Below are 115,343 nucleotides of genomic sequence, written 5' to 3'. Positions count from 1 at the left end.
TTCGGGCTCGACGCCGACCTGATCATGCACTACAACTACGGGCCCGAGAACCTCTGGATGCAGTACACACGATGGGCCGGCGACCCGGTCGCCAAGCGGCTCTTCAAGGACATGGACCGGGCGACCCGGGAGCCGGATCCCGCGAAGAAGAAGACGATGGTCCAGGACTACGTCGATGTCGTCGCCGAGCAGGCCGTGCTCTACCCGGTCGTCCACAACGAGCTGATGACCGCCTGGGACGCGCGCGAGCTCAGCGGGATAAGGGCGCAGCCGTACCCGGGCGTCAACCTCCTCCAGGCCCAGTGGATCTGACGGAATGACGACCGTCGTACGGATCCTGCTCCGCCGGGCCGCCCTGCTCGTGCCGCTGCTCCTCGGCATCGTGCTGTTCGTGTTCCTGGTGATGCGGTTCTCGGACGTCGACCCGGCGTCCGCGTTCTTCCAGGGCGCCAATCCGACCCCTCGGCAGCTGCACGACTTCCGGGAGCGCAACGGGCTGCTGGACCCGCTGCCGGTGCGGTACGTCCACTTCGTCGGCGATCTGCTCCACGGCGACCTCGGCACCAGCGCCCTCACCCGTGCCCCGGTGGTCGACCAGGTCACCACCGCCCTGCCGCTCACCCTCCAGCTGACCTTCCTCGGCCTCGCCGTCGCGGTCGTGCTGGCGCTGGCCGGCGGAGTGACGGCGGCGGTGTACCGGGACCGGCTGCCGGACCAGTTCATCCGGGTCGTCTCGCTGGTCGGGGTCGCCGCGCCGGGGTTCTGGCTGGCGCTGCTGATGATCCAGTACCTGGCCGTGGACCGGGGCTGGTTCCCGACCGGCGGCTACATCAACCCCGCCGACTCCGTCGCCGGCTGGCTGAAGACGATGGCCCTGCCCGCGCTCGCCCTGTCCCTGCCGGTCGCCGCCCAGCTGACCCGGATCGTCAGGACGTCCGTGGTGGAGGAGCTGGACAAGGACTACGTCCGTACGGCCATCGGGAGCGGGCTGCCGCCCCGGGTCGTCGTCGGCCGGAACGTGCTGCGGAACGCCCTGGTCAATCCGCTGACCGTGCTCGGTCTGCGGGTCGGCTACCTGCTCGGCGGCGCTGTCGTGATCGAGACGATCTTCTCGCTGCCCGGCATGGGCAAGCTGATGATCGACGCAGTGAAGAACGGCGACCCGGCCGTCGTCCAAGGGGTCGTCCTGACCACGGCCACCGGGTTCGTCGTCGTCAACCTCGTCATCGACATTCTGTATCTGCTGGTCAACCCACGACTGAGGGCGGGCTGATGGTCACGCGCGCGAGCCTGACGAAGCGGCTGTCCCGGCCCGGCGTCCGGCTGCGCGGCCCGCGCCGGCTGCCGCTGTCGTCGACGGTGGCCGTCTGCTTCCTGGCCCTGGTCGTCCTGGCCGCCGTCCTCGCGCCGGTGCTGGCGCCGGACGACCCGCTCGACCAGCAGGACCCGGTCGGCGGGACCGGGTCGCCGTCCGCCGCGCACTGGATGGGGCAGGACAGCCTGGGCCGGGACATCCTGAGCCGGCTGATGTACGGCGCCCGGTGGTCGCTGGCCATCGGGCTGGGCGCGACCACGCTCGCGCTCGTGGTCGGTGCCGTCATCGGGGCGCTCGCCGCCACCTCCCGCAAGGCGGTCGACGAGACGGTGATGCGCTGCCTGGACGTCGTCATGGCGTTCCCGGGGATCGCGCTGGCGGCCGTGCTGGTCGCCGTGTTCGGCGGCGGGATCGGCGTGCTGATCTGCGCGATCGCCTTTCTGTTCACGCCGCCGGTGGCGCGGGTGGTGCGGGCCAACGTGCTGGATCAGTACGGCGAGGACTACGTCACGGCGGAACGGGTGATCGGGGCCCGTACCCCGCACATCGTGCTGCGGCACGTGGCCGTCAACTGCGCCGCCCCGGTGCTGGTGTTCTGCACGGTCCAGGTCGCCGAGGCCATCGTCTTCGAGGCGTCGCTGTCCTTCATCGGCGCGGGCGTACGGCCCCCGGACCCCTCCTGGGGCAGTGTCATCGCCGACGGCAAGAACATGGTGCTGACGGGCGGCTGGTGGGCGACCGTCTTCCCCGGACTGCTGATCCTGCTCACCGTGCTGTCGCTGAACGTCCTCTCCGAGGGCGTGTCGGACGCGTGGGCCGCGCCGGCTCCGAGGGAGGTGCGGGCGCCGGAGGACCGGCTTCAGACGCCCGAGCCCGGTACCGGCGAGGTGCTCCCGCTCCCCGGGCTGACCGAGGCCGCCCGGCGGCTGCGCTCCCGGGCCCGGCCACTGCCCGGCCGGAGCGGGCAGCCGGTGCTCGCCGTGGAGAACCTCGCCATCGGCTTCCCGGGCCGGCACCGGGGCGTCGACATCGTGGCCGGGGTCAGCTTCGAGGTGTACCCCGGGGAGGTGCTCGGCCTGGTGGGCGAGTCGGGGTGCGGGAAGTCACTGACCGCGCTCACGGTCATGGGGCTCCAGCCGAAGGGCGCCCGGGTGAGCGGCCAGGTGCGGTTCCGGCAGCGGGATCTGCTCGCCGAGCCGATGCGGGTGCGGCGGCGGCTGCTCGGCCACGAGATGGCCATGGTGTACCAGGACGCCCTGTCCTCGCTGAACCCGGCCATGACCATCCGCGCCCAGCTGAGACAGCTCGTCCGGCGCGGTGGCCGCCGCAGCCCGCGGGAACTGCTGTCGCTGGTCGGCCTGGACCCGGAGCGCACCCTGCGCAGCTATCCGCACGAGCTGTCCGGCGGGCAGCGCCAGCGCGTGCTCATCGCCATGGCCCTCTCCCGCGAGCCGAAGCTGATCGTCGCCGACGAGCCGACCACCGCCCTGGACGTCACCGTGCAGGCGCAGGTCATGGAGTTGCTGCTCAGGCTGCGTAAGGAGCTGGGCTTCGCACTGATCCTGGTCTCCCACGACCTGGCGCTGGTCGCCGACATCACCGACCGGGTGGTGGTGATGTACGGCGGGCAGATCGTGGAGACCGGGGTGACCGCGGACCTGGTGGCGGCGCCGGCCCACCACTACACGCGCGGGCTGCTCGGCAGCGTGCTCTCGCTGGAGTCGGCCGAGGAGCGGATGACGCAGATCAAGGGGGTCGTACCGGCGCCCGCCGACTTCCCGGCGGGATGCCGGTTCGCCGACCGCTGCCCGCTCGCCACCGAGGTGTGCCACCGGGCCGCCCCGGTTCTCACGGGCACCCCGGCCCACACGGCCGCCTGCCACCATCCGGCGGTGGAGCTGACGTCCGCGGAGAGCGAGGAGGCCCTGCAGTGACCGCTGTCGTGGAGGTGCGGGACGCGCACGTCGTGCACAAGGCGCGCAGCGGCGGTCTGTTGCGGCGGGACCGGGTGTACGCCCTGACCGGCGCCGATCTCTGCGTCGCGGCCGGTGAGACGGTCGGTGTGGTCGGCGAGTCGGGGTGCGGGAAGTCGACGCTGGCGAAGGTGCTGGTGGGCATCGAGCGGCCGGTCTCCGGGACGGTGTCGTTCGGGGGCCGGGACCTGTGGGCGATGTCGTCCGCGGAGCGCCGGGCCACGGTCGGCGCGGGTACCGGCATGATCTTCCAGGACCCGTCGACCGCCCTGAACCGCCGGCTGACGGTCCGCCGTGTCCTGCGGGACCCGCTGGACGTCCACCAGCGCGGCACCCGGGCGGAACGGGAGGACCGGGTCCGGGAGTTGATGACCCTGGTGGGCCTGCCTCCGGCGCTGGCCGACGCCCTGCCCGGGCAGCTGTCCGGCGGGCAGCGGCAGCGCGTCGCCATCGCCCGCGCGCTCGCCCTGGACCCGGCGCTGGTCGTCGCCGACGAGCCGACCAGCGCCCTGGACGTCTCGGTGCGGGCGCAGATCCTCAACCTGCTGCTCGACCTGAAGGACCGTCTCGGCCTCGCCCTGGTGTTCGTCTCGCACGACATCCAGACGGTACGGCGGATGAGCGACCGGGTGATCACCATGTACCTCGGCCGGATCGTGGAGGAGACCCCGGCCGACCGGGTCACCGACGCCGCCCGGCACCCGTACACCCGTGCCCTGTTCTCGGCGACGCCCGGTCTGCTGGACCCGATCGAACCGATTCCGCTGAGCGGGCCGGTGCCCTCGGCGACCCGGCCGCCGAGCGGCTGCCCGTTCCGCACCCGCTGCTGGAAGGCCGCCGAGGTGTGCGCCCGGGTGATGCCGGACTTCTCGGCCGCGTCGCAGCCAGGACACCGCTACCGTTGTCACCATCCTGTGGAGGAGGACACGTCGACCCGAGACCTAGCTCGCCAGGAGCCCTGAATGACCTTCCCCGCATCCGGTGAGCCGGAGAGGCGCGCCGATGTCGTGAGCGCGAGCGCGCGGAGGCCCGAAGGGCCGAGCACGGTCGCGGTCTCGACATCGGCTCACAGCGCCACGGAGGCGAACAGATCAATGCAGCTCACCGGTGTCGTCCCGCCCGTCTGCACCCCTCTCACGCCGGAGCGCGAGGTGGATGTGCCCTCGCTGTTGCGCCTGGTGGACTTTCTGGTGGAGGCGGGGGTGCACGGGCTGTTCCTGCTCGGCTCGACCTCGGAGGCGGCCTTCCTGACGGACGGGCAGCGCAGGCGGGTGGTGGAGGCCGTCACCGCGCACGTGGGCGGTCAGCTGCCCGTCCTCGCGGGTGCGATCGACATGACCACCCCGCGGGTCCTGGAGCACGTCTCGGCGGTCACCGCGGCCGGCGCGCAGGCCGTCGTCGTCACCGCTCCGTTCTACGCCCGCACCCATCCTTCGGAGATCGTCCACCACTACCGCCGGATCGCCGCCGCCAGCCCGGTCCCGGTGATCGCCTACGACATCCCCGTCGCCGTGCACACCAAGCTCCCCGCCGATCTGGTGCTGGGCCTGGCCGGGGACGGCGTACTGGCCGGGATCAAGGACTCCAGCGGGGACCTGGCGGCCTTCCGGGACATCGTCACGGGTGCCCGTACCCACCCCGGGTTCAGCGTGCTGACCGGCTCCGAGCTGGTGGCCGACTCCGCCCTGGCGCTGGGTGCCGACGGGGCCGTGCCGGGTCTGGCCAACGTCGACCCGCACGGTTACGTGCGCCTCTACCGCCAGTGCCGGGCGGACGACTGGGAGGGCGCGCGGGCCGAACAGGAGCGGCTGTGCGCCCTGTTCGGGATCGTCGGTGCCGGCGCCCCGGCGCGGATGGGCGGCAGCTCGGCGGCGCTGGGCGCGTTCAAGGCGGCCCTGCATCTGCGGGGTGTCATCGACTGCCCGGTGACCGCCGAGCCGCAGGTGCCGCTGTCCGGCGAGGAGGTCGAGCGGGTCGGCAAGTTCCTGGCCGCGGCCGGGCTGCTCGGTTCGGGTGCCCGCCGGCGCTGAAGCGGCGCAGGGCGCTCATCGCGGGCTCCGGTGGGTCCGGCGCAGTTCGTGGTGGACCGCCCAGGCGTCCGCGACCGGGCCCATGTGCCCGAGCTTGTCGGGGTTGATCACCAGACGGATCGCCTGGATCCGTCCGTCGAGCACGTCGAGGGTCATGGTGTGCAGCACCTTGCCCTCCCGGTCGCGGAAGATCGCGCCCGGCTGGCCGTTGACCTGGTGCGGCTCGAACGTCACGTCGAGCAGGGCCAGCCGGGGGAAGACGGTGCCGAGCACCCGGGACACGTGCTCGGCGCCCATGACCGCCCGGGCCAGCTGCGGTGCCTTGCCGCCGCCGTCGCCGGCCATCGACACATCGGCGGAGAGCAGTTCCCGCAGCCCGGTGACGTCGCCCTCGCGGAGGGCGTCGAAGAACCGGGACGCCAGTTCCTCCCGCTCGGTGCGGTCCGCCTCGAAGCGGGGCCGGTTCTCGCTCATGTGGCGCCGCGCCCGTACCACCAGCTGGCGGCAGGCCGCCTCCGAACGCCCCACCGCCGAGGCGATCTCGGGAAAACCGAAGTCGAACACCTCCCGCAGCACGAAGACGGCCCGCTCCAGCGGGCTGAGGCGTTCGAGCAGCAGCAGGGCCGCCATCGACACGGAGTCGGCCAGCTCCGCCGACCGCGCCGGGTCCTCGTAGGGGTCGGCGAGCAGCGGCTCGGGGAACCACGGCCCGACGTACGCCTCCCGCCGGACCCGGGCGGAGCGCAGCACGTCGATGGAGAGCCGGGTCACCGTGGCCGACAGGAACGCCTTGACCGACCTGGGCCGGGTCGGGGAGGCCGAGAAGCGCAGCCAGGTCTCCTGGACGGCGTCCTCGGCCTCGCTCACGCTGCCCAGGACCCGGTAGGCGATGGAGAACAGCAGGGGCCGCAGCTCCTCGAACTCCTCGGCTCTGCTCATACGAGACGCCCCCACGCGATGAAGCCCGCGATGGCCAGGTAGACCAGGTTCAGCAGCACGAACGCGAACTCGCCGCGCCGGCCGTGGGTGATCATCGCACCGGCCATCAGCAACGTCCAGCAGACGGCGGTCACCGGCACCAGTACCGGTGCGACGCCGAGCGTGGAGGGCAGGACCAGGCCGGCCGCGGCCAGGATTTCCAGAACCCCGAGGGTCTTCACGAAGCCGGTGCCGGCCTGCCCGGTCCATCCCCCGCCGTGCACGGCGGCCAGTGTCTCCTTGGGCACGAACGTCTTGGTGACACCGCCGAGCAGGGCCACGGCGGCCAGCAGTCCGGCGGCGGTCCACAGGGCCAGGTTCATCATCCGCTCCTCGGTCAGGGAAGGTTCGCACCTCCTTGGACGAGACAGCGATCCCGCCCGTGACATGCCGCCGGTGGCCGCTGGGGAAGGCGGAGTCTGCGGAACTCCAGGGACTCGTACGGGCTTTTGGCGCCGGTCTCGTAGAGGACGCCGATCGTGCCGGGGGCGAGCTGGACGAGGTCGGAGTAGGCGGCCGGGCGGGCCGTGAGGGTGCCGAGCCCGGTGAAGGTGTGGCCGGCGTCCGCGCTGGACCAGAGGGCCAGGGCGCGGCGGGCGGTCGGCACGGAGGGCGCCGAGAAGACCAGGGGCGCGCTCCAGCCCCGGGACTGCAGGACGCTGCCGTGGACCACGGGAACGGCGTTCAGGGCCGGCTGGACGGCGTAGGGGCGGTCCAGGGTGCGGCCGCCGTCGCTGGAGTAGGTGTCGAGCCGGTTGCCGGGTGCGGTGCCGTTCTGGTCCCGGGAGCTGAAGTAGACGCGGCCGTCCGGGAGCTGGGCGGCGCTGGTCTCGTTGGCGTTGGTCACGCCGTCGTATCCGTCGTCCACGAAACCGAGGTGCCAGTCGCGACCGCCGTCGTCGCTGTAGAGGGCGTGGCCGCCGTAGTACCTGGCCTCCTGTCCGGTGTCGCGGGAGCCGGCGGGCGGGGCCGCGGAGTGGTTGGCCGGGATCAGCAGCCGGCCGGAGTGCGGGCCCCGGGTGAGCGCGACCGCGTGGCCGGGGCCGGTGGCGTACCAGCGCCAGCCAGGTCGCGTCACCTCGGCCGTGATGTCCCGGGGGGCCGTGAAGCGCCGGCCGTCGTCCCAGCTGCGCTGTACGAACACCCGGCGGCCCTGCCCCGGTGCCACCTCGCCGCGCATGATCTGTGCCTCCGTCACGGCTCCGTCGTTGGCACAGGTCACCAGGACGACGGCGCCGGTGCGCGGGTCGACGACGGGCGCCGGGTTGCCCCGGGTGTGGCCGTGCCCGGCGGTCACCACGGTCAGCGGGCCCCAGGTGCAGCCGTCGTCGGCGGAGCGGCGCAGGACGACGTCGATGTCACCGGTGTCCCCGGCGCCGCCGCGCCGGCCCTCGGCGAAGGCCAGGACGGTGCCGTGCAGGGTCTTCACCACGGCCGGGATGCGGTAGACGGCGTAGCCGCCCTGCCCGGAGACGTACGGCTCGGAGGCATCGCAGCCGCCGGGCGCGGCGTGCGCGGGTGTCCGGACGGTGAGCGAGGTGAGGAGCACCAGGCTGGTGAGGAGGGAGCGGCTGCGCGGGTTCACGCCCTGATGCTGCCCGCGATGACGGTGCCGGTCTTACTCCGTAAGGGTGGTCAGGACGGTGTCCGGGCCGCCGCCAGCAGACGGGTCACGTCGTCGGCGCAGATCGTGAGGGCCGCGCCGACGGTGGCGAGGGCGTCGCGTTCGGCTGGGGTGTAGGGGCCGTCGGCGAGGGCGATGCGGGCGGCCTGGAGGAGCAGGGACTCGCGGCCGGACGGGGCCAGGTGGGGGGCGAGCGGGTCCAGGGCCTCGTGCAGCTCTATGGTCAGCCCGGCGCCGCAGGGCTGCCCGAAGAACCGGCCGGTGTCGGCGGCGAGGGCCTCGACCAGGGCGGCCAGCTGGTCCTCCGTGCAGTCGGCGAAGCCGGCTGCGCGGACCGCCGCGGCGGCCGTCTCCAGGGCCGGACGGGAACTGGTGCCGCCCGCCGCGAGCACCGCGAGGGCGACGGTGTGCACGGCGTCGCGGAGCATCGCGGAGAAGCGGCGGGTGGTGGGGTGGTCCAGGACCTCGGTGCCGAAGTGGTGCCGGCAGGCCGCGCACTCGACGACCGGTCCGGTGGCGCCGCGCGGCAGGACGGGCACCCCGAGGAGGGTGAGCCTGCGGCGGCCGGTGAGCCGCTGGTAGTTGCGGTCGCCGCCGCAGCCGGGGCAGAAGAACTCGCCGTCCCCGACGGGCGTCCACGCGGTGCGGGTGCCCAGGATGCGCACAACCCTGGTGGCACGGCCGTCTCGTCCCCGTACTGGCAGCACGTCGCACCTCCGTAACCGCGCGGCCACATCGCCGTGCTGGCGTGATGTTAGCCACATCACCGAGGTGTAGTCAGTACCCCGTAAGAGACCTTTCCGTGACCTGAGGGGCACGATGGCTGACAATCGACGACGCCCCGGCCGCCGGATGTGGCGGTCGGGGCGTCGAAAGACCCGGTCGGACGGGGTCAGCGGGTCGCGCGGTTCACCGCGGAGACGACCGCCTTCAGCGACGCACGCGTCGTGTTCGCATCGATGCCGATACCCCACAGAACCTTGTCGCCGATCGCGCATTCGATGTAGGAGGCGGCCTGTGCGGAGGCGCCCTCGCTCATCGTGTGCTCCTGGTAGTCCAGCAGGCGTACGTCGATGCCGAGGGACTGCAGGGCGTCGAAGAAGGCCGAGATCGGACCGTTGCCGGAGCCGGTCAGGACGGTGTCCTCGCCGTCGACGGTGGCCTCGACGGTCAGGGTGTCGACGCCGTCGGTGTCCGTCGTGGACTGGCCGGTTTTGACCTGGATGCGACCCCACGGGTTCTCGGGGTTCGGCAGGTACTCGTCCTGGAAGGCCGCCCAGATCTCCTTCGGCGTGATCTCGCCGCCCTCGGCGTCGGTCTTCACCTGGATGAGCTTGGAGAACTCGATCTGCATGCGGCGCGGCAGGTCCAGCTTGTGGTCGTTCTTCAGGACGTAAGCGACCCCGCCCTTGCCGGACTGCGAGTTGACGCGGATGACGGCCTCGTAGGAACGGCCGACGTCCTTGGGGTCGATCGGCAGGTACGGCACCGCCCACTCGATGTCGTCGACGGTGACGCCCCTGGCCTCGGCGTCGGCCTCCATGGCGTCGAAGCCCTTTTTGATGGCGTCCTGGTGGGAGCCGGAGAAGGACGTGTAGACCAGGTCGCCCACGTACGGGTGGCGCGGGTGGACCTCCATCTGGTTGCAGTACTCCCACGTACGACGGATCTCGTCGATGTCGGAGAAGTCGATCTGCGGGTCGACGCCCTGGGAGAACAGGTTCATGCCCAGGGTGACCAGGTCGACGTTGCCGGTGCGCTCGCCCTGCCCGAACAGGCAGCCCTCGACGCGGTCGGCGCCGGCCATCACGGCCAGCTCTGCGGCGGCCACGGCCGTACCGCGGTCGTTGTGCGGGTGGACGGACAGGCAGACGTACTCGCGGCGGGAGAGGTTGCGGTGCATCCACTCGAAGCGGTCCGCGTGCGTGGAGGGCGTCGAACGCTCCACGGTGGCGGGCAGGTTGAGGATGATCTCGCGGCCCGGGCCGGGCTGGTAGACGTCCATGACCGCCTCGCAGACCTCCAGCGCGAAGTCCAGCTCGGTGTCGGTGAAGATCTCCGGCGAGTACTGGTAGCCGAACTCGGTCTCCGGGCCCAGCAGTTTCTCGGCGTACTCCATCACCAGGCGGGTGCCGTCGACGGCGATCTGCTTGATGTCGTCCTTGGAGCCGCGGAACACCACCCGGCGGAACACGGGGGCCGTGGCGTTGTACAGGTGGACGGTGGCCCGCTTGGCGCCCTTCAGGGACTCCACCGTCCGCTCGATCAGGTCCTCGCGGGCCTGGGTCAGCACGGAGATGGTGACGTCGTCCGGGATCGCGCCCTCTTCCTCGATGATCGAGCGCACGAAGTCGAAGTCGGTCTGGCCGGAGGCGGGGAAGCCGACCTCGATCTCCTTGTAGCCCATCTTGACCAGCTGGTCGAACATCCGGCGCTTGCGCTCGGGCGACATGGGGTCGATCAGGGACTGGTTGCCGTCGCGCAGGTCGGTGGAGAGCCAGCGGGGAGCGGCGGTGATCCGCTTGCCGGGCCAGGTGCGGTCCGGGATGTCGACCTGCTCATAGCGGCCGTACTTGTGGATCGGCATGGGGCTGGGCTGCTGGCGGTTCGCCATGATGCGTAGGGCTCCTCAGGGTGTCCGGTAAGGACGGCCGACGACGCAACGCCAAGCTCCGCGGGGAGGGAGTCGGCCTCGACTACAGGCCCTCGCCGCGGCAGCTAAGAAGAAGCAGCCAGAAACGCATGATGCTCCGCAGCCTAGCCGAGCCGCTCCGGGGTGCGTGGGCCTGTCCCAGTATGCGGGACCGCACGGCAAAGCAGGACAAAAAGTGCGCCGCACCACATCGCTCTACCACATCGTCACGGAGCGTCGCGTTCCCTGTCCGGGTATTTCACCAATCATGGTGGCAGGTAGTGACACCTGCGTCACACAGTGCGATGGTGCCGAACATGACGACCAACGGGGGCTTCGAGCCCGTCTTCTGCACGATCGTGCCGCCGCACGTCCTCGACCAGCTCGCCCGCCACGAGGACCCCGCGCTCTCCGGCCCGGCCCGCCGCTCCCTGGAGCACGACGCCTACCAGCGCACCAAGCGCCGCCTGACCACGGTGATCGGTGCGCCCTCCGCAGCCCCGCCCGCGGGCGCCACCGCCGACCGGCCGCACCGCACGATCTACGACGCCGGGCACACCCAGGACCTGCCCGGCACCACGGTCCGCGAGGAGGGCTCCGAGCCCGGCTCCGACGCCACCGTCAACCGGGCCTACGCGGGCCTCGGCGCCACCTTCGAGCTCTACCTGAAGGCGTACGGCCGGCACTCCATCGACGACAACGGGCTGCCGCTCGACGCCACCGTGCACTTCGGCGAGAACTACGACAACGCCTTCTGGAACGGCGAGCAGATGGTGTTCGGCGACGGGGACAACGAGATCTTCCTCGACTTCACCATCCCGGTCGACGTCATCGGCCACGAGCTGACCCACGGCGTCACCCAGCACACGGCCAACCTCGCCTACTTCGGCCAGTCCGGCGCGCTCAACGAGTCGCTCTCCGATGTCTTCGGCTCGCTCATCAAGCAGTACACGCTGGGCCAGACCGCCACCGAGGCCGACTGGCTGATCGGCGCCGGACTGCTCGCCCCGCGCGTCACCGGCACCGCCCTGCGCTCGATGAAGGCCCCGGGCACGGCGTACGACGACGACGCCCTCGGCAAGGACCCGCAGCCGGCGACGATGGAGGGCTACGTCCGCACCGGCCGCGACAACGGCGGTGTGCACATCAACTCCGGCATCCCGAACCACGCCTTCTACCTGGCGGCCACGGCCCTCGGCGGCTACGCCTGGGAGAAGGCCGGGCAGATCTGGTACGACGTGCTGACCGGCGGCGAACTGAAGGAAGACGCCGGCTTCGCCGACTTCGCCACGCTGGCGGTGAAGGCCACGCGGGAGCGGTACGGCGCCGGGGACGAACTCCGGGCCGTGCAGAAGGCGTGGGAGCAGGTGGGGGTGCGGACCCTGTAGTTCTGTACTACACATCGGTTCCATGCGAATTCGAGTGCGGCGCACGGGCGGTTTCGCGGGCATCGAGCGCCGGGCCGAGGTGGACACCTCGGGCCGGCCCGACGCCCGCGAATGGCGGACCCTGGCCGAACGTGTCCTCGCGTCCGGCCATGGCACACCTCCGGCGGGGGTCCCGGACGGCTTCGGCTACGAGATCACGGTGGACGACCGCACGGTGTACACGGCGGACCCCCGACTGACCGAGGACGAGCGGGAGTTGGTCTCACGGGTACTGAAGGAGGGGGCGTGACGGCCGTGCGGGAGAGGGCGTGACGGCCGTGCGGGGAAGGGTGTGACGGCCGTTTCGCGTCCGGGCGTTGACTTCTGTTACCGGGGGTACGGATGATCCGGTCATGGCGACTGACGCAGGCACCGAGATCCCCCGGTTCCCGGCCGGCTTCCTGTGGGGCGTGTCGACCTCGGCCCATCAGATCGAGGGGGCGGCGAAGGAGCGGGAGCCGTCCGTCTGGGACGCGTTCACGGCCGAGCCCGGACGGGTGAAGGACGGCTCGACGGCGGCGGTGGCCTGCGACCACTACCACCGCTACCCCGAGGACGTGGCCCTCCTCGCCGGTCTCGGCGTGGACGCGTACCGCTTCTCGGTCTCCTGGCCGAGGGTGCGCGCCAAGGGCGGACTCGACTTCTACGACCGCCTGGTGGACGAGCTGTGCGCGGCGGGCGTACGCCCCGTCCCCACCCTCTTCCACTGGGACCTACCGGCCTCGCTGGACTGGCTGGAGCGGGACACGGCGGCCAGGTTCGCCGACCACGTGGGCGTGGTGGCCGAGCGCCTCGGCGACCGGGTGACGAAGTGGATCACACTCAACGAGCCCGCCGAGCACACCCTCCTCGGCCACGCGATCGGCGCCCATGCCCCTGGCCGACGGCTGCTCTTCGACGCCCTCCCGGTCGCCCACCACCAGCTCCTCGCCCACGGCCTCGCGGTACGGGCGCTGCGCGCGGCCGGCGCCACGGACATCGGCATCGCCAACTCCCACGGCCCGGTCTGGCCCGCCTCGGCGGAACAGGCCGATGTGGAGGCGGCGGCCTTCTACGACACCCTCCTCAACCGGCTGTTCGCCGAGCCGGTCATCCTCGGCGCCTACCCGGGCGGCATGGGCGAGCTGATGCCGGGCGACGTGGAGGCGGACCTGAAGGTGATCGCCGAGCCGGTCGACTGGTACGGCATCAACTACTACGCCCCGTCCCGGGTCGGTGCCCCGGGGAGCGGCGACGCCGAGTACGGCGGCCTCACGCTCCCGGACGAACTCCCCTTCTCGCTACGGGAGATCAAGGGCCGCCCGGTCACGGACTTCGGCTGGCCGGTGGTCCCGGAGGGCCTCACCGAACTGCTCACCGGCTTCCGCGACCGCTACGGCGACCGGCTCCCGCCCGTGATCATCACCGAGAACGGCTGCTCCTACGAGGGCGTCGACGACCAGGACCGCATCGCCTACCTGGACGCCCACATCCGGGCGCTGCACGCGGCACTGGAAGCCGGGGTGGACGTACGCGGTTACTTCGTGTGGTCCCTGATGGACAACTTCGAGTGGGCGGAGGGCTATGCCCGCCGTTTCGGCCTGGTGCACGTGGACTACGACTCCCTGGAGCGCACCCCGAAAGCCTCCTACCACTGGTTCCGGGAGGTACTGCGGGCACAGAGGTGAGGGCGGCACGAGTCAGGGGCTGTCAGGGCAGTCAGGGCCATACGAACTCGCACCACACGAGCTCTGCCGCAGGCAGCTCACGACCGGCACGAGCACCCCGAAACGAGGCCACGCCACCGCGCTGACCCACTTCAAGATGGCGGAGCTTCTCTGAAATGACCGTAGGGCCGCTCCTTGGCGCCTCCGTCGGCAGCCACACCCCCAAGGGCCCCCGACGACCACACCCCCAAGGGGTCCGGGGCAAAGCCCCGTGGCGGCCACCTTCCAGTTGGCCGAGTCGGGCGGGCGGGTGGGCGAAGACGGCCAGCGGCCCAACGCTCACTGCACAACACCCCCGACGACCACACCCCCAAGGGGTCCGGGGCAAAGCCCCGTGGCGGTCGCCTTCCAGTTGGCCGAGTCGGGCGGGCGGGTGGGAAAGGTCGGTCAGAAGCCCAGCTTGCGCAGCTGCTTAGGGTCGCGCTGCCAGTCCTTGGCCACCTTCACGTGCAGGTCCAGGAAGACCGGCGTCCCCAGCAGCGCCTCGATCTGCTTGCGGGACTTGATGCCGACCTCCTTCAGCCGCTTGCCCTTGGGGCCGATGATGATGCCCTTCTGGCTGGGCCGCTCGATGTAGACGTTGGCGTGGATGTCCAGCAGCGGCTTGTCCGCCGGCCGGTCCTCGCGCGGGAGCATCTCCTCCACGACCACCGCGATGGAGTGCGGCAGCTCGTCCCGGACGCCTTCCAGCGCGGCCTCACGGATGAGCTCCGCGATCATGACCTGCTCGGGCTCGTCCGTGAGGTCGCCCTCGGGGTAGAGGGCCGGGCCCTCGGGCAGCAGCGGGATCAGCAGGTCGGCCAGCAGATCCACCTGCTTGGACCCCACCGCCGACACCGGCACGATCTCCGCCCACTCGATGCCCAGCTCCTTGCCCAGCTGGTCGATGGCGATCAGCTGCTCGGCCAGGGTCTTGGAGTCCACGAGGTCGGTCTTGGTGACGATGGCGACCTTCGGCGTCTTCCTGATCCCGGCCAGCTCCTTGGCGATGAAGCGGTCACCGGGACCGACCTTCTCGTTCGCCGGGAGGCAGAAGCCGATCACGTCGACCTCGGCCCACGTGGTCCGTACGACGTCGTTGAGCCGCTCGCCGAGCAGCGTGCGCGGTTTGTGCAGCCCGGGGGTGTCGACCAGGATCAGCTGGGCGTCGGGCCGGTGAACGATCCCCCGCACCGTGTGCCGCGTGGTCTGCGGCTGGTTCGCGGTGATCGCCACCTTCTGCCCGACCAGAGCGTTCGTGAGGGTGGACTTGCCCGCGTTGGGGCGGCCCACGAAGCAGGCGAAGCCGGCGCGGTGGACGGTCTCGGATGACGGGGTGCGAACGCTCATGGCGTTCATTGTCCCTGATCCACGGAGCTCCGCCGTACCGTGAGGTTCCGGTGACCCTGAGGCAATGAAACGTCACGGAAACACACCTGTACGCGGCCGGAAACGCGCACCGGTGACCCTCTGACGCAGCCCCCACAGCGTTGGAGACCCCCGTGACCCTCGCCGCAGCCCATGTCGACACCGGTGACACCGCCTGGCTGCTCGCCGCGACCGCCCTCGTCCTGCTGATGACACCGGGCCTGGCCCTGTTCTACGGCGGCATGGTCCGCACGAAGAGCGTCCTCAACATGCTGATGATGAGCTTCGTGTCGATCGCCCTGGTCACGGTGGTGTGGCTGGCGGCCGGGTACTCCCTCGCCTTCGGGGACGATGTCGGCGGCGGCCTGATCGGCGGGCTGGAGCACGCCGGTATGCGCGGCCTCGGCCCGGACAGCGTCCACGGCTCGGTCCCCACCCTTCTCTTCGCCACCTTCCAGCTGACCTTCGCGGTCATCACCGCCGCGCTGATCAGCGGCGCGGTCGCCGACCGGACGAAATTCTCGGCCTGGCTGGTCTTCGTCCCCCTCTGGGCGCTCCTCGTATACGTTCCGGTGACGCACTGGGTGTGGGGTCCGGGCGGCTGGATCCTGGAAGATCTCGGTGCGCTGGACTTCGCCGGCGGTCTGCCGGTCGAGATCACCTCCGGCGCCTCCGGCCTCGCCCTCTGCCTGGTCCTCGGCCCCCGCCTGGGCTTCAGGAAGGACGCCATGCGTCCGCACAACCTGCCGATGGTGATCCTCGGCGCCGGTCTGCTGTGGTTCGGCTGGTTCGGCTTCAACGCGGGTTCCGCGCTCGGTGCGAACGGCCTGGCCGCCGCCGCCTTCCTCAACACCCTCGCCGCCGGCTGCACGGGACTGCTCGGCTGGCTCTTCGTCGAGCAGCGGCGCGACGGCCACCCGACCACCCTGGGCGCCGCCTCCGGCGCGGTGGCCGGCCTGGTCGCGATCACCCCGTCCTGCGGCACGGTCTCCCTGCTCGGCGCCCTCGTCGTGGGCCTCGCCGCCGGTGTCGTCTGCTCGTACGCCGTCGGCTGGAAGTTCAAGCTGAACTACGACGACTCCCTGGACGTCGTCGGCGTCCACCTGGTCGGCGGGATCATCGGCACCGTGCTGATCGGCCTGTTCGCCGAGAAGGCGATGACCGGCGGCACGGAGGGCCTCTTCTACGGCGGTGGACTCGCCCCGCTCGGCAAGCAGCTGCTCGCCGTGCTGGTCGTGGCCGGGTACGCCTTCACGGTGACGTACGGCCTCGGCAAGCTGCTCGACCGGGCGCTGGGCTTCCGGGCGAGCGAGGAGCAGGAGTACACCGGTCTGGACCTTACGGTGCATGCCGAGACGGCATACGATCACGGCGTCCTGGGCCATGGCGCCCCGGTCGGTTCGTCCGTCCTCTCCCCCGCCCAGAAGGTCAAGAGCCAGGCATGAAGCTCATCACCGCCATCGTCAAGCCCTACCGTCTGGACGAGGTCAAGACCGCCCTGCAAGAGCTGGGGGTGCACGGACTGACCGTGACCGAGGCGAGCGGCTACGGCCGGCAGCGCGGCCACACGGAGGTCTACCGGGGGGCCGAGTACCGGGTCGATCTGGTGCCGAAGGTGCGTATCGAGGTCGTGGTGGAGGACGCCGTGGCGGACGACGTGATCGACGCGATCGTCAGGGCCGCACAGACGGGGAAGATCGGGGACGGGAAGGTGTGGTCCGTCCCGGTGGAGACGGTCGTGCGGGTGCGGACCGGCGAGCGCGGACCCGACGCGCTCTGACCAGCAGCGCCCCGGTCAGCGCACCGGCGGCGAACACCAGCGCGACGAGCAGCCGGGGCAGTGCGAGGAAGGATGCGCCGGCCGACTGGCGGGTGCCCGGCGCGCTCGCGGTGAGCGTCACGTCAGCCCGGTCGAACTGGGGTGCCCCGCGCCAGGTCTCGGTGAGCCGCACGCGCTGCCCCGGCAGCAGCTCGGCGGGCACCCGGGTCAGGTCCCGGTGGAGCAGCGTACGGCCGAACAGTCCGCGCGCCTTCAGTTCCACTTCGGGGCCGAGGGTGACGTTCCCGGTGTTGCGCAGGGTGTAGGAGACGGTCGCCGTGCTGTCGCCGAGGCCGGGGATCAGCGGCTGGTGGTGGCTGATGCGTACGTGCTCGACGGAGAGCGCGGGCAGCGTGGGCCCGCCGACGCGGAGGTAGACGCGGGCGCCGACCGCCCGCTGCACCCCGAGGGCGAGCCGGCCGCTGCCGGGGTCGATCCGCTCGTCGAGGGCGACGATGGCTCCCGGGTGGTCGCCGGGCTCGGCCCCGTCGGGGACGTGCAGGGTGAAGGGCACGGTCACGGTCCTGTGTCCCGGCACGGTGATCCGGGGCTTGGCGGGCTTCGCCCAGGCGCCGACCCCGCGCATGCGTTCCCGGACGGTCCGCACGGCGAAACCGCCGTCCCGGGCGGTGTTGTAGGCGTCGGCCGCGTACAGCCGGAAGGTGAGCGGCCGGCCGGTCCTGTTCTGGACGGCGACCTGGTCGGTGAGGGTCTGGCCTGGCTCGGCGGAGAGGGCGAAGTAGGGCCGCGCGGCGATCTTCGAGGCGACCGGGTAGACGGACCAGCTGCCGTTGTCGGCGGCGTGGGCGGTGCCGGCCGGCAGGCCGAGGAGGCAGAGCAGGCTCAGGAGGAGGACATACGGCTTGCGCATGGGTGCGTGACTCCCCGTGGGCTCGGGCGGCGGTGGCGGTCGGGCGGATGCGGCCCCGGTCCTACGGCGGGGCGCCCGGCCACCGGTGCCGGTGTGCGGTCGGTCAGGTGAGGGTGAGGGTCAGGACGCCGGAGTACGAGCCGGGGGGCGTGAACGCCGGCACGTCCAGGGAGAGTCCGGCGTCGACGGTGAACTGGCCGCCGGTGAGCGTGCCGTTCGGGGTCGAGGCGAGGGTCGCTCCCGAGGTGCCCACGGTGCCCGCCGAACCGGCCTTGCAGGTGCTGGGGCTGCCCGCCTTGGTCGCGCAGGCGGGCGTCCAGCTCAGCCGGCCCGCGTCGATCTTGGCGCCGGGGCCGGTGAAGTCGGTGACCTTGCCGGTCAGGGACCAGCCCGCGGGCCCGCCGCGGAAGTCCTTGACGGTCACCGTGTTCAGGCTGCCGGTGGAGGCTCCGCCCTGGCCGAAGTCGACCGCCGACAGGGCGACGGAGTCCCCGGCCTGGGACATGGACAGGGTGCCCGCCTTGACGGTGGTCGTCAGCTTCTGGCTGCCGTCCGGGACGGGTGTGTTGTCGTTGACGACGTAGGCGGCGGGTCCGGCGCCCTTGTCCGCGTTCCAGGAGCCGCCCTCGTAGGCCACGATCCCGGTCGTCGTCGTGTCGTTGACGACGAGGGTGCCGCTGAAGGAGCCCTGGGCGTTCGCGGTCACGGTCGCGGTGTCCGCGGTCTGCGTGGCGCCGGACCGTCCGGCCAGGGTGACGGTCGCGCCCGGGGTGAAGTTCGACCCGCTGACGGTGACACCGGCGCCGGGGTCACCGGAGGCGGAGCCGAGCGAGATGGCCCGGGTGTTGGCCGGGGTGCCGTCGGTCGCGGTGATGGTCTGCGAGGCCGGGGCGGGCGGGGTGATGACCGTGCACGGGGTGTCCAGCTCCAGGATGTAGCTGGTGTGGATGTTGTAGTCGCCGGGCGAGAGGGTGATCTGCCCGGCCTTGGTGACGGTGAACGTGCCGGTCATGGAGAAGGACGGGAAGGCGGCCCTTCCCGGCACCGGCGGGTTCTTCTTCGGTCCGGCGACGGTGACGCCCCCGGTCTGGGCGCCGCCGAGGGTGACCTTGCCGGTCGGGGTCATGATGTCGGCCGGCAGCGCCAGGTCGGTGGGGTTGCTGGCGGCGGCCGTGACCACGGTGTAGGTCACGGTGACCGTGTCGCCGACCTTGGGACTGACGTTGTCCACCGACACGTTAGCGGTGGTGGTGCCGTCGATCGGCGGGATGCCGGCGACGGCCGGCGGAATGCAGTGCGTGGCGAAGTCCACGTTCGTGCCGGCGGCGCCGGCCGGACAGGCCAGCGCGCCGCCCGCGGTGACCGCGAGGGCGGTCGCCCCGAGCAGTGACGCCCAGCGCCACCGTCGGGCTCTTCGGGGTGTCGAACCCATGGGCCCCCTCCTGAGGGTGGTTGGCGCAGCGGCTCGTCTGCGCCGACAGGGGGCATTGATGTGGAGCGGGGGTGAGAAGTCAATGGAGATGCCGCAGAAATCTGACGGATCATCAGTTTCTGCGGCATCCGGAACAGATCGCTCAGTTCAGTCAGCCGAAGACGAACGGGCCGGGTGCCTGCTTGGCCGGCGCCGTACAGGTCACGGTGATCCCGAAGATCACCATCTTCAGCGAACCGCCGTAGGCGTCCAGGCTGTCACCGGAGGCGACGGTACCGGGGAGCGGTCCGACGCTGACCGGGGAGCCGGCGCTCATGGCCGGGTTCTTCGTGCCGCTGAACACGACGGTGCCGCCCCCCGCCTTGGCCATGGTGAGCGTGGAGGAGATCGAGTCCGCAGCCACCGCGACCGGCGGGCTGATCGCGGAGGAGGTGAGGGTGATGGTGGCCGAGGTGCCGCTCTGGGTGGCGGTGAGCGTGGCCGCGCCACCGCCGAAGATGCCGCAGCTCGCGGTGATGGTCGCCGTCTGGGGAGTGACGGCGGCCGCGGTGGGCGCGAAGGCGAGTCCGGTGACCGCGAGGGCCCCGGCGGCCAGAGCCGCACCTGTTGCCGTGTGCTTGCCTCTCATGGGGATCCGCTTCCCTTTCCGTGTGGGGGGAGTGCCCGGTGGGGACGCCGACGGACGGGGAGCCTGAGCAGGCGGGTGCGGGCGCGCTGCGCGGCGGTGCGGATCTGACGGCCCGTCGGACGGTACGAGGTCCATTGACGCGGACCGGCAGGACCCCAACAAGGTGGAATTCCAGCCGACCTGCTGTTCGGTCGCCTCTCGGCCGACGGGACGGGGTCAGCCGGCGGAGACGGTGACCCGCACACTCCCGTCGGGCCCGGCGAGCAGCACCGGCGTCCGGGCACCACCCAGGTCGGCGACAGCGGCCCGGTCCTCGTCCGGCACCGACTCCGCCTCGCTCACCACCGCCGCCGCCTCCAGGGACGTGGCTCCGGAAGCCACGGCCATGGCAACGGCCGTGCGCAACGCGCTGAGCTTCAGCGAGGCGAGCTCCACCGACCCGGCGACGTACGTACGTCCGGTGTCGTCCCGTACGGCCGCGCCCTCGGGCACACCGTTGCGGGCCCGCGCGGAGCGGGCCAGGGTCACGATCTTGCGGTCCTCTGGGTCAAGCGCGTTGCTCTCGGTCATGCCCAGAGCATACGAAGCCACGGCAGGCTCACCCCGCCACGGGGTGCATGGCGCCCCGCCGTCCCTCGGGAGTCGCCAGCCACTCCAGCTTCGCCGCGGTGTTCGCCTCGTCCAGCGGAGTGTGCAGCACGATCATCAGATCGGGCCGGGCCGGCACCTTCATCACGGTCGACTCCACGACCAGCAGCCCGGCCACCGGATGGTCCAGCTCCTTGCGGACCTGCCCCTGGTCCTCGATGTCCCGCTCGGCCCACAGCGCCAGGAACTCGGGACTGCGGGCGGAGACCTCGGCGAGCACCGACTGGAAGCCCTCGTCGTCCGGCCGCGCCGCGCAGGCGGCCCGGAACTGTGCCACCACCGTGCGCGCGTTCCGCTCCCAGCTGTTGCTGCGCGACCGGTACAGCGGATCGACGAAGAAGTCGATCAGGCAGTTCTGGGTGATGTCCGGCCGCATCCCGAGCACGATCGCCGCGGCGTCGTTGTACATCACGCAGTTGTAGTACAGGTCCATGATGTGCGCCGGGTACGGCATCCAGGTGTCGATCAGCCGCCGCAGCCCGTCGCACATGTCCCGCCGGTCGGCGACGACTTCGGGCGCGGGCGGGTTCAGCCCGGCCAGCAGGTACAGGTGGCGGCGTTCGGCGTCGCTGAGCCTGAGCACCCGGGCGACGGCGTCGAGGACCTGGGCGGAGACGGAGATGTCCCGCCCCTGCTCCAGCCACTGGTACCAGGAGGCACCCACGCCGGCGAGCACCGCGACCTCCTCCCGGCGCAGTCCGGGCGTACGGCGCCGGCCGCCACCGCCCGGCAGGCCGGCCTCCTGCGGGCTGACCCGGGCCCGCCGGCTCATCAGGAACTCCCGCAGCTCGTTCCGCCGTTCACTCCTCGTCGCCTCCGCAGCAGGCACGTACCGCTCCTCCCCCGTCGTGTCTGGTGGTGCCACCACCACCATAAGTTCCGACTCCCCAGGATTGTTCCGGCCGGCCCAAGCTCGTGCCATGGCGATCGACACCACCACCCAACCCACCGCCCCCGCGGGCGCATCGCTCGGCACCCCCCGGTTGTCGACGCGCGACAAGCTCGTCCTGTTCGTCCTGTGCGCGGCCCAGTTCATGGTCGCGCTGGACTTCTCCGTCCTCAACGTGGCCCTGCCCGACCTCGGCGGCGACCTCGGCATGAGCCAGTCCGCCCTCCAGTGGGCGATCACCGCGTTCGCGCTGCCCTCCGGCGGTTTCCTGCTCCTCTTCGGCCGCATGGGCGACCTCTACGGCCGGCGCAGACTGTTCCTGGCCGGTCTGGCCCTGTTCGGCGCGGCCTCGCTGCTGGCGACGCTCGCCTGGGACCCGGCGTCCTTCCTCGCCGGGCGCGCGCTGCAGGGCCTCGGCGCGGCGGCGATCGTGCCGACCGGCATGTCCCTGCTGACCACGACCTTCCCGGAGGGCCCGGCCCGGGACCGCGCCCTCGGCATCTCCGGAACGCTGCTGTCACTGGGCTTCACCGTGGGCATGGTCGCGGGCGGGGTGCTGACGGACACGCTCGGCTGGCGCTCCACCATGGCCCTGCTCACCGTGTTCGCGCTGATCGTCCTGCCGCTCGCGCCCGGCCTGCTGCCGGAGTCCCGGACCCCGCAGCGCCCGCGCCTGGACGTGCCCGGAGCGGTCACCGTCACCACCGGTCTGCTGTCGCTGATCTACGCCCTGTCCACGGCCGCCGACCACGGCTTCGGCCGCGCGGACGTCATCACGGCGCTGATCGCCGGGCTCCTGCTGCTGACCGCGTTCACGGTGATCGAGTCCCGCTCTGCGGCCCCCCTCGTCTCGCTCCCGATGCTGCGCCGCCGCTCGGTGGCGTGGGGCAACGTGGGCGGGCTGGTCACCTTCTCGATGATGTCGACGGTGGTCTTCGTGCTGACCCTGTACCTCCAGGAGGTCCTGCACCTGTCGGCGTTCGAGACGGGGCTGGTCTTCGGTGTCCAGGGCATCCTGTCGGCCGTCGCCGGCACCCGCGCCGCCAGGGTCATCGGCCGCTTCGGCGCCCGCCGCACCCTGGTCGGCTCGCTGGCCGGTCAGGGCACGCTGGTGGCGACCCTGCTCCTGCTGAACGCCCACACCTGGTCGGTGTGGCTGGCCACGGCCGCGGTGTCCCTGGCGAGCATGTGCCACCTGGGCGCGATCATCTCGTACGGCGTCACCGTCACCTCGGGCGTCCCGGACGAGGAGCAGGGCCTGGCCACCGGTCTGGTGACCTCCACCCAGCAGGTCGGCATCACGGTCGGTATCCCGCTGCTGGGCGTGCTGGCCACCACCTCGGGCGACCTGCTGAGCGGGGCGCACACGGTCCTCGCCCTGGACGCGGCGGTGGTCCTCACCGCCGCCGTCCTGGTCGGCCTGGGCCTGAGGTCACGGACGGTCGAGCCGCAGCCGCTCGGCGCGCGGTAGACCGGCGACCACCAGGTCGTACGAGTCCTCGACCAGCTCCCGGACCAGCCGGTCCGGGAGCTCGGCGTCGGCCGTGACGGTGTTCCAGTGCCGTTTGTTCATGTGCCAGCCGGGGACGATCAGTCCCTCGTGCTCGCCGCGCAGCCGGATCGCGTCCTCCGGGTCGCACTTGAGGTTGACCGTCAGGGGCCGCGCGTCCAGGTTCGTCAGGGCGAACATCTTGCCCAGCACCTTGAAGACCGAGGTCTCCGGGTTGAACGGGAAGTCCTCCACGACGGCGTTGAAGGACAGGCAGAGGGCACGCAGCTCCTGGGGGGTCACTCCGGTTCGTCCTCCTGGGCGACGGGCACCGGCACGGGCTCCACCAGGACCGTGACGATCTTGTTCCGGCGGCCGGCGGCGGCCTCCGCCGTCAGCTTCAGCCTGCGTTCGTCGGGCAGTTCGACCTCGGCGGAGGCACCGGCGATGGGCACCCGGCCGAGCGCCTTGGCGAGCAGCCCGCCGACGGTCTCCACGTCCTCGTCGTCGTACTCCTCCAGGCCGTACAGCTCGCCCAGGTCGGTGATGTCCAGGCGGGCCGTGACCCGGAAGCGGTCGTCGCCGAGGTCCTCCACGGGCGGGAGTTCCCGGTCGTACTCGTCGGTGATCTCGCCGACGATCTCCTCCAGGATGTCCTCGATCGTGACGATCCCGGCGGTGCCGCCGTACTCGTCGATGACGACGGCGACGTGGTTGCGTTCCTTCTGCATCTCGCGCAGCAGGTCACCGGCGTTCTTGGTGTCGGGCACGAACACGGCCGGGCGCATGGCCGTGGACACCAGGTCGCCCTCCGCCTCCCGGCTGATGTGCGTCTTGCGGACCAGGTCCTTCAGATACACGATCCCGACGATGTCGTCCTCGCTCTCGCCGGTGACCGGGATCCGGGAGAAACCGGAGCGCAGGGCGAGAGTGAGGGCCTGGCGGATGGTCTTGTAGCGCTCGATGACGACCAGGTCGGTACGCGGCACCATGACCTCGCGCACCAGGGTGTCGCCCAGCTCGAAGACCGAGTGCACCATGCGGCGCTCCTCGTCCTCGATCAGCGACTCCTTCTCGGCGAGGTCGACCAGCGCGCGCAGCTCCGCCTCGGAGGCGAAGGGGCCGCGCCGGAAGCCCTTGCCGGGGGTGAGCGCGTTGCCGATGAGGATCAGCAGGGACGGGATGGGCCCCATGACCCGGGCCAGCGGCAGCAGCACGTACGCCGCCGCCGTCGCCGTGTTGAGGGGGTGCTGGCGGCCGATGGTGCGCGGCGAGACGCCGACGGCGACGTACGACACGAGCACCATCACGCCGATGGCGACCAGCAGCGCCTGCCAGGTGGCGGCGAACTCCTGCAGACAGGCGTACGTCACCAGTGCCGCCGCGGCCATCTCGCAGGCGACACGGACCAGCAGGGCCAGATTGAGATAACGGGTGGGGTCGGCGGCGATCTGGGCGAGCTTGGCGCCGCCGCGCCGGCCCGACTTCACGGCCTCCTCGGCGCGGAAGCTGGAGACACGCGCGAGGCCCGCCTCCGCGCAGGCGGCGAGCCAGGCGACGACGACCAGCGCGATCGCGCCGAACACGATCTGCAAAGACATGGGCCGTTTACGAGACGGTCGGCGCCGGGGACGGCCCGGTCAGGCCGCGCTCGGCCCGCCAACCGTCCACGATGGCGGCCTGGAGCCCGAACATCTCGGCCTTCTCGTCGGGCTCCTCGTGGTCGTATCCGAGCAGGTGCAGCACGCCGTGGACGGTGAGCAGCTGGAGCTCCTCGTCCATGGAGTGCTGCGTGGGCGCCTCGGTCCCCTGCTTGGCGGCGACCTCCGGGCAGAGCACGATGTCACCGAGCAGCCCCTGCGGCGGCTCCTCGTCGTCCTTGGACGGCGGCCGGAGCTCGTCCATCGGGAACGACATGACATCGGTCGGGCCCGGCAGGTCCATCCACTGGATGTGCAACTGCTCCATGGCCTCGGCGTCCACGACGATCACCGAGAGCTCGGAGAGCGGGTGGATGCGCATCCGCGCGAGCGCGTAGCGGGCGATGTCGAGGATCGCCTGCTCGTCTACCTCGGTGCCGGACTCGTTGTTGACGTCGATCGACATGGTCGTGCTGGTCTACTTCCCCTTGGTGCCCTTGGCGCCCGTCCTGCCACGGCCGCCCTTGGCGGCGCCGTTCTCGGTGCCATGGTCGCTGTCGTACTTCTCGTACGCGTCGACGATACGGCCCACCAGCTTGTGCCGTACGACATCCTGGGACGACAGCCGGGAGAAGTGGACGTCCTCCACGCCTTCCAGGATCTCCTGCACCTGCCGCAGGCCGCTCTTGGTCCCGTTCGGCAGGTCGACCTGGGTGACGTCACCCGTGATCACGATCTTCGAGTCGAAGCCGAGGCGGGTGAGGAACATCTTCATCTGCTCGGGGCTCGTGTTCTGGGCCTCGTCCAGGATGATGAAGGCGTCGTTGAGCGTACGGCCGCGCATGTAGGCGAGCGGCGCGACCTCGATCGTGCCCGCGGCCATCAGCCTCGGGATCGAGTCGGGGTCGAGCATGTCGTGCAGCGCGTCGTACAGCGGGCGCAGGTAGGGGTCGATCTTCTCGTAGAGCGTGCCGGGCAGGAAGCCGAGCCGCTCGCCGGCCTCGACCGCCGGACGGGTCAGGATGATCCGGTTGACCTGCTTGGACTGGAGGGCCTGCACGGCCTTGGCCATGGCCAGGTAGGTCTTGCCGGTACCGGCGGGGCCGATGCCGAAGACGATCGTGTGCTTGTCGATCGCGTCGACGTACCGCTTCTGGTTGAGGGTCTTGGGGCGGATCGTGCGGCCACGCGAGGACAGGATGTTCTGCGTCAGTACCTGCGCCGGGGTCTCGGGCCCGTCGCTCGTCCCGTTCTCACTCGCCTTGAGCATGGCGATCGAGCGTTCCACTGCGTCCTCCGTCATCGGTTGCCCGGTGCGGAGCACCAGCATCATCTCGTCGAACACGCGCGAGATCAGGGCGACGTCGGCCGGGTCGCCGACCGCGCTGATCTCGTTGCCCCGGACATGGATGTCGGCCGCCGGGAAGGCCCTCTCTATCACGCGCAAGAGGGAGTCGCCGGAACCCAGCACGGTCACCATGGGGTGCTGGGCGGGGACGGTGAGCTGCGCTCTCGCCTGCTCCTGCGCGGATGTGTGAGCTGTGGGTGTCTGTGTCATGGGCCGGCGCTTAAGGCCTGCGCTTCCTCCTCGTCACGGCCGCGTAGCTGAGGGCGGCCTCGCGCTATCCAGGGTACGACGGGGGGCTGACAACACCGTAGGGCTTTTAGCGGGGCCGCCGGCCGGCAGGTCAGCCGGCCCGGCCGAACCCGATGGTCGGCACCGCCCGCCGCAGCGGCCAGGGCCGGTCCAGCCGCTCCGGCACCAGTCCCTCCAGGAACGCGTACCGCTCCAACGCCTTCGGCTCCTGTCCGGGCAGGGACTGCACCCGCCGCCACCACGCCCCGATCTCCGACCATCCCGGGGCCGACAGCGACCCCCCGAACTCCTGCACCGACAGCGCGGCCGTCAGCCCCGCGAAGGCCAGCCGGTCCGCCAGCGGCCACCCCGCGAGGGAACCCGTCACGAATCCGGCGACGAACACGTCTCCCGCCCCGGTCGGGTCCAGGGCCTCCACGGCGATGGCGGGCACCTCGGCCGCCTCCCCCGTGCGCCGGTCCACCGCGTAGGCGCCCTCCTCCCCGAGGGTCACCACGGCCACCGGCACGTACTCGCTCAGGGCGTGCGCGGCGACGCGCGGACAGTCGGCGCCGGTGTACCGCTTGGCCTCCTCCGCGTTCGGCAGGAACGCCTCGCAGTGCTCCAGGTCGGCGAGGCCGGACAGATCCCACGCGCCCGTCTCGTCCCAGCCGACGTCGGCGAAGATGCGGGTGCCGCCGCGGGCGGCCTCGGCGATCCACGGCGCGCTGCGGCCCGGGGTCAGGGAGGCGACGGCTGCCCGCGCGCGCGGCGGCCGGGCCGCGGCCCCGTCCGGGACGAACACGGTCCGGGGCGGCGGTTCGTGCCCGTGGGAGACCATGGTCCGCTCGCCCTCGTAGGCCATGGAGACGGTCACCGGGGAGTGCCAGCCGGGCACGGTCCGCGAGGCCGAGAGATCGATGCCCTCGCCCTGCTCCAACGCGTCCCAGCAGTACTCGCCGTAGTGGTCGTCGCCGAAGGCCGCGGCGAGGGCGGTCCGCAGGCCGAGCCGGGCCAGCGCGGCGGCCATGTTGGCGACCCCGCCGGGGCTGGAGCCCATGCCCCTGGCCCAGGACTCGGTGCCGCGAACCGGCGCCGAGTCCAGGCCGGTGAAGATGATGTCGAGGAAGACCGTGCCGGTCAGGTACACGTCCCAGGGTGGGTCGCCGGGGGCGCGCAAGCCGGCGAGCGGGTCGACCTGGGCCTTGCGGCGCCCTGTCTGGGTGAGGTGTTCCGGTTCCTCTCCGGTGAGGGTGTGCGACGGCGTCACGGTGCGCTCCCTGGCATGGTGCGGTTCTGGCCAGTCTGCACCAGGTCACGCACCGAAAGCCCGTGCGCGCGCTCACCAGCGGGGCATCGCCGGTGTCCGCCAGTCCGGTTCGGCCGTCCGCATCGCCGCCGCGTCGTCGCGGTCCCGCAGGGAGCCGTCGTCCTCGGTCCAGCGCCGGTGCAGCCGGGCCAGTTCGTCCCGGTCCAGTTCGACGCCGAGGCCGGGCGCGTCGGACACCGCGATCCGGCCGTCCACGAAGGCGATCCGCTCGGTGAGGACGTCCTCGGACTGCCAGGGGTAGTGCGAGTCGCAGGCGTGGTGGAGGCCGGGGACCGTGGCGGCCACCTGGGTCATCGCGGCGAGGCTGACGCCCAGGTGCGTGTTGGAGTGCATGGACACCCCGACGCCGAAGGCGGCGCAGATCGCGGCGAGTCGCTGGGTGTTGCGCAGCCCGCCCCAGTAGTGGTGGTCGCAGAGGACGACCTGGACGGCGTCGAGGGTGAACGCCTCCTTGATCTCCCCGAAGGTGGTCACGCACATGTTGGTGGCCAGGGGCACACCCGTCCGTCGCCCCGCACCGCCCGGTCCCGAGGCGCCGCGCGCCGCCCCTCTGGAGCCGGCGGCCACCTCGGCCATGGCGGCCGTGCCCAGCGTCGGGTCCTCCAGGTACTCCAGGACGTCTCCGAGTTCCTTCGCCACCCTCAGCGCGGTCGCGACCGACCAGGCGCCGTTGGGGTCGAGGCGCAGCGGGTGTCCGGGGAAGGCGTCGGCGAGGGCGCGGACCGCGGCGATCTCCTCGTCGGGCGGGAAGACCCCGCCCTTGAGCTTGAACGAGCCGAACCCGTGCCGCTCCTGGAGCCCGCGGGCCTGTTCCACCACCCCGGCCGGATCGAGCGCGGCGCCCCACTCGTCCTCCTCGGCGGGGACGCCCGCCGGGTGTCCGGCCCACCGGTAGAACAGGTAGGCGCTGTATTCGACCGCGTCCCGCACCTTGCCGCCGAGCAGCGCGTGCACGGGCAGGCCGAGCGCCTTGCCCTGGGCGTCGAGACAGGCGACCTCGAAGGCGGACAGCACGGACAGCCGCAGCTTGTCGGCGGTCTGCACCCCGCGCAGCCCGCCGGCGTCCGTCTGGCCCTCGACCCGGGAGGAGTCGACGGCGAGGTCGATCTCGAAGAGTCCGTTCACATCCATGACCGAACGGCCGGTGAGTCGTTCGGCCAGCGGCCGGGCCAGCTCCAGGTACTTGGTGTCGCCGTAGGTCTCGCCGAGCCCGGTGATCCCGTCGGCCGTGACGATCTCCACGATGAGCCGGGGGGTGTACGGCTGGTGCACGCCCTGGGTGTTGAGCAGCGGCGCGTCGGCGACCAGGATCGGGGTCAGCCGCACCTCGGCGATGGTCAGATCACGGGTCACAGAGAGGCTCCTACGAGGTCGAGTCCGGCGGTGAGGAGGGCCTTCAGGTCGGCGAGGTCGGCGGGCGAGGGGTCGGCGAGCGGGGCGCGCACGGGTCCGACGCCCTGCCCGCGCAGCCGGGCCGCCGCCTTCACCAGGGACACGGCGTATCCGGGCGCGCGGTCGCGGAGTTCGACGAACGGGACGTAGAAGGCGCGCAGCAGTTTGTCGACGGTGCCGTGGTCCTCGTCCCGCAGCGCGGCGAAGAAGGCGCCGGCGATCTCGGGCGCGAAGGCGTGGACGGCGGAGGAGTAGGCGGGGACACCGACGGTCGCGTAGGCGCGGGCCTGCATCTCGGCGGTGGCGGCGCCGTTGAAGAAGAGGAAGCCGTCGGGGGCGGCGAGGGTGAGGCGCTGGAGCCGGTCGAGGTCACTGTGGCCGTCCTTGAGCCCGATGACGTTCGGGATACGGGCGATGCGCCGCAACGAGTCCACGTCATAAGCGACTTGGCCGCGCTGGTAGGCGATCAGCGGCAGCCGGGTGCGGGCCGCGAGCTGCTCCAGCTGGGCGGCGAGGCCGTCCTGCGGGGCGTCGGTCAGATAGTGCGGCAGCACGAGCAGGGCGTCGGCGCCCGCCTCTTCCGCGATCCGCGCGAACCGGGCGGCCTGTGCCCAGCCGTATCCGGTGCCGGCCACCACGGGCACCCGTCCGGCCGCCTCCTCGACGGCGATGGTGACGACGGCGCGGTACTCCTCCTCGTCCAGCGAGAAGAACTCGCCGGTGCCACAGGCCGGGAAGAGGGCGCCGGGTCCGGCCGCCAGCCGGTCGGCCGCATGCGCGCGGAAGCCGTCGGGATCGAGCGTGCCGTCGTCATGGAAGGCGGTGAGCGGGAAGGACAGCACGCCGCGCGCCATCCCCTCCCGCAGTCGCCGCGCCACGTCCTGCGGAGCCGGGTCGCCGCCCACCGGACCATCTCCTCTTGTGAATAGCGTCTACATATGAGAACGAGGTTAGGCGCTCATACCCTCCACCACCACCCCCAAACGCAACCGTGGCGGGGATCACATCCCCCGGTCTTCTTCGCCGATCCACGTGCTTGATACAACTTGCTCGCGCGTTCCTGTCCGTCGACGGTCGGCGCCCAACCCCCCTTTTCCGAGCCGCTCTTCTCGCCTGCCCTGGGAACGCCCGTGTCCGCCCCCCGCACCCTGCCCTGGCCCCTCGTCGCCCTGTTCACGGCCGGGTATCTCGCCCCGTATCTGCTGCCGACCACCGTCGGCAGACTCGACAGCGGCCTGCCGCTCACCGCCACCCAGGCCGGTGCCATCGGCAGTGCCCTGCTGCTGAGTTCGGCGATCGCGGGCTTCCTGCTGGCCTCCCGCGTCGACCGGTCGGGCCCCCGTGCCCTCGCCCGCACCGGCCTCGCCCTCGCCGTCCTCGGCTACGGCGGCGCGGCCCTCACCGGCGCCGTCCCGGCCGTCGTCGCGGGCGCGGTCATCGGCGGCTTCGGGTCCGGTACCGTCACGGCGGTCGCCGCGAGCGGCATCGCCGCCATCGGGGCGGTGCCGTGCGCTCGAACGGAGTCGAGAGCCTGGGACCCGCACCGGGTCACCACCCTCGGTCTGCTCGGCGTCTCGGGCCTCGCGGGCGCCCTGTACCTGACGATCCCCCGCCTCGGCCCCGGCCACGGCCTGCCCCTGGCCGCCATCGCGTTGACCGCGCTCGCCGTCTGGCCGCTCACCGGCCGACTGCCCGGTCGCACGGCACCGGCCCGCACGACCGTCGCCTACGGCCGGCTCCCGCGCCTGCGGGCCGGACTGCTGCTGGCCGCCGCGATGCCGTTCTGGTCCCTGGCCCAGAACTCCCTCTGGGGTGTCAGCGGCCGGATCGGGCTCGATCAGGCCCGTCTCTCCGAGGTCACCGTCGGCGCGGTGTTCGCGGTCGCGCTCGGCGCCGGACTCGTCGGGGTGGTCGGCGCGGGCGCACTCGGGCAACGGCTGGGCCAGGCCATGCCCATCGGCGCCGGTACGGCACTGATCGCCGGCTGCATCGCGCTCAGCGCGTCGGCGCGGGACCTCCCGGCCTTCGCGGCGGGCGAGATCTCCTGGAACGTGCTGTACCCGGTCGTCCTGTCGTACGTCATCGGCCTCGCCGCCTCCCTCGACCCGCGCGGGCGCTGGGCGGTGCTGGTCGGCTCGGCGTCCGCGCTGGGGACGGCGGCGGGACCGCTGACGGGGAGTGTGCTGGCCGCGGGCGCGGGCTTCCCGGTGATGGGGTGGGTGCTCGGCGCCGGGCTGCTGCTGACCGCCGTACCGATGACGGCGGTGGCGCTGCGGGCCGGCAGGCGCCCCACGCACGTCGTGGAGATCCCGGTCGTGGAGATCCCCGTCGCGGAAACCGCCGTGCGGAACCCCGCCGCGCGGATCCCTGTCGTGGAAGTTCCGCTGGAGTCGCCCGCCCTACCCGCTCAGCGCGCCTACGACACCGCGTCGCCGAACACGTAGGCGTCGACCTCGGCGAGACAGCGGGCCCTGCGCTCCTCGTCGTCCTCCAGGAAGGAGGCGAGGAAGGAATTGCGGGCCAGCTCGCGCAGCCGGTCCTCGCCCAGGCCCAGCGTCTCGTGCACGGCGCGGAAGTTGTCCCCCGCGTACCCGCCGAAGTACGCCGGGTCGTCGGAGTTGACCGTGCACAGCAGGCCGGCGTCGAGCATGGCCGGCAGCGGGTGGTCGGCCAGGGTGTCCACGGCGCGCAGCCGGACGTTGGACAGCGGGCAGAGGGTGAGCGGGATCCGCTCCCGTACCAGCCGCTCGACCAGCACCGGATCCTCCAGGCAGCGCAGTCCGTGGTCGACGCGCTCCACACCGAGCAGGTCCAGCGCCTCGGTGATGTACTCCGGCGGCCCCTCCTCACCGGCGTGCGCGACCCGGCGCAGCCCGAGCGCCGCGGCGGCCTGGTACACCTCCCGGAACTTCGCCGGCGGATGCCCGACCTCGGCGGAGTCCAGGCCGATCCCGGTGATCCGGTCCAGGTACGGCGTCGCTGCCTGCAATGTCTCCAGCGCCGAGTCGGCGGACTCGTCGCGCAGGAAGCACATGATGAGCTTGGTGGAGACGCCGTGGTTCCGCTCGCTGCTGCCGAGCGCCCGCCACAGCCCCTCCACGACCGTGCCCAGGCTCAGGCCGCGCGCGATGTGGGCCTGCGGATCGAAGAAGATCTCCGCGTGCCGCACGCCCTGGGCGGCGGCCCGGGCGAGGTAGGCGTCGGCCAGGTCGGTGAAATCGCGCTCGGTGCGCAGGACGGTCATCAGCTCGTAGTACAGGTTCAGGAAGGACTGGAGGTCCTTGAACCGGTAGGCCGTACGGAGTTCCTCGGTGTCCGCGTACGGGAGGGTCACACCGTTGCGGGCGGCCAGCTCGAACGCCAGCTCCGGCTCCAGGGTGCCTTCGATATGGAGGTGCAGTTCTGCTTTCGGGAGGGGCATCAAAGCATCGTACGGGTGCTTTACCGCCGTTTCGGAACCGGCACCCGCAGCAGGTCGTACGCCACGGTCAGCTCCCCCTCGAACCCGGCCGCCCGCGCCTGCCGCTCGAACTCGCCGGGCTCAAAGTAGCGCTGGCTGAAGTGGGTGAGGACGAGGTGCCGTACGCCCGCGTCCCGGGCCACGGCGGCGGCCTGTCCTGCCGTCAGGTGGCCGTGGTCCTCGGCGAGTTCGATGTCCTCGTCGAGGAACGTGGACTCGATGACGAGCAGGTCGCAGCCCTCCGCGAGCGCGTGCACCCCGTCACAGAGCCGGGTGTCCATGACGAACGCGAACCGCTGCCCGCGCCGCACCTCGCTGACGTCCTCCAGCGTCACGTCCCCGAGCCGGCCCGCACGCTGGAGGCGGCCCACGTCCGGACCCTTGATGCCGTGCGCGGCGAGCCGGCCGGGCAGCATGCGGCGGCCGTCGGGTTCGATCAGGCGGTACCCGAAGGACTCGACCGGGTGGGAGAGCTTGCGGGCTTCCAGGGTGTACGACGGGGTCACCGCGAGGGGGCCGTCGGCGGCGACCGGGACCTCCGTGAGGCGGACCGTCTCCCGGTAGGCGGTCGCGTACCGCAGGCGGTCGAAGAAGCGCTGGCCGGAGCGCGGGTAGTGCGCGGTGACCTCGTGCGGCACCTGGTCCAGGTTGATCCGCTGGATGACTCCCGCGAGGCCGAGGGAGTGGTCACCATGGAAGTGCGTGACGCAGATCCGGTTCAGGTCGTGGGCGGCGACCCCGGCGCGCAGCATCTGCCGCTGTGTGCCCTCGCCGGGGTCGAACAGGATGCCCTCGCCGTCCCACCTCAGCAGATAGCCGTTGTGGTTGCGGTGCCGGGTCGGGACCTGGCTGGCGGTGCCGAGGACCACCAGTTCACGGACGGACATGGCGAGTTACCCGGGCGGCCACTGCAGGCCACGGCCGCCGAGGACGTGCGCGTGGGCGTGCCAGACGGTCTGGCCGGCGCCGCTGCCGGTGTTGAAGACGAGGCGGTAGCTGTCCAGCTTCTCGTCGTCGGCCACGGCCTTGGTCTCGGCGAGCACGTCGGCCGCGATCTGCGGGGCGCCCGCGGCGAGTTCGGCCGCGTTCTCGTAGTGGGCCTTGGGGATCACCAGGACGTGGGTGGGTGCCTGCGGGTTTATGTCCCGGAAAGCCACGGTCGTTTCGGTCTCGCGGACGATCGTCGCCGGGATGTCGCCCGCGACGATCTTGCAGAACAGGCAGTCGTTCTGCGGTTCGCCGGCCATGCGTGTGCCTCCTCACGCTGGTGATCAATTGAGGTGCATCGTAGTCGGTCGTCCGCGGGCCGGCGGGGGTTGATCGCGCCCACGCGGCGCGGCCGCCCGTGGACACGGCCCGCGCCCCTCAGGTGGGCATGCGCGGCGGTGTCTTCGCGGGGCTGTTCCCCAGTGCCTCCAGTGCGAGCGCGATCGCCGCGTCCAGCTGGGCATCCGTGCCGGACACCCAGTCCTGGGGCCGCTGCACGACCTCGACGTCCGGGTCCACCCCGTGGTTCTCCACGTCCCAGCCCTGGCCCTCCAGCCAGATCGCGTACTTCGGCTGGGTGACCCCGGTGCCGTCGACCAGGTGGTAGCGGCTGTCGATGCCGATGACGCCGCCCCAGGTACGGGTGCCGACGACCGGGCCGATACCGAGGGCCCTGATCGCCGCGTTGACGATGTCACCGTCGGAGCCGGAGAACTCGTTGGCCACGGCGACGACGGGGCCGCGGGGCGCGTCGAGCGGATAGCTGGTGGGGCGCATGCCCCGCGCGAAGTCCCAGCCGATGATCCGACGGGCCAGCTTCTCGACCACGAGCTGGGAGGTGTGCCCGCCGCGGTTCTCCCGGACGTCGACCACCAGCCCCTCCCGGGCCACCTCCACGCGCAGGTCGCGGTGGATCTGGGCCCAGCCGGGGGCGTGCATGTCCGGGACGTGCAGGTAGCCGAGCCGGCCGGCGGAGGCCGCGTGGACGTGGGCCCGGCGGTCGGCCACCCAGGCGTGGTAGCGCAGGGGTTCCTCGTCGGCGACGGGGACGACGACGGTGTGCCGGGGCTCGCCGCCGGCGGCCGGGGAGACGGTCAGTTCGACGGGGTGACCGGCCGTGCCGACGAGGAGGGGGCCGGGGCCCGCCACCGGGTCGACGGGGTGGCCGGCGACGGCGATGATCGCGTCGCCCGGGCGTACCGCCACGCCGGGCGCCGCGAGCGGGGAGCGGGCGTCCGGATCGGAGGTCTCCGACGGGAGGATCCGGTCGATGCGCCAACTGCCGTCCTCGCGCCGGGAGATGTCGGCGCCGAGCAGGCCGTGCCCGGCGCCGCCGGAGCCACCGGGCGGGGTGACGTAGGCGTGCGAGGTGCCGAGTTCGCCGTGCACCTCCCAGAGCAGGTCGACCAGGTCGCTGTGGGTGGCGAGGCGGTCCAGGAGGGGCCGGTAGCGGTCGAGGACGCCGCTCCAGTCGACACCGCCGAGATCGGGACGCCAGAAGTGGTCGCGCATGAGCCGGCCGGTCTCGTCGTACATCTGCCGCCACTCGGCGGCCGGGTCGACGGTCTGGCGGACCCGGCCGAGGTCGACGGTGACGCTGGTGTCGCCGTCGTCGTCGGAGCCGGTCCGGCGGTCGCCGGGCACGACCCGGAGCCGGCCCTCGCTCCACAGCAGGACCCGCTTGCCGTCGCCGCTGACCTCGAAGTGTCCGGCGTCGGAGGCGAGATGTTCCAGGCGGCGCTGGGCCAGGTCGTACCGCTCCAGCTCGGTGTGCGGGTCGGGGTCCTCGGGACGGGCCCGGGAGGTGCCGAGGACGCCCTGCACGGGGTGGCGCAGCCAGAGGACGCCGTCCTTGGCGGCACGCAGGGTGGAGTAGCGGCCGGCCTCCACCGGGAAGGGCACGATCCGGTCGGCGAGCCCCTCGGGGTCCACACGGGTGGTGGGGGTGCCCTCGCTGTCGGGGGTCTCGTCCTTGTCGGAGGTCTCGAAGGGGCGGCCGTGGCGTTGCGGGCCGAACGGCGAGGGGGTGGTGGCGGCCAGGGTGATCAGGTGCGGGCGGGCGCCGGCCACGAAGGCGAGATCGAAGACGTGTTCGTCGTAGACCGGGTCGAAGGCGCGGTGGGAGAGGAACGCGAGGTGCTTTCCGTCGAGGGTGAAGGCGGGCGCGTAGTCCTGGAAGCGGAGCGGGGTCGCCTCGATGACCGAGAGGTCGGTGGTGTGGGCGATGCGCAGCTGGGACAGCGGGCGGGGGCCGGGGTGGGCCCAGGCGAGCCAGGCGGAGTCGGGGGAGAAGGCGAGGCCGGAGACCTCGCCGTCGTCGCTGCGGTCCACCTCGCGGACCTCACCGGTCTCCCGCTCGACCAGGAGCAGTCTGCCGTCGTGCGCGGCCACGGCGGCCCGGCCGCCGTCGGGGGACATGGCCAGTTCCAGTACCCGGCCGAGCTGTCCGGCGGCCAGGCGGCGCGGGGGCGCGCCGGGCACGGTGCCGGTCGCGGGGGCGAACTCCAGGGAGTCGTCGCCCTCGGCGTCCGTCACCCACACCACCCACTCCTCACCCTCGGCGCGGAAGGCGCGCGGCATCCGGGCGCGCACCCCGGGGGTGGCGGCCAGGGCCCGGGCGGGCCCGGAGCGGTGGGTGACCCAGTGGATCCCGCCGCGCACACAGACGGCGCTGCCGCGCGCGGTGTGGTCGGGGGACGCCTCGCCGAACCAGCGGGAGGCGTTGACCGGGCGGGGCCGCAGGTCGACGCGGGGCCCACCGAGCCGGATGTCCAGCCGGCGAGGTTCGGCGCCCTCCAGGTCCTCCAGCAGCCAGAGTTCACCGGCCTGGCTGTAGACGACCCGGGTGCCGTCGCCGGCCGCGTGCCGGGCGTAGAAGGCTCCAGGCGGTGTGTGCCGGCGCAGGTCGGAGCCGTCGGCGAGGGAGGAGTAGAGCGCGCCGGTGCCCTCGTGGTCGGAGAGGAAGGCGATCCTCCCCCACGTTCTCGGCTCCGCTCGGACAGGGGGCGCCCCCGCCCCCACCCACACCGGGCACTCGATGTTGCCGTCGATCTCCTCGTGCAGCCGTACGAACTGCCCGGCGCCCTCCTCGCCTTCGGCGGCCCGGTCGATCCACAACTTGCCCGCCGTACCGCCCCGGTAGCGCTTCCAGTAGGCGGCCTCGCGGCCCATCGGCGCGGACAGCAGCACGGTGGCCGGTCCGAGGGCCACATGGCCGACCGGGCCGTACGGCAGGGTCTCGGCCGGTCCGCCGTCCAGCGGGACGGCGTGGGCCCAGGTGTGCCGGAAGCTGGGCCGGCCGTGCGCGCCGAGCGCGAGCACCCGTCCGTCCGGAGTCCAACCGCGCACCTCGGTGCGGCGATTGCCCCAGTACGTCAGGCGCTGGGCGGGACCGCCGTCGACGGGGGCGACATGCACCTCGGGCGCTCCGTCGCGGGTGGAGGTCCAGGCGAGGTGCCTGCCGTCCGGCGATATCCGCGGCTGGGTCACCGGCACGTTGTCGGCGCTGACCCGCCAGGCCCGGCCGCCGTCGAGCGGCGCGAGCCACACGTCGTCCTCGGCGACGAAGGTCACCAAGTCGCCGTGCAGATGGGGGAATCGGAGGTAGGCGGAGCTTTCCGTGGTTCCCGTCGAAGCACCCTTTGTCACGCGGTCACTCTACGCAGCGAGCGGTGCGCCCGCTCCCGGTTTCCGATCACTTGCCCGGCACGGGCCAGACGGTCCGGGTGACGGTGACGGTCACGGTGGGCCGCGGCTGTCCCGTGGGCGGACGGTACGTCGGCCCCGGCCCGGCGGCGCAGTCGCCGAGCCCCTTCACGTGGAACACCTGCCTGCCGTCGACCTCGGCCTTGAGGTCCCCGCGCACGCAGGCGCCGTCGACGGCCTTGGTCACGAGCCCGGTGACGACGATCTTCCGCCTGTCGTCCGTCTCGCCCCGGCAGTCGACGGAGACGACGGTGGTCTCGGTCGGCGAGGGCGAGCCGCCCTTACCGCCGCCGTCGCCGTCGCCGTCGCCGTAACGACCGGTACAGGTCAGCCAGCTGACGTCCACGTGCCGCCGTTCCAGCGCGGCGGTCGCGGTCCGGTCGGTGGTGTACGCGGCGGTCGCGGATCCGAGGCCGCCCGGTTGGCACGCCACCGCGGCACCTGCGGCCAGCACGACGAGTCCCGCCACGGCCACCGTCCGCGGCCCGCGCCGCTTTTCTCTCCATGCCCCCATGTCCGGCAGAGTGCCACCGGCCCGAACGGTACGGAAGACCGCATACAGCCACTCACCCGTACGGGCAGCGGCGCAGCGCCCCGGAGGGACAGGGGGGCAGCGCCCCGAAGGGGCGCGGGGAACTGCGCGACCGGCCACGACGAACCCGCGGCTGACCGACGGCACATGCCGCCACCGCACCGCGCGGCCGAACCCCCGATGCGCGCGTCAGGCGCGCAGCAGCAGCCACTGCTGGAGTTCGACCAGATTGCCCTCGGGGTCCTTGAGGTGGGCCACGCGCATGCGGTCGGTCAGGGGAGCCGGGCCGTGCAGCAGGACGGCACCGCGGGAGGCGATCTGCGCGCAGTAGGCGTCCAGGTCGTCGACGCGCAGGACGACCAGGGAGCGGTGACCGGTGGCGGTCTCGCCCAGCTCGTTCAGCAGCTCGGCCATCATCGAGCGGTCCTGGAGCGCGATCCCGGCGGAGCCGACGTGCGGGCTGAACTTCTCGTACGGCCCCTCCGTCGCGCCGGACTGCGGCTTGAGACCGAGGACATCGGCGTAGAAGCGGTAGCAGGCGGCGAAGTCGGTGACCAGCAGCCGCACTTGGGCGAGTTCCACGGTGTCCCCCAGATGTCAGGACCAGCGGCCGGTGCGGCCCAGCAGCAGGGCCACGGCGGCGGTGCCGGCGGTGGATGTACGCAACACGGTAGGACCCAGCACGCACGCCTTCGCACCGGCCTCCTCGAACAGCGCAAGCTCGTCCCGCGCGACGCCCCCTTCCGGGCCGACGACCAGCACGATCTCGCCCTCGGCGGGCAGTTCGGCGGTCGCCAGCGGCACGCTCTCGTGCTCGAAGTCGGAGTGCAGCACGGCGGCGAAGTCGGCCTTGGCGAGAAGTGCGGCAACCTGCTTGGTGCTCGCCGCGTCCGTGACCTCCGGGAAGCGCAGCCGGCGGGACTGCTTGCCGGCCTCGCGCGCGGTGGCCCGCCACTTGGCGAGCGCCTTCAGGCCCCGCTCGCCCTTCCACTGGGTGATGCAACGGGCGGCCTGCCAGGGCACGACCACGTCGACACCGGTCTCGGTCATCGTCTCCACGGCCAGCTCGCCGCGGTCGCCCTTGGGCAGGGCCTGGACGACGGTGATCCGGGGGCTGGGCTCGGGCTCCACCGGGAACTCGAAGGGCTCGACGACCATGTGGTCCTTGCCCGACACGCTGACGACGACCCCGGCGGCGCCCCGCCCCTTGCCGTCGGTGAGCACCACGTTCTCCCCGGGCTGCAACCGCCGTACGGAGACGGCGTGCCGCCCCTCCGGGCCCTCGACGTCGACGACCGAGCCGGGGCCCACGCCCTCCAGCGAGTCGACGACGAACACCGGCGCGGTCATCGCGGACCACCCCCGGCCGACAACGCTGTCCTGGCCGCGTCGAGTTCCTCGGCCAGCACCTCCACCAGACGTCCGGCCGGCAGCTCCCGGGCCATCCGGTGACCCTGCCCCGCCCACAGTGACATGCCCTGCGCGTCCCCGGCCTTGGCGGCGGCCTTGCGCAGCGGCGCGGTGAGGTGGTTGACCTCCGGGTAGGCGGCGGGAGCGTACGGGCCGTGCTCGCGCATGAAGCGGTTGACCAGGCCACGCGCCGGGCGGCCGGTGAAGGCCCGGGTCAGCTCGGTGCGCGCGAACAGGGGGTCGGTCAGCGCCCGCTTGTGCAGGGCGCTCGCGCCGGACTCGTGGGTGGCGAGGAAGGCGGTGCCCAGCTGGGCCGCGCTCGCGCCCGCCGCGAGGACGGCGGCGATCTGGCTGCCGCGCATGATGCCGCCGGCGGCGACGACCGGAATGCCCACGGTCTCCCGGATCTGCGCGATCAGCGAGAGCAGCCCGATGCCGGAGCCGTCGTTCTCCAGGAGGTCCCGGTGGGTGCCCTGGTGGCCGCCGGCCTCCACGCCCTGCGCGATCACCGCGTCCGCCCCGGCCCGCTCGACCGCGCGGGCCTCCTCCGCGGTGGTGGCGGTGACCAGGGTGAAGGTCCCGGCCCGGCGCAGCTTGTCGAACACCTCACGGCTCGGCACGCCGAAGTGGAAGGAGACCACCGGCACCGGGTTGTCGAGCAGGACGGCGAGCTTGGCGTCGTAGCCGTCGTCCCGGCCGCTGTCCGGGTCGCCCAGCTCGGTGTCGTACCAGGCCGCCTCGCCGGCCAGCTGGTGCGCGTACACCTCGACGGCACCGGACTCGGCGTGCTCGGGGTGCGGCATGAAGACATTCACGCCGAAAGGACGGCTCGTGAGCCCCCTCAGCTGCTTGATCTCCTGGTACATCCCGTCGGCGGTCTTGAGTCCGGCGGCGAGAAACCCGAGGCCACCAGCCTCGGAGACGGCGGCGGCGAGCTGCGGGACGGAGACACCGCCCGCCATGGGGGCCTGCACGATCGGGTGGGGAAAGAGATCGGTCAGCGCGGAGGACATGACGGCATGTTGTCACGTCCCCCGTACAAGTCCGAATCGGGACTTCCCCTTGTCACATGCCACTTGTCGGCCGGCCGGGCCGGGGCGGCCGGCCGCTCCGCAACCCGACGATTCCGGTGCTGGAGGGGCGGGGCCGGGACCCAGGGGCTTCGCCCCCCGAGGGGTCCAAGGGGCTTTCGCCCCTTGGACGGCACCTACGGATCAGCGCCCGTTGAACGCGTCCTTCAGCCGCGAGAACAAGCCCTGCTGGCCCGGCTGGAACTGCCCCGTGGGCCGCTCCTCGCCGCGCAGTTTGGCCAGCTCGCGCAGCAGGCGCTCCTGCTCGGGGTCGAGCTTCGTCGGGGTGGTGACCTCCACGTGCACGATCAGGTCGCCCCGGCCGCCGCCGCGCAGATGCGTGACACCCCGGCCGTGCAGCGGGATCGACTGCCCGGACTGGGTGCCGGGCCGGATGTCGACCTCCTCCATGCCGTCCAGGGTCTCCAGCGGCACCTTGGTGCCGAGGGACGCGGCGGTCATCGGGATGGTGACCGTGCAGTGCAGGTCGTCGCCGCGCCGCTGGAAGGTCGAGTGCGGCAGCTCGTGGATCTCGACGTACAGATCACCGGCCGGGCCGCCGCCGGGGCCGACCTCGCCCTCCCCGGCGAGCTGGATCCGGGTGCCGTTGTCGACACCGGCCGGGATCTTCACGGTGAGCGTGCGCCGCGAGCGGACGCGGCCGTCGCCGGCGCACTCCGGGCACGGGGTCGGTACGACCGTGCCGAAGCCCTGGCACTGGGGGCAGGGCCGGGAGGTCATGACCTGGCCCAGGAACGACCGGGTGACCTGCGAGACCTCACCGCGACCGCGGCACATGTCACACGTCTGGGCGGACGTGCCCGGAGCCGCGCCCTCGCCGTTGCAGGTGTTGCAGACGACGGCGGTGTCGACCTGGATGTCCTTGGTCGTCCCGAAGGCCGCCTCGTCCAGCTCGACCTCGATCCGGATCATCGCGTCCTGGCCGCGCCGGGTGCGCGAGCGCGGCCCGCGCTGCGACGCCGTACCGAAGAACGCGTCCATGATGTCGGAGAAGTTGCCGAAGCCACCGGCCCCGAAGCCGCCCGCGCCCGCGCCGCCCGACTGGGAGAGCGGGTCGCCGCCGAGGTCGTAGACCTGCTTCTTCTGCGGGTCCGACAGCACCTCGTAAGCGGCGTTGATCTCCTTGAACCGCTCCTGGGTCTTCGGATCGGGGTTGACGTCCGGGTGCAGCTCGCGCGCGAGCCGACGGAACGCCTTCTTGATCTCATCCTGCGACGCGTCGCGGCGCACGCCGAGAACGGCGTAGTAGTCCGTGGCCACTTACGACTCCGCCAGGATCTGTCCGACGTACCGTGCCACTGCGCGTACCGCTCCCATCGTTCCCGGGTAGTCCATGCGGGTCGGTCCGACCACGCCGAGCTTGGCAACCGCCTCGCCGCCCGAACCGTAGCCGACCGACACGACGGACGTGGAGTTGAGTCCTTCATGGGCGTTCTCGTGGCCGATACGCACGGTCACGCCCGGGTCCTTCGCCTCGCCCAGGAGCTTGAGGAGCACGACCTGCTCCTCAAGGGCCTCCAGGACGGGCCGGATCGTGAGGGGAAAGTCATGCCCGAAGCGGGTGAGATTGGCGGTGCCGCCGATCATCAGCCGCTCCTCGTTCTCCTCGACCAGTGTCTCCAGCAGGGTGGAGAGCACGGTGGAGACCGTACCGCGGTCCTCGGCCTCGAAGGCTTCCGGCAGGTCCTCGACCAGCTGCGGCACGTCCGCGAACCGGCGGCCCGCGACCCGGCTGTTCAGCCGCGCCCGCAGATCCGCCAGCGAGGACTCGCCGAACGGCGCCGGGCAGTCGACCATCCGCTGCTCGACCCGGCCGGTGTCCGTGATCAGCACGAGCATCAGGCGCGCGGGAGCCAGCGAGAGCAGCTCCACGTGCCGGACGGTGGACCGGGTCAGCGACGGGTACTGCACGACGGCGACCTGCCGGGTCAGCTGCGCGAGCAGCCGCACCGTGCGCGCCACGACGTCGTCGAGGTCGACGGCGCCCTCCAGGAAGTTCTGGATGGCCCGCCGCTCGGGCGCCGTCATCGGCTTGACGCCCGCCAGCTTGTCCACGAACAGCCGGTAGCCCTTGTCGGTGGGGATGCGCCCGGCGCTGGTGTGCGGCTGGGCGATGTACCCCTCGTCCTCGAGGGCCGCCATGTCGTTGCGGACGGTGGCCGGGGAGACGCCGAGGCTGTGCCGCTCGGTGAGCGCCTTGGAACCCACCGGCTCCTCGGTGCCCACGTAGTCCTGGACGATGGCGCGCAGCACCTGAAGCCTGCGTTCACTCAGCATTCGCGCGCACCTCCAGCACGTCTTCCCCTGTCCCTTCGGGTCGTCCCCCTGGCACTCTTCCCATGTGAGTGCCAGCATTCCCCGGCCCAGTGTACGGCTGTCGGGTACACACTGGGCAAGGTCGGGCCGCCGTACCGGGTCGTAGCGCTAGCGTCGCCGCTATGACCGTGACTTGGGAAGAGCTGGGGTGGGAACGGCTGGCCGCCGGGGTGGGGCGGTGCCGGCTGCCCGGCTGGGACTGCACCGCCGGCCTGGTGCTGGGCGCGGGGAAGGCGCTGATGGTGGACGCCGGGTCGAGCCTGGCCGAGGGGGCGCGGCTGCGGGCTCGGGCACAGGAACTGGCCGGCGGCCGTGTGACCCATCTCGCGCTGACCCACCCCCACTTCGACCACGTCCTCGGGGCGTCCGTGTTCGCCGGCGCCGAGGTGTACGCGGCGGTGGGCGCCGACTCCGTGTTCGCCCACGAGCGCGCGGAGCTGCGCAGGGACGCGATCGGGAACGGGCTCCCGGTGGCGGACGCGGACGAGGCGGTGGACGCGCTGACCCCACCACGGCACCTGGTCTCCGGCGAGTGGACCCTCGACCTCGGCGAGGGCCGGCAGGCGCTGCTGGCCAACGTGGGACCCGGTCACACCGCCTACGATCTCGCGGTCCTCGTCCCCGGCTCCCCGGAGGTCGTCTTCTGCGGTGACCTGGTGGAGGAGTCCGGTGAGCCCCAGGCGGGCCCGGACGCGGTCCCGTCCCGCTGGCCGGACGCGCTCGACCGGCTGCTGGCGCTCGGCGGTGAGGACGCACTGTACGTGCCGGGTCACGGAGCGGTGGTGGACGCGGGCTTCGTACGGTGTCAACGGGACGCGCTGGCAGCACGGTTCGGCGTGTCGTGAGCGTGATTCCGCGGGTTCTCCTATGGTCGTCCGAATGCGCCCACCCGCCTCCCGCCCCCGCCCCTCCCACGAGGGCCCTTCGGGCCCGCGCCCTCGTGTGTACTCCGCCGATCTGACCCCGCCGTGGAAGAAGCCGAAGCCCGTGCCGGAGGTACCGGCCGAGCCGGGCCTGGTGGTGGAGGAGCCCGGCACCGGGTTCTGCGGGGCGGTGATCGGCTGCGAGGCCGGCACGGTGACCCTGGAGGACCGCTTCGGCAAGCACCGGGTGTTCCCGCTGGAGCCGCGCGGCTTCCTGCTGGAGGGCAGGGCGGTGACGCTCGTACGCCCGTCGGCCGCCCCCGCCCGCCCCACCCGTACGGCATCCGGTTCGGTCGCCGTGCCGAACGCACGCGCGCGCGTGGCACGCGCCGGCCGCATCTACGTGGAGGGCCGGCACGACGCCGAGCTGGTCGAGAAGGTGTGGGGCGACGACCTGCGCGTCGAGGGCGTGGTCGTGGAGTACCTGGAGGGCGTGGACGACCTGCCGGCGATCGTCGCCGAGTTCGCCCCGGGCCCGGACGCCCGCCTGGGCGTCCTCGTGGACCACCTGGTCCCGGGGACGAAGGAATGGCGGATCGCGGAGTCGGTGACCAGTGACCACGCCCTGGTAGTCGGCCACCCGTACATCGACATCTGGGAGGCGGTGAAGCCGTCGTCCCTGGGCATCCGGGCGTGGCCGACGGTCCCGCGGGGCCAGGACTGGAAGACGGGCGTGTGCCGGGCCCTGGGCTGGCCGGAGAACACGGGCGCGGTGTGGCAGGCGATTCTGCGGCGGGTGGGGTCGTACAAGGACCTGGAGCCGGAGTTGCTGGGACGGGTGGAGGAACTGATCGACTTCGTCACGGCACCCGCGTAGGAGCCCGTCAGGGCGCCCACGGAGGAGTTCATGGGCGCCTACGGAGGAGTTCGTCACAGCGCCCGCGGAGGAGTTCGCGGGCGCAGACGAAGAAGCCCGTCGCGGCGCCCGCGGAGGAGTTCGCGGGCGCCGGCGAAGGAGCCCGTCACGGCGCCCGCGGAGGGAGTTCAGTCCACCAGGTCCCGCACCACCGCGTCCGCCAGCAGCCGCCCCCGCAGCGTCAGCACGGCCCGTCCCTCCTCGTACGGGCCGTCGTCCAGGAGCCCGGCCGCCAGCGCCCGGCGGGAGGCCGCGAGCCCCTCCTCCTTCAGCAGGGACAGCGGGACACCCTCACGCAGCCTCAGCTCCAGCAGGATCCGCTCCACCCGGCGGTCCTCCCCGGACAGCAGCTCCCGGCCCGCGCCCGGGGAGCGGCCGGAGGCGAGGGCCGCCGCGTAGGCGCCCGGGTGCTTCACGTTCCACCAGCGCACCCCGCCCACGTGCGAGTGCGCCCCGGGCCCGGCGCCCCACCAGTCGGCGCCCCGCCAGTACAGCTCGTTGTGCAGGCAGCGGCCCGCCTCGGAGGTGGCCCAGTTGGACACCTCGTACCAGTCGAAGCCCGCCCGGCTCAGTGCCTCCTCGGCGATCAGGTACCGGTCGGCGTGGGCGTCGTCGTCGGTCATCGGGATCTCGCCCCGGCGGATCCGGCGGGCGAGCTGGGTGCCCTCCTCGACGATGAGCGCGTAGGCGCTGATGTGGTCGGGACCGGCGCCGAGGGCGGCCTCCAGGGAGGCCCGCCAGTCGTCGTCGCTCTCACCGGGCGTGCCGTAGATCAGGTCCAGGTTGACGTGCGCGAAACCCGCCCTCCTGGCCTCCGCCACGCATGCCTCGGGGCGGCCGGGCGTGTGCGTGCGGTCGAGGACCCGCAGCACGTGCTGCCTGGCGCTCTGCATGCCGAAGGAGATCCGGTTGAAGCCGCCCTCGCGCAGGGTGGCGAGGTAGGCGGGGTCCACCGACTCCGGGTTCGCCTCCGTGGTGATCTCCGCGTCGGGGGCGAGCCCGAACTCGGCACGGATCACCCCCAGCATGCGTACCAGGTCGTCGGCGGCCAGCAGGGTGGGCGTACCGCCCCCGACGAAGACCGTACGGACCTCGCGCGGGTCGTCGCCCAGCACCTTCCGCGCCAGCCGGATCTCGTCCGCCAGCGTGTCCGCGTAGTTGTCCCGGGAGGCGAGCACGCCGCCCGTGCCGCGCAGCTCGGTCGCCGTGTAGGTGTTGAAGTCGCAGTAGCCGCAGCGGGTAGCGCAGTACGGGACGTGGAGGTAGAAACCGAGCGGGCGGCCCGCGGCCCCGGCGAGCGCGTGCGCGGGCAGCGCGCCGTCTGCGGGGACGGGCTCGCCGTCGGGGAGTGCGGAAGGCATGCCCCCATTGTCCCGTACCGGTGGCGTTACTCCGCCTGGAGCACCAGCAGGGCCAGGTCGTCCTCGGGAGCGCCGCCGCCGAAGTCGTGGACGAGGCGGCGGATCCTTTCCGCGATCAGCTCGGCGCTGAGCCCGGCGCAGCCGGACAGGGCGCGGGCGAGCCCGTCGCCGTCGTCGAACTGGCGGGAGCCGGAGCGCCGCTCGGTCACCCCGTCGGTGACGCACAGCAGGCTGTCGCCGGGCCGCAGCTCCAGGGTCTCGCTGGTGTACGTCTCGTCCTCCACGACCCCGAGGAGGGTCTGCGGGCGGGCGGCGGTGCGCACGCTGCCGTCGGGGCCGAGGACGAGCGGCAGCGGGTGGCCGGCGGAGGCGAGGGTGCAGCGAACCCCGCCGCCGTGCGGGGTCAGCTCGCCGTACAGCAGGGAGAGGAAGCGGGTCTGCGGGCCGTCCGCGGAGGCCAGGGGCCGGCCGCCGACGGCGACCAGGGCACGGGCGGCGGCGTCGGCGGCCTCGGTGGCGTCGTCCAGGAGCAGCTGGTTGAGGCGGTCGAGGACGTCGGCGACGCGGTAGCCCTCCCGGGCGAGGAGGCGCAGCCAGGGCCGGGCGAGGCCGATCACCACGGCCGCCTCCGGGCCCTTGCCCTGGACGTCGCCGACGGCGAAGCACCAGCGGCCGTCGCCCGCCGGGAACAGGTCGTAGAAGTCGCCGCTGGGGCCGCCCGTGTCGCACGGCTCGTAGACGAGCGCGCTGCTCACGCCGGGGATCTCGGCGACCGCGCCGGGCAGCAGGCCGCGTTGCAGGACGGCGCTGATGGTGGCCTGGCGGGCGTACTGGCGGGCCGCGCCGATGGCCAGGGCGACGCGGCGGCCGAGGTCCTCCACCAGTCCGATGACCTCGTCGGGGAAGCCGGCCGGTCCGCACCGGCCGATGACCAGCGTGCCGAGCGGCCGGCCGCCCGCGATCAGCCGGTACGACAGCGCCGTCCCGTGGGCGCCCTGCGGGCCGAGCGCGTGGCCGGGCCACGGGTAGGGCTCGGGGCCGGAGCGCAGTCCGTCCGGCGGGCCCGGCGGCTCCTTCTCCAGGGCGCACCGCAGTTCCTCGATGCGGGCCTCGCTGGCGTGCCAGACCCGGGCGGGCCCGCCGCCAGCGCCGCCGCGCACGCTCGCCTCGTCCTCCAGCCACACCGCGCACCAGTCGGCGAGCCGGGGGACGATCAGCTGGCCGGTGAGCGCGGCGACGAGGTTCTCGTCCAGCTGTCCGGCGAGCAGGTCGGACGCCTCGGCGAGGAAGGTAAGGGCGCCCCGGCCGAGCCAGTCCCGGTCGCCGTCGGCGCGGTGCGGTTGGGGGGCGAGGTCCCCGGCGACCTCCAGGGCGGGGTCCGGGGCGGGTCCGTCCAGGGCCTCGCTGCCGCCCGGGGGCAACCGCGCCCAGACGGTCTTGGCTCCGGCGCGGTAGGTGACGCCCCAGGACTCGGCGAGCGTGGCGACCAGGCGCAGCCCGCGCCCGTACTCGGGGGTGTCGTACGGCCCCTCGCCGCTCATGGCGTCGCGCGGGGCCCGTGAGGGGTGCTGGTCCCGTACCTCGATCACGAACGCGCCGGTGGTCTCCAGCCGCCAGTCGACCTGTACGTCGGTGCCGGCGTGCACGACGGCGTTGGTGACCAGCTCGCTGACGACGGCCATGGCGTCGTCGACCAGCCGGGCCGCAACGCCGGGCGCCTCGGTCAGCGCGGAACGCACCAGCGCGCGGGCCGAGCCCGGGGCGACGGGACTCCCGGGCAGGGTGGTCCGGCCCCGCCTCTCGCCGGGCCGGGCCTCGCTCTCCCGCTGCGTCGGTATGGCCGCCATGTCCATGCCGCCAGGGTGACAGACCGGCGGCATCTATAAGCGTTGAGTCACTGAAGTGTGCAGAAGTGGCAAGCTTTCGAGCGCCGGTGAGCGCAAAGTCCCCAAGGGGCGAGGGGAACCGCGCGACGAACCACGAACGTCCCGCGGCCCCCGGCAGTCCCCCAGCCGCCCCCTGCGGCCGGCGCTAGGACTCCCGCGCCCCCGCGTACATCTCCTCGATGAGGTTCTTGTACTCCCGCTCCACCACCGGCCGCTTCAGCTTCAGGCTCGGCGTGATCTCGCCGTGCTCCACATCGAGGTCCCGCGGCAGCAGCCGGAACTTCTTGATGGTCTGCCAGCGCTGGAGCCCGGCGTTGAGCTGCCGCACGTATCCGTCGACCATCTCGACCGTCTGCGGAGCGGCGACGATCTCGGCGTACGACCTGCCCTCCAGGCCGTTCTCCTTCGCCCACTCCTGGATCGCGAACTCGTCCAGGGCGATCAGGGCGGTGCAGTAGTTCCGGTCGGCGCCGTGGACGAGGATGTTGGACACGTACGGGCACACGCCCTTGAACTGGCCCTCGACCTCGGCCGGTGCGACGTACTTGCCGCCGGAGGTCTTGATGAGGTCCTTCTTGCGGTCGGTGATGCGCAGGTAGCCGTCGGGCGAGAGTTCGCCGATGTCGCCGGTGTGGAACCAGCCGTCGGACTCCAGCACCTCGGCGGTCTTCTCGGGCTGCTGGTGGTAGCCGTCCATGATGCCGGGGCCGCGCAGCAGGATCTCGCCGTCGTCGGCGATGCGGACCTCGGTACCGGGCAGCGGCTTGCCGACCGTGCCGGTGCGGTACGCCTCGCCCGGGTTGACGAAGGAGGCCGCGGAGGTCTCGGTGAGGCCGTAGCCCTCCAGGATGTGGATGCCGGCGCCGGCGAAGAAGTAACCGATCTCCGGGGCGAGCGCGGAGGCGCCGGAGACACAGGCGCGCAGCCGGCCGCCGAATGCCTCGCGGAGCTTGGCGTAGACGAGGGTGTCGGCGACCTTGTGCTTGGCGGCGAGCCCGAAGGGCGCCGAGGCGGTGCCGGTACGGCGGAAGTTGTCCTGGGTGACCTTGGCGTACTCGCGGGCGACCTCGGCGGCCCACTGGAAGATCTTGTACTTGGCCGGGCCGCCCTCGCGGGCCTTGGCCGCCACACCGTTGTAGACCTTCTCGAAGATGCGCGGCACGGCCGCCATGTACGTCGGCCGCACCACCGGGAGGTTCTCGATGATCTTGTCGACGCGGCCGTCGACCGCGGTGACGTGGCCGACCTCGATCTGCCCGGAGGTGAGCACCTTGCCGAAGACGTGCGCGAGCGGCAGCCACAGGTACTGCACGTCGTCGATGGTGACCAGGCCGGTCGAGGCGATGGCCTTCGCCATGTACGCCCAGTTGTCGTGCGGGAGCCGGACCCCCTTGGGGCGGCCGGTGGTACCGGAGGTGTAGATGAGGGTGGCGAGCTGGCCCTTGGTGATGGCGCCGACCCGCTCCTTGATCAGCTCCGGGTTCTTCTCCAGGTAGGCGGCGCCGCGCTGCTCCAGCTCGGCGAGGGAGATCACCCAGTCGTCCGTCTCGACGCCCGCGGGGTCGATGACGACGACCTTCGTGAGGGCGGGCAGCTCGGCGCGCCTCTCCACGGCCTTGGCGACCTGGGCCGCGTCCTCGGCGATCAGCACCCGGCTCTCGGAGTCGGACAGGATGAAGGATGACTCGTCGGCGTTGGTCTGCGGATAGACGGTTGTGGTCGCCCCGCCGGCGCACATGATGCCGAGGTCGGCGAGGATCCATTCGACGCGGGTGGAGGAGGCGAGGGCCACCCGCTGCTCGGACTGGACGCCCAGTTCGATGAGACCGGCCGCGATCGCGTACACCCGGTCGGCCGCCTGCGCCCAGCTGAGCGACTTCCATTCGTCGGGGCCCTGGCCGGAGGCAGGGGGCACCGGATAGCGGTACGCCTCGGCGTCCGGTGTGGCCGCCACGCGCTCCAGGAAGAGGGCTGCCACGGACGGCGGACGGTTCTCGATCAGGGTCTGTGTGTCGGTCACGACATCCTCCGGGGGCCCGCGACGGTGCGGCTGACTCGGTGCGGCTGGGTTAACTCACGGTATGGGGTCGGACTGTTGTTTAACTCGCGAGTAACTATCGAGCAGGGATCAGGGTAAGGCGCGACCGCCCGCTGCGTAAGGGGCATCGGCCTGTCACTTTCCACGCAGAGCGACGTTACGCGCGCGTAGGGGCCCGCCGCGCTTTCGCACGACGGGCCCCCACATGACCGGTTTGCGGACGTGACCGGTTGTTACCTCTGGTTACTTCTTGCCCTTGGCCGACCCCGCGCTGTCATCACTGGACAGCACGGCGATGAAGGCTTCCTGCGGAACCTCCACGGAACCCACCATCTTCATCCGCTTCTTGCCTTCCTTCTGCTTCTCGAGCAGCTTCCGCTTACGGGAGATGTCGCCGCCGTAACACTTGGCGAGGACGTCCTTGCGGATGGCGCGGATGGTCTCGCGGGCGATGACCCGGGAGCCGATGGCGGCCTGGACCGGCACCTCGAACGCCTGCCGCGGGATCAGCTCCTTGAGCTTGGCGACGAGCCGCACGCCGTACGCGTACGCCTGGTCCTTGTGGGTGATCGCCGAGAAGGCGTCCACCTTGTCGCCGTGCAGCAGGATGTCGACCTTGACCAGGCTGGAGGTCTGCTCGCCGGTGGGCTCGTAGTCGAGGGAGGCATAGCCGCGCGTCTTGGACTTCAGCTGGTCGAAGAAGTCGAAGACGATCTCGGCCAGCGGGAGGGTGTAGCGGATCTCGACCCGGTCCTCGGAGAGGTAGTCCATGCCGAGCAGGGTGCCGCGCCGGGTCTGGCACAGCTCCATGATCGAGCCGATGAACTCGGTCGGCGCCAGGATCGTGGCGCGCACGACCGGCTCGTAGACCTCGTCGATCTTGCCTTCGGGGAACTCGCTCGGGTTGGTGACGATGTGCTCGGTGCCGTCCTCCATGACCACGCGATAGACCACGTTCGGCGCGGTGGCGATCAGGTCGAGGCCGAACTCGCGCTCCAGCCGCTCCCGGATCACGTCCAGGTGCAGCAGGCCGAGGAAGCCGACGCGGAAGCCGAAACCGAGGGCGGCGGACGTCTCCGGCTCGTAGACCAGCGCGGCGTCGTTGAGCTGGAGCTTGTCCAGGGCCTCGCGCAGCTCCGGGTAGTCGGAGCCGTCCAGCGGATACAGACCGGAGAAGACCATCGGCTTCGGGTCCTTGTAACCGCCGAGGGCCTCGGTGGCACCCTTGTGCTGGCTGGTGACCGTGTCACCGACCTTGGACTGCCGGACATCCTTCACACCGGTGATCAGGTACCCCACCTCGCCGACGCCGAGGCCGTCCGCCGCGAGCATCTCGGGCGAGCTGACGCCGATCTCCAGCAGCTCGTGCGTCGCGCCGGTCGACATCATCCTGATGCGCTCGCGCCTGTTGAGCTGGCCGTCGATCACACGGACGTACGTCACGACACCGCGGTAGGAGTCGTAGACCGAGTCGAAGATCATCGCACGGGCGGGCGCGTCGGCGACCCCGACCGGCGCCGGGATCTCCTTGACGACCTTGTCCAGCAGCGCCTCCACGCCGAGACCGGTCTTCGCGGAGACCCTGAGCACATCCTCCGGGTCACAGCCGACCAGGTTCGCCAGCTCCTCGGCGAACTTCTCCGGCTGCGCGGCCGGCAGGTCGATCTTGTTCAGCACCGGGATGATCGTGAGGTCGTTCTCCATCGCCAGGTAGAGGTTGGCGAGGGTCTGCGCCTCGATGCCCTGGGCGGCGTCGACCAGGAGGATGGTCCCCTCGCAGGCGGCCAGCGACCGCGAGACCTCGTAGGTGAAGTCGACGTGCCCCGGGGTGTCGATCATGTTGAGGATGTGGGTCGTGCCCTGGTCGGGGCCCTCGGTCGGGGCCCAGGGCAGACGCACCGCCTGGGACTTGATCGTGATGCCGCGCTCGCGCTCGATGTCCATCCGGTCGAGGTACTGAGCACGCATCTGCCGCTGCTCGACCACACCGGTCAGCTGGAGCATCCGGTCGGCGAGAGTGGACTTGCCGTGGTCGATGTGCGCGATGATGCAGAAGTTGCGGATCAGAGCCGGGGCGGTACGGCTCGGCTCGGGCACATGGTTAGGGGTCGCGGGCACGCAGGGTCCTGTCTCTTGAGGCGCCTTATGCCTCGGGTCGGATCGTTACGTAGTCTCCATGGTCCCACGGGCAGGGACCGGGGGCCGTTTTGGGCCGTCCGGAGGGCCACTGGTACTGTAGATGGCTGTGCCTCATGCCCTCTCAGCGCGAGGCACGACAGGAAATTTCGGATCACCGGTTCGGGACCCGTGCGGCCCCGCACCAGAACCTGTAAAGGCTCCTTCGTGGCGAACATCAAGTCCCAGATCAAGCGGATCAAGACCAACGAGAAGGCTCGGCTGCGCAACAAGGCCGTCAAGTCCTCCCTGAAGACCGCGATCCGCAAGGCTCGCGAGGCCGCTGCCGCGGGTGACGTCGAGAAGGCCACCGAGCTGCAGCGCGCTGCCGCGCGTGCCCTCGACAAGGCCGTCTCGAAGGGCGTCATCCACAAGAACCAGGCCGCCAACAAGAAGTCGGCGCTTGCTTCCAAGGTCGTCGCCCTCAAGGGCTGAACTCCTTCCTGATCTGACCGCCGGAAGGACCCAGAGCGGGCCCTCTCTCATCCGCTCCCGTCCGGCACCCCGAGCCTGTTCGCGGCCTGCGTTCGCCACGCGGGAACGGGCTCACCAGCTGGCTCCGAAGGCCTCCGCACCTCTCCTTCCCCAAGGCAGGTGCGGGGGCCTTCGACATGCACAGGGCGTGTACAGGGCAAGCACAGTGCATGTACGGGGCGGGCACCGGACCGGGCGGGCACGGCATCTACCGGACCGGGCGGGCACCGGGACTCGGCGTCTACCGAACCGGGCGGGCACCGGGCGGGCGGGCACGGACCGGGGCACCGGACCGGGCGGGCACCAGTGTCGGCGTCTACCGAACCGGGCGGCCACCGGGCCGGGCGGGCACCGGACTCGGCGTCTCCCGGACCACCGGCACGCACGGGACACGGCACGAGCACCGGCCCGGATGGGCGGAGCACGCCGCGGGCAGGGCCGGGACGGCTACCCGGGGGGTGCCCGTCGACCGCCCCGGGCGGGGTCTGCCGGTCAGCTGTCGCAGGCGGGGTCTGCCGGTCGGCCTGGGTGAGGCCGGTGGGTTCGCAGCGGCTCGTCGGTGGTCCGAGGCCGGTTCCGTCAGCCCCGGCCCCTGGATCTCGCGGCCCGGGCGATGATCACGACCGCCTTCTCCAGCGCGTACTCGGGATCGTCACCGCCGCCCTTCACGCCCGCGTCCGCCTCGGCGACCGCTCTGAGCGCCACCGCGACCCCGTCCGGCGTCCACCCCCGCATCTGCTGCCGCACCCGGTCGATCTTCCACGGCGGCATCCCCAGCTCCCGCGCCAGATCGGCCGGCCGTCCCCCGCGCGCGGAGGACAGCTTTCCGATGGCCCGGACGCCCTGGGCCAGCGCGCTGGTGATCATCACCGGCGCCACGCCCGTCGCCAGCGACCACCTGAGCGCCTCCAGCGCCTCCGCCGTACGCCCCTCCACGGCCCGGTCGGCGACGGTGAAGCTCGACGCCTCGGCCCGCCCGGTGTAGTACCGCCCGACGACCGCCTCGTCGATCGTCCCCTCCACGTCGGCGACCAACTGCGAGGCCGCCGAGGCCAGCTCCCGCAGATCACTCCCGAGGGCGTCGCAGAGCGCCTGGCACGCCTCGGGGGTGGCCGACCGCCCGAAAGAGCGGAACTCCCCCCGCACGAAGGCCAGCCGGTCCGCCGGCTTGGTCATCTTCGGACAGGCCACCTCCCGCGCCCCCGCCTTGCGCGCGGCGTCCAGCAGCCCCTTGCCCTTGGCGCCGCCGGCGTGCAGCAGCACGAGCGTGATCTCCTCGGCCGGCGAGCCGAGGTACGCCTTCACGTCCTTGACCGTGTCGGCCGACAGGTCCTGCGCGTTGCGTACGACCACGACCTTGCGCTCGGCGAAGAGCGACGGGCTGGTCAGCTCGGCGAGCGTGCCGGGCTGCAGCTGGTCCGGGGTCAGGTCACGTACGTCCGTGTCGGCGTCGGTGGCCTTGGCGGCGGCCACCACCTCCTGCACGGCACGGTCGAGCAGGAGGTCCTCCTGGCCCACGGCGAGAGTCACCGGGGCGAGAGGGTCGTCATTCGCAGTCTTCCTGGCCATCGCTCAAAGCATCCCACGCCGCACTGACAACGAACCGGCCCCGGCACCCTGACCGGTCCCGGAGCGGACCCCGAGTCCGGCCCGGGGGTCACGGCTCCTCGCGCCAGCCGTCCCACTCCCCCGCGAACGCGTCCAGCTCGCCGGGGTCCAGCCGCTCACGCTCGTCCCGCAGGACCACCAGCCACTGGGCGTCCTCGGCGTCGTCCTCGCCGGCCAGCGCGTCCCGGACGAGCTGGGGCTCCTCGTCGATCCCGAACCTCTCCCCGAGCGCCTCGACCGCCTTCTCGGCGGCGTCGCGGTCGGGCAGCACCAGCACGTGTCTCACATCGCTCACGGGCCCATTCTCCGGCACCGCGCGCAAGCCCAAGGCCCAGGTCAGGCAGGCCGGCCTTGACTGCCGCCCTCGTCCCGGACAGTCGGCACACGGCCCAACTCGATCCCGAAGCAGTCCTGGTAAGCGGTCAGCACCTCCTCGTCGGTCTCCAGTTCCCGCGTCTCGTGCGTGCCGTCCGCGGCGGTCGTCTTGAACTTCCGCCCGCTGAGCGTGATCCGCCCTCCGTCCTCGGTGACCCGTGAGCACACCGACGACCGGGTGAAGTGCGACAGCGGCGAGGTGCTGTGCCACCAGGCGCCGGCCACGAAGTCCCCGAGCACCCGCGGGCGGGTCTCCAGCCGATACTGCGGCTTGCCGTCCTGGACGACGTCCAGGTCCCCCGCGCCCTGCCCGTCGGCACCGCGCACCCCGGCCGGGTCCGAGCCGGCCTCCACCACCTGGAAGGTGCCACCGGGATCATCCTGCTCCCCGCGCTCGGCGTAGGCCAGCGGCCAGTGGCTGTGCGCCCCGAACCCGACATCCGCGAGCCAGGTGTCCCCGTCCGCCGTCCGCACCCGCAGCGCGAGATGGTCGTAGGGGATCCCGAGCCGCCCCTCGTCGTCGTAGACACGTCCCGCGAGCAGATCCACCTCGTAACCGAGGGCGGCGAGCAACGTGCCGAAGGCCCCGTTCAGTTCGTAGCAGAAGCCGCCGCGCCGGCCCTCGGTCACCTTGTCCAGCAGCCGTGTCTCGTCCAGCGTGATCTCCTCTCCGAGGTGGATCGACAGGTTCTCGAAGGGGACGGTGCGCAGATGGCGCAGGTGCAGCTCGCGCAGCGCCTCACTGGTGGGCTGCCGCGGGCGCGTGCTACCGAGCCGGCGGAGATAGGCGTCGACCTGTGCTGATGTCATGTGCCCAGTCTCACCCTGTGCACCTGGCACGCGCGGGCCCCGATCATCGATTCTCTGCGGCCCCGGCCCGCTACGGGCCCCGCTGCTCCGGCCCTCGCCGATCTTCTCCGGCCCTGTCCGGCCCTCTTTGGCCCTCGCCGATCCTTTTCGGCACCACTCTCCGGCCCTCTCCGGCCTCTCTGGTCCTCTCCGGTTCTCCCGATCCCTGTCTAGTTCTCGCTCGTCACCCGTATCTCCCCGTTCCTCCCCCCGGTTCCGGTGACCGCGAGCGCGCCGTCCCGGTCGGTGCGCAGGACCACGGCTCCGCCGGTCCGCAGGGCGGCCACGGTCGCCGGTGCCGGGTGGCCATAGGGGTTGCCGGCACCGGCGGACACGAGCGCCACCCGGGGTGCCGCGAGGTGGATAAGTCGCGGGTCCTGGTAGGCCGAGCCGTGGTGGGCCACCTTCAGGACGTCGACTCCGGCCAGATCGGCGGCCGCCGGGGAACGCAGCAGCGCCTGCTGGGCCGACGGTTCGAGATCACCGAGCAGCAGCAGCCGCAGTCCGCCCGTGCGCACGAGCAGCGCGACGCTGGCGTCGTTCGGGCCTTCCGGCTCGAAGCCCGGGTCCGGCCAGGCCGGTTGCACCGGGGTGCCGGAGGGCGATCGCGGCCGCGGGCTCTGCCGTGGGCTCTGTGCCGGGGGCCACAGGACCCGCCAGGCGAGCGGTCCGGTGCGACGTTCCTCTCCCGCGACGGCCGTCGTGACCGGGATGCGCCGTTCGGCCGCCTGCCTTCGCACGAACTCCGCCTGCTCCGCCGGTTCAGCGAGGCCCGTGGTCTCGATCGCGGCCACCGAGCGGCCCCGCAGGACGCCGGGGAGCCCCGCCACATGGTCGGCGTGGAAGTGGGTGAGGACGAGAAGGGGGACACGGGTGACGCCCAGCCGCCGCAGGCACGCGTCGACCAGCGCCGGATCGGGTCCGGCGTCCACGACCACCCCGGCTCCCTCCCCCGCCGCCAGCACGGTGGCGTCGCCCTGCCCGACATCACACATCGCGAACCGCCAGCCCGGCGGCGGCCAGCCCGTGATCACCCGGGTCAGCGGCGCCGGCCGCGTCACCAGCAGCACGAGCAGCACTGCGAGCAGCCCGCACCACCCCGGGTGCCGCAGCAGCCTCCGCCCGGCCAGGACCACGGCCACGGTGACCGCCGCGAGGCCCAGTGCCCCCGGCCAGCTTCCCGGCCAGTCGATCCCCGCGCCGGGCAGCGCCGCCCCGGCCCGGGCGATCCCGGCGATCCACCCGGCGGGCCAACCGGCGCCCCACGCCAGCAGTCGGGCCACCGGCATCGCCACCGGCGCCGTCGCGAGCGCCGCGAACCCCAGCACCGTGGCGGGTGCCACCGCCACCTCGGCCAGCAGGTTGCACGGCACCGCCACCAGGCTCACCCGGGCCGACAGCACCGCCACGACCGGCGCGCACACGGCCTGCGCGGCGGCAGCCGCCGCCAGTGCCTCGGCGAGCCGCGGGGGCACCCGGCGTCGCCGCAACGCCTCGCTCCACCGGGGTGCCAGTACCAGCAGCGCGCCGGTGGCCAGCACCGACAGCAGGAAGCCGTAACCGCGGGCCAGCCACGGGTCGTACAGCACCAGCAGCAGAACGGCCGTGGCCAGCGCCGGGACCAGGGATCTACGGCGTCCGGTGGCCAGGGCGAGGAGCGCGACCGCGCCGCAGGCCGCGGCCCGCAGCACGCTGGGGTCAGGTCGGCAGACGACCACGAAGCCCAGCGTCAGCGCTGCCGCGAGCAGGGCCGTCGCCCGTAGTGAGAGGCCCAGACGGGGTGCCAGGCCACGGCGCTCGACCCGTTGGGCCAGCCCGGGCGGCCCGATGAGCAACGCGAGCAGGACGGTGAGGTTGCTGCCGGAGACGGCGAGCGTGTGCGCCAGGTCCGTCTCCTCGAAGGCGTGGTCGAGCTCCGGAGTGATCCGCGAGGTGTCCCCGACGACCAGTCCGGGAAGCAGCGCCCGCGCGTCCTCCGGCAGGTCCTCGGTCGCCTCCCGCAGGCCGGCCCTCAGTCGCCCCGCCAGCCGTTGCGGCCCGCTCGGCCCCGCCACGATCCGGGGCCGGGGCCGGCCACGCACCCGCAGCACGGCCGCTGTCCGGTCACCGCCGGCCAGCGCGGGCGCCAGCCGACCGCCGACCCGTAGCCGGGTGGACGGCAGCAGCCCGAGCCAGTCGGCCCGCCCACCCGGCCTCCGCTGTGCGCCGCCGGCCTGCGGCGGCTCGGCACCCCCGCTCCCCTCGGCACCCCCTTCCGGTGCCGGCACGTCCGCGTCGACGATCATCAGCACGGGCGTCCGGGTCCGGACACGGCTCCCGTCGGCCGCCTCCACACTTCGCAGCTCGGCCCGCGCCAGCACCGCCACGGGGGCCGCACGGTCGCCACGCACCCGTGGTCCGGTCAGCCAGGGATCACCGCTCACCTCGACCTCGGCGGTGACCGTCGCGAAGCTCCGGGCCAGCTCGGGCACCGGTCCGCGCCGCACGTCGGCCCCGTGCAGTCCGGCGGAGGTGGCTGCCGCGGCGGCACAGAGCAGCATCGCGGCGACGGTGACACGCGCCCAGTGGAAGCGGCCGTGCGCCCACCCGACCCGCCTGGTCCGCACGAACCGTCCCGGTCGCCGCACCGACAGCAGGAGAACCCCGCCGACCAGGCAGACGAGGGCGATCCCGGCGGTCCAGGCCACCGGTGCGTCGAGGGTCAGGGCCGCCGTGCCCCAGGCCGCGAGCGCGGGCGGCACCAGGCGCAGGTCCAGGGGGCCGGTGGTCCGACCGGTGTGCGCGGTCCCGCTCCGCTCGGGCTCGGCGCGCGGCGCGGTCCCGTCGAGCACGCGGCTCATGGCCGTACCAGGTCGCGCAGATCGGTGAACCTGCGGTCGCCGATGCCGTTGACCTCGCGCAGTTCGTCCACCGAGCGGAAACCACCGTGCTGGGTGCGGTAGTCGATGATGTGCCGGGCCAGCACCGGGCCGACTCCGGGCAGGGTGTCGAGCTGGTCCACGGTGGCCGTGTTGAGGGAGACGGGCGCCGCCGGGCCCGTGCCGGCGGGGCCGGAGAGCGGCCCGGTCGCCGGACCGGGCGGAGCGGTGGAACCGGCGGTGCCGCCGACGACGACCTGTTCACCGTCGACCAGGAAACGGGCGCGGTTGAGTCCTTCCGTGCTCACGCCCGGCCTGACCCCGCCCGCGGCTCGCAACGCGTCGGCCACCCGGGCACCGGACGGCAGCCGCCGGATCCCCGGTTCGCGGACCTTGCCGCTGACGTCCACGACGATCTCCGCGCCGGGTGTCGCGGCCGTGCCCGCGGCCGCTCCGGCCGTCGCTGCCTCGGTCTTCTCGGGGAAGTGGGCCTGAGCACGTACCACTTGAGGGGCGCTCACGGGCTGCGGCCGGCCTGCCCAGAAGTGCTGCACGGCGAAGACGGCGGCGGCCACGAGCACCACGGCGAGCGCCGCGACTCCTCGCCGCTCCACCCCGTACCGCGTTTGCAGCCACATCGGCATCCGCTCCCGCAGCGCCAGCCCCGCCCGCAGTCGCCACTCGGAGGCCCCCTGCGGCTCCTTCCACCCCTCCGGCTCCCCCTGCTTCTCCCGCTTCTCCCGCTCCTCCCGCTCCTCCCGCTCCTGCGAACCCTCCGGCTCCAACGGCTGCGGCACACCGGCCGGTTCAGGCTCCGGGAAGCCGCCCGTCGCCGATGCCTGCCTGTCCGAGCCGCCCAACGCCGATGCCGGGAACGCCGATCCCGGCAAGGCCGAGTCGCCCGACGCCGATGCCGGCCTGGCCGAGCCGTCCGGTACCCGCACCGGAACGGTGACCGGTCCCCGTGCGGCGGCGGTCGCCGCCCTCACCGTCGGCGGCAAGGGTGAGGGCAACGACGGCGACGGCGACGGCGACGGCGGTAACGGCAACGCATTCAGGGGCCTTTCCCGCTCCGGCGGCGCATTTCCCGACTCGCGCCACTGCACGCCCCGTTCCCCGAAGAGGAGTTCCGCCCGGCGACGCAGTTCCTCGGCGGGAGCGGACGAGCGGCGGCGGGCACGGCGGTGTTCGATGGCGCGGCGGTGTTCGTTGGCGCGGCTGTGGCGGACACGGCCGTCGGAGGCGGGGCCGCGGCCGGGGCCGCTGGTCGGAGTCGCGGTACGCGAACGGGATCGAAGTGCCATGCGAGGAGGATGGGGGATTCCGTCACCCCGCGATGATCTTGATGAATTCCCGTGGACCACGGCCCGGTTGTGGATAACTCCGCCACCCACACGGGTGAAGCCGGCCGGCCCGCGGCTAGCAACCGGCAGGCCGGGGCCGGGAGTCGCGTGTCAGCGAGGCGAGACGACCGCGCCCAGCAGACCGGGCCCGGTGTGAGCCCCGATCACCGCTCCGACCTCGCTGACATGCAGGTCGGCCAGGCCCGGGACGCGTACCCGCAGCCGGTCGGCGAGTGCGGCGGCACGCTCGGGGGCGGCCAGGTAGTGGACGGCGATGTCTGCCTCCGCGTTGCCCGCGCGCTCCGCGACGATCTCCTCAAGGCGGGCGATCGCCCTGGACGCCGTACGGACCTTTTCGAGCAGCTCGATGCGGCCGCCGTCCAGCTGGAGGAGTGGTTTGACGGCGAGCGCGGAGCCCAGCAGGGCCTGTGCGGCGCCGATACGGCCGCCACGGCGCAGATAGTCGAGGGTGTCGACGTAGAAGTAGGCGGACGTGCCCGCGGCCCGCTTCTCGGCGGCCGTGACGGCTTCGTCGATCGTGCCGCCCGTCTCCGCGGCCTCGGCGGCGGACAGCGCGCAGAAGCCGAGCGCCATCGCGACCATGCCGGTGTCCACGACCCGCACCGGCACCGGTGCCTCGCGCGCGGCGAGGACGGCCGCGTCGTAGGTGCCGGACAGTTCGGCGGACAGGTGCAGGGAGACGATGCCGGTCGCGCCGGACTCGGCGACCTTGCGGTAGGTCTCGGCGAACACCTGGGGGCTGGGCCGGGACGTGGTGACCGAGCGCCGCTTCTGCAGCGCCTGGGCCAGGGAGCGGGTGGAGATCTCGGTGCCCTCTTCGAGGGCCCGGTCGCCGAGGACCACGGTCAGCGGGACCGCGGTGATCCCATGACGCTCCATCGTCCGGTGCGGCAGGTAGGCCGTTGAATCGGTGACGATCGCGACATGGCGGGACATGAGCTGGAGGTTACCTGGCGTAGCGCTCACGTGGCAGCCCGGCCCCTGTCGTGCGGGCCTGGAACGGTCCGTTCATGTGGTGCTTTCAGGGCGGGGTTTCTTCTGCCAGGGGGAGGCGGGGCGCCATGAGGGCGGCGCGATGGCTTCCGGTGCGGGCTCCGCGGCGGCCCTGGCCCCGGCCGTCTTCGACCGGGTCCGCCCTGCGGCGGGGCCGTCGGCGGGGGCGCCCTCGGCGGGAGCGGACGCGTCGGGCCACTCCGGGGGCGCCTGGCCGGGCTCGCTCCGCGTCCAGTGGCGCAGGGCACCCGCTTCGATGTCGATCTGGGCGCTGAGGGTGTCCAGGTCGTCGTCGGAGAAGCGGCGGGCCCGGTCGCGGACGGCCCAGCGCAGGGAGTCTGCCGACTTGGTGATGCGCTCGGTGCGGCTGCGCAGTTCGGGCAGGTGGGCGGCGAGCGTGGCCCGGTCCGGCTCGGACTCCAGGCGCTTGAGGTCGCCGTCCAGTTCGTGTCCGTGCACGCTGAGCCGCTCGAAGAGGCCGAGGGACTCCTTCAGCGACTCGTCCTCGCTGACGCCGGCGCGCAGCGCGTCCTGCGTGGCGCGCATGGAGGTGCGCAACGCGAGCCGCAGCTGGGCGATCTCGGCGGCCGGCCCGAACTGGGCGAAGGACTTGGCGCGCAGGGTGTGGTCCTCGACCGTGCGGCGGGCCTGCGCGACGGTCCGGTCCACGCCGCGCTTGGCGGCACCGACCGCCTTGACCGTGGCGTAGGCGCCCAGGCCGATGAAGACCAGGAAGAGCAGGGCGAACACGGTCAGCACTACTTCCATGACGCTCCTCCTCCGGCAGCACGGCACGAGCCGCTGTGCTCTCCACGGTAAACGCAGCGGGCAGGCCCGGAGTTCCGCGAGGACCCCGAACCTGCCCGTAGGGGACTACCCCGACGCCGGTGGCTGCGGCGTCCGATGATCACGCCGGGACGATGTTCACCAGCTTCGGCGCCCGCACGATCACCTTGCGGATGCCCGCGTCGCCCAGCGCCGCCGCGACCTTCTCGTCGGCCAGCGCCACCTTCTCCAGTTCCTCCTCGGAGATGGCGGGCGGCACCTCCAGCCGGGCCTTGACCTTGCCCTTGATCTGCACGACACAGGTCACGGTCTCGTCGACGACGTAGGCCGGGTCGGCGACCGGGAAGTCCCGGTGGACGACCGAGTCGGTGTGGCCCAGCTTGCGCCACAGTTCCTCGGCGATGTGCGGGGCCAGCGGGGCGACCATCAGCACCAGCGGCTCGGCCACGGACCGCGGCACCGCACCGCCGGCCTTGGTCAGGTGGTTATTCAGCTCGGTGACCTTGGCGATGGCGGTGTTGAAGCGCAGGCCCTCCAGGTCCTGGCGGACGCCGTCGATGGCCTTGTGCAGGGCGCGCAGGGTCTCCTCGTCGGGCTCGGCGTCGGTGACGGTGACCTCGCCGGTGTTCTCGTCGACGATGTTGCGCCACAGCCGCTGCAGCAGCCGGAACTGGCCGACCACCGCGCGCGTGTCCCACGGCCGGGAGACGTCCAGCGGACCCATCGCCATCTCGTACAGGCGCAGCGTGTCGGCACCGTACTCGGCGGCGATCTCGTCCGGAGTCACCGCGTTCTTCAGGGACTTGCCCATCTTGCCCAGCAGACGGCTGACCTGCTCGCCCTGGTGGTAGTAGGCGCCGTCGCGCTCCTCCACCTCGGCGGCCGGCACCGCGATGCCCCGGCTGTCACGGTAGACGTATGCCTGGATCATGCCCTGGTTGAACAGCTTGTGGAACGGCTCCGCCGAGGAGACGTGGCCCAGGTCGTACAGGACCTTGGACCAGAAGCGCGCGTACAGCAGGTGCAGCACGGCGTGCTCGGCTCCGCCGACGTACAGGTCGACACCGCCGTGCGGCAGGCCCTCGCGCGGGCCCATCCAGTACTGCTCGATCTCCGGGTCGACCAGCTGCCGGTCGTTGTGCGGGTCCAGGTAGCGGAACTCGTACCAGCAGGAACCGGCCCAGTTGGGCATGGTGTTGGTCTCACGGCGGTACTTCTTGGGGCCGTCGCCCAGGTCCAGGGTGACGTTGACCCATTCCGCGTTGCGCGACAGCGGCGTCTCGGGCTGGGTGTCGGCGTCGTCCGGGTCGAAGGTGCGCGGGCTGTAGTCCTCGACCTCGGGCAGCTCCAGCGGCAGCATCGACTCGGGCAGCGCGTGGGCGGTGCCGTCCTCGTCGTAGACGATCGGGAAGGGCTCGCCCCAGTAGCGCTGCCGGCTGAACAGCCAGTCACGCAGCCGGAAGTTGACGGTGCCCTCGCCGATGCCCCGGTCCGCCAGCCACTCGGTGACGCGCGCCTTGGCCTCGGCGACACCCAGGCCGTTCAGCTGCACGTCGTCGCTGTCGGAGTTGACGATCTTCGCGTCGTAGGACACGAAGGCGTCGTCCCAGTCGGAGGTGTCCGTGCCGCGGCCGTCGGTCGGCTCGACCACGCAGCGGATCGGCAGCTCGAAGGCGCGCGCGAAGGCGAAGTCACGGGTGTCGTGACCCGGAACGGCCATGATCGCGCCGGTGCCGTAGCCCATCAGGACGTAGTCGGCGATGAAGACGGGGACCGGCTCGCCGTTGACCGGGTTGGTCGCGAACGCGCCGGTGAAGACGCCGGTCTTGTCCTTGGCCTCGGCCTGCCGCTCGACGTCGGACTTCGAGGCGGCCTGCGCGCGGTAGGCGGCGACGGCCTCGGCCGGGGTGGCGTGGCCGCCGGTCCACACCTGGTGCGTGCCCTCGGGCCACGCCTCGGGGGTGAACTTCTCGACCAGCGGGTGCTCGGGCGCCAGAACCATGTAGGTCGCGCCGAACAGGGTGTCCGGGCGGGTGGTGAAGATCGTGATGCGCTCGCCGTCGATCGGGAAGTCGACGCGGGCGCCCTCGCTGCGGCCGATCCAGTTGCGCTGCTGCAGCTTGATGGCCTCGGGCCAGTCCAGCCCCTCCAGGTCGTCCAGCAGCCGGTCGGCGTAGGCGGTGATGCGCATGTTCCACTGGCGCAGCTTGGCCTTGAAGACCGGGTAGTTGCCGCGCTCGGAACGGCCGTCGGCGGTGACCTCCTCGTTGGCCAGCACGGTCCCCAGGCCGGGGCACCAGTTGACGGGCGCGTCGGAGGCGTAGGCCAGGCGGTACCCGCCGAGGATGTCGGCGCGCTCGCGGGCGCTCAGCTCGCTCCACGCGCGCGTGGTGCCCGGAACGGCGCGCTCACCGGACTCGAACCGGGCGATCAGCTCGGAGATCGGGCGGGCCTTCCGGGCGTCCTCGTCGTACCAGGAGTTGAAGATCTGCAGGAAGATCCACTGGGTCCACTTGTAGTACTCCGGGTCGATCGTGGCGAACGACCGGCGCTTGTCGTGGCCCAGGCCCAGCCGGCGCAGCTGGGACTTCATGTTCTCGATGTTGGCCTCGGTGGACACGCGCGGGTGCGTGCCGGTCTGCACCGCGTACTGCTCGGCGGGCAGGCCGAAGGCGTCGAAGCCCAGGGTGTGCAGGACGTTGTGGCCGGTCATGCGCTGGAACCGGGCGTAGACGTCGGTGGCGATGTAGCCCAGCGGGTGGCCGACGTGCAGGCCCGCACCGGAGGGGTACGGGAACATGTCCATGATGAACTTCTTGGGCCTGGCGACCAGCTCGGGGTCGCCCGCCAGGTCACCCTTGGGATTCGGCGCCGCGTAGGTGCCGTCGGCGTCCCAGAAGTCCTGCCAGCGTGCCTCGATGTCGGCCGCCATGGCAGCCGTGTAGCGGTGCGGGGCGGCCTCCGCCGACGTAGCAGCGGCGGCAGCGGGGTTCGTCTCGCTCATGATCCTCTAAGCTCCATCGATCGTCTCTGCCTGCGGAAATGAAAAAGCCCCTCGCACAGGAGGGGACGCCGCGCCGGTGCCGACCTCACGGCTGAACCGGGGTCGGTACTGATCAGCGCGGCCCGCTAAGCAGAAGGCGTACGGCACGCATGGCGCTAGGGTACCGCAGCGCTTGAGCAAGCCGCGACGCGCTTGCGTATCCCTGATGGACATGTCACGAAGCCCGCCCACAGCTGAACAAAGGTCAGCGATTACTTCGCGTACCGTCCCCTAAGGGACACCCCGGCAATCAGATTGTGCGTTGATAACAACGCAATAACGCAAACCCTCGTACTGATCGGTATGACGCCACTTAGAGTGCGGCAGCGGGACCGCTTTCCCGGAACTGCTCGGAGTGCCCCCATGAACCCTCGTCGTAGTACCAGCTCGCTCCCCAAACCGGGCCGCTCGGCCTATGGGGTGGCATCCGCTGTCGTCCTGCTGCTCATACCCGTGGCCGTGCTGGTCGGAGGCAGCCAGTTCCGCGAGTTCTTGAACTTCGGCGCGGGCGTGCTGTCCCTCGTCTCGCTGAGCTGCTCGGTGATCTGGGGCCTGTTCGCCCAGGACCGGATCTTCCTGAACACACGGCAGCGGATCATCGGCCAGGCGGTGCACCGGACGACCGCGGTCGCCTCGATCGCGTTCCTGCTGCTGCACATCACCGCGAAGATCGCGCTCGGCCACACCCAGCTGATCGCCGCGATCATCCCGTTCTCGCTCGGCGTCTCCGGAATCGCCGGCCTGATCGGACTGGGCTCGCTCGCGGGCCTGCTGATGGTCTTCGTGGGCGTCACCGGCGCCCTGCGCAGCAACTTCGCCGCCCCGGCCCCGGTCGCCGCCCGCTGGCGGGCCATGCACATGCTGGCCTATCCGGCCTGGTGCGCGGCGCTCATCCACGGACTCTACGCGGGTCGCTCGGCCAAGCCGATCTTCGTGATCCTGTACTGCCTGTCCCTGCTCGGCGTGATGGGCGCCCTCGCGCTGCGCGCCGCGCCGCGCCCGGTCAAGCGCAAGGTCGCCGACCGGCTGGTTGCCCTGTTCGGCAGCTCGGAGCGGGCCGGGCTGGAGGACCTGGACGCCAGCCGCTCCAGGATGGCCGAGCCGGCGCCGGCCGGCTTCGGCGGCCGGCGGGAGCCGAGGCCCTCGCCCGCCGGCACGGCCGCTTCCCCGCTCTACCAGACCCCGGTCGCTCCGGCGGCCGAGCCCGCTTCCGGCTTCGCGGCGGCCTATCGCGCGGTGTCCACGCCGGGCCGCCCGCAGCAGCCCTTCGCGACGGACCGGACGGCCCGCATGGACCTGCCGACGGACCTGCGGCCCACGCAGGCCGTCCCGCGCGTGGACGGCCCCTCCAGCACCTCCGGCAGCTGGCCGATCCCGTCCCCGCCGCCGGTCGGCGAGGCACCGCCGTCCGCGTACGACCCGCTCCAGGACACCGGATACACCATTCCCGTCTACGGCAATTCGGGCGCCACCGGATACGGCGGAAGTGACGTGTACGACACCGGTGAGACAAACGGCCTCTACGGCACGTACAACCCGAGTGACACGTTCAACAGCGGTCCCGCCACCGAAACGCTGCCCGGTTCCTCCTACGAGACCCCGGGCTCGGGCGAACCTTGGAACACGCCTTCCGGAGGCTTTTAAGTGAACGAGGCCCTGCCCGACGTCCCCGAAGTCCGCGTGGTCGGACTTCCCCAGCTCACGTCGGGCTTCGACCTTGTGGAACGGCTCGATCTGCCCATGCATCTGAAGGTGCACGGGCCGCTCGACCCGCTGGGCGGCGAACAGCTCGCCCAGCTCGCCGAACGCATCAGCCTCAAGGGCCGCGGGGGCGCCGGCTTCCCCTTCCACAAGAAGCTGCGCTCTGTCGCCGAGTCGGCGATCAAGCGGGGGGTGCGGCCGGTCGTCGTGGTCAACGGCAGCGAGGACGAACCGGCCTGCCGCAAGGACACGGTGCTGATCAACCGTGCCCCGCACCTCATCCTGGACGGCGCGCTGCTGTGCGCCGAGGCGCTCGGCGCGCGCACCCTCGTCATCGGCGTCACCCGGGAGTCCACGCAGCGCTCCATGGAGGCCGCGCTCGCCGAACGAGGGCTGAGCAACAGCCGTAGATCGGCGCTGCGCGCGTGGGTGCAGCGCAATCCGGTGCGCATGGTCACCGGAGCCGCCGCCTCGCTGATCCGCTCGGTCGACGGCGGACCGGCGATCCCTCCCGGCCGCAAGATCAGCGCCTCGCAGACCGGCGTCGGCGGCGCGCCCACGCTGCTGTCGAACGCGGAGACGTTCGCGCAGCTGGCCATCGCCGCCCGCATCGGACCGGAGCGCTACGGCAACACGGGGCTGTACGACGAACCGGGCACCGTGATGCTCACCGTGTCCGGCGCGGTCGCCCGCCCGATGGTGATCGAGGCCCCCACGGGTGTGCCACTGCGCTACGTGCTGCAGCTCGCGGGCGCCCCGCCGGTGCCGCAGGGCGTGCTGACCGGCGGCTACCACGGCAAGTGGATCGACGCGGCGACCGTCGACGAGGCGGTCGTGTCCCGCAACTCCCTGGACGCGGTGGGCGGTTCGCTGGGCGCGGGCGCGATCCTGCCGATCAGCCAGGAGACGTGCCCGCTGGGCGAGTCGCTGCGGGTGGCGCAGTGGCTGGCCGAGGAGAGCGCCGGCCAGTGCGGGCCCTGCTATCTCGGACTGCCCGCCGCCGCGCGCGGCCTGGAGGACATCCTGAACGGCGGCGGGCCTGCCGCCCTGGAGGCGCTGAAACAGGTCGCGAAGAACGTCAAGCGGCGCGGTGCCTGTTCGCACCCGGACGGCTCGGCGATGTTCCTGGAGTCGACCATCAAGGCGTTCACCGACGACCTGGCCGCCCACGTCCTCGGAAACGGCTGCGGACGGCCCGTGGAAGGCGTCCTGCCGCTCTTCGAGGGGGGCAGGGCCCCCACGGGCGTTCTGGGGGGCGGAGAACCCGAGGAGAGCGGCGGCAGCCGTCAGAAGATCCACGTCGACTGGACCCTCTGCCGGGGCCACGGGCTGTGCGCGGACATCCTCCCGGAGGTGTTCGAGCTCGGTGCCGACGGTTTCCCGACCGTCGCCCAGGCGCAGGTGCCGCGCTACGCGGAGGCGAAGGCGCTGCGCGCGGTGCGCCGCTGCCCCGCGCTCGCCCTGCGCCTCGAGGAGGACACGCGCGGGCAGGCGCCGTCGCGCAATCTGCCGGTCCTCTCCCAGGGGCGCGGGCGGCGCGCGCTCGGCCGCTGAGCCGCACGAAGGGGCGGGCCACCCGGTTCGGGTGGCCCGCCCCTTCGTTCCACGGTGTTCTTTTTCACAACACGCCGAAGGCGGACCACCCGTCGGGTGATCCGCCTTCGAATTCTGTGGAGCTAAGGAGAATTGAACTCCTGACCTCTTGCATGCCATGCAAGCGCTCTACCAACTGAGCTATAGCCCCTTGTTTTGTTGTTTCGCCCGGTTCCCCCGGCGACGACGTAAACATTACAGGGCCGGGGGCGCAGCACCAAATCGGTTTCGGCTTCGCACCGATACGGCCGCTAATGTCGGCTTCATGACCATGATCGCGTCGTCCGCAGTGCACCGCCGGGCCACGGTCGCCCTGGGGGTGTGCCTGGTGTCGTTCACGGCGTTCTGGGCCGCTCAGCGGGCCGCACACGTGTCGATGATCGATCTGATGGTCTACCGGGCCGAGGGCGCCGCGGTGCGCGCCGGCGGCGATCTGTACGCCCTGCGCGCGACGGCCGCGCACCTGCCCACCACCTATCCGCCGTTCGCGGCCCTGCTGTTCACCCCGCTGCCCCTGCTGGACCCCGCGCTCCTGCGCACCCTGGCGACGGCCGGCAACCTCGCGTTGCTGGTGATGTTCGTACGGCTGTCGCTGAAACTCGTCGGCCACGCGCGCGGGGAGGCCGTCTGCTGGGTCGCGGCACCGGCCGTGTGGTGTGAGCCGGTGTGGACGACCCTGCGCTACGGCCAGATCAACCTGCTGCTGGCCGTCCTGGTGCTGTGGGACCTGACCCGCCGCCCCGCCGGCGGGTTCGACCGCTGGACGGGGGTGGGCCTCGGCCTGGCCACGGCGCTCAAGCTGACCCCCGCGCTCTTCCTGGCCCTCCTGCTCCTGGCCGGCGTCGTGGACCGTCTCAGGGGCGGGGGCGGGCAGCCGTGGCTGCGGCACGCGCGCGCGGCGGCCGTCGTGTTCGCCGGGGCGACCGCGCTGACGGCGGGCGTCCTGCCGTACGACTCCTGGCGGTTCTGGACGGACATGGTGTTCCGTGCGAGCCGGGTCGGGCAGGCGGAGGACACCGCCAACCAAGCCCTGCGCGGTGTTCTGGCCCGCCTTCTGCACACGCCCGACCCGGGAGCCCTCTGGGCGGTCTGCGCGGCCGTGGTGGCCGTCCTGGGCCTCGTGGTGGCCGTGCGGGCGGAGTTGCGGGGGCGGCGGCCCTGGGCGGTGTGCGCCTGCGCGGTCACCGCCCTGCTGATCAGCCCGGTGTCGTGGACGCACCACTGGGTGTGGTGCGTGCCACTGGTGCTGCTGTTGTGGACGTGCGGGCGCCGGACGACCGCCCTGGGCGCCCTGCTGGTCTTCTGCTCGTACGCCCCCTGGTGGGTGCCGCACGGGACCGGCCGGCCCGAACTTCACCTGGGGGAAACGGAGTTGTTGCTGTCCGCCGTGTACGGCGGGGCCGGCGCGCTCTTCCTCGCGCTGGCCCGGACATCGTTGCCGGGGCCCGGGCCGGACGGGGCCCGCGTCAAGCCGTGACGAACTGGTAGAACCTCTTGAGCGTGCAGTGCTCCTCCAGGAGCCGGCCGTAGATCGGCTCGCCCTCCAGTTCCCGGTACGTCTCGATGGGGTCGCCTTTTATGATCAGCGCCCGCGCGCATTCCTCGCACCAGTACTGGTAATCGGGATTGATCGGCTCCATGTCACGGACGATGGGCGTTCCGCTCCCGCACCAGTCGCACTTTCGCCTGTGTGCACCCATTGATCAGCTCCAGCTGTGGCCGCAGGCCGTGCACACGTAGGAGATTCCGCCATTGTCGCCGAGGACTTGCGCCACGTGCGCGGAACCGCAGGAAGGGCAACTCAGCCGGGTGGTCGTATCCCGAATCACCGCCGCACCGAGGAGGTGGCCGACCTCCTCGAGGATGCTCGCAGGCATCGCCACTCCCTCCCGTCGGGCCGCGCCCCCTTCCGGCCGTTTGATTCTGCCACGACCGGGCCAATACGGTCAGCGACGCCTCAGTACCAGTCCGGACACAGCCCCCACCGCGGCCGTTCCGGCCAGTACCCAGGCGCTTACCGAGAACGCCTCCGCCGAGGTATACGGCCGCACAGCCCCGAACGACTCAAGCCGGTTCAGGAACAGTGTGCCGAAAAACGCCACCCCGAGCAGCTGGCCGAGCTGCGCGACCGTCGCCAGCAGGCCGCTGGCGTCCGCCGCGTCCGCGGGCCGTACGGTGGCCAGCGCTCCGGTGAGCGTCGGGCTGAAGGCGAGCGCCAGCCCGGCGCCCGTGCCCGCGTACCCCGCGTACAGGACCGCTCCCCCGTCACCGCCGCCGTGGAAGGCGAGCCCCACCACGGCGACGGACACCGCGGTGAGCGTGAACCCGGCCGGAGCGAGGAGCCGCTGCCAGGCGGCCGGCCACTTCCGCCAGGTGAGGCTCACCGCGCCGAACACGGCGGCGGTCGGCGCGAAGCTCAGCCCGGCCCGCAGGGCGGTGTAGCCGAGGCCGCCCTGGACGTGCAGGGTCAGCGCGAAGAGGAAGCCGGCGTTGACCGACATCACGGCGAGGATCCGGAAGACGGCCCGGCCGATGCCGGGGTGCCGCAGCACCCGGGGCGCGATGAGCGCGGCACCGCCACGCCGGGCCAGCCGGGACTCGTGGCCGCGGAACACGGCGAACAGCACCCCGGACCCGGCCAGCGACAGCCAGGACCACAGCGGCCAGTCCTCCTCCTGCCCGAGCACCAGCGGCACCGTCAGCAGAGAGACGGCGGCACCGAGCAGCAGCAGCCCGGGCAGATCGAGCGCCCGGGCCCGTTCCCGCCCGCCCGCGCCGCCCAGCGGCAGGACCCGCCGGCCCAGCACGAGGAGCAGGGCGCCCACCGGCACGTTGACGAGGAACACCGGCCGCCAGCCGGTGCCGAACAGGTCGGCGCTGACCAGCACTCCGCCGGCGACCTGCCCGGCCGCAGCGCCGACGGCCAGGACAGCCGAGTAGGCGCCGAGCGCCCGCGCCCGGGCCTCTCCGACGAAGGAGCGCTGGATGAGGCTGAGCACCTGCGGGATCATCAGCGCCGAGCCCGCGCCCTGCACCAGCCGGAACACGATCAGCTCGGTCGAGCCCCGCGCCAGTCCACAGGCGAGCGAGGCCGCGGTGAACAGGGCCAGTCCGGCGAGGTGGACCCGTCCGTGACCGAGCCGGTCACCGAGCCGGGCACCGGTGATCAGGAGCACGGAGTAGGTGATGGTGTAGCCGGCGATCACGAGTTGCAGGTCGGCACCCGAGGCGTGCAGGTCGGAACCGATCGCGGGGGCCGCGACGTTCACGATGAAGACGTCCAGGGCGGCCATGAACAGGGCGGCCAGCAGCACACCGAGCAGCAGCCGGGGCCGGTTGTCAGTGGCGGGTGCTTCACTGTCCGTGACGGGTGATCCCGCTCGGTCAGCGGCCGGGGTGTCACTGTCAGTGGTGGATGATTCACTGATCGCAGGATCAGGGACGGGCTCGGCGCCCGGGCCGGTCCGGGATGTCGTCGTCATGGCGTCGAGCGTGACGACAAGCCGGTACCGGTGCCGAGTGCCCGCTGATGCTGGTACTGCCAGCACCTGGCAGGAGCGGGTCCGGGCGCGGACCATGGAGACGGGGACGACGGGGGCTGGACGATGGGGATCAGGACACAGCGACGCAGGCCGGAGCTCGCCGCCTTTCTGCGCACCAGGCGGGCCCGGGTCACACCGGCCGATGTGGGGATGCCGCCGGGGCTGCGGCGGCGCACGCCCGGGCTGCGACGGGAGGAGGTCGCGCAGCTCTCGGGCGTGGGCGTGACCTGGTACACGTGGCTGGAGCAGGGCCGGCCGATCAACGCCTCGCCGCAGGTGCTGGACGCGGTCGCGCGCACGCTGCGGCTGGACCCGCCGGAGCGCGAGCACCTGTACCGGCTGGCGGAGGTGCCGTTCCAGCCGGATCCCGAGGGCCTGACCCGGCGGAGCAGTCCGGAGGTGCAGGGCATCATCGACGCTCTCGACCCGCTGCTGGCGGTGGTCTACAACCCGCGGTACGACGTCCTGGCCGCCAACGCGGCCTACCAGGACCTCTTCCTGGTGCCGCAGACCCTCGGGACCGGCCTGCCGAACGTGTTGTGGACGCTGTTCACCCTCCCGGAGGGGGCCTGCCCGCTGGTGCACCGCGAGGCGGAGCTGCCGCTGATGGTGGCGACCTTGCGGTCGTCCTACGGCAGACATGTGGGCGAGCCCGCCTGGGAGGAGTTCATAGGCGGGCTGTCGGCGGCGAGCCCCTGGTTCGCGGAGCTGTGGGCGAGCGGGGAGGTGGTGCCTCCGGGCCCCCGGGTGAAGACCTTCCGGCACGCGGCGGTGGGCGAGATGCGGATGACCTCGCAGTCGCTGTCCATCGACGGAATGCCCGAGTGCCGGATCTTGGTCTACGCCCCGGACGACGAGGCGGCACGGGGGAAGATCGCGCTGCTGCGGGCGCACAGAGAGCGGCTGTGGCCGCCGAAGCGCGAGGACGAGGAGGCCGAGGAGCTCATCGGCAGCTGAACGCAGAGAATCCCGCCCCCCCCCTGGGGGGACGGGATTCTCATCACCGATCTTTGACAACTCCACAGAGTGTCGATCAGTGGAGCTAAGGAGAATTGAACTCCTGACCTCCTGCATGCCATGCAGGCGCTCTACCAACTGAGCTATAGCCCCTTGCCACACGCGGCGGACCGCGTGTCTTGTTTCGCCCCGCTCGGCGGGGCGAACAAGAAGAACTTTAGCCTGTGACCTGCCGGAAAGTGAAATCCGGGTCGGGCAGCCGCGCGGGCGGTCAGTCGTCGTCGCCGAGAACGGGCTCCGGGAGGGTGCCCGCGTTGTGCTCCAGCAGGCGCCAGCCGCGGGCGCCCTCGCCGAGCACGGACCAGCAACAGTTGGAGAGGCCGCCGAGGCTCTCCCAGTGCCGGGCGTCCAGGCCGAGGAGCCGGCCGATGGTGGTGCGGATGGTGCCGCCGTGGCTGACGACGACGAGGGTGCCGTCCTCGGGCAGCTTCTCGGCATGCCGCAGGACGACGGGGGCGGCGCGGTCGGCGACCTCTGTCTCCAGTTCCCCGCCGCCGCGGCGGACCGCGTCACCGCGCTTCCAGGCGGTGTACTCCTCGCCGTAGCGGGCGATGATCTCCTCGTGCGTCAGCCCCTGCCAGACGCCCGCGTAGGTCTCGCGCAGGGCCTCGTCGTGGGTGACCTCGAGGCCGCTGAGCGCGGCCAGCTCGGCGGCCGTGTGCGCGGCCCGCCGCAGGTCCGAGGAGACGATCGCGTCCGGCCGCAGGGAGGCGAGCAGCCGGGCGGCGCGCCGGGCCTGGCCGATGCCGGTCTCGGTCAGCTCGACGTCCGTGGTGCCCTGGAAGCGGCGCTCCACGTTCCACAGGGTCTGGCCGTGCCGCCACAGGATGATGCGGCGGCCCCGGCCTTTGCGGTCGGTCACCTCGCCGGTGACGCTCATCACCATCCCCCGCCCGGCTCCTGGTCGGCCTCGGCGGCCTGCAGCTCGGCGTGCTCCTGGGCCTTGCCCCGGGTGGCCTTGGCGTCGGCGGGCAGCTCCAGCTCGGGGCAGTCCTTCCACAGCCGCTCCAGGGCGTAGAAGACGCGCTCCTCGCTGTGCTGGACGTGGACGACGATGTCGACATAGTCGAGCAGCACCCAGCGGGACTCACGGTCGCCCTCGCGGCGGACCGGCTTGGCGCCGAGTTCCTTCTGAAGGCGCTCCTCGATCTCGTCGACGATGGCCCTGACCTGGCGGTCGTTCGGGGCGGACGCCAGGAGGAAGGCGTCCGTGATCGACAGCACGTCGCTCACGTCGTAGGCGATCACGTCGTGGGCGAGCTTGTCGGCCGCCGCCTGGGCGGCGGCGTTGATGAGCTCAAGGGAACGGTTGGTGGCGGTCACTACATGGCTTTCCGTCGGCGGTCTTTTGACCTCAAGGGTCTCACGGACCGCCCGGGGCACCCCACGTGATTACGGCATCCCGTGAGGTGCCCCGGCCACGCGCCCCGGTGGGAGGCGGCCGGCGGTCAGGACGAGGACGGCTGGTAGTCGCCGCCGAGGACCACCGAGACGTCGGCGCCGGAGGAGACGCTGCCCTTGGTCACCGAGCCGGCGGGCAGGCCGAGGGTCTTGGCGACCTCGGCGGCGTCCGCCTTGTCGGCGGCGTCCGCGTAGAGCACCTTCGAGGTGGCCTGGGTGCCGGCGGCGCTGCCGCCCTCCAGGAAGGTGAAGCCGCCGTTGAGAAGCACGACACGGGCCTTCTCCGTGTCGTCCTTCACACCGGTGGCGTTCTGGACGGAGACCCGGACCGCGGAACCCGCACCGGGGCTCTTGGCGGTGCCCCCGAGGATGTCCTTCACCACGCTGTCGCTGGTCTGCGCGCTCAGCGTGCCGTCCGGCTGCACGGGCAGCAGGGCGGTCCTGTAGGCGCCGCTCTTGGCGAGTTCGGCGAGCTTGGCGAGGAAGGCGCCGAGGTCCTTGTCGGTGAGCGGCGGGTCCAGGATCTGTGCGAGCGTCTGCACGCTGGTGGTCGCGGACGAGGGGTCGGAGGACACCTTGCGCAGCACGCCCTGCATGACCTGGCCGAACCGCTGCAGTTGAGCGTTCTGGGACTCGCCGGCGGCCCGGTAGGTGGCGTAGGCGACGGCCATCTTGCCGCTGAGGGTCTGCCCCCGGCCCTGGTGGACGAGCGGCGCGGTGCCCTTCTTCTTGGCGTCCGGGTCGGGCACGTCGGTGTCGGTGTCGATCTCGATGTTGCCGACGAGGTCGACGAGGTTCTGCAGATAGGGGGTGTCCAGCCGCCAGGTGCCCTGGATGCTGGTGCCGAGAACGGTGTCGAGCTGGTCGCGGGTGCCGGAGGTGCCGTCGTCGTCCACGGACTTGGCGAGGGTCGTGGCGGAGCCGTCGTCCCCGGTCAGCGCCAGGGAGTTGGGCAGCAGGACCGTGGTGCCCTGCTTGGTGGTGGTGTTGTCGACCAGCAGCGCCGTGGAGGTGCCGCCCTTCGCGGTGTTGTGCAGGTGGACCACGAGCACGTCGCGTTTCTGGGCGGCCACGGGCGTGGCGGTGCCGTCCTTGCCGTCGGAGGAGGACAGGCCGGGCAGCTTCCCGGCGAACCACAGGTAGCCGACACCGCCGACCGCGACGAGGGCAAGGACGACGAGCAGGGCGATGAACCGGCTGCGGGTGCGGCGGCGGGCCTCCTCGCGGCGCTCGGTGCGGTTCTCGGTGAACTTCAGCCAGTCGATGACGTCCTCGGAGTCACCGTCCGGCTCCTCGACGAAGGCGAACTGCTCGGTGCGGTAGTCCGGTTCGTCCGACGTGGCGGGGTAGTCCGGTTCGTCCGGCGCGCTGCGGTAGTCCCGTTCGGCCGCCGCGCTGCGGTGCTCCGGTCCGTCCGGCGCGGGCTCGGTCTCCTGCGGGGTCCGGGTGTCCCCCGCGGGGCCGGCCTGCTGCGGGATGTAGGCGGTCTGCTCGGCGACCCGGGGCTGCTGACCGCTGCTCGCCGTCTGCCCGTAGGGGTCGTAGCCCGTGGCGTCCTGGGTGCCGGTGGCGTACGGGTCGTACGGGGGCCGGGAGCCGTAGGGGTCGTAGGCGGGCGGCTGCTGGCCGGAGCCGTAGGAGGACGCCGGCTGCTGCTGGCCGGTGGCGTACGGGTCATAGCCGTAGCCCTGCTGCTGGACGTACGGGTCGTACGCCGTCTGCTGGGACTGCGGAGCCTGCTGTGCCGGAAAAGTCTGCTGTGCCGGGGCCTGCCGGTACATGGGCCGGCCGTACTCGTCGTAGCCGACGAGTTCGTACGGGCCGTCTCCGTACCCCGCGTCGTATCGGTCGTTCACCGGTGCCCCTCTCGGCTCACTCGCCGCGGTACAGCTCGCGCTTGTCGATATAGCGCACGACTCCGTCCGGCACCATGTACCAGATGGGGTCTCCCTTGGCGACTCTCGCACGGCAGTCTGTGGAGGAGATGGCGAGCGCCGGCACCTCGACGAGCGAGACGCCGCCTTCCGGCAGGCCCGCGTCGGTGAGCTGGTGGCCGGGGCGGGTGACGCCGATGAAGTGTGCGAGGGAGAAGAGTTCCACCGAGTCGCGCCAGGTCAGCAGTTGGGCGAGAGCGTCGGCGCCGGTGATGAAGAACAGGTCCGTGTCGGGGTTGAGGGCCCGCAGGTCGCGCAGGGTGTCGACGGTGTAGGTGGGGCCGCCGCGGTCGATGTCGATGCGGCTGACGGAGAACTGCGGGTTCTCGGCGGTCGCGATGACCGTCATCAGGTAGCGGTCCTCGGCCGGGGAGACCTTGCGGTGGGACTTCTGCCACGGCTGGCCGGTGGGGACGAACACGACCTCGTCCAGCTGGAACTGCGCGGCGACCTCGCTGGCCGCCACCAGGTGCCCGTGGTGGATCGGGTCGAAGGTTCCGCCCATGACGCCCAGGCGCCGCTTGCCCGTGTGGGCGGGGCCGTTGCCCGGTCCGTACTGCGGGTGCTTCACCGTGTCGTCGGCCGTCTCGTGCGCCGGACCGGTAGGCATGTCCTGCTCTCCCATGCGTGCAGACCCTACCGGCCCGGTCTCGTGCGTCCGGCCGGGGACGGGGCCCCTGCTCAGCGGTCGCGGTTGAAGCGGGTGGTGATCCACAGCAGCAGGAGCAGGATGACCAGGGCGCCGCCGCCGGTGAGGGCCGGGTTCAGGCTGTCGTGGTTTCCGCCGTGCGGTTCGCCCTCGGCGGCAAGGGTGACCAACTGGGCTGCGGCGTCGTGGAAGCTCATCTTCGGCAGGACCTAACGCGTGTGGGCGGAATAAAGATGTCGGCCCATCGTAAGCGGGCGGGCCGGTGGCGATCACGCCGACTCCGCCGTCGGGGCCCGGGGGCACGGCGGGGCACCGGCGACGGGGGCGGTCCGCCGCCGCGAGGCGGGGAACTTTCGCCGCTCGTCAGTCGTCCTTCCGCTTGTAGCCGCGCAGGAGCAGCCAAGCGGTCAGTACACAGCCGAGGATCATCACGATCAGGACCACGCGGAGCAGATTTCCCGTCCCGTGCTGCTGGACGGCGCTCGTGGCGGCCTCGGTCAGCCGGGCTGCTGCGGGGTGGTGATCCATGGCGTGGGCTCCTTCGGGTGTCCTGCCTGACACGGTATCTCCGCCTAGGCTGGGCCCCGCCTCGGGGGCACAGTGGGCACTCACACGCACATGGGGGAAGACATGTCCGACGACGGCCACCAGCAGACGGGACGCGAACGCGTGCCGAGCAGGCAGCGCAGGCGCTTCCCGGGGATCTCCTCGCGGGCGTACGAGCATCCGGCGGACCGCTCGGCCCTGGTCGCGCTGCGCAAGCTGAGCGGGTTCGACACCGTCTTCAAGGCGCTCAGCGGGCTGCTGCCGGAGCGCAGCCTCAGGCTGCTGTTCCTGTCCGACTCGGTCAGGGTCTCCGAGCGGCAGTTCTCGCACCTGCACGACATGCTGCTGGACGCCTGTTACATCCTGGACCTGGAGAAGGTCCCGCCGATGTACGTGACGCAGGACCCGCAGCCGAACGCGATGTGCATCGGCCTGGACGAGCCGATCATCGTGGTCAGCACGGGCCTGGTGGAGCTGCTCGACGAGGAGGAGATGCGGGCGGTCGTCGGGCACGAGGTGGGACACGCGCTGTCCGGCCACTCGGTGTACCGCACGGTCCTGCTGTTCCTGACGAGCCTCGCGCTGAAGGTCGCCTGGATCCCGCTGGGCAATATCGCGATCATGGCGATCATCACGGCGCTGCGGGAGTGGTTCCGCAAGTCGGAGCTGTCCGCCGACCGGGCCGGGTTGCTGGTGGGCCAGGACGTCCGGGCATCCATGCGGGGCCTGATGAAGATCGCGGGCGGCAACCATCTGCACGAGATGAACGTGGACGCGTTCCTGGAGCAGGCCGAGGAGTACGACTCCGGCGGTGATCTGCGCGACTCGGTGCTGAAGATCCTGAACGTGCTGCCGCGCTCGCACCCGTTCACCACCGTGCGGGCCGCCGAGCTGAAGAAGTGGGCCGAGTCCCGGGACTACCAGCGGGTCATGGACGGCCACTACCCGCGGCGCAGCGAGGACAAGGACACCTCCGTCAGCGACTCCCTCCGGGAATCGGCGGCCAGCTACGCGAGCGATGTGAAGGGTTCCAAGGACCCGCTGATGAAGCTGGTCACGGATCTCGCGGGCGGTGCGGGCGACCTGGGCGGCCGGGTCCGGCGGGGCTTCGACGGCTTCCGGACACCGCCGCCGGCCAAGGGGGACGGCGCCCCCGGCGGTGACGACGGGGACGCCGTCCCCGGCGGAGACGAGAGGTAGGGGCCGCCCACAGCGGCACCCCCTCAGCGGCACCCCCTCAGCGGCGCCCCTCAGCGGCCTCCCTCCTCACCGCCGGGCCGCTTCGCCGCGGCTCGCCTCTCCGGTGCGGCCCACCCCCGGCCGCCCGGTGTCGCTCAGACGCTCGGCTGCGCCTTGGTGGACAGGGTCCCGCACACGGCCGTGGCGCTGTCCGACTCGTAGGGGTCGGTGCCCGCGGGGCCGCCCGACGTGGCCGTCCGGCCGGCCAGGAGGGGGCGCAGGTAGGCGGAGGAGTCCTCGGCGCAGGCGAGGGGGCCGGCCTGCGCGGAGGAGGTGACCAGCTGGAGCTGGTGGGTGCGCAGGTCGTCGCGGTCGAAGCGGAAGGTCAGCTCGCGGCGGACCGTGAACAGGGAGGCCAGGGTGTCGGCGGCGGCGCCGACGGGGCGCAGGGCGTAGACGAAGAGGTGGTCGGCGGTGACCTCCAGCGTCGCCGGGTCGGCCTCGGCGACCCGCAGGCTGCCCGAGACGCGGATCCCGTCGTCGGCGAGCCGGGCCCGGGCGGGGTCGATACGCACCACCCAGCCCGTGGGCGCGTGCCGGCCGTCCGCCGCCGGGTGGTCGAAGCTCTGGTCGAACTGGGCGAGCTGCTCGGAGTCGACCATGGCCCGGGCGGCGCGCACCTCCCGGCCGGTCAGCACCCCGGGGTAGAGCGAGGAGCGGACGAGGTAGTCCTTGACGGTGGTGAGGGCGGCCACCACCTGGCTGTCCGAGAAGTGGGCGGTGCTGCGCGAGGCCGGCAGGGGTATGCCCTCGGCGCCGACCGCGAACGAGGCGGCGGGGCTGTGCGCGTACAGGCTCGCGGCGTCGGCGGCGCCGGGGACCTTGCCCTGCGGGGCGAGCGGGATGACCGTCATCCGCAGGGGCTCCACGGACCGGCGGCCCTGCGGGGAGCTGTAGGGGTGGCGGACGCCCATATAGATCGCCGTCCCGAAGGCGAGGGCGATCAGCACGACGAGGATCAGGACCTGCCGGGTGAGTCCGCGGTGCAGGGGCGGGCGGCGGCGTACGGCGGGCGCGTGGTCGGCCATCCGCTCCCGGGCGGAGAATTCCTGGAGGCGGGCAGCGCGGACGAACGACTCGTCGAAGACGACGGATCGGTATTCGTCCTCAGCACCGCCGGGGCCGCCCTCGGGTGTCCCCTCCGGTGGGTCTCCAGGCCCGCCCATACCTTCAGAGTAGGTCTCGCGAGGCCCGGGTAAACGCCCCGCTGCACGACAACTTCTGACAGGTTCTCATCAGGCGCGGGAAGGGCGCTCAGGGGGAACGCGGGACGGCCGGGACGGCTGGCCGGGACTGCTCGGCGGAGGCGGCCGGAACGGACGCGCCACCCTGTTCCAGACCGGTCGAGGCGGGGGCGGGCACCCGGTCGCGGGTGCCCGAGGAGCCTCCACGGTAGACGGCGGCGAAGGCCAGGGCGACCATGCCGATGCCCATCACGACGGCGAGGATCCAGGCCACGGGGCGGTGCCAGCGGACCTGCTTGCCGTAGGGGCCGAAGGGGCCGTCACCGAGGACGTAGGTGTCGTCCGGCTCGTCATCCTCGCGATCTTGGCCGAATTCGGTGTCCTCGGGGCCGTAGCCGTCGTCGTAACGCTCGCCCCGGGCGCGGGCGCGGCGGGCCTCCGCCTCGGATGCCTCGGCTCTGGCCCGGGCGGCGGCCAGGAGCCGCTCGACGGCGGTCGGCTCGTGGACGGTGGCCGCCTGCACGAAGACCTCGTCGAAGACCACGGAGGCGAACTCTTCGTCCGACACCCCATGGTCGTGGTCGTCGTCGGGCTCCCAGCCGTCAGAAAACGGCGTGCCCCCCACATCCTCCGGCACGGATCCAGAGTAGACCTGGGGGGTCAATTTGGGCAGACGGTACGGAGATTCGTCTGCCTGGTGAGACGCCTTTCGGCCGGGCGCCGCGTCCGGCCGAGGGGCCGGGCGGACAGGGCCGAACGGGTGAACCTCAGCGGCGTACGTGCCCGTCGCCGGTGACGATGTACTTCGTGCTGGTCAGCTCCGGCAGACCCATCGGGCCGCGGGCGTGCAGCTTCTGGGTGGAGATGCCGATCTCGGCGCCGAAGCCGAACTGGCCGCCGTCGGTGAAGCGGGTGGAGGCGTTCACGGCGACGGTGGTGGAGTCGACCAGCTGGGTGAAGCGGCGGGCCGCCTGCTGGGAGGTGGTGACGATGGCCTCGGTGTGGCCGGAGGTCCACAGCCGGATGTGCTCGACGGCCCGGTCGAGGGAGTCGACGACGGCGGCGGCGATGTCGTAGGAGAGGTACTCGGTCTCCCAGTCCTCGGCGGTCGCCTCGACCACGGTGGCCTTGGAGTCCTTGGCGTAGGCCATGACCCGCTCGTCGGCGTGGACGGTGACGCCGGCCTCGGCCAGGGCGTCCAGGGCGCGGGGCAGGAACTCGGGGGCGATGTCCTGGTGGACGAGGAGGGTCTCGGCGGCGTTGCAGACGCTGACCCGCTGGGCCTTGGAGTTGATCAGGATCTCGACGGCCGTGTCGATGTCGGCCTGGGCGTCGACGTAGACGTGGCAGTTGCCGGTGCCGGTCTCGATCACGGGGACCGTCGACTCGTTGACGACGGTCCGGATCAGGGAGGCGCCGCCGCGCGGGATGAGGACGTCGACCAAGCCGCGGGCGCGCATCAGCTCGCGGACGGACTCGCGGCTCTCGCCGGGGACGAGCTGGACGGCGTCGGCGGGCAGTCCGGCACCGCCGACGGCGTCCCGGATCACCCGGACGAGGGCGGTGTTGGACTCGTAGGCGGAGGCGGAGCCGCGCAGCAGGACGGCGTTGCCGGACTTCAGGCAGAGGGCGGCGGCATCGACGGTGACGTTCGGGCGGGCCTCGTAGATGATCCCGACGACGCCGAGCGGGACGCGGACCTGGCGCAGGTCGATGCCGTTGGGGAGGGTGGAGCCGCGGACGACCTCGCCGACCGGGTCGGGCAGCTTCGCGACGTCGCGGACATCGGCGGCGATGGCGCGGATCCGCTCGGGGGTGAGGGTCAGCCGGTCGACGATGGCCTCGCTGGTGCCGTTCTCCCGGGCCTTGGCCACGTCCTTGGCGTTGGCCTCGACGATCTCGGCGGTCCGGACTTCCAGGGCGTCGGCGATGGCGAGCAGCGCGTCGTCCTTCACGGCGCGCGGGAGCGGCGCGAGGTCGGCGGCGGCGGCCTTGGCCCGGTAGGCGGCCTGGGTGACCGGGGACATCGAGTCGTACGGCGAGAGCGTGGTCATGAGGGAAGGGTAGTGCGCGGGGCGTCGCGCTTCAGCGGTCGTCCCACACCCCGAGACACCCCAAAAGGGGTGAAGTCTCCGGCCTGGGTGACGGCCGGCCGCCGCCTCCTCGGGCTCGGTCCCTTCCTCGCTCGCCCCTCGCCAGCTCGCCCGGTTCGCCCGGCTCAGCGGGGCTCGACCGGCTCGGCGGGCTCGGCGGGCTCGCCCGGTTCGCCCGGCTCCGCGGGCTCGACCGGCTCAGAACGGGTGCACGCCCACCGGTGTCGCCGGCGGGGGGCCGTATCCCTCGGCGAGGCGTTGGTGGTAGGTCTCGCGGTCGATGACCTCCAGGCCGACGATCTCCCAGGCGGGCAGACCGGCACTCTGCCGGTGCTCGCCCCACAGGCGCAGCGCCACGGCGGCGGCGTCGTGCAGGTCGCGGGCCTCTTCCCAGTACCGGATCTCCGCGTGGTCGGTCGCGTATCTGCTGGTCAGCAGGAAGGGGTGGTCGTGGGCGAGCTGTTCCAGGGCCCGCCGCAGGTCGGGCAGGGGGACCTTCTCCCCGGAGACGCTCAGGGTGACGTGCCACAGCCTGGGCAGGTCCTTGGGCTCCTCATAGGTGTCCCCGGCCGCGACGCTCGTCAGAGCACCGCGGGACGCCGCCCCAGGGCGCACTCGTCTCACGACGGCCTCCTTCACGCTTGGCCGGCAAGGCCCGCATGGCTCGCTTGGGCTCTTGACGGAACGTGTTCTTTCAACATGTCCCCGAGACAAAGTTGAGCAGGCCGCAGGGCTCCGCGTGGTGCTTTTACGGAACGTCCCCCACCGGGGGCGTTCCGTACGTCCTGTTTTACGAGCGGTTTTGCGAGAGTCACGCGTGCAGGAGCACCAGGTCGTCCCTGTGTACGACCTCGCGTTCGTACCCCGGGCCCAGCTCGCGTGCCAGCTCGTGGGTCGAACGCCCGATCAGTCGGGGGATCTCCTTGGAGTCGAAGTTGACGAGCCCCCGGGCCACCGCACGGCCCTGCGTGTCGCGCAGTTCGACGGGGTCGCCGGCGCTGAACTCGCCCTCGACGGCGGCGATTCCGGCCGGTAGGAGCGATGTGCGCCGCTTGACGACCGCGTCCACCGCGCCGTCGTCCAGGGTGAGGGCGCCCTGCGGGGTGGAGGCGTGCTGGAGCCAGAGGAGCCGGTCGGCGGAGCGTTTGCCGGTGGGGTGGAAGTAGGTGCCGGTGTCACCGCCGGCCAGGGCCTCGGCCGCGTGGACGGCACTGGTCAGCACCACGGGGATGCCGGCGGCGGCGGCGATGCGGGCGGCCTCCACCTTGGTGACCATGCCGCCGGTGCCGACGCCGGCCTTGCCCGTGCTGCCGATCTCGACGCCGGCGAGATCCTCCGGGCCCTTCACCTCCGCTATCCGGGAGGTGCCGGGCTTGCTGGGATCGCCGTCGTAGACGCCGTCGACGTCGGAGAGGAGGACCAGCAGGTCGGCGTGGACGAGGTGCGCGACGAGGGCGGCGAGGCGGTCGTTGTCACCGAAGCGGATCTCGTCGGTGGCGACGGTGTCGTTCTCGTTGACGATCGGCAAGGCGCCCATCGCGAGCAGCTTGTCGAGGGTGCGGGAGGCGTTGCGATGATGGGCGCGGCGACTCATGTCGTCGCTGGTGAGCAGGATTTGGCCGACGCGGACGCCGTAGCGGGCGAAGGAGGCGGTGTAGCGGGCGACGAGCAAGCCCTGGCCGACGCTCGCGGCGGCCTGCTGGCGGGCGAGGTCCTTGGGCCGGCGGCGCAGACCGAGCGGGGCGAGGCCGGCGGCGATGGCGCCGGAGGAAACCAGGACGACTTCCCTCTCCCCACCGCTGCGGCTCTTGGCCAGCACGTCGACCAGCGCGTCGACACGGTCGGCGTCCAGGCCGCCCGCGGCGGTGGTCAGGGAGGAGGAGCCCACCTTGACGACGATCCTGCGGGCCTCGCCCACGGCCTGCCTTGCCCTTGCCACCTTGCCTGCCGCCCCTCGCCTCGGTCCGCTGCACCGCTCGGAAATCTACGGGAAGCGGACCTCCCACCGCACATCGGTCCAGCTCCCGGACAGCACCGTTCGCGTCCCCGGCAAGGCCACGCACGCCGCCCCTGCCGCCCGGCGAACCGCACGGCAGACGGCATCGGGCGGGCACGGGGAGCGGCGCCCGGGCGGCACGGCGAGCACCGTCCGGGCGGCACAGCGAGCGGCGCCCGGGCGGCACGGCGAGCACCGTCCGGGCGGCACGGGGAGCGGCGTCCGGGCGGCACAGCGAGCGGCGTCCGGGCGGCACGGCGAGCGGCGTAACTGCGGCAGCAGCGTGAATGAACACAGGCGTGCTCCCGGGGCCCGGTGGTCGCGGCGGGTCGGTCAGCCGACACCCGCGCTGTCCGTCTCTCCGGCCGACGCGGTGCGCTGGCCCGGCACCGCGTCGGTCAGCTCGTCCGTCTCGGCGGGATCGGCGTTCGCCGCGCCCGGCCGGGACTGCTGGCCGACGTTGCGGGCCTCGGCCTTGAGGGCGAGGCCGGCGACCGCGGTGTTGAACTGGTCGATCGACCTCGGCTCGGCCGGCCCGAGCAGGTACTGCTTCAGCTCCGCGCGCGCGTCCGCGAGCGGGTCGGCGGCCGGGTCCCGTACGGCGTCCAGCAGTCCGCCCAGCTCGGCCGCGCCGTTGGACAGGATCACCGCGGCGCGCACGGCCGTGTTCTGCCGCTTGAACTCCCCGGCCCCCACCTCCGCGGAGTCGGTGACCGCGTACGGCTTGCCGCTCGCGATGAAGTCGGAGACCACCGAGGAGATGTCGGAGACCATCGCGTCGGAGACGTTGAAGCAGTCGTACAGGCGCGGCTGGGCGCCCTTGATGACGCGGTGCTCGTGCGACGGGAAGGAGCGCCAGTAGGCGTCGTTCCACTGGGCGCGCAGCCGGGCGATCTCCTCGTGCCGGGCCACGTCGACGATGCCGTCTCGGGTGGCCTCGGCCTCGTCGCCCTTGGTGCCGTCGGTGCCGGCCAGCTCGGCGAGCCGGGCCTCGGTGCGGGCCAGTTCGGCCTTGGCCCGGTCCATGGCGGCGCTGTCGGCGGTGAAGCGGGAGTCGGCGGCGCGTCCGGCGGCGGACTTCTCGACCAGGGCGGCGATGCGCTGATGGGCGGCCTTGGCGGCCTTGCTGACGTTGCCGGTGAACGGGTGCGGCTTGTACAGGACGCGGACCGGCGGGTCGGCGGCGATCAGCTTCGTCACGATGTTCTCGCCGGCGAGGACGATCGAGGTGTTGCCCGGGTTGCCGTCCCACCCCTCCCAGGTGGGGGCGTACAGGACCGTGGGGATACGGTCCTCGGGCACGCCGTGCCGGCTCCGGATGGGCGCGAGCTGGGGGCGGCCGACCTCCACGATGTCGTCGTCGCGGACGCCGACGTCGGCGAGGGCGTAGCGGTCACGGCCGGCCCGGCCGGCGGTCCACACCTCGTCGTAGACCTTGCTGTACGGGTTGACGCTGGCGAGCTTGTCGCTGTCGCCGTGGCCGATGAAGACGTGCTTCATGGTGGGCACGCGCAGCAGGTGGATGTTCTTGCCGACGTTGGCCGCGTACAGGGCGACGCGCACGGCCGACAGGTCCAGGTTCATCAGGTGCACCCCTCCGGGCACGCAGATGACGGGGACCGTGGTGGGCGCGAGGTGGCTCAGGATGACGCGCTCGCGGAGGATGATCAGCGGCCGGGTGTCCAGCTGCTCCATCGTCTCCAGCCACATGTTGACCTGGTAGGCGGAGTCCTTGGAGCCGGAGAAGTACAGGACCGTCTCGGGCCGGTAGCCGGTCAGCCATTCGTCCACGGCGGCGAGGACGGCGTCGGGCCGCGGCGGGATCTTCCGGCCGCGCACGTACGGCATGAGGACGAGGACGTACAGGCAGCCGAGGCCGGTGGTGAGGCCGATGCCGGTGAAGCCGGCGACGGTGGAGTGGAGACCGGCGGAGACCAGGATGCCGGCGACCGCCAGCAGGTCGAGGTGGAGCATCTTCTCCGCGGAGCGGTGCAGCAACCGGCGCGGCGGGGCGTCCGGGATGCGGACGCGGGCCTTCAGGTCGATGTTGCGGGTGGCGACCGGCATCCGGCGGCGGTTGCGGATGAGGGCGACCAGAGCGCTGTGGGGGGCCTGCAGTCCGTAGAAGGCGATGAAGCAGGCGACCGCGCCGTAGAAGATCAGGTCGTCCGAGAGGGACAGGCGGGCCAGCAGCAGGACCAGCAGCAGCTGCCTGATCAGGAAGCGGATCGACAGACCCGCCCGGACTTTGCTGAGGCGATTGATCAGGTAGCTGCCCTTGCGGTGCAGATAGTGGTCCGCCAGGTACGTCACGGCGGCCATGGCCGCGAAGGCGGGGACGCTCGGGACGAGCGCGGCCAGCATGAGCGCCGGGAAGCCCAGTATCAGGAGGGCCGCCGCGGCCAGCTCGGCCGCGTTGCCCACCCGGGCGACGCGAATAGCGGTGGATATCACGGAGAAACCTGCTCTGGGAGGGGGGAGTGCCAGTTTTTTCGGTGATGCCGGATATGCCGGTAGTTCACAGGGCGTACGAGATTTCGCGGTGTACGGATCAGGCCCCTGCGCGTACTCACGTGGATGAGCAGCCACAGAGGCCCGGCCTTTCAGAAAGCATGTGTCCGCAATGTCACATGTCTCCCTGTCGGGCCAGCAGCGCGGCGAGCGCCTGCTCGAAGCCGGACGCCTTGACGGCGCCCGCGGTGGGGTCCTGCTGACGGACGTCGATGACATGCCCGGTCAGCTCCGACAGCAGCACGTCGAGGGAGGTGCCGGCCACGGCCTCGGAGGAGAGCAGGGTGCTCGCGGGCTCCTCACCGAACGCCTTGGTGCGCATCGGCGTGGCGGTGCGCTCGGGATTGATGCAGTTGACGCGGATGCCGTCGGCGGCCCACTCGTCGGACAGCGCCTGGGTGAGGTTCACCATGGCCGCCTTGGTGGAGGAGTACAGGGAGTACTCGGCACGGCCGCGGGTGTAGCTGCTGGAGGTGTACAGCAGGAACTGGCCCTCGGTCTCGGCCAGGTACTTGTAGGAGGCGCGCGCGATCTGCACCGGGGCGAGGTAGTTGACCTTCAGCGCCTCCTCGACGGTGGCGCTGTCGGTCTCGGCGAGCTTGCCGATGCGCAGCACGCCCGCGGTGTTGACGACGTAGTCGATCCGGCCGGTCTCCGCGTACGCCGTGGACAGCGCGTCGTCGACCTCCGCCGGGTTCTCCACATGGGTGCCGGTGGTGGAGCGGCCCAGCGCGTAGACGTTCGCGCCGTAGGACTCGGCGAGTTCGGCGAGGTCCTTGCCGATGCCGTAGGAACCGCCGAAGATCACGAACGTCCTCCCGGTGAGGAGGTCGCGGTAGGCGTCCTCGCCGATCTGCTCGGGCGCGGCGGTGGAGGCGAGCTGGAACAGCTTGTCGGTGATGAAGACGTCGACCGGCTGCGTCACCTTCATGTTGTACTCGTCACCCGCGACGACGTGGATCGGCACGTCCGGCAGGTACTTGAGGACCACCGAGCAGTCGTCCGTGGCCACGAAGTTGGGGTCGCCGGCGGCGACCTCGTAGGCGTGGCTGATCGTGGACAGCTTGAACGCCTGCGGGGTCTGGCCGCGGCGCAGCCGCGAGCGGTCCGGGATCTCGGTGATGAACTCGCCGTCCTCGCCGTGCGTACGCGTGACGATGATGGTGTCCGCGGACGGGATGGCGACGTCCACGGCCTGGTAGCGCTCCAGCGCGGCCACGCAGTCGTCGATGACGCGCCGCGAGAGCAGCGGACGCACGGCGTCGTGGAAGAGGACGTTGAGGTCCTCGCCCTCGGACAGGCCCTCACCCAGCGCGACGATGGCACGCTCCGTGGTCTCGTTCCGAGTCGAGCCGCCCTCGATGACTTTCTTCACCTTGGTGAAGCCGGCCTTTGCGACGAGCTTCTCCACGTCGGGCACGTATCCCGGGGCCATCAGCACGATGACGTCATCGATCGAGTCGGCGCTCTCGAAGGTGGCCAGGGTGTGCTCGATGACTGCCTTTCCGGCGATCTTCAGCAACTGCTTGGGGATCGAAAGACCCACCCGCTGACCGGTTCCACCAGCCAGAATCACTGCGGTGGTACGGGGCTTTGCTATGTGCTGGGACACAGGTGACCTACCTTGGGGCGTCAGGGAACCGGGGAATGCTCCCACTTTCGGTAACCGCGATGCAAGGTGAGTGACCAGCACTCCATATGCGCACGCAACTTATTGTTCACCTCGCACTCCGGATGAATATCGGCAGGCGATGTGAACACCTGTGGAATTGCTGTGAGTAAGTCCACATATTCGGCTGAACGCGTTTAAGCGCGCGCCGGCCATCCCGGTCGGCGGTGCCCGAGGGCCCGTACGAGCTGCCCTGATGGCGCCTGGAGCAGGCTGCAAGCCGGGGCGGTGCCGCCCGCCGCCGAGATGACCGAAGCCGGCGTGGTGCCGATCGCGGCCGCCGACTCGACGCCGGACGAGCGTATGAACCTGCACACCCCGGACAGGCGGGATACACGAGTCCTTCATATGCGACACCGCACCGTTACGGACGCGGCGATAATACAGTCCGTTCAGCGGCCGACTTTCACGGAATTCCACATCGAAAGCCCGCGGCATTTTAGGCCCCGACCAGGGTGAATGATCGATTCATGGTGTCCGGGATCGAATTAAGGAGATTCTCAGGAAGTCCGGACAGCGCCTCGAAAGCGCGGGGCAGCCGGTCACGGTCACGGCCGTCCAGCACGGCCACGACGACCCGCCTCGGCACGGTGCCCCGGGCCCGGCGCTCGGCCGACGATCCCGCCGGTGCCGCCGCCGTCAGCCGGGGGCCGGCTTTCTCGTACGGTGGTCCGCGCGGTGTGTGCTCCAGCCGAGTTTCGTAGCCGGTGCGAAGTAGGCTCCGCGCGTACCGCCGTCACCGTGAGGTCATGATCCTGGCGAGCGGACGCAGCGTGACCAATGACGTGCACGCGGTCCAGCAGGGCGCCGCCCTCCACCCGGTGGCCGTCCCAGGTGTCGCGCTGGTGGCCTGGTCACTGCGGGGCTGCCGGGGCGTCCGGGACGGCGCGTCGGTCCGGCCGGCCGAACGGCAAAGATCCCTTGCGGCGCGGGAAAGCCCCCGTGCGACAAGGGATCTGATGGTATGTCCGGGGCGTCCTGTCAGGTGTCGGTCCTGTCGGGTGTCGTCCTGCCGCTCAGGCCGCGTGCCGGCTCCGGGGGCCGGAAGGCAGGGACTGCCGGCTCTCCAGGGGCCGGAAGACAGAAACGCGCGACACGCAGCGGACCTGGATCCTCTGCGTGTCGCGCGGTGCGGCTCAGCGGGGTGGGCCGGCGTAACCCGCCGAGGCCTCGACCGGTGGGGCCGGTGTTCGGCTCGTCGGGCGCCCGGCGGACGGGCAGTACGCCCTTACTCGAACGGGTCGAACTCGTCGTACTCCCGCGTCGCGTCGTCGCGCTCGGCCTGCTTGTCCCTGCGGCGCTGCGCCGCGGGCCGGGGCGCGTCGAGGCGGTGGTCCTCGCCGCGGCGGCCGAGCATCTCGGCGCCGGCCATGACGGTCGGCTCCCAGTCGAAGACGACCGCGTTCTCCTCGGGGCCGATGGCGACGCCGTCGCCCGCGCGGGCGCCCGCCTTCATCAGCCGCTCCTCCACCCCGAGGCGGTTGAGCCGGTCGGCGAGGTAGCCGACGGCCTCGTCGTTGTTGAAGTCGGTCTGCCGCACCCAGCGTTCGGGCTTCTCGCCGCGCACCCGGAACAGCAGCTCGCCGCCGGCCTCCTCGCGGACGACGGTGAAGCCCGCGTCGTCCACGGCCTTGGGCCGGATGACGATCCGGGTCGCCTCCTCCTTCGGCTTCGCGGCACGCGCCCCGGCGACCAGCTCACCGAGCGCGAAAGACAGCTCCCGCAGCCCGATGTGGGCCACGGCCGACACCTCGAAGACCCGGTAGCCACGGGCCTCCAGGTCGGGGCGGACCATCTGGGCGAGGTCCTTGCCGTCCGGTACGTCGACCTTGTTCATGACGACGATGCGGGGCCGGTTGTCGAGCCCGCCGTACTGCCGCAGCTCCTCCTCGATGATGTCGAGGTCGGAGACCGGGTCGCGGTCCGACTCCAGCGTCGCGGTGTCCAGCACGTGCACCAGGACGCTGCACCGCTCCACGTGCCGCAGGAACTCCAGGCCCAGACCGCGGCCCTGGCTGGCGCCGGGGATGAGACCGGGCACGTCGGCGATGGTGTACACGGTGGAGCCCGCGGTCACGACGCCCAGGTTCGGGACCAGCGTCGTGAACGGATAGTCGGCGATCTTCGGCTTGGCCGCGCTGAGCACGGAGATCAGCGAGGACTTGCCGGCGCTCGGGTAGCCGACGAGGGCCACGTCGGCGACGGTCTTCAGCTCCAGGACGATGTCCTGGAGCTCGCCGGGCACGCCCAGCAGCGCGAAGCCGGGCGCCTTGCGGCGGGCGGAGGCCAGCGCGGCGTTGCCGAGACCGCCCCGGCCGCCCTGCGCGGCGATGTACGAGGTGCCGTGGCCGACCAGGTCGGCGAGGACGTTGCCGGCCTTGTCCAGGACGACCGTGCCGTCCGGCACCGGCAGGACCAGGTCCTCGCCGTCCTTGCCGGAGCGATTGCCGCCCTCGCCGGGCTTGCCGTTGGTGGCCTTGCGGTGCGGGGAGTGGTGATAGTCGAGCAGCGTCGTGACCGACTGGTCGACGGTCAGGATGACGTCACCGCCACGGCCGCCGTTGCCGCCGTCGGGGCCGCCGAGCGGCTTGAACTTCTCACGGTGAACGGAGGCACAGCCGTGGCCTCCGCTACCCGCGGCGACATGCAGTTCGACGCGGTCCACGAAGGTGGTCATGGTTCAGTGCCTCCAGGAAGTGCGGGTATGTCTAGTTGTCAACACGCGAAAGGCGGACCCTCTTCCCAACCGGGAAGTGAGGTCCGCCTCGCGAAACGTTCGGTGCTGAATCAGACGATTCAGGCGACCGGAACGATGTTCACGACCTTGCGGCCACGGTGGGTACCAAACTCCACCGCACCGGCCTGGAGGGCGAACAGCGTGTCATCGCCGCCACGGCCGACACCGGCGCCGGGGTGGAAGTGGGTGCCGCGCTGGCGGACCAGGATCTCACCCGCGTTGACGACCTGACCGCCGAAGCGCTTCACGCCGAGCCGCTGGGCATTGGAGTCGCGACCGTTCCGGGTGGACGATGCGCCCTTCTTGTGTGCCATTTCTCCTCAGTCCCTTACTTCGCAGCCGTGGGGATCGACGTGACCTTGATCGCCGTGTACTGCTGGCGGTGGCCCTGCCGACGGCGGTAGCCGGTCTTGTTCTTGTAGCGCAGAATGTCGATCTTCTGGCCCTTGTGGTGGTCCACGACCTCGGCCTGGACCTTGATGCCGGCCAGCACCCACGGGTCGCTGGTCACAGCGTCGCCGTCGACAACGAGCAGGGTCGAGAGCTCGACCGTGTCGCCAACATTGGCAGTGGAAATCTTGTCAACCTCAACGATGTCGCCGACAGCAACCTTGTGCTGGCGACCACCGCTGCGCACGATGGCGTACACGCGGATCTCACTTTCGCTCGAAGAAACGGCACCCCCGCAGGCCAGTCGCCCGGGAAGACCACGGACGACCTCTCCCGGCCCGCCTTGCGCCCGGGAGGAAGAGGTTTACGGGGATGTGACGTGTGCAGTGGACACGCCGACGGTCCAGGTTACGGGGCCACGACCGAGAGGGTCAAACCGGGCCCCGGGGGTTGTGCGGACCGTCACTCGGGACGGACCTCACGGGCATGGGACGGGCACCACGTGGGGAGCCCGCACCACGGGTGCGGGACGGGCCCCACAGGTGCGCGGCCGGTCCGGTCGTGGGTGACCGGACCGGCCGCGGACCGCGGGTGTCAGTCCTCGTCGCCGGCGGTGGAGACCGTGGTGGTCTTCTTCGCCGTCGACTTCGCGGCGGCCGTCTTGGCGGTCTTCGTCGCCTTCTTGGCCGTCGTCTTCTTGGCGACCGTCTTCTTGGCGGCGGTCTTCTTGGCGGCGGTCTTCTTCGCCGTGGCCTTCTTGGCCGCCTTGCGGGCGGTCTTCTTGGCCGGCGCGACCTCCTCGGCCGCCGGCTCCCCGGCAGCCGCCTCCGCGGTCACCGGGGCCTGCGTCGCCGGAGCCTCCGCCGCCGTGGTCTCCTCGGCCGCGGCCGACGGGACGACCACGACGGCCGCCTCCTCGGACGCGGTCGGCGCGGTGGCCTTGCGCACCGCACGGCGGCGCGGGCGAGCTGGCGCGGCGGCGGTCTCGGCGGGCGCGGGGGCGGGTGCCTCCTCGGCCGGTGCCTCGGCGACGGGACGCTCGGCCGGTGCCTCGGGCGCGGCCTCCGGCACCGTCACCACGGTCGCCTCGGCGCCCGCGGGAGAACCGGCCGGGGCCGACACCTTCCGGGTCGCCCGGCGTCGCGTACGGCCCTTGGGCGCGGCCTCCTCGGCGGCCGGTGCCTCGGCCTGCGGCGCCGGGACCACCTGGTCCTCGGCGGCCGCGGGCTCGGCCAGCGCCTCGGCGGCCGACTCCGGCTGCACCGGGCGCGCAGCCGCCTCCTCGGCGGTGACGTCCTGTGCGGTCGGGGCCTCTTCCGGCGAAACCTCGGCCTTCGCGGCCTCGGCCTTCGCGGGCTCGGTCGTCCGGGCCTGACCACGAGCGGCCTCGGCCTTCGTGGCCTTCTCCGCCTTCGGCGCGCCCGCCGGAGCCGACGCCCGGCGGCCCGCCCGGCGCCGCGTACGGCCACGGCCGGCCGCCGCCTCCGCCTCGGCGACGCTGCTGTACAGCTCCTCGTCCGGCGTGAAGTCGGGCGCGGGCAGGGCGACCGGCTCGGCGACCTCGGCGGCCACCTCCACGGCGGTCTCCACCTCGGGCTCGACGGCCTCGCCGGTCTCGACGACCACGGCGGCGGTCTCGTGCACGTGCTCCTGGGCCTCGCCGCCCCGGCCGCCGCGCTTCTTGCGCCTGCCGCCGCCACCGTTCACGGTGGCCTGGTCCAGGTGGACGATGACACCGCGGCCGTTGCAGTGGACGCAGGTCTCCGAGAAGGACTCCAGCAGGCCCTGGCCGACCCGCTTGCGGGTCATCTGCACCAGGCCCAGCGAGGTCACCTCGGCCACCTGGTGCTTCGTACGGTCCCGGCCCAGGCACTCCAGCAGGCGGCGCAGCACCAGGTCGCGGTTCGACTCCAGGACCATGTCGATGAAGTCGATCACGATGATGCCGCCGAGGTCGCGCAGCCGCAGCTGACGCACGATCTCCTCGGCCGCCTCCAGGTTGTTCCTGGTGACCGTCTCCTCCAGGTTGCCGCCCTGGCCGGTGAACTTGCCGGTGTTGACGTCGACGACGACCATCGCCTCGGTCCGGTCGATCACCAGGGAACCGCCGCTGGGCAGCCAGACCTTACGGTCCAGCGCCTTGGCGAGCTGCTCGTCGATCCGGTAGGTGGCGAAGACGTCGATCTCGGACGTCCACTTCGACAGCCGGTCGGCCAGGTCGGGGGCGACGTGCGAGACGTACCCGTGGATGGTCGACCATGCCTCGTCACCGCTGACGACGACCTTGGTGAAGTCCTCGTTGAAGATGTCGCGCACGACCCGGACGGTCATGTCCGGCTCGCCGTACAGCAGCGTCGGCGCGTTGCCGGTCTTGGCCTTCTTCTGGATGTCCTCCCACTGCGCCTGCAGCCGCTCGACGTCCCGGCGCAGCTCGTCCTCGCTCGCGCCCTCGGCCGCGGTACGCACGATCACGCCCGCGTCCTCGGGGACGATCTTCTTGAGGATGGTCTTCAGCCGGGCCCGCTCGGTGTCGGGCAGCTTGCGGCTGATGCCGGTCATCGAGCCCTCGGGGACGTACACGAGGTAGCGGCCCGGCAGGGAGACCTGGCTGGTCAGTCGCGCGCCCTTGTGCCCGATCGGGTCCTTCGTCACCTGGACGAGGACCGACTGGCCGGACTTCAGGGCGGACTCGATACGGCGCGGGCCGTTGGCCATGCCCAGCGCCTCGAAGTTGACCTCACCGGCGTACAGGACGGCGTTGCGGCCCTTGCCGATGTCGATGAAGGCGGCCTCCATCGACGGCAGCACGTTCTGGACCTTGCCCAGGTAGACGTTGCCGACGTACGAGGTCGACTGCTCCTTGTTGACGTAGTGCTCGACGAGCACGCCGTCCTCCAGGACGCCGATCTGGGTACGGTCGCCGTGCTGGCGGACGACCATCACGCGCTCGACGGCCTCGCGGCGGGCCAGGAACTCGGCCTCGGTGATGATCGGGACGCGGCGGCGCCCCTGCTCACGGCCTTCCCGGCGGCGCTGCTTCTTGGCTTCCAGACGGGTCGAGCCCTTGATGGACTGCACCTCGTCGGACGGCTCGCTGGGCTTGCGCGGCTCGCGGACCTTGACGACCGTGCGCTCCGGGTCGTCGTCGGACGGCTCGGCGTCGAGGCCGGAGTCACCGGCGCGACGACGACGGCGACGGCGACGACGGCTGCTGGAGCTGGACCCGCCGTACTCCTCGCCGTGGGCCTCCTCGGTGTCCTCTTCCTCCTGCTCGGCGGTGTCCTCGGCGTCCTGCGCGGCCTGCTCGGCGGCCAGCTCGTCGGCCTCGGCGTCCGCGCCCTCGCCCTCGGCGGCGTCACCGCGACGGCGACGGCGGCCGCCACGGCGGCGACGGCGGCGCGCACCGGACTCCTCGAAGCCCTCGGCGCCCTCGGTCTCGTCGTCCTCGTCGCCCTCGGCGAGGTCCTCGGCGGACTCCGGGGCCTCCTCGGCCTCGTCCGGCTTCTCTTCCTCGGTGACGGCCTCGGCCGGCCGGGTCTCCTCGGCGGCGGCACCGCGGCGGCGCCGGCGCCGGCGGCCACCGGTCTCGACGCGCTCCTCCGCGTACTCCTCGGTCTCCTCCGGCTCGGTGGCCTCGGCGGCGGCCTCGGCGGCGGCCCGCTCCGGGGTCTGGAACCTGGGCTCGGTGAACACCGGCGCCTGGAAGACCGCGACGGCGGGGCGGGCGGGCCGGCGTCCGCCCTCGGTCTCGCCCTCGGCGGGCGCGGCGGTCTGCGGGGGCTCGGTGAAACCGGACGCGGCCCGTACGACCCGGCGCCGGGACCGGCGCGGCGCCCCGGTCTCGGCGGCAGGCTGCGGGGCCTCGGCGGCGGGGGCCGGCTCGGCCGTGGGCGCGGTCGCGGGCGCCTCGGGCCGTGCGGTCTCGGCGGCGGCCGGGGTCTCCTGGGCCGTCACCTCGGCGGCTTCCTCGCTTCCGGCCGTACCGGAGGGCGCGGCGCCCCGGCGGGTGGCACGGCGGCGGGTACGGCGCGGAGCGGCCTCCTCGGCGGCGGCCTCCTCGGCGGCGGGCGCTTCCTGCCCTGCCGGAGCGGCCTCGGTCTCCTGGACGGCCTCGGGCTCCGCGGCCACGGCGGCGGCCGGAGCCTCCTGCGCACCCTGCGGAGCGACGACGACGGAAGCCTCTTCGGCCCCCTGCGGAGCCGCGATGGGCGCCGACACCCGGCGCGTGGCACGCCGACGCGGACGCGCGGGCGCGGCCTCGGCGGCGGGGGCCTCGCCGGCGGACCCGGTCTCCGGGGCGGCCTCCGGCTCCGCGGCCACGGCGGCGGCCGGAGCCTCCTGCGCACCCTGCGGAGCGACGACGACGGAAGCCTCTTCGGCACCCTGCGGAGCGGCGATGGGCGCCGACACCCGGCGCGTGGCACGCCGACGCGGACGCGCGGGCGCGGCCTCGGCGGCGGGGGCGTCGGCGGCGGGCTCCTGGGCGGTCTGGGCCTCGACGGCGGTGGCCGTACCGGACGCGGCGGCGGCCGGGACCACGGTCTCAACGGCCTCGCCTGCGTCGGCTCCCGGCGCACCGGCGGGAGCCGACGCACGACGGGTCGCACGGCGGCGCGGACGTCCGGCGGGAGCGGCCTCGGCAGCCTTTTCCGTGGTCGCCTCCGCGGCGGGAGCCCCGGCAGGGGCCTGGGCGGCGGTGGTCTCGGTGGTCGCACCGGCCTCGGCACCGGCGACCGGCGCGGTGACGCTGCGCGTGGCCCGGCGCCGGGCGCGACGCGGTGCCGCCTCCTCGCCCACGACGACGGCGCCTGCCTCGGCGACGGACACCGGCTCCGCGGCGGACGCGGCCGGTACGACGGTCTCGACGGCCTCGGCGGACGTCGGCGCACCGGCGGGCGCGGACGCGCGGCGGGTGGCCCGGCGACGCGGACGCGCGGGGGCGGGCTCCTCGACGGCAGCGGGCTGTTCGGTCTCTTCGGTCACGTCTGCCTCGTCTGCCTCTTCTGCACCGGCGGTTTCGACAACCTCGTCCGTATCGGCAGCCTCGACCACCTCGGTGACCTCGTCGGCCTCCGCGGCCGGTATGGCCGGCACGGTGACCTCGGCGGGCGCCTCCCCGGCCGCGGGCGGGCCCGCCGGGCGCGAGGCGGCACGGCGACGCTTGCGCGGCGGCAGCGTGTCGCTGGGAGTGTTCAGTTCGGAACCCTCATGGGGTTCGGTCGGCTCGAGCATGCGGGCGTTTCTCCCGTCAGGCTCCCGGGCGCCGCACCTGGTCCGACGCCGGTCTCAGGGGACCGTCCGCCGTTGACGTCCGCGGCCCGCGCGAAGCGCGATGGCCGCCGTCCGGGGCGCGGGCGCCGCACGGGAGCACTCTGTGTCCTGTCTCGCCGGTTCCGTACGCCTTGTCGGTACGGCCTGGCGAAAGTCTTCTGGTGGGTGCGCTGCCCGACCCAGGTGGCTCCCGAGTACGAGGGCGGCGCTACGACGTCCGTCCCTACGCGGGACCTTCCGGCGTCGGCGCCGTCGCGGCGGCAACCGGTGAGGCCGTCAGGGCCTCGGCTGCCTCGCGGTCGGGCGCGAGCGGGTCGGTCACCGTGCCGGTCTCTTCATCGAACAGCCCCTGCGCCAGCCTGGTCACCGCTGCGGGGACCGGCGGCGCCAGGTCGGCCACGGCGCGGAGACCGGACAGGACGTCGTCGGGTCGTACGGCAGGCGTCACGTGCCGAACAACCAGCCGCAGTATCGCACAGGGGTGGTCGGTCGGCCTATCAGCCGGTGCACCGTGCGTTTCCAGGCTCACCACGGCCGGGCGGGCGTCGAAGGTGCGGACACCGTTCTTGGTCGTCCGCTGGACCTCGACGGTCTCGGCCCGGTTGAAGGACTCGACCGCGCGCTCGGCGTCGGCCGGGTCGACACCGTCCAGCCGCAGCTCCCAGACGGAGGCCGTCAGCCGGTCGGCGAGGCCCGAGGCCCGTGCCTCGACCGCATCGACGATGTCGAGCCCGGTGGGCAGCGACTCGTCGAGGAGGGCGCGCAGGAGCTCGGGGTCGCGCGGTGCGGTGAGCGCGATCTCCAGGTACTCCGCCTCACTGCCCGTGCCGGTGGGTGCGGCATTGGCGTACGACACCTTCGGGTGCGGCGTGAATCCGGCCGAGTACGCCATGGGCACCTCGGCGCGGCGCAGCGCACGCTCGAAGGCGCGCTGGAAGTCTCGGTGGCTGGTGAACCTCAGGCGGCCGCGCTTGGTGTAGCGCAGTCGGATGCGCTGCACCGCAGGTGCGGGCGGCGGGCCTTCGGGCTGTCGCTTGCCCAGTGTCCTAGTCCTTCGTGAGAGCGGTCGTGCTTCTACCAAGAGTACGTGTGTCGCGGGCCACGGGTTCCCGCCGGTCCCCCGCTGCCGGTCGCGGGGGCGCGCCGAAGAGCATCCGCCGGAACTCCGCGCGGGCCTGCCGCACCGTGTCCCGGGCCGAGGTCAGCGCCTCGCGCGTGACCCGACCCACCGCGCGCACGCCCGCGGCGACGGGCCGCAGGACGGCGTGCCGTACGGCGTGCCCGACCGGTGTGAGGACGGTCCGGTACACCCAGCGCACCGGCTCCACGAAGATCCACCGGAAGAGGGTCCCGAGCACCCGCCCGACGGCCCGCGAGATCCGTCCGGCCACCCGCCAGGCGTGCCCGAGGGCCTCCCCCACCTCGCGTGCGACGACGGCGAGAAACCGCCCGACGGGCGCCAGCACCCAGCGCCACAGCGCGAGCGCGGGCAGGACGAGCAGCACACGGGCGGTCCAGTACAGGGCCAGGCCGACCCCGGTGGCGAGCAGTGCGAGCAGCCGTCCGAGCCCGCGCGCGCACCAGGCGACGGCCCGGCCGACGGGCGCGAGGATCCAGGTGTACAGCCATCGCGCGGGCACGACGACGAGGTACCGCGCGAGCCAGGCGACGGCTGTGCTGACGCCGGTCCCGAGGGCCGCCAGTACCGCGCCGACGCCCTTCAGCAGCCAGGTCAGCGCATGCCCGGCCGGGCACAGCACGCGCGCGTACACCCACGCCAGCCCGGCGCCGATCCCGCGCGCCAGCCAGGCGACGGCGTGCCCGACGGGGGTGAGGACGTACCGGTGCAACCACAGCGCCGGTACGACGACGAGGACGCGGCCGAGCCATCCGAGCGCCTTGCCGAGGGGGACCAGGACGTACCGCCACAGGCCCACGAACGGCCACACGAACAGGGCCCTGCCGGTCCGCAGCAGGGCCCGCCCGAGCGGCCTGAGCACCGTGTCCCGCAGAAGCCGCCCGGTGACGACGAGCGCGTCCCACACCATCCGCACGGGCACGACCAGCACGAGGACGACGATCCGCACCGGCAGGCGGACTGCGACGACGAGGCACCCTTCCGGCGGTGCCGGCGGAGGCGGCGGGGACGGCGGTTTCTGAGGATCCATACAGGGGTAGACGCACGGACCGCCTGTCCGGATCCGGCTACGTCGTGCGGGCCTTGTACGCCTCCGGGTAGCGCGCCGTGAACTTCACGGCCACCACCAGCAGGGCGATGGGGACGACCCAGTTGAACCAGTCGTCCTGGGCCGGGTACCGCACGGCCAGCCAGGTCGAGACCGTCATGAGGACGAAGGCCGCCCCCCACACGGCCGTCAGCACGCGGTTGATGTGCGTGAAGACGGGCGAGTCCCACACCTCGCGGGGTGTCTGCTCGCGGGCGTACTGCGCGGTGAACGGGTCGACGAACAGCGACCCGAGCGCCACCACGGCCACCAGCCCGTTCGAGATGACCTGGGCGTACGTCTCCAGCCAGCGGAGCTGCCCGCGGTCCAGGGCCAGCGCGAGGACCGAGAGCACGGCGAAGAACACGATGCCGGTGAGGTCGAGGACGCGGAGGTTGCCGTGCAGCACGTCCTGTCCGGACAGGACGATCGAGGCGACCAGGGCGGCAAGGGCCGCGTACTCCCAGGTGCTGGGGCTCGCCACCACCCCGAAGATGATCCACGGGGCGAACGAGAGGAAGATGCCGCCCGCGCTGACGGGCTTCTTGGTCGGGGCCTTCGTCGCCGTCTGCTGAGCCATGGCGTTCCTCCCACCGGTCTGGCGGTCACCCCCTCCTCCCCTATCGTGCGGTCACTGGGTCGTCCACCGCCTGTCGTACGGTCCGGGCCGGTACACCGCCTGCCGTACGGTCCGGGCCCTACACCGCCTGCCGTGCGGTGCGGACGGTTGTTGATGTCGACGCCGACGACGTGAGGGGACCGACCCCGGCTTGGCCACGCCGGTACGCGCCCCTCGCCCCCCGGCCGGCGTGAGCATGCCCGTACGCCCCCGTTACCGGTCGTCCGGCCGCGGCAGGTCCTGTTCGGTCCAGATCGTCTTGCCGGTGGCGGTGTAGCGCGTACCCCAGTGGCGGGTCATCTGGGCGATGATGAACAGGCCCCGGCCTCCCTCGTCGTCGTTCGCGGCGTGCCGCAGATTGGGCGAGGTGTGGCCGGTGTCGGAGACCTCGCAGATCAGCCTCCGGTCGCGGATCAGACGTACCTGGACCGGCCCGCCGACATAGCGGATGGCGTTGGTGACCAGTTCACTGACGATGAGCTCGGTGGTGAATGCGAGGTCGCCCAGTCCCCACTCGCCGAGCTGCTTGCTGACGGCCGTGCGGATGGTGGACACCGCCGCCGGGTCCGGCAGCAGCGCCCACTCGGCGAACTGGTTCCGGTCGAGCCTGCGGGTACGGACCACGAGCAGTGTCGCGTCCACGTCCACCGCACCGGGCAGCAGAGTGGCCACCGCCCTGTCGCACAGCGTCTCCAGGGGCTCCCCCACGTCGGTGAGGACCCGGGACAACTGGGCGATCCCGGCGTCCCGGTCGTCGGCCGCCTGGAGCAGGCCGTCCGTGAAGAGAGCGACGATACTGCCCGGCGCGAGCTCCAGTTCCGTGCTCTGGTAGGGCAGGCCGGCGATTCCCAGCGGCGGTCCCGGCGGCAGCTCAGGACAGCCGACGACACCCGTCTGCGGTTCGACGACCGCCAGCGCGGGCTCCCCGGCCCGGGCCAGGTTGCACCCGCCCGAGACGGGGTCGTACACGGCGTACAGGCAGCTCACGGCGTGCGGCCGCCGGTTGTCGGGATCGGGGCCGGACCCGCCCTCCTGCATGCCCTGCTCGACCATGTCGTCCAGGCGGGACAGGAGTTCGTCCGGGGCCAGGTCCAGCCGGGCCAGGACGCGTACACCCGTGCGCAGGCGACCCATGGTGGCCGCGGCGCGCAGTCCGTGACCGAGCACGTCCCCGACGACCAGGCCGACCCGGGCGCCCGACAGGGGGATGACGTCGTACCAGTCGCCGCCCACCCCGGACCCGTTGTCGGCGGGCAGGTAGCGGCTCGCCGAGTCGACGGCGGTGTGCGGCGGCAGGCGGTGCGGAAGCATGCTCCGCTGCAGTTTGAGGGCCACGCTGTGGCCGCGGGTGACCACCGGCATCAGCACGACCCCGATCAGCAGGGCGCCCACACCCAGGACGGTGACCCCGCCCGTCCGGCCGAACACCGGCAGGTCGACGGTGGTCGTGCCGTACCCGGGCTTCGCGTAGACCACGAAGGTGGCGTACAGGAACAACAGAAGCATGATCAGTCCGCCCAGCCCCGGCAGCAGCCCCTTGAAGACCAGATCCCTGACGTTGAGGGTGAGGACCTTGCGGTGGTACCAGACGCAGGCGAAGCCGGTCAGCCCGTACTGGAACGCGATCGCGAGACCGACCGAGTCGATCGAGTCGGCGAGAACGTTCCGGCTGAACGACGACAGCAGGAGCAACACGGCGATCGCGGCCACTCCCATGCCGACCGTCCCCCAGGTCGGGGTGAGGAACCTGCGGTGGATCCGGGCGAACCGGGAGGGGACCGCCTTGTGGACCGCCATGGAGAAGACGGTCCTGGCCAGAGGCAGGATGGTGGTCTCGGCGGAAGCCAGCGCCGAGGTCAGCACCATCAGGATCAGCAGTTCCGACAGGAGCAGCCCGGTCTTGTCGGTCCCGAACACGGCCTCGCCCAGTCCGGAGAAGACGTCGTCCGAGTTCTGCGTGTTGCCGAGGCCGATGCCCGAGGAGCCGACTCCCGCGAACGCCTGCGCCGAGGTGGACACGAGCCCGTACATGATCAGGAGCAGGACGATGGACAACACCCCGGCCCGGCCGGGGACGCGCGTGCTGTCGACGGTCTCCTCGTTGACGGAGAACGCGGTGTCCCAGCCCCAGTAGATGAACACACCCGCGAGGACGCCCGTGGTCAGGGCCTTCGCCGAGGACACCTCGAACGGGTTGAACCAGGAGGCGGAGACGTGGATCGCCGTCGGGGGAGGGTCGGTGTAGACCCGGACCAGCGCGAAGACGGCGAAGACGACCAGCATCAGCACTTCCAGGCACAGCAGCCAGCGCTGCACGGCCGTCGAGAACCCGATGCCGACGTAGCAGATCGTGGTCAGTACGGCGATCCAGACGACGCCCGCCACGGTGGTCCACAGCCGGTCCTCCGCCAGATGGTCCAGGCCCACCAGCCGGAAGCCGTAGGCGGCGGCGACCTCGGCCAGGTTCGCCATGACGATGATGTTGGCGACGATGAGGCCCCAGCCGCCCATCCAGCCGGTGCGCGGCCCGAAGGCGCGGGTGGCCCAGGTGAAGGTGGTCCCGCAATCGGCGTCGCTCGCGTTGAGCTCCCGGTAGGCGTACGCGATCAGCAGCATCGGCAGGAACGCCAGCATCGTGACGATCGGGGCCTGCAGACCCACCCCGGCCACGATGATGCCCAGCGCGGCGGCCAGGCTGTACGCCGGACCGGCGGAGGCAAGGCCCACGGCCACCGAGGAGAACATGCCCAGGGCGTTGTTCTTGAGCCCCTTCCGGCCGGCCTTCGTCCCGGGCGCGGGGCGGCCGGCGGACTCGGCGCCACCAAAGTGCCTCACACTTGATTCCAACGCCGTGCCGCTCCCCTCCGCAACAGCGCGGGGACCGCGCGGCGGCCTCCGGTCACCCGACCGGGCGGCCCGGCACCCGGAGACTTGGCGGGTCGGCCACCGGGCATGCGTCATGCGGACGCCCCGTCCCGCCGGCCCCTCGCCCGGCGATCCCGACCGTCACCGGCACCGTCATCGGCTGCTCGGCCGTGGGGCCGGCCGGACAGGCCGCGGCTCCGGCCGCCCGCGGGGGCGACCGGAGCCGGGACCGGGGGTTGTACTCGGCCTGCCGCTTCACGATGCGGCCGATGACGATCTTGCGCTCCCGGGTGCCCCCGATCGGGCGCCTGGCCCGCTCAGTGCGCGTGGCCGCCCGAGGCGGGCGCCGGGGCCGCGTTCTTGACCGTCAAGGGCAACAGCTTCTTGCCCGTGGGGCCGATCTGGATGTGGGTGTCCATCTGCGGGCAGACACCGCAGTCGAAGCACGGCGTCCAGCGGCAGTCCTCGACCTCCGTCTCGTCGAGGGCGTCCTGCCAGTCCTCCCAGAGCCAGTCCTTGTCCAGGCCGGAGTCGAGGTGGTCCCAGGGCAGGACCTCCTCGTAGGTGCGCTCGCGGGTGGTGTACCAGTCGACGTCCACGCCGAAGGGGACGAGGGCCTTGTCCGCGCACGCCATCCAGCGGTCGTAGGAGAAGTGCTCGCGCCAACCGTCGAACCGGCCGCCGTCGTCGTACACCGCGCGGATGACGGCGCCGATGCGGCGGTCGCCCCGCGACAGGAGGCCCTCCACGATGCCCGGCTTGCCGTCGTGGTAGCGGAAGCCGATCGAGCGGCCGTACTTCTTGTCGCCGCGGATCTTGTCGCGCAGCTTCCCCAGACGCGCGTCCGTCTCCTCCGCGGAGAGCTGCGGCGCCCACTGGAAGGGGGTGTGGGGCTTCGGGACGAAGCCGCCGATCGAGACCGTGCAGCGGATGTCCCCCGAGCCGGAGACCTCGCGCCCCTTCTGGATGACGTGGGTCGCCATGTCGGCGATCTGGAGGACGTCCTCGTCGGTCTCCGTCGGCAGCCCGCACATGAAGTACAGCTTCACCTGGCGCCAGCCGTTGCCGTAGGCCGTCGCGACCGTACGGATCAGGTCCTCCTCCGAAACCATCTTGTTGATGACCTTGCGCATGCGCTCCGAGCCGCCCTCGGGGGCGAAGGTCAGGCCGGAGCGGCGGCCGTTGCGGGTCAGCTCGTTGGCCAGGTCGACGTTGAAGGCGTCCACTCGCGTCGACGGCAGGGACAGGCCGATCTTGTCGTCCTCGTAGCGGTCCGCCAGGCCCTTGGCGATGTCACCGATCTCGCTGTGGTCCGCGGAGGAGAGGGACAGCAGCCCGACCTCCTCGAAGCCCGTCGCCTTCAGGCCCTTGTCGACCATGTCACCGATGCCCGTGATGGAGCGCTCGCGCACCGGGCGGGTGATCATGCCGGCCTGGCAGAAGCGGCAGCCGCGGGTGCACCCGCGGAAGATCTCGACCGACATGCGCTCGTGCACGGTCTCGGCGAGGGGGACCAGGGGCTGCTTGGGGTACGGCCACTCGTCCAGGTCCATCACCGTGTGCTTGGAGACCCGCCACGGCACGCCCGACCGGTTGGGGACGACGCGGGCGATACGGCCGTCCGCCAGGTACTCGACGTCGTAGAACGCCGGGATGTAGACCGCGCCCGTCTTCGCCAGCCGCAGGAGGACCTCCTCGCGGCCGCCGGGGCGGCCCTGCGCCTTCCACTCGCGGATGATCCGGGTCATGTCGAGCACGGCCTGCTCGCCGTCGCCGATGATCGCCGCGTCGATGAAGTCCGCGATCGGCTCCGGGTTGAAGGCCGCGTGGCCGCCGGCCAGGACGATCGGGTCGTCGATCGTGCGGTCCCTGGACTCCAGCGGGATGCCCGCCAGGTCCAGGGCGGTGAGCATGTTCGTGTAGCCCAGCTCCGTGGAGAAGCTGAGGCCGAACACGTCGAACGCGCGAACCGGCCGGTGGCCGTCCACCGTGAACTGCGGGACGCCGTGCTCACGCATCAGCGCCTCCAGGTCCGGCCAGACGCTGTAGGTGCGCTCGGCGAGGACGCCCTCCCGCTCGTTGAGCACCTCGTAGAGGATCATGACGCCCTGGTTGGGCAGACCGACCTCGTAGGCGTCCGGGTACATGAGCGCCCAGCGGACGTCGCACTCGTCCCAGTCCTTGACGGTGGAGTTGAGTTCTCCTCCGACGTACTGGATCGGCTTCTGCACGTGCGGGAGCAGAGCTTCGAGCTGCGGGAAAACCGACTCGACAGGCATCTCGCGAACCTTCATGAGCTGACAGGGGTGACCACCAAGCGTAACCCGCCCGGAGGACTCCCCCTCACGCTCAGACGGACACCTTGGCCCTGATCTCGTTCCACAGGCCGGGCAGGTCGCTCTCCACGTCCGCCGCCCGCGCTTCCTCCCTGCCGTAGAGCAGCCCGTAGGTGAAGGTGCTCTCCCCCGCCGCGTGCGCCACCGCGGCCAGCTCGCGCAGGGTGCGGCGGGCCATGACGCTGTCCTGGTGTTCACCGAGCCGGCTGGTCAGCGACTTCATGGATTTGGCCAGCGAGCGGGCCGGGCCACCGAGGGCCGGGACGGCCGCCTCGCCGGCGTAGCGGGTGCGCTTGGCCTTCTTTCGGGCCTGGTGGACGGCGACGTCGCATTCCTCGCCGGGCGGCAGGTCGAGGGCCTCGGTGACCAGTCGGGAGACCTTGGCGAAGTCCTTGCGTGCGGCCTTGGCGAGCACCTTCTCCGGCTTGCGGGCGGCCTTCTTCCTCAGCGGCGGGTCGGCGAGCAGGGCGTCCAGACTGTCGAGCAGGGCCAGATAGCGGGCGGAGTCCAGGATCGCGACGAGGTGCCCGTGGACGCTGCTGTGCCTGGCGCTCGCCCAGGTGGTGAGCCGCCGGCGCACGGGGCCGGACACCGCGGCGGGCGGCAGGTCGTCCAGCGCGGTGAGCAGGCGCTCGGACAGCACCTCCTGGTCGCGGTCCGCGCCGAGCTCGCCCGCCAGCCACTTCAGCTCGACGGAGACCGGTTCGGTGACGGCGGGGTCGAGGACCGTGCGGTAGGTGCGGAAGGTGCTGCGCATCCGGCGGGTGGCCACCCGCATCTGGTGGACGGCGTCCGGCACGTCCCGGCGGACGCCCGGATCGTGTCCGAGGATCGCCTCGCGCTGTTCGCGCACGTAGGCGAGGACGTGGTCGCCGGCGGTCACCGGCTTGGCCTGCCGCCCGGAGCCGGGCCGCCGGCCGCCGGTCTGCTCCAGTGCCCGGGCCAGCTTCGACGGGGACTTCGACGGCCGTACGCCCGCCTTGCGCAGGCGCTTGTCCACCTGGTCGAGGAAGGCCGGATCACCGCCGTCGGCCAGTTCCACCTCGATCTCGGTCCACTGGGCGCTCCCCCCCTTGCCGGCGAGCCGGTCGGCGGTCACGGTGTCGACGCTCGCCTCGGCCAGCAGGGCGCCGTCTGCGTCGACCAGGTGGCGTACGTCGCGGGCGGAGCGGAGTCTGACGACGGGGACCAGCTCGGTGCCGCGGACCCGGGAGCGGACCAGTGCGGCGATCTCGTCGGGCACGGTGTCGGACAGCGGTGCCCGGATCTCGTCCCGGACTCCCGGGGCGACCGGGAACTTCAGGTGCCAGCCGGCGTCCGATCCTCCGGTACGGCGCCGCAGGGTGAGGCCCGCGGCGGCCAGTCGCTGGTCGGCGGTGTCGTAGTAGGTGGCGTCCAGCTCGACCAGGCCCCTGTCCAGGACCTCCGCGATCTTTCCTACGCCGGTCAGGTCGGGCAGCCCGCTGTCATCGGATTCGTACTTGCGCTCGATCTCGCGTTTCGTATCCGCCATGGATCGAATCTAGTGGCAGCCGAGCCCATATGGCAGAGCGCCGCCTTGGTGAACGGCGGGGTCGCGCGGAGATCACGAGGCGGCGAGTGCCCGGGGCCGGGGCGGGTGGCCGGGGAGCGCGGGGCCGGGTGCGGGCGGGGTGCTTGGCTCGCCCCCCGGGGTCCGGGGCCGGCTCACCCCGGGCCCGGGGTGGGCTCGGGGTGACGGACGGTGCGGCCTCGGTCTACGCCGACATCGGGCGCTGCACCTTGATCGACTGCAACAGCCCGATCGCGACCCACACCGCGAACATCGACGAGCCGCCGTACGACACGAAGGGCAGGGGCAGGCCGGTGACCGGCATGATGCCGAGGGTCATGCCGATGTTCTCGAAGGACTGGAAGGCGAACCAGGCGACGATCCCGGCGGCCACGATCGTCCCGTACAGCTCGGTCGAGTCGCGTGCTATCCGGCAGGCGCGCCACAGGAGGACCCCGAGGAGGAAGATGATCAGGCCCGCGCCGAGGAAGCCCAGTTCCTCCCCCGCGACCGTGAACACGAAGTCGGTCTGCTGCTCGGGCACGAACTGGCCTGTGGTCTGCGAGCCGTGGAAGAGCCCGGCACCGGTGAGCCCGCCGGATCCGATGGCGATACGGGCCTGGTTGGTGTTGTAGCCGACGCCCGCCGGATCCAGGTCCGGGTTGGCGAAGGCCGCGAACCGGTTGATCTGGTACTCGTCCAGGATGTGCAGCTGCCAGATGGCCACACAGCCGACCACCCCGGCCACGAGCAGGCCGAAGACCCAGCGGTTGGAGGATCCGGAGGCCAGCAGCACGCCCAGGATGATCGCCACCATGGCCAGGACCGAGCCGAGGTCGGGCATGAGCAGCAGGATCAGGATCGGTACGGCGGCCAGGCACAGCGACTGGAACACGGTCCGGTGGTCGGGGTACGGCTTGTCGCCCGCGTCCACGCGTGCGGCCAGCATCATCGCCATGCCCAGGATGATCGACACCTTGAGGAACTCGGCGGGCTGGAGCGAGAAGCCGCCGATGACGAGCCAGTTGCGCTGGCCGTTGATCGTCGCCCCCAGCGGGGTGAGGACGACCAGGGCGAGGAGCACCGACAGGCCGTAGAGGATCGGCACGGCGTTGCGCAGGGCCCGGTGGCCGAGCCAGACCGTGGCGATCATCAGGGCGATCCCGATGCCGAGGTTCATCAGGTGCCGGACCAGGAAGAAGTACGGGTCGCCCTGGTTGAGCTCGGTGCGGTTGCGGGTCGCCGAGTAGACCAGCAGGGAGCCCATCAGGGACAGCGCGGTGGCCGCGAGCAGTATCGGCCAGTCCAGCCGGCGGGTGAGCGAGTCGCGGGCGAAGATCTTCGTCCAGCCGGCCCGCTCGGGGCCGTACCCGGAGACGGAGAAGCTGTTCGTGCCGGTCATGCGGGCATCCTCCGGCTTCCCCGCGGGCGGTGCCCGCGGCGCCTGCGGGTGTCGCGGTTGCCCGTGGTGGGCGAGGGCGTGGTACCGGCGGGCTGCTGGTCGTCACCGTTGGTGGGGTTGTCCTTCTGGGCGGCCTCGGCGTCCTTCGCCGGATCGCCGGTGACCTTCGGGGCGGCGATGGTGCCGTCCGCGCGGACCTTGGGCAGGTCCTTCTGCGGCTCGGGCAGCATCGCCTTCTTGTCGTCGATGGAGCCGTCGGCCCGGACGCCGTAGAGCGCGCTGTAGATGTTGCGCACCGCCTCACCGGAGGCACCGGAACCCGTACCGGCCTGGGCGATCGTCATGATCACCGTGTAGTCCTTGGAGTAGGTGGCCAGCCAGGAGGTGGTCTGCTTGCCGTAGACCTCGGCCGTACCGGTCTTGGCGTGCAGCGGGATCTTGTCCTGCGGCCAGCCGCCGAACTTCCAGGCCGCCGTACCGCGGGTGATGACGCCCGCGAAGGCGTCGTCCATGCCCTTGAGGGTGGCCTGGCTGACCGGCAGCCTGCCGCTCTTCTTCGGCTTGATGGGCGTGACGGTCTTGCCGTCCGCGCTGATGATCGCCTTGCCGATGGTCGGGTGGTACATCGTGCCGCCGTTGGCGACGGCACCGTAGATCACGGCCTCCTGGATCGGCGTGACGAGGGTGTCACCCTGGCCGATGGAGTAGTTGATCGAGTCGCCCTCGCGCATCTTGTTGCCTTCGAGGCAGTTCTCGTAGGCGATCTTCTCGACGTACGAGCCGTCCTTCTTGCCGGTCCTGCACCAGGCGTCCTTGTTGGCCTTCCAGTAGTCCAGCTTCCACTGGCGGTCCGGGACCCGGCCGGTGACCTCGTTGGGCAGGTCGAGCCCGGTCTCCTTGCCGAGGCCGAACTGGTGGGCCGCCCTGTAGAAGTAGTCCTTCGGCTGGCCCTTCTTGGGGTTGATGCCGCCGTCCCTCTTCCACTCCTTGTCGGCGAGACCGTAGAAGACGGTGTCGCAGGAGACCTCCAGGGCGCGGCCGAGGGAGATGGGACCGAAGTTCTCGCCCTCGAAGTTCTTGAAGACCTGGCCGCCCACCGAGTAGGAACTGGTGCACGGGTAGCGGCCGTCGAAGGGGTAGCCGGCCTCGACCGCGGCGGCCGTGGAGACCACCTTGAACGTCGAGCCGGGCGCGGCCTGACCCTGTATGGCCCTGTTGAGCAGGGGGTAGTCCGAGTTCTTGCCGGTGAGGGCCTTGTAGTCCTTGGCCGAGATGCCGCCGACCCAGACGTTCGGGTCGTACGTCGGTGCCGAGGCCATCGCGACGACCCGGCCGGTCTTGGCCTCCATCACGACGACGGCACCGGAGTCGGCCTTGTAGTTCGTCCCGGTGATCTTGTCGAACTGCTGGCGCGCGGTCTTCATCGCCTTGTCCAGCTCGTACTCCGCGACCCGCTGGACCCTGGAGTCGATGCTGGTGACCAGGTTCGAACCGGGCTCGGCCGCGTCCGACTTGGCCTTGCCGATGACCCGGCCGAGGTTGTCGACCTCGTAGCGGGTGACGCCGGCCTTGCCGCGCAGCATCTTGTCGTACGTCCGCTCCAGTCCGGAGCGGCCGACCATGTCGGAGCGCAGGTACGGCGAGTCGGTGTCCTTGGCCTTCTGGATCTCGTCGTCGGTGACGGGCGAGAGATAGCCCAGGACCTGCGCGGTGTTGGACTTGCCGGGGCCCGCGTAGCGGCGGACGGCCTCGGGCTCGGCGGTGATGCCGGGGAAGTCCTCGGAACGCTCACGGATCTGCAGGGCCTGCTTGGCCGTTGCCTCGTCGGTGATGGGGATCGGCTGGTACGGCGAGCCGTTCCAGCAGGGCTGGGGGGTCTTGGCGTCGCACAGCCGGACCTTCTGCTCGACCTCCGTGGGGCTCATGCCGAGGACGCCGGCCAGCTTGCTGAGGACGGCCTTGCCGTCGTCCTTCTGCTTCAGCAGGTCGGTGCGGGAGGCGGAGACCACCAGGCGGGTCTCGTTGTCCGCGAGGGGCACGCCGCGGGCGTCCAGGATGTCGCCGCGCACGGCGGGGTCGACCACCTGCTGGACGTGGTTGCCGGACGCCTCCCTCTGGTATTCGGCACCCTCGCGGATCTGCAGGTACCACAGCCGGCCGCCGAGCGTGCCGAGGAGGGAGAGTACGAGAATCTGGATCACGACGAGCCGGATCTGGACCCGTGGGGTCCGACCGGTCTCGGGGATGTTGGTCACTGCGGCTGCCTCCCCCTCTCAGTGCACGGACATCTGTGCGCGAAGCGCGTCTGTACGAACCGGCTGCACGCGTACGAATGATGAACGACCCGCCGGTGAGCCCGCGTTCCGCGCAAGCTGACCCGTTCGGGTGAACTCCGCGCCCCTCACAGCCGCTTGACCCCCTTGATCCGGCCGACCCGGGCGGAGCGGGTGCGGGCCTTGGCCTTCAGCGTTCCGAGGCCGCCACGCTGGCCGCCGATGCGCAGGCCGGTGCCGGAGGAGAGCCAGCCGGAGGAGATGTCACCGGCCTTGGCCGCGGGGCCGGTCTCGGTGAGCGGGTCGTTGTCGGCTCGGCGGGCCAGCCACATGACCCCGGGCACCACGAACGGGGCGAGGAGCAGGTCGTACAGGGCTGCCGAGATCAGCAGGCTGGTCAGGCCGACGTGCCGGGCGGCGGTGTCACCGACCAGGGCGCCCACCCCGGCGTAGAGCAGGGTGGAGCCGATGGCGGCGGCGACCACGACGGCCATGGGGCCGGTCGCCGACTTCAGCCGGCCGTTCTCCGGCCGGATGAGCCCGGCGAAGTAGCCGGTGACGCACAGGACGAGGGCGTAGCGGCCGGCCGCGTGGTCGGCGGGCGGGGCCAGGTCGGCGAGCAGGCCGGCGCCGAAACCGACGAGGGCGCCGCCCACATGGCCGTACACCATCGCCAGGCCGAGGACGGTGAGCAGCAGCAGGTCGGGGACGGCACCGGGCAGGTGCAGCCGGGCGAGGACGCTGACCTGGATCACCAGGGCCACCACGACCAGCGCGCTGGAGAGCAGGATCCGGTTGACACGCATGGGATTCAAGCTCCTACTGCTGCTGGTCGGTGCCGGAGGCGTCCGCCGACGGGGTGACCGTGACGGTCACCGTCGGCGTCGGGACCGGCTTCGGTTTGGTCGGGAGCACGGTGTCGCGCGGGTCCTTGTGCGGGGCCTGGACGACCACGCCGACGATGTCGAGCTTGGTGAAGCCGACGTAGGGGGTGACGTAGAGGGTGCGGGTGAGGCCGCCGCCGGAGGGGTCGACACGGGAGACCACGCCGACCGGGACGCCGGGCACGAACGGCCGGTCGGCCTGGGAGCCGAAGGTGACGAGCCGGTCGCCCTTCTTCACCTCCGCCTTGCCGTTGAGCAGTTCCACGCGCAGCGGCCGGTCGCCCTGGCCGGAGGCGAAGCCGAGTTCGTCGCTGCCCTCCATGCGGGTGCCGACGGTGAAGTCGGGGTCGTTGGCGAGCAGCACCGTGGAGGTGCCGGGACCGACGGTGGTGACGCGGCCGACCAGGCCGTCGCCGTTGAGCACGGTCATGTCCCGTTTGATGCCGTCGTCGGCACCGGCGTCGATGGTGATGGTCCAGGAGAAGCCCTGTGCCGACCCTATGGCGATGACCTGGGCACCCTTGATGCCGTACTGCCCCTCGCCGGCGACCTTCAGCAGCTTGTCGAGTTGCCCCAGGCGGCTGCGGTTGCGGTCGTCGCTGCCGAGCTTGGCCTTGAGGGCCGCGTTCTCCTTCTCCAGTGCGGCGAGCCGGTCGTGCCGGCTGCCCGAGTCGCGGATCGCGGAGACGGCGTTGCCCACCGGGTCGACCGCGGAGCTCAGCCCGTCCTCGACCGGGCCGAACGCCGCTGCCGCGGCGTGCCGGGCACCGTCGACCGGGGAGTTCCGGCCTCCGCGGATGTCCACCGTGATCAACGCGAACGCGATGGCGATCAGCAGGACCAGGAGCAGCCGGCTCTCTTTCGTGTCCCTCACGTGCGGCGGCCGTGCCCTTCCTCAAGTAGGAATGCGGGGACCCCCGGAAAACGCGAATGGTGCGGCGCGAACCGAAGAGGGCCCATTTGGGGGAGCTTATGCCTCTATATCAACGATCCGCCGCACGAGAGGAGAACGTCTCGTACGGCGGAATCGAAGAGTTACGTCATCTGCGCGGCTGGGCGTCCAGAACCTGCTGCAGTGCCTCGAACTCCTCGACGCACTTCCCGGAGCCGAGCGCGACGCTGTCCAGCGGGTCCTCGGCGATGTGGATCGGCATGCCGGTCTCCCGGCGCAGCCGCTCGTCGAGCCCGCGCAGCAGGGCTCCGCCACCGGTCAGAACGATTCCTCGGTCCATGATGTCGCCGGACAGCTCCGGCGGGCACTTGTCGAGGGTGGTCTTCACCGCGTCCACGATCGCGTTGACCGGCTCCTCGATCGCCTTGCGGACCTCGGCCGCCGAGATGACGACGGTCTTCGGCAGCCCGGACACCAGGTCCCGGCCGCGGACTTCGGTGTGCTCGTCGGTGTCGAGGTCGTACGCCGAACCGATCGTGATCTTGATCTGCTCGGCCGTGCGCTCACCCAGCAGAAGGCTGTATTCCTTCTTGATGTACTGGATGATCGCGTTGTCCAGTTCGTCGCCGGCGACGCGGATGGACTGGGCGGTGACGATGCCGCCGAGGGAGATGACCGCGACCTCCGTGGTGCCACCGCCGATGTCCACCACCATGTTGCCCGTGGCCTCGTGGACCGGCAGGCCGGAGCCGATGGCGGCGGCCATGGGCTCCTCGATGATGTGCACCTGGCGGGCACCGGCCTGGGAGGACGCCTCGATGACCGCGCGGCGCTCGACGCCCGTGATGCCCGAGGGCACGCAGACGACGACCCGCGGCCGGGCCAGGTACCGCCGCTTGTGGATCTTCAGGATGAAATAGCGGAGCATCCGCTCGGTGATCTCGAAGTCGGCGATCACGCCGTCCTTCAGCGGGCGGACGGCCACGATGTTGCCCGGCGTCCGGCCGATCATCTTCTTCGCTTCGGCACCGACCGCGAGGATCCCACCCGTGTTGGTGTTGATCGCCACGACGGACGGCTCGTTCAGTACGATCCCGCGACCCCTGACGTACACCAGCGTGTTGGCGGTCCCGAGGTCGACAGCCATGTCACGGCCGATGAACGACATTGAGTTCCCCATCCGGATTCATCTGGCCTTCCTGACTATGTGAGGGCATATCAGGTCGGCGAGGCGGGTGCTGTGACGTGAAGGCTTCCATCGTAAACGCGCCTGCACGAACACTGCGCGAGGGTCTCCGCCATTGTCACCAGATGGCGTGCCGCCTCGCTTGTGGAGACGGGCGTTCGGGGACGCTCGTTCCCTCGATCGCCGGTACGCGTGCCAGAAAGATCGGGGTCCGGGAGACGGGCTGCCGGACGCTCCGTCACGGCCCGCCGGCACCCCGCCGGGCCATCCGGCGTTACGCGCGACCCGGGAAGAAGATCTTCACCTCGCGCTCGGCGGACTCCTCGGAGTCGGAGGCGTGGATCAGGTTCTCGCGGACGATCACACCGTAGTCACCGCGGATCGAACCCGGCGCGGCGGCGATCGGGTCGGTCGGTCCCGCCAGCTGGCGCACGCCCTCGATCACCCGCTCGCCCTCCACGATCAGCGCGACGACCGGCCCCGAGGACATGAACTCGACCAGCGGCTCGTAGAACGGCTTGCCGACGTGCTCGGCGTAGTGCTGCTCCAGCGTGGCCCGCTCCAGGGTGCGCAGTTCCAGCGCGGTGATCCGCCAGCCCGCCTTGCGCTCGATACGGCTGATGATCTCGCCGGTCAGGCCACGACGGACGGCGTCGGGCTTGAGGAGGACGAGGGTGCGCTGGCTCACGGGGGGCTCCTTACGCGACGTGCGGGGTGCGGTGGGACGAGGTTACAGGGCGTGTCGGGGCGCCTGTCACGCAGCGTCAGCCGTGGAGGAGGAGGACTCCGCCCGGGCCGCGAATCGGGCCTTCGCCTCGTCCACCTTTCGCCCGAAGTGCACCGATGCCCACCACAGCGCCGCGAACACCGCGCCCATGAAGAACATGGTCGGGACGAAGACGCCGGAGGCGATCAGGGCGAGCTGGAGGGCCCAGCCGAGAGCCACCCCGCCGGGGCGGGTGACCATGCCGCACAGCAGCACGCACACCAGCATGGCGACACCGCTGACCAGCCACACCGTCGAGGTGGACAGGTCCGGGTCCTTCATGGCGACGAGCCCGGCGAAGCCGATGACGAAGAACTCGCCGATCAGGGTCGATGCACAGAGCGTACGCATCCTCGAGTCTCAGCCCTTCCCCAGCAGCAGCCGGGCCTCGCCGACCGTGATGACGGATCCGGTGACCAGCACACCGCCGCCCGCGAACTCGCCCTCCTCCTCGGCCAGCGTGATCGCGGCCTCCAGGGCGTCCGGCAGCCGCGGCTCCACCTGCACCCGCTCGTCGCCGAACACCTCGACGGCGATCGCGGCCAACTCGTCCGCGTCCATGGCACGGTGGGTGGAGTTCTGGGTGACGACCACCTCGGCGAAGATCGGCTCGAACGCCTCCAGCAGCCCCCGCACGTTCTTGTCGCCGCTCGCGCCCACGACGCCGACCAGCCGGGTGAAGTCGAACGCCTCGCGCACGGCCTCGGCGGTGGCCACGGCGCCCGCGGGATTGTGCGCGGCGTCCAGCACGACCGTCGGGGAACGCCGTACCACCTCCAGGCGGCCCGGCGAGGAGACGGCCGCGAACGCCTTCCGCACGGTGTCGATGTCCAGCGGCTCCGCGCGCTGTGCGCCGACGCCGAAGAACGCCTCCACGGCGGCCAGTGCGACGGCCGCGTTGTGCGCCTGGTAGGCGCCGTGCAGCGGGAGGTACACCTCGGAGTACTCGCCGCCGAGGCCGCGCAGGGTGAGCAACTGCCCGCCGACGGCGACCTGACGGGCCACCACGCCGAACTCCAGGCCCTCGCGGGCCACGGTGGCGTCCACCTCGACGGCCTTCTTCAGCAGCACCTGCGCCGCGTCCACCGGCTGCTGGGCCAGGATGACGGTGGCGTCCTGCTTGATGATGCCGCTCTTCTCGGAGGCGATCGCCGCGGGCGTCTCACCGAGCCGGTCGGTGTGGTCGAGATCGATGGGGGTCACGACGGCGACATCGCCGTCGATCACGTTGGTGGCGTCCCAGGAGCCGCCCATGCCGACCTCGACGACGGCGACGTCCACGGGCGCGTCGGCGAAGGCGGCGTACGCCATGCCGGTGAGGACCTCGAAGAAGGACAGGCGGTACTCCTGCGCGGAGTCGACCATCTCGACGTACGGCTTGATGTCGAGGTACGTCTCGATGAACCGCTCGGCGGAGATCGGGGCGCCGTCCAGGCTGATCCGCTCGGTGATCGACTGCACGTGCGGGCTGGTGTAGCGGCCGGTGCGCAGCTCGAAGGCGCCGAGCAGGGCCTCGACCATGCGGGCGGTGGAAGTCTTGCCGTTCGTGCCCGTGATGTGGATCGAGGGGTACGAGCGCTGGGGCTCGCCCAGGACGTCCATCAGCGCGGCGATACGGGCGACCGAGGGCTCCAGCTTGGTCTCGCCCCAGCGGGTGGCCAGCTCCGCCTCGACGTCGCGCAGGGCCTTGTCGACCTCCGGGTCCTCCGGGCGTGCGGGTACGTCGGCCTGCGGCCGGCCTCCCTGGGTGCGCAGGGTGCGGCTGCCGGCCTCGATGACCGCGAGGTCGGGGTCGCGGTCGGTCTCGGCCTCGATGATGTCGTCGAAGCCGTCGAGGGGGTCGGGCCGGTCGTTTTCGTGCGGGACGTCGCTCACGGGTTCAGTCTACGGAGGGGACGGTGGCTTCGCGGCGCCGGTATCGGGTGGCTTGTCCTGCCGGCCGACCGCGGCCGGGCCGTGGCAGGGCCGCGGGGCTCCCTGCGCCCCTGACGGGGCGCGCGAAAGCCCCCGGAACCTCGCGGTCGCGGGGGCCTTCGGCGGCGTACGGAGGCTTACGCCTGCGGCAGCCGGTTCAGCTGCGCCTGGATGCGGGCGATGTCCTCGTCCGCCTTGGCGAGGCGCGTGCGGATCTTGTCCACCACGTTCTCCGGGGCCTTCGCGAGGAACGCCTCGTTGCCGAGCTTGGCCGTGGCCTGGGCCTTCTCCTTCTCGGCCGCCGCCAGGTCCTTCGCCAGGCGCTTGCGCTCCGCGGCGACGTCGATCGTGCCGGAGAGGTCGAGGGCGACCTCCGCCCCGGAGACCGGCAGGGTGGCCGTCGCCGTGAAGGACTCGCCCTCCGGCTGCAGGCGCAGCAGCTGCCGGATGGCGGCCTCGTGCGGGGCGAGGGCCGTGCCGTCCAGGGTCAGGCGGGCCGGGACCCGCTGGCCGGGCTGGAGGCCCTGGTCGGCGCGGAAGCGGCGGACCTCGGTGATGACCGACTGGAGGGTGGAGATCTCCTGCTCGGCCGCCGCGTCACGGAAGCCGCTGTCGTTCGGCCACTCGGCGATCACCACCGACTCGCCGCCCGTCAGCGTCGTCCAGAGGGTCTCCGTGACGAACGGGACGACCGGGTGCAGCAGCCTCAGCGTGACGTCCAGGACCTCGCCCAGGACCCGCTTGGAGACCTCGGCCGGCTCACCGCCCGCCTGGAAGACCGTCTTGGACAGCTCGACGTACCAGTCGAAGACCTCGTCCCACGCGAAGTGGAAGAGGGCGTCGGAGAGCTTCGCGAACTGGAAGTCCTCGTAGTGGGCGTCGACTTCGGCGACCACGGAGTTCAGCCGGGACAGGATCCAGCGGTCCGTCGCCGACATGGCCGACGGGTCCGGCAGCGGGCCTTCCACCGTCGCGCCGTTCATCAGCGCGAAGCGGGTCGCGTTCCAGATCTTGTTGGCGAAGTTGCGGGAGCCCTGGACCCAGTCCTCACCGATCGGGACGTCGACGCCCGGGTTGGCGCCGCGGGCCAGGGTGAAGCGCAGGGCGTCGGAGCCGTACTTGTCCATCCAGTCCAGCGGGT

At 71.9% G+C, this 115,343-nt stretch carries 95 protein-coding genes and 2 tRNA genes (2 of these 97 cut by a window edge); 20 read left to right on the top strand and 77 right to left on the bottom strand.

What is annotated here, in order from left to right; all coding sequences use genetic code 11:
• The 5 genes from ACIGYR_RS09920 to ACIGYR_RS09900 all read left to right on the top strand — a co-directional run.
• Positions 1 to 312, top strand: the 3' end of a protein-coding gene (locus tag ACIGYR_RS09920; RefSeq protein WP_399595924.1) for an ABC transporter substrate-binding protein. It extends 1,311 nt beyond the left edge of the window; the window shows 312 of its 1,623 coding nt (coding positions 1,312–1,623); the start codon falls outside the window, past its left edge; the stop codon is at positions 310 to 312.
• Positions 313 to 316: 4 nt separating this feature from the next.
• Positions 317 to 1,273 (top strand): ABC transporter permease, encoded by a 957-nt coding sequence (locus tag ACIGYR_RS09915; RefSeq protein WP_399595926.1) that lies wholly within the window; start codon positions 317 to 319, stop codon positions 1,271 to 1,273.
• On the top strand, positions 1,273 to 3,249 hold the full coding sequence (locus ACIGYR_RS09910; protein WP_399595928.1) for a dipeptide/oligopeptide/nickel ABC transporter permease/ATP-binding protein: 1,977 nt from the start codon (positions 1,273 to 1,275) through the stop codon (positions 3,247 to 3,249). The genes ACIGYR_RS09915 and ACIGYR_RS09910 overlap by 1 nt, the downstream gene beginning before the upstream one ends.
• Positions 3,246 to 4,250, top strand: coding sequence for an oligopeptide/dipeptide ABC transporter ATP-binding protein (locus ACIGYR_RS09905; protein WP_399595929.1), 1,005 nt, complete (start codon positions 3,246 to 3,248; stop codon positions 4,248 to 4,250). The genes ACIGYR_RS09910 and ACIGYR_RS09905 overlap by 4 nt, the downstream gene beginning before the upstream one ends.
• 132 nt (positions 4,251 to 4,382) lie before the next feature.
• On the top strand, positions 4,383 to 5,318 hold the full coding sequence (locus ACIGYR_RS09900; RefSeq protein WP_391838455.1) for a dihydrodipicolinate synthase family protein: 936 nt from the start codon (positions 4,383 to 4,385) through the stop codon (positions 5,316 to 5,318).
• A gap of 15 nt (positions 5,319 to 5,333) precedes the next feature.
• Here the strand turns inward: ACIGYR_RS09900 and ACIGYR_RS09895 are convergent, their stop codons facing one another.
• The 5 genes from ACIGYR_RS09895 to leuA all read right to left on the bottom strand — a co-directional run bounded on the left by ACIGYR_RS09895 (position 5,334) and on the right by leuA (position 10,534).
• A complete protein-coding gene (locus ACIGYR_RS09895) occupies positions 5,334 to 6,257 on the bottom strand; it encodes an RNA polymerase sigma-70 factor (protein ID WP_399595930.1) in 924 nt (307 codons plus the stop codon).
• Entirely contained in the window at positions 6,254 to 6,619 is a 366-nt protein-coding gene (locus ACIGYR_RS09890) for a DoxX family protein (protein ID WP_399595932.1), read from the bottom strand. Before ACIGYR_RS09890 ends, ACIGYR_RS09895 begins: the two co-directional genes overlap by 4 nt.
• 14 nt (positions 6,620 to 6,633) lie before the next feature.
• Positions 6,634 to 7,881: an exo-alpha-sialidase gene (locus ACIGYR_RS09885; protein ID WP_399595933.1), complete on the bottom strand. Its 1,248-nt coding sequence runs from the start codon at positions 7,879 to 7,881 to the stop codon at positions 6,634 to 6,636.
• 50 nt (positions 7,882 to 7,931) lie between these two features.
• Positions 7,932 to 8,627 carry a TerB family tellurite resistance protein gene (locus tag ACIGYR_RS09880; RefSeq protein ID WP_399595934.1) on the bottom strand — a complete coding sequence of 232 codons (696 nt, stop codon included), beginning with the start codon at positions 8,625 to 8,627 and terminating at the stop codon, positions 7,932 to 7,934.
• Positions 8,628 to 8,812: 185 nt separating this feature from the next.
• Positions 8,813 to 10,534, bottom strand: a complete 1,722-nt coding sequence (gene leuA / locus ACIGYR_RS09875) for a 2-isopropylmalate synthase (RefSeq protein WP_391838449.1) — start codon at positions 10,532 to 10,534, stop codon at positions 8,813 to 8,815.
• A gap of 335 nt (positions 10,535 to 10,869) precedes the next feature.
• Between leuA and ACIGYR_RS09870 the strand changes: the two genes are divergently transcribed.
• The 3 genes from ACIGYR_RS09870 (at position 10,870) to ACIGYR_RS09860 (ending at position 13,646) form a co-directional block, all read left to right on the top strand.
• Positions 10,870 to 11,940 (top strand): M4 family metallopeptidase, encoded by a 1,071-nt coding sequence (locus ACIGYR_RS09870; protein WP_399595936.1) that lies wholly within the window; start codon positions 10,870 to 10,872, stop codon positions 11,938 to 11,940.
• Positions 11,941 to 11,962: 22 nt separating this feature from the next.
• On the top strand, positions 11,963 to 12,229 hold the full coding sequence (locus tag ACIGYR_RS09865; protein WP_399595938.1) for a protealysin inhibitor emfourin: 267 nt from the start codon (positions 11,963 to 11,965) through the stop codon (positions 12,227 to 12,229).
• 103 nt (positions 12,230 to 12,332) lie between these two features.
• Complete coding sequence (locus ACIGYR_RS09860) at positions 12,333 to 13,646, top strand: GH1 family beta-glucosidase (protein ID WP_399595939.1); 1,314 nt, start codon at positions 12,333 to 12,335, stop codon at positions 13,644 to 13,646.
• 426 nt (positions 13,647 to 14,072) lie between these two features.
• Here ACIGYR_RS09860 and era read toward each other — a convergent pair whose 3' ends face one another.
• Positions 14,073 to 15,014: a GTPase Era gene (era, locus tag ACIGYR_RS09855; protein ID WP_399595941.1), complete on the bottom strand. Its 942-nt coding sequence runs from the start codon at positions 15,012 to 15,014 to the stop codon at positions 14,073 to 14,075.
• Positions 15,015 to 15,166: 152 nt separating this feature from the next.
• On the opposite strand from era, the gene amt reads away from it, so the two are divergent.
• Complete coding sequence (gene amt, locus ACIGYR_RS09850) at positions 15,167 to 16,477, top strand: ammonium transporter (RefSeq protein WP_391838437.1); 1,311 nt, start codon at positions 15,167 to 15,169, stop codon at positions 16,475 to 16,477.
• Positions 16,474 to 16,812, top strand: a complete 339-nt coding sequence (locus ACIGYR_RS09845) for a P-II family nitrogen regulator (RefSeq protein ID WP_030344948.1) — start codon at positions 16,474 to 16,476, stop codon at positions 16,810 to 16,812. Before amt ends, ACIGYR_RS09845 begins: the two co-directional genes overlap by 4 nt.
• Here ACIGYR_RS09845 and ACIGYR_RS09840 read toward each other — a convergent pair.
• The 5 genes from ACIGYR_RS09840 to ACIGYR_RS09820 all read right to left on the bottom strand — a co-directional run bounded on the left by ACIGYR_RS09840 (position 16,706) and on the right by ACIGYR_RS09820 (position 21,202).
• Positions 16,706 to 17,722, bottom strand: a complete 1,017-nt coding sequence (locus ACIGYR_RS09840; RefSeq protein ID WP_399595942.1) for a WxL protein peptidoglycan domain-containing protein — start codon at positions 17,720 to 17,722, stop codon at positions 16,706 to 16,708. The two genes, ACIGYR_RS09845 and ACIGYR_RS09840, sit on opposite strands and share 107 nt — an antisense overlap.
• A gap of 103 nt (positions 17,723 to 17,825) precedes the next feature.
• Entirely contained in the window at positions 17,826 to 19,154 is a 1,329-nt protein-coding gene (locus ACIGYR_RS09835; RefSeq protein WP_399595943.1) for a beta-xylosidase, read from the bottom strand.
• Between the two features lie 151 nt (positions 19,155 to 19,305).
• Positions 19,306 to 19,782: a hypothetical protein gene (locus tag ACIGYR_RS09830; RefSeq protein ID WP_399595944.1), complete on the bottom strand. Its 477-nt coding sequence runs from the start codon at positions 19,780 to 19,782 to the stop codon at positions 19,306 to 19,308.
• 216 nt (positions 19,783 to 19,998) lie between these two features.
• Positions 19,999 to 20,352 (bottom strand): cytidine deaminase, encoded by a 354-nt coding sequence (locus ACIGYR_RS09825; RefSeq protein WP_399595946.1) that lies wholly within the window; start codon positions 20,350 to 20,352, stop codon positions 19,999 to 20,001.
• Between the two features lie 28 nt (positions 20,353 to 20,380).
• On the bottom strand, positions 20,381 to 21,202 hold the full coding sequence (locus ACIGYR_RS09820) for a helix-turn-helix transcriptional regulator (protein WP_391839694.1): 822 nt from the start codon (positions 21,200 to 21,202) through the stop codon (positions 20,381 to 20,383).
• Positions 21,203 to 21,350: 148 nt separating this feature from the next.
• On the opposite strand from ACIGYR_RS09820, the gene ACIGYR_RS09815 reads away from it, so the two are divergent.
• Entirely contained in the window at positions 21,351 to 22,790 is a 1,440-nt protein-coding gene (locus tag ACIGYR_RS09815) for an MFS transporter (RefSeq protein ID WP_399595948.1), read from the top strand.
• Here the strand turns inward: ACIGYR_RS09815 and ACIGYR_RS09810 are convergent.
• The 7 genes from ACIGYR_RS09810 to ACIGYR_RS09780 all read right to left on the bottom strand — a co-directional run bounded on the left by ACIGYR_RS09810 (position 22,752) and on the right by ACIGYR_RS09780 (position 29,600).
• Positions 22,752 to 23,111: an MmcQ/YjbR family DNA-binding protein gene (locus ACIGYR_RS09810; protein ID WP_391838426.1), complete on the bottom strand. Its 360-nt coding sequence runs from the start codon at positions 23,109 to 23,111 to the stop codon at positions 22,752 to 22,754. The two genes, ACIGYR_RS09815 and ACIGYR_RS09810, sit on opposite strands and share 39 nt — an antisense overlap.
• Positions 23,108 to 24,409: a hemolysin family protein gene (locus tag ACIGYR_RS09805; RefSeq protein WP_399595949.1), complete on the bottom strand. Its 1,302-nt coding sequence runs from the start codon at positions 24,407 to 24,409 to the stop codon at positions 23,108 to 23,110. Before ACIGYR_RS09805 ends, ACIGYR_RS09810 begins: the two co-directional genes overlap by 4 nt.
• Before the next feature lie 7 nt (positions 24,410 to 24,416).
• Entirely contained in the window at positions 24,417 to 24,914 is a 498-nt protein-coding gene (gene ybeY / locus ACIGYR_RS09800; RefSeq protein WP_391838422.1) for an rRNA maturation RNase YbeY, read from the bottom strand.
• Between the two features lie 12 nt (positions 24,915 to 24,926).
• Positions 24,927 to 26,006, bottom strand: coding sequence for a PhoH family protein (locus ACIGYR_RS09795; protein WP_399595950.1), 1,080 nt, complete (start codon positions 26,004 to 26,006; stop codon positions 24,927 to 24,929).
• A 130-nt stretch (positions 26,007 to 26,136) separates the two neighbouring features.
• On the bottom strand, positions 26,137 to 27,294 hold the full coding sequence (locus ACIGYR_RS09790) for a carbohydrate kinase family protein (RefSeq protein WP_391838419.1): 1,158 nt from the start codon (positions 27,292 to 27,294) through the stop codon (positions 26,137 to 26,139).
• Positions 27,295 to 27,366: 72 nt separating this feature from the next.
• Positions 27,367 to 28,707, bottom strand: a complete 1,341-nt coding sequence (locus ACIGYR_RS09785) for a glucarate dehydratase family protein (protein WP_399595952.1) — start codon at positions 28,705 to 28,707, stop codon at positions 27,367 to 27,369.
• The gene (locus tag ACIGYR_RS09780) at positions 28,704 to 29,600 is read right to left on the bottom strand and encodes a 5-dehydro-4-deoxyglucarate dehydratase (protein WP_399596521.1); all 897 of its coding nucleotides are present in this window, start codon (positions 29,598 to 29,600) and stop codon (positions 28,704 to 28,706) included. The genes ACIGYR_RS09785 and ACIGYR_RS09780 overlap by 4 nt, the downstream gene beginning before the upstream one ends.
• A 276-nt stretch (positions 29,601 to 29,876) precedes the next feature.
• Here ACIGYR_RS09780 and ACIGYR_RS09775 point away from each other — a divergent pair, with 276 nt between their 5' ends.
• Positions 29,877 to 31,190 (top strand): MFS transporter, encoded by a 1,314-nt coding sequence (locus ACIGYR_RS09775; protein ID WP_399595953.1) that lies wholly within the window; start codon positions 29,877 to 29,879, stop codon positions 31,188 to 31,190.
• Here ACIGYR_RS09775 and ACIGYR_RS09770 read toward each other — a convergent pair.
• The 10 genes from ACIGYR_RS09770 to hrcA all read right to left on the bottom strand — a co-directional run bounded on the left by ACIGYR_RS09770 (position 31,163) and on the right by hrcA (position 42,208).
• On the bottom strand, positions 31,163 to 32,167 hold the full coding sequence (locus tag ACIGYR_RS09770; protein WP_399595955.1) for an adenosine deaminase: 1,005 nt from the start codon (positions 32,165 to 32,167) through the stop codon (positions 31,163 to 31,165). The two genes, ACIGYR_RS09775 and ACIGYR_RS09770, sit on opposite strands and share 28 nt — an antisense overlap.
• A gap of 20 nt (positions 32,168 to 32,187) precedes the next feature.
• The gene (locus ACIGYR_RS09765) at positions 32,188 to 33,093 is read right to left on the bottom strand and encodes a ribonuclease Z (RefSeq protein WP_399595956.1); all 906 of its coding nucleotides are present in this window, start codon (positions 33,091 to 33,093) and stop codon (positions 32,188 to 32,190) included.
• Between the two features lie 6 nt (positions 33,094 to 33,099).
• Positions 33,100 to 33,453: a histidine triad nucleotide-binding protein gene (locus ACIGYR_RS09760; protein WP_399595957.1), complete on the bottom strand. Its 354-nt coding sequence runs from the start codon at positions 33,451 to 33,453 to the stop codon at positions 33,100 to 33,102.
• A gap of 118 nt (positions 33,454 to 33,571) precedes the next feature.
• Positions 33,572 to 36,769: a S41 family peptidase gene (locus tag ACIGYR_RS09755; RefSeq protein WP_399596522.1), complete on the bottom strand. Its 3,198-nt coding sequence runs from the start codon at positions 36,767 to 36,769 to the stop codon at positions 33,572 to 33,574.
• Between the two features lie 118 nt (positions 36,770 to 36,887).
• Positions 36,888 to 37,412, bottom strand: a complete 525-nt coding sequence (locus tag ACIGYR_RS09750; protein WP_399595958.1) for a hypothetical protein — start codon at positions 37,410 to 37,412, stop codon at positions 36,888 to 36,890.
• A gap of 207 nt (positions 37,413 to 37,619) precedes the next feature.
• Positions 37,620 to 38,012: a VOC family protein gene (locus tag ACIGYR_RS09745; protein WP_399595960.1), complete on the bottom strand. Its 393-nt coding sequence runs from the start codon at positions 38,010 to 38,012 to the stop codon at positions 37,620 to 37,622.
• A 15-nt stretch (positions 38,013 to 38,027) separates the two neighbouring features.
• Positions 38,028 to 38,780: a 16S rRNA (uracil(1498)-N(3))-methyltransferase gene (locus ACIGYR_RS09740; RefSeq protein ID WP_399595961.1), complete on the bottom strand. Its 753-nt coding sequence runs from the start codon at positions 38,778 to 38,780 to the stop codon at positions 38,028 to 38,030.
• Positions 38,777 to 39,853, bottom strand: coding sequence for a nitronate monooxygenase (locus tag ACIGYR_RS09735; RefSeq protein ID WP_391838402.1), 1,077 nt, complete (start codon positions 39,851 to 39,853; stop codon positions 38,777 to 38,779). The genes ACIGYR_RS09740 and ACIGYR_RS09735 overlap by 4 nt, the downstream gene beginning before the upstream one ends.
• Before the next feature lie 201 nt (positions 39,854 to 40,054).
• Positions 40,055 to 41,191 (bottom strand): molecular chaperone DnaJ, encoded by a 1,137-nt coding sequence (gene dnaJ / locus ACIGYR_RS09730; RefSeq protein ID WP_391838400.1) that lies wholly within the window; start codon positions 41,189 to 41,191, stop codon positions 40,055 to 40,057.
• Complete coding sequence (gene hrcA / locus ACIGYR_RS09725; RefSeq protein ID WP_399595963.1) at positions 41,192 to 42,208, bottom strand: heat-inducible transcriptional repressor HrcA; 1,017 nt, start codon at positions 42,206 to 42,208, stop codon at positions 41,192 to 41,194. It lies immediately after the preceding gene.
• A gap of 161 nt (positions 42,209 to 42,369) precedes the next feature.
• Here hrcA and ACIGYR_RS09720 point away from each other — a divergent pair, with 161 nt between their 5' ends.
• Positions 42,370 to 43,092, top strand: a complete 723-nt coding sequence (locus tag ACIGYR_RS09720; RefSeq protein WP_399595965.1) for an MBL fold metallo-hydrolase — start codon at positions 42,370 to 42,372, stop codon at positions 43,090 to 43,092.
• Between the two features lie 34 nt (positions 43,093 to 43,126).
• The gene (locus ACIGYR_RS09715; RefSeq protein ID WP_391838395.1) at positions 43,127 to 43,987 is read left to right on the top strand and encodes a DUF3097 domain-containing protein; all 861 of its coding nucleotides are present in this window, start codon (positions 43,127 to 43,129) and stop codon (positions 43,985 to 43,987) included.
• Between the two features lie 167 nt (positions 43,988 to 44,154).
• Here ACIGYR_RS09715 and hemW read toward each other — a convergent pair whose 3' ends face one another.
• The 4 genes from hemW to lepA all read right to left on the bottom strand — a co-directional run bounded on the left by hemW (position 44,155) and on the right by lepA (position 51,429).
• A complete protein-coding gene (gene hemW / locus ACIGYR_RS09710; RefSeq protein WP_399595967.1) occupies positions 44,155 to 45,387 on the bottom strand; it encodes a radical SAM family heme chaperone HemW in 1,233 nt (410 codons plus the stop codon).
• Between the two features lie 26 nt (positions 45,388 to 45,413).
• Positions 45,414 to 47,234 (bottom strand): SpoIIE family protein phosphatase, encoded by a 1,821-nt coding sequence (locus ACIGYR_RS09705; protein WP_399596523.1) that lies wholly within the window; start codon positions 47,232 to 47,234, stop codon positions 45,414 to 45,416.
• Between the two features lie 184 nt (positions 47,235 to 47,418).
• Positions 47,419 to 49,293, bottom strand: a complete 1,875-nt coding sequence (locus tag ACIGYR_RS09700) for an AMP-dependent synthetase/ligase (protein ID WP_399595969.1) — start codon at positions 49,291 to 49,293, stop codon at positions 47,419 to 47,421.
• Positions 49,294 to 49,554: 261 nt separating this feature from the next.
• Complete coding sequence (lepA, locus tag ACIGYR_RS09695; RefSeq protein ID WP_391838389.1) at positions 49,555 to 51,429, bottom strand: translation elongation factor 4; 1,875 nt, start codon at positions 51,427 to 51,429, stop codon at positions 49,555 to 49,557.
• A 225-nt stretch (positions 51,430 to 51,654) separates the two neighbouring features.
• Here lepA and rpsT point away from each other — a divergent pair, with 225 nt between their 5' ends.
• Positions 51,655 to 51,921, top strand: a complete 267-nt coding sequence (gene rpsT, locus ACIGYR_RS09690) for a 30S ribosomal protein S20 (RefSeq protein WP_073893866.1) — start codon at positions 51,655 to 51,657, stop codon at positions 51,919 to 51,921.
• Between the two features lie 618 nt (positions 51,922 to 52,539).
• On the opposite strand, the gene holA is transcribed toward rpsT, so the two are convergent.
• The 9 genes from holA to leuS all read right to left on the bottom strand — a co-directional run bounded on the left by holA (position 52,540) and on the right by leuS (position 63,797).
• Positions 52,540 to 53,529 carry a DNA polymerase III subunit delta gene (gene holA / locus ACIGYR_RS09685; RefSeq protein ID WP_391838387.1) on the bottom strand — a complete coding sequence of 330 codons (990 nt, stop codon included), beginning with the start codon at positions 53,527 to 53,529 and terminating at the stop codon, positions 52,540 to 52,542.
• 88 nt (positions 53,530 to 53,617) lie between these two features.
• Positions 53,618 to 53,863 carry a hypothetical protein gene (locus ACIGYR_RS09680; protein ID WP_391838385.1) on the bottom strand — a complete coding sequence of 82 codons (246 nt, stop codon included), beginning with the start codon at positions 53,861 to 53,863 and terminating at the stop codon, positions 53,618 to 53,620.
• 41 nt (positions 53,864 to 53,904) lie between these two features.
• Positions 53,905 to 54,753 (bottom strand): arylamine N-acetyltransferase, encoded by an 849-nt coding sequence (locus ACIGYR_RS09675; RefSeq protein WP_399595970.1) that lies wholly within the window; start codon positions 54,751 to 54,753, stop codon positions 53,905 to 53,907.
• A 209-nt stretch (positions 54,754 to 54,962) separates the two neighbouring features.
• A complete protein-coding gene (locus ACIGYR_RS09670; protein ID WP_399595972.1) occupies positions 54,963 to 57,632 on the bottom strand; it encodes a ComEC/Rec2 family competence protein in 2,670 nt (889 codons plus the stop codon).
• On the bottom strand, positions 57,629 to 58,447 hold the full coding sequence (locus ACIGYR_RS09665) for a helix-hairpin-helix domain-containing protein (RefSeq protein ID WP_399595974.1): 819 nt from the start codon (positions 58,445 to 58,447) through the stop codon (positions 57,629 to 57,631). The genes ACIGYR_RS09670 and ACIGYR_RS09665 overlap by 4 nt, the downstream gene beginning before the upstream one ends.
• Positions 58,448 to 58,457: 10 nt before the next feature.
• The gene (locus tag ACIGYR_RS09660; protein WP_399595975.1) at positions 58,458 to 58,751 is read right to left on the bottom strand and encodes a hypothetical protein; all 294 of its coding nucleotides are present in this window, start codon (positions 58,749 to 58,751) and stop codon (positions 58,458 to 58,460) included.
• A 353-nt stretch (positions 58,752 to 59,104) separates the two neighbouring features.
• Entirely contained in the window at positions 59,105 to 59,950 is an 846-nt protein-coding gene (locus ACIGYR_RS09655) for a DegV family protein (RefSeq protein ID WP_399595977.1), read from the bottom strand.
• Between the two features lie 72 nt (positions 59,951 to 60,022).
• Positions 60,023 to 60,775: a hypothetical protein gene (locus ACIGYR_RS09650; RefSeq protein WP_391838375.1), complete on the bottom strand. Its 753-nt coding sequence runs from the start codon at positions 60,773 to 60,775 to the stop codon at positions 60,023 to 60,025.
• A gap of 139 nt (positions 60,776 to 60,914) precedes the next feature.
• Entirely contained in the window at positions 60,915 to 63,797 is a 2,883-nt protein-coding gene (gene leuS / locus ACIGYR_RS09645; RefSeq protein WP_399595979.1) for a leucine--tRNA ligase, read from the bottom strand.
• Between the two features lie 402 nt (positions 63,798 to 64,199).
• On the opposite strand from leuS, the gene ACIGYR_RS09640 reads away from it, so the two are divergent.
• Both ACIGYR_RS09640 and ACIGYR_RS09635 read left to right on the top strand, forming a co-directional pair.
• Positions 64,200 to 65,480, top strand: a complete 1,281-nt coding sequence (locus ACIGYR_RS09640) for a cytochrome b/b6 domain-containing protein (protein WP_399595980.1) — start codon at positions 64,200 to 64,202, stop codon at positions 65,478 to 65,480.
• Positions 65,481 to 67,091, top strand: a complete 1,611-nt coding sequence (locus ACIGYR_RS09635) for an NADH-ubiquinone oxidoreductase-F iron-sulfur binding region domain-containing protein (RefSeq protein ID WP_391838370.1) — start codon at positions 65,481 to 65,483, stop codon at positions 67,089 to 67,091.
• A 117-nt stretch (positions 67,092 to 67,208) separates the two neighbouring features.
• On the opposite strand, the gene ACIGYR_RS09630 is transcribed toward ACIGYR_RS09635, so the two are convergent.
• Positions 67,209 to 67,281: transfer RNA gene (locus ACIGYR_RS09630), tRNA-Ala, on the bottom strand.
• A gap of 114 nt (positions 67,282 to 67,395) precedes the next feature.
• Between ACIGYR_RS09630 and ACIGYR_RS09625 the strand changes: the two genes are divergently transcribed.
• Positions 67,396 to 68,607, top strand: coding sequence for a glycosyltransferase 87 family protein (locus ACIGYR_RS09625; RefSeq protein WP_399595982.1), 1,212 nt, complete (start codon positions 67,396 to 67,398; stop codon positions 68,605 to 68,607).
• On the opposite strand, the gene ACIGYR_RS09620 is transcribed toward ACIGYR_RS09625, so the two are convergent.
• Together ACIGYR_RS09620 and ACIGYR_RS09615 are read right to left on the bottom strand one after the other, a co-directional pair.
• A complete protein-coding gene (locus ACIGYR_RS09620) occupies positions 68,597 to 68,830 on the bottom strand; it encodes a hypothetical protein (protein WP_030653820.1) in 234 nt (77 codons plus the stop codon). The genes ACIGYR_RS09625 and ACIGYR_RS09620 overlap by 11 nt on opposite strands.
• A 246-nt stretch (positions 68,831 to 69,076) precedes the next feature.
• Positions 69,077 to 70,612, bottom strand: a complete 1,536-nt coding sequence (locus tag ACIGYR_RS09615; RefSeq protein WP_399595984.1) for an MFS transporter — start codon at positions 70,610 to 70,612, stop codon at positions 69,077 to 69,079.
• A 123-nt stretch (positions 70,613 to 70,735) separates the two neighbouring features.
• Here ACIGYR_RS09615 and ACIGYR_RS09610 point away from each other — a divergent pair, with 123 nt between their 5' ends.
• The gene (locus ACIGYR_RS09610) at positions 70,736 to 71,629 is read left to right on the top strand and encodes a helix-turn-helix transcriptional regulator (protein ID WP_399595986.1); all 894 of its coding nucleotides are present in this window, start codon (positions 70,736 to 70,738) and stop codon (positions 71,627 to 71,629) included.
• Between the two features lie 80 nt (positions 71,630 to 71,709).
• Here ACIGYR_RS09610 and ACIGYR_RS09605 read toward each other — a convergent pair.
• From ACIGYR_RS09605 to ACIGYR_RS09575, 7 genes are all read right to left on the bottom strand, one after another.
• Positions 71,710 to 71,782 (bottom strand) — tRNA-Ala (locus ACIGYR_RS09605).
• A gap of 118 nt (positions 71,783 to 71,900) precedes the next feature.
• Positions 71,901 to 72,575 (bottom strand): histidine phosphatase family protein, encoded by a 675-nt coding sequence (locus ACIGYR_RS09600; RefSeq protein WP_391838365.1) that lies wholly within the window; start codon positions 72,573 to 72,575, stop codon positions 71,901 to 71,903.
• On the bottom strand, positions 72,569 to 73,012 hold the full coding sequence (gene rsfS, locus ACIGYR_RS09595) for a ribosome silencing factor (protein ID WP_391838363.1): 444 nt from the start codon (positions 73,010 to 73,012) through the stop codon (positions 72,569 to 72,571). Before rsfS ends, ACIGYR_RS09600 begins: the two co-directional genes overlap by 7 nt.
• 125 nt (positions 73,013 to 73,137) lie before the next feature.
• Positions 73,138 to 74,946, bottom strand: a complete 1,809-nt coding sequence (locus ACIGYR_RS09590) for a LytR C-terminal domain-containing protein (protein WP_399595987.1) — start codon at positions 74,944 to 74,946, stop codon at positions 73,138 to 73,140.
• 16 nt (positions 74,947 to 74,962) lie between these two features.
• Positions 74,963 to 75,649, bottom strand: coding sequence for a nicotinate-nucleotide adenylyltransferase (nadD, locus tag ACIGYR_RS09585; protein WP_391838359.1), 687 nt, complete (start codon positions 75,647 to 75,649; stop codon positions 74,963 to 74,965).
• Positions 75,650 to 75,705: 56 nt separating this feature from the next.
• A complete protein-coding gene (locus tag ACIGYR_RS09580) occupies positions 75,706 to 75,870 on the bottom strand; it encodes a hypothetical protein (protein WP_391838357.1) in 165 nt (54 codons plus the stop codon).
• Positions 75,871 to 76,036: 166 nt separating this feature from the next.
• Positions 76,037 to 76,201 carry a hypothetical protein gene (locus ACIGYR_RS09575; RefSeq protein ID WP_391838355.1) on the bottom strand — a complete coding sequence of 55 codons (165 nt, stop codon included), beginning with the start codon at positions 76,199 to 76,201 and terminating at the stop codon, positions 76,037 to 76,039.
• Positions 76,202 to 76,303: 102 nt separating this feature from the next.
• Between ACIGYR_RS09575 and ACIGYR_RS09570 the strand changes: the two genes are divergently transcribed.
• Entirely contained in the window at positions 76,304 to 77,419 is a 1,116-nt protein-coding gene (locus ACIGYR_RS09570) for a M48 family metallopeptidase (protein WP_391838353.1), read from the top strand.
• Between the two features lie 134 nt (positions 77,420 to 77,553).
• On the opposite strand, the gene ACIGYR_RS09565 is transcribed toward ACIGYR_RS09570, so the two are convergent.
• From ACIGYR_RS09565 to ACIGYR_RS09440, 26 genes are all read right to left on the bottom strand, one after another.
• Positions 77,554 to 78,624, bottom strand: coding sequence for a hypothetical protein (locus tag ACIGYR_RS09565; RefSeq protein ID WP_399595991.1), 1,071 nt, complete (start codon positions 78,622 to 78,624; stop codon positions 77,554 to 77,556).
• 88 nt (positions 78,625 to 78,712) lie between these two features.
• Entirely contained in the window at positions 78,713 to 79,306 is a 594-nt protein-coding gene (locus ACIGYR_RS09560; RefSeq protein WP_399595993.1) for a hypothetical protein, read from the bottom strand.
• A gap of 103 nt (positions 79,307 to 79,409) precedes the next feature.
• Entirely contained in the window at positions 79,410 to 80,696 is a 1,287-nt protein-coding gene (locus ACIGYR_RS09555; RefSeq protein ID WP_399595994.1) for a glutamate-5-semialdehyde dehydrogenase, read from the bottom strand.
• A gap of 237 nt (positions 80,697 to 80,933) precedes the next feature.
• Positions 80,934 to 81,359 (bottom strand): hypothetical protein, encoded by a 426-nt coding sequence (locus tag ACIGYR_RS09550; protein WP_391838346.1) that lies wholly within the window; start codon positions 81,357 to 81,359, stop codon positions 80,934 to 80,936.
• Between the two features lie 187 nt (positions 81,360 to 81,546).
• Positions 81,547 to 82,653: a glutamate 5-kinase gene (proB, locus tag ACIGYR_RS09545; RefSeq protein ID WP_391839684.1), complete on the bottom strand. Its 1,107-nt coding sequence runs from the start codon at positions 82,651 to 82,653 to the stop codon at positions 81,547 to 81,549.
• A gap of 411 nt (positions 82,654 to 83,064) precedes the next feature.
• Positions 83,065 to 85,185, bottom strand: coding sequence for a hypothetical protein (locus ACIGYR_RS09540; protein WP_399595997.1), 2,121 nt, complete (start codon positions 85,183 to 85,185; stop codon positions 83,065 to 83,067).
• A gap of 172 nt (positions 85,186 to 85,357) precedes the next feature.
• Positions 85,358 to 86,854 (bottom strand): SDR family NAD(P)-dependent oxidoreductase, encoded by a 1,497-nt coding sequence (locus ACIGYR_RS09535; RefSeq protein ID WP_399595999.1) that lies wholly within the window; start codon positions 86,852 to 86,854, stop codon positions 85,358 to 85,360.
• Positions 86,855 to 88,139: 1,285 nt separating this feature from the next.
• Positions 88,140 to 89,588 (bottom strand): GTPase ObgE, encoded by a 1,449-nt coding sequence (obgE, locus tag ACIGYR_RS09530; RefSeq protein WP_399596000.1) that lies wholly within the window; start codon positions 89,586 to 89,588, stop codon positions 88,140 to 88,142.
• 119 nt (positions 89,589 to 89,707) lie between these two features.
• Positions 89,708 to 89,962: a 50S ribosomal protein L27 gene (rpmA, locus tag ACIGYR_RS09525; RefSeq protein ID WP_023550764.1), complete on the bottom strand. Its 255-nt coding sequence runs from the start codon at positions 89,960 to 89,962 to the stop codon at positions 89,708 to 89,710.
• Positions 89,963 to 89,976: 14 nt separating this feature from the next.
• Positions 89,977 to 90,297: a 50S ribosomal protein L21 gene (rplU, locus tag ACIGYR_RS09520; RefSeq protein ID WP_189948455.1), complete on the bottom strand. Its 321-nt coding sequence runs from the start codon at positions 90,295 to 90,297 to the stop codon at positions 89,977 to 89,979.
• Between the two features lie 335 nt (positions 90,298 to 90,632).
• The gene (locus ACIGYR_RS09515; RefSeq protein ID WP_399596002.1) at positions 90,633 to 95,270 is read right to left on the bottom strand and encodes an Rne/Rng family ribonuclease; all 4,638 of its coding nucleotides are present in this window, start codon (positions 95,268 to 95,270) and stop codon (positions 90,633 to 90,635) included.
• 262 nt (positions 95,271 to 95,532) lie between these two features.
• On the bottom strand, positions 95,533 to 96,309 hold the full coding sequence (locus ACIGYR_RS09510) for a TIGR03936 family radical SAM-associated protein (RefSeq protein WP_399596003.1): 777 nt from the start codon (positions 96,307 to 96,309) through the stop codon (positions 95,533 to 95,535).
• 46 nt (positions 96,310 to 96,355) lie between these two features.
• Positions 96,356 to 97,477, bottom strand: coding sequence for a hypothetical protein (locus ACIGYR_RS09505; RefSeq protein ID WP_399596005.1), 1,122 nt, complete (start codon positions 97,475 to 97,477; stop codon positions 96,356 to 96,358).
• Between the two features lie 37 nt (positions 97,478 to 97,514).
• A complete protein-coding gene (locus ACIGYR_RS09500) occupies positions 97,515 to 98,114 on the bottom strand; it encodes a hypothetical protein (protein ID WP_399596007.1) in 600 nt (199 codons plus the stop codon).
• 252 nt (positions 98,115 to 98,366) lie between these two features.
• Positions 98,367 to 100,988: an amino acid permease gene (locus ACIGYR_RS09495; RefSeq protein ID WP_399596008.1), complete on the bottom strand. Its 2,622-nt coding sequence runs from the start codon at positions 100,986 to 100,988 to the stop codon at positions 98,367 to 98,369.
• Positions 100,989 to 101,335: 347 nt separating this feature from the next.
• A complete protein-coding gene (locus tag ACIGYR_RS09490; protein ID WP_399596010.1) occupies positions 101,336 to 103,297 on the bottom strand; it encodes a TIGR03960 family B12-binding radical SAM protein in 1,962 nt (653 codons plus the stop codon).
• A gap of 70 nt (positions 103,298 to 103,367) precedes the next feature.
• Positions 103,368 to 104,867: a CHAD domain-containing protein gene (locus ACIGYR_RS09485; protein ID WP_399596011.1), complete on the bottom strand. Its 1,500-nt coding sequence runs from the start codon at positions 104,865 to 104,867 to the stop codon at positions 103,368 to 103,370.
• A 223-nt stretch (positions 104,868 to 105,090) separates the two neighbouring features.
• On the bottom strand, positions 105,091 to 106,287 hold the full coding sequence (gene rodA / locus ACIGYR_RS09480; RefSeq protein WP_391838327.1) for a rod shape-determining protein RodA: 1,197 nt from the start codon (positions 106,285 to 106,287) through the stop codon (positions 105,091 to 105,093).
• On the bottom strand, positions 106,284 to 108,542 hold the full coding sequence (mrdA, locus tag ACIGYR_RS09475; protein WP_399596012.1) for a penicillin-binding protein 2: 2,259 nt from the start codon (positions 108,540 to 108,542) through the stop codon (positions 106,284 to 106,286). Before mrdA ends, rodA begins: the two co-directional genes overlap by 4 nt.
• Before the next feature lie 146 nt (positions 108,543 to 108,688).
• A complete protein-coding gene (gene mreD, locus ACIGYR_RS09470; RefSeq protein WP_391838323.1) occupies positions 108,689 to 109,366 on the bottom strand; it encodes a rod shape-determining protein MreD in 678 nt (225 codons plus the stop codon).
• A 13-nt stretch (positions 109,367 to 109,379) separates the two neighbouring features.
• The gene (mreC, locus tag ACIGYR_RS09465; protein ID WP_399596014.1) at positions 109,380 to 110,318 is read right to left on the bottom strand and encodes a rod shape-determining protein MreC; all 939 of its coding nucleotides are present in this window, start codon (positions 110,316 to 110,318) and stop codon (positions 109,380 to 109,382) included.
• Between the two features lie 166 nt (positions 110,319 to 110,484).
• Positions 110,485 to 111,504 (bottom strand): rod shape-determining protein, encoded by a 1,020-nt coding sequence (locus tag ACIGYR_RS09460; RefSeq protein WP_014672705.1) that lies wholly within the window; start codon positions 111,502 to 111,504, stop codon positions 110,485 to 110,487.
• Positions 111,505 to 111,796: 292 nt separating this feature from the next.
• On the bottom strand, positions 111,797 to 112,210 hold the full coding sequence (gene ndk, locus ACIGYR_RS09455) for a nucleoside-diphosphate kinase (protein WP_391838319.1): 414 nt from the start codon (positions 112,208 to 112,210) through the stop codon (positions 111,797 to 111,799).
• A gap of 66 nt (positions 112,211 to 112,276) precedes the next feature.
• Positions 112,277 to 112,639, bottom strand: a complete 363-nt coding sequence (locus tag ACIGYR_RS09450; RefSeq protein ID WP_391838317.1) for a DUF4233 domain-containing protein — start codon at positions 112,637 to 112,639, stop codon at positions 112,277 to 112,279.
• Between the two features lie 9 nt (positions 112,640 to 112,648).
• Positions 112,649 to 114,163 (bottom strand): bifunctional folylpolyglutamate synthase/dihydrofolate synthase, encoded by a 1,515-nt coding sequence (locus ACIGYR_RS09445; protein ID WP_399596015.1) that lies wholly within the window; start codon positions 114,161 to 114,163, stop codon positions 112,649 to 112,651.
• 176 nt (positions 114,164 to 114,339) lie between these two features.
• On the bottom strand, positions 114,340 to 115,343 hold the final stretch of the coding sequence (locus tag ACIGYR_RS09440; RefSeq protein WP_399596016.1) for a valine--tRNA ligase. It continues 1,621 nt past the right edge of the window; the window shows 1,004 of its 2,625 coding nt (coding positions 1,622–2,625); its start codon lies off the right edge, out of view; the stop codon is at positions 114,340 to 114,342.

This window comes from Streptomyces sp. NPDC053076 (assembly GCF_044546845.1).
Lineage (GTDB): Bacteria > Actinomycetota > Actinomycetes > Streptomycetales > Streptomycetaceae > Streptomyces.
Note: the sequence above shows the minus strand (reverse complement) of the source record. Positions and strands in the feature narration are given on the sequence as shown.

What these genes read in the sequence shown, in the direction of transcription:
- ACIGYR_RS09915 (WP_399595926.1), top strand. Translation starts at nt 317, where the DNA reads ATGACGACCGTCGTACGGATCCTGCTCCGCCGGGCCGCCCTGCTCGTG.
- ACIGYR_RS09910 (WP_399595928.1), top strand. Translation starts at nt 1,273, where the DNA reads ATGGTCACGCGCGCGAGCCTGACGAAGCGGCTGTCCCGGCCCGGCGTC.
- ACIGYR_RS09900 (WP_391838455.1), top strand. Translation starts at nt 4,383, where the DNA reads ATGCAGCTCACCGGTGTCGTCCCGCCCGTCTGCACCCCTCTCACGCCG.
- ACIGYR_RS09895 (WP_399595930.1), bottom strand. Translation starts at nt 6,257, where the DNA reads ATGAGCAGAGCCGAGGAGTTCGAGGAGCTGCGGCCCCTGCTGTTCTCC.
- ACIGYR_RS09890 (WP_399595932.1), bottom strand. Translation starts at nt 6,619, where the DNA reads ATGAACCTGGCCCTGTGGACCGCCGCCGGACTGCTGGCCGCCGTGGCC.
- leuA (WP_391838449.1), bottom strand. Translation starts at nt 10,534, where the DNA reads ATGGCGAACCGCCAGCAGCCCAGCCCCATGCCGATCCACAAGTACGGC.
- ACIGYR_RS09870 (WP_399595936.1), top strand. Translation starts at nt 10,870, where the DNA reads ATGACGACCAACGGGGGCTTCGAGCCCGTCTTCTGCACGATCGTGCCG.
- ACIGYR_RS09865 (WP_399595938.1), top strand. Translation starts at nt 11,963, where the DNA reads ATGCGAATTCGAGTGCGGCGCACGGGCGGTTTCGCGGGCATCGAGCGC.
- ACIGYR_RS09860 (WP_399595939.1), top strand. Translation starts at nt 12,333, where the DNA reads ATGGCGACTGACGCAGGCACCGAGATCCCCCGGTTCCCGGCCGGCTTC.
- era (WP_399595941.1), bottom strand. Translation starts at nt 15,014, where the DNA reads ATGAGCGTTCGCACCCCGTCATCCGAGACCGTCCACCGCGCCGGCTTC.
- ACIGYR_RS09845 (WP_030344948.1), top strand. Translation starts at nt 16,474, where the DNA reads ATGAAGCTCATCACCGCCATCGTCAAGCCCTACCGTCTGGACGAGGTC.
- ACIGYR_RS09840 (WP_399595942.1), bottom strand. Translation starts at nt 17,722, where the DNA reads ATGCGCAAGCCGTATGTCCTCCTCCTGAGCCTGCTCTGCCTCCTCGGC.
- ACIGYR_RS09835 (WP_399595943.1), bottom strand. Translation starts at nt 19,154, where the DNA reads ATGGGTTCGACACCCCGAAGAGCCCGACGGTGGCGCTGGGCGTCACTG.
- ACIGYR_RS09830 (WP_399595944.1), bottom strand. Translation starts at nt 19,782, where the DNA reads ATGAGAGGCAAGCACACGGCAACAGGTGCGGCTCTGGCCGCCGGGGCC.
- ACIGYR_RS09825 (WP_399595946.1), bottom strand. Translation starts at nt 20,352, where the DNA reads ATGACCGAGAGCAACGCGCTTGACCCAGAGGACCGCAAGATCGTGACC.
- ACIGYR_RS09820 (WP_391839694.1), bottom strand. Translation starts at nt 21,202, where the DNA reads ATGAGCCGGCGGGCCCGGGTCAGCCCGCAGGAGGCCGGCCTGCCGGGC.
- ACIGYR_RS09815 (WP_399595948.1), top strand. Translation starts at nt 21,351, where the DNA reads ATGGCGATCGACACCACCACCCAACCCACCGCCCCCGCGGGCGCATCG.
- ACIGYR_RS09805 (WP_399595949.1), bottom strand. Translation starts at nt 24,409, where the DNA reads ATGTCTTTGCAGATCGTGTTCGGCGCGATCGCGCTGGTCGTCGTCGCC.
- ybeY (WP_391838422.1), bottom strand. Translation starts at nt 24,914, where the DNA reads ATGTCGATCGACGTCAACAACGAGTCCGGCACCGAGGTAGACGAGCAG.
- ACIGYR_RS09795 (WP_399595950.1), bottom strand. Translation starts at nt 26,006, where the DNA reads ATGACACAGACACCCACAGCTCACACATCCGCGCAGGAGCAGGCGAGA.
- ACIGYR_RS09780 (WP_399596521.1), bottom strand. Translation starts at nt 29,600, where the DNA reads ATGGCGCGCGGCGTGCTGTCCTTCCCGCTCACCGCCTTCCATGACGAC.
- ACIGYR_RS09770 (WP_399595955.1), bottom strand. Translation starts at nt 32,167, where the DNA reads ATGCCCCTCCCGAAAGCAGAACTGCACCTCCATATCGAAGGCACCCTG.
- ACIGYR_RS09765 (WP_399595956.1), bottom strand. Translation starts at nt 33,093, where the DNA reads ATGTCCGTCCGTGAACTGGTGGTCCTCGGCACCGCCAGCCAGGTCCCG.
- ACIGYR_RS09760 (WP_399595957.1), bottom strand. Translation starts at nt 33,453, where the DNA reads ATGGCCGGCGAACCGCAGAACGACTGCCTGTTCTGCAAGATCGTCGCG.
- ACIGYR_RS09750 (WP_399595958.1), bottom strand. Translation starts at nt 37,412, where the DNA reads ATGGGGGCATGGAGAGAAAAGCGGCGCGGGCCGCGGACGGTGGCCGTG.
- ACIGYR_RS09740 (WP_399595961.1), bottom strand. Translation starts at nt 38,780, where the DNA reads ATGACCGCGCCGGTGTTCGTCGTCGACTCGCTGGAGGGCGTGGGCCCC.
- ACIGYR_RS09735 (WP_391838402.1), bottom strand. Translation starts at nt 39,853, where the DNA reads ATGTCCTCCGCGCTGACCGATCTCTTTCCCCACCCGATCGTGCAGGCC.
- hrcA (WP_399595963.1), bottom strand. Translation starts at nt 42,208, where the DNA reads ATGCTGAGTGAACGCAGGCTTCAGGTGCTGCGCGCCATCGTCCAGGAC.
- ACIGYR_RS09720 (WP_399595965.1), top strand. Translation starts at nt 42,370, where the DNA reads ATGACCGTGACTTGGGAAGAGCTGGGGTGGGAACGGCTGGCCGCCGGG.
- ACIGYR_RS09715 (WP_391838395.1), top strand. Translation starts at nt 43,127, where the DNA reads ATGCGCCCACCCGCCTCCCGCCCCCGCCCCTCCCACGAGGGCCCTTCG.
- hemW (WP_399595967.1), bottom strand. Translation starts at nt 45,387, where the DNA reads ATGCCTTCCGCACTCCCCGACGGCGAGCCCGTCCCCGCAGACGGCGCG.
- ACIGYR_RS09705 (WP_399596523.1), bottom strand. Translation starts at nt 47,234, where the DNA reads ATGGCGGCCATACCGACGCAGCGGGAGAGCGAGGCCCGGCCCGGCGAG.
- holA (WP_391838387.1), bottom strand. Translation starts at nt 53,529, where the DNA reads ATGGCCAGGAAGACTGCGAATGACGACCCTCTCGCCCCGGTGACTCTC.
- ACIGYR_RS09675 (WP_399595970.1), bottom strand. Translation starts at nt 54,753, where the DNA reads ATGACATCAGCACAGGTCGACGCCTATCTCCGCCGGCTCGGTAGCACG.
- ACIGYR_RS09670 (WP_399595972.1), bottom strand. Translation starts at nt 57,632, where the DNA reads ATGAGCCGCGTGCTCGACGGGACCGCGCCGCGCGCCGAGCCCGAGCGG.
- ACIGYR_RS09655 (WP_399595977.1), bottom strand. Translation starts at nt 59,950, where the DNA reads ATGTCCCGCCATGTCGCGATCGTCACCGATTCAACGGCCTACCTGCCG.
- ACIGYR_RS09650 (WP_391838375.1), bottom strand. Translation starts at nt 60,775, where the DNA reads ATGGAAGTAGTGCTGACCGTGTTCGCCCTGCTCTTCCTGGTCTTCATC.
- leuS (WP_399595979.1), bottom strand. Translation starts at nt 63,797, where the DNA reads ATGAGCGAGACGAACCCCGCTGCCGCCGCTGCTACGTCGGCGGAGGCC.
- ACIGYR_RS09640 (WP_399595980.1), top strand. Translation starts at nt 64,200, where the DNA reads ATGAACCCTCGTCGTAGTACCAGCTCGCTCCCCAAACCGGGCCGCTCG.
- ACIGYR_RS09625 (WP_399595982.1), top strand. Translation starts at nt 67,396, where the DNA reads ATGACCATGATCGCGTCGTCCGCAGTGCACCGCCGGGCCACGGTCGCC.
- ACIGYR_RS09620 (WP_030653820.1), bottom strand. Translation starts at nt 68,830, where the DNA reads ATGGGTGCACACAGGCGAAAGTGCGACTGGTGCGGGAGCGGAACGCCC.
- ACIGYR_RS09615 (WP_399595984.1), bottom strand. Translation starts at nt 70,612, where the DNA reads ATGACGACGACATCCCGGACCGGCCCGGGCGCCGAGCCCGTCCCTGAT.
- ACIGYR_RS09610 (WP_399595986.1), top strand. Translation starts at nt 70,736, where the DNA reads ATGGGGATCAGGACACAGCGACGCAGGCCGGAGCTCGCCGCCTTTCTG.
- ACIGYR_RS09600 (WP_391838365.1), bottom strand. Translation starts at nt 72,575, where the DNA reads ATGGTGATGAGCGTCACCGGCGAGGTGACCGACCGCAAAGGCCGGGGC.
- nadD (WP_391838359.1), bottom strand. Translation starts at nt 75,649, where the DNA reads ATGGGAGAGCAGGACATGCCTACCGGTCCGGCGCACGAGACGGCCGAC.
- ACIGYR_RS09580 (WP_391838357.1), bottom strand. Translation starts at nt 75,870, where the DNA reads ATGAGCTTCCACGACGCCGCAGCCCAGTTGGTCACCCTTGCCGCCGAG.
- ACIGYR_RS09575 (WP_391838355.1), bottom strand. Translation starts at nt 76,201, where the DNA reads ATGGATCACCACCCCGCAGCAGCCCGGCTGACCGAGGCCGCCACGAGC.
- ACIGYR_RS09570 (WP_391838353.1), top strand. Translation starts at nt 76,304, where the DNA reads ATGTCCGACGACGGCCACCAGCAGACGGGACGCGAACGCGTGCCGAGC.
- ACIGYR_RS09565 (WP_399595991.1), bottom strand. Translation starts at nt 78,624, where the DNA reads ATGGGCGGGCCTGGAGACCCACCGGAGGGGACACCCGAGGGCGGCCCC.
- ACIGYR_RS09555 (WP_399595994.1), bottom strand. Translation starts at nt 80,696, where the DNA reads ATGACCACGCTCTCGCCGTACGACTCGATGTCCCCGGTCACCCAGGCC.
- obgE (WP_399596000.1), bottom strand. Translation starts at nt 89,588, where the DNA reads ATGACCACCTTCGTGGACCGCGTCGAACTGCATGTCGCCGCGGGTAGC.
- rpmA (WP_023550764.1), bottom strand. Translation starts at nt 89,962, where the DNA reads ATGGCACACAAGAAGGGCGCATCGTCCACCCGGAACGGTCGCGACTCC.
- ACIGYR_RS09515 (WP_399596002.1), bottom strand. Translation starts at nt 95,270, where the DNA reads ATGCTCGAGCCGACCGAACCCCATGAGGGTTCCGAACTGAACACTCCC.
- ACIGYR_RS09505 (WP_399596005.1), bottom strand. Translation starts at nt 97,477, where the DNA reads ATGGATCCTCAGAAACCGCCGTCCCCGCCGCCTCCGCCGGCACCGCCG.
- ACIGYR_RS09500 (WP_399596007.1), bottom strand. Translation starts at nt 98,114, where the DNA reads ATGGCTCAGCAGACGGCGACGAAGGCCCCGACCAAGAAGCCCGTCAGC.
- ACIGYR_RS09490 (WP_399596010.1), bottom strand. Translation starts at nt 103,297, where the DNA reads ATGCCTGTCGAGTCGGTTTTCCCGCAGCTCGAAGCTCTGCTCCCGCAC.
- ACIGYR_RS09485 (WP_399596011.1), bottom strand. Translation starts at nt 104,867, where the DNA reads ATGGCGGATACGAAACGCGAGATCGAGCGCAAGTACGAATCCGATGAC.
- rodA (WP_391838327.1), bottom strand. Translation starts at nt 106,287, where the DNA reads ATGACCGGCACGAACAGCTTCTCCGTCTCCGGGTACGGCCCCGAGCGG.
- mreD (WP_391838323.1), bottom strand. Translation starts at nt 109,366, where the DNA reads ATGCGTGTCAACCGGATCCTGCTCTCCAGCGCGCTGGTCGTGGTGGCC.
- ACIGYR_RS09460 (WP_014672705.1), bottom strand. Translation starts at nt 111,504, where the DNA reads ATGTCGTTCATCGGCCGTGACATGGCTGTCGACCTCGGGACCGCCAAC.
- ACIGYR_RS09450 (WP_391838317.1), bottom strand. Translation starts at nt 112,639, where the DNA reads ATGCGTACGCTCTGTGCATCGACCCTGATCGGCGAGTTCTTCGTCATC.